General features: G+C 71.1%; 104 protein-coding genes, 7 tRNA genes and 1 pseudogene (1 of these 112 cut by a window edge). 28 read left to right on the top strand and 84 right to left on the bottom strand.

The window, feature by feature from the left end; all coding sequences use genetic code 11:
• Positions 1–156: 156 nt before the first annotated feature.
• The 3 genes from ACZ7LS_RS20590 to ACZ7LS_RS20580 form a co-directional block, all read right to left on the bottom strand.
• Positions 157–1,878, bottom strand: coding sequence for a flavin monoamine oxidase family protein (locus ACZ7LS_RS20590; RefSeq protein ID WP_385134915.1), 1,722 nt, complete (start codon positions 1,876–1,878; stop codon positions 157–159).
• Between the two features lie 167 nt (positions 1,879–2,045).
• Positions 2,046–2,906 carry a carbon-nitrogen hydrolase family protein gene (locus ACZ7LS_RS20585; RefSeq protein ID WP_385134917.1) on the bottom strand — a complete coding sequence of 287 codons (861 nt, stop codon included), beginning with the start codon at positions 2,904–2,906 and terminating at the stop codon, positions 2,046–2,048.
• Between the two features lie 158 nt (positions 2,907–3,064).
• Positions 3,065–3,538 carry an Lrp/AsnC family transcriptional regulator gene (locus ACZ7LS_RS20580; RefSeq protein ID WP_129772767.1) on the bottom strand — a complete coding sequence of 158 codons (474 nt, stop codon included), beginning with the start codon at positions 3,536–3,538 and terminating at the stop codon, positions 3,065–3,067.
• A 159-nt stretch (positions 3,539–3,697) separates the two neighbouring features.
• On the opposite strand from ACZ7LS_RS20580, the gene ACZ7LS_RS20575 reads away from it, so the two are divergent.
• Positions 3,698–4,117, top strand: a complete 420-nt coding sequence (locus tag ACZ7LS_RS20575) for an ATP-binding protein (RefSeq protein WP_385134919.1) — start codon at positions 3,698–3,700, stop codon at positions 4,115–4,117.
• Between the two features lie 179 nt (positions 4,118–4,296).
• Here ACZ7LS_RS20575 and ACZ7LS_RS20570 read toward each other — a convergent pair whose 3' ends face one another.
• The 4 genes from ACZ7LS_RS20570 to rpe form a co-directional block, all read right to left on the bottom strand.
• Positions 4,297–5,163, bottom strand: a complete 867-nt coding sequence (locus ACZ7LS_RS20570; RefSeq protein WP_382527523.1) for an RNA polymerase sigma factor SigF — start codon at positions 5,161–5,163, stop codon at positions 4,297–4,299.
• Between the two features lie 200 nt (positions 5,164–5,363).
• Complete coding sequence (locus tag ACZ7LS_RS20565; RefSeq protein WP_382527592.1) at positions 5,364–6,812, bottom strand: GuaB1 family IMP dehydrogenase-related protein; 1,449 nt, start codon at positions 6,810–6,812, stop codon at positions 5,364–5,366.
• A 185-nt stretch (positions 6,813–6,997) separates the two neighbouring features.
• Positions 6,998–8,047: a sugar-binding transcriptional regulator gene (locus tag ACZ7LS_RS20560; protein ID WP_356513836.1), complete on the bottom strand. Its 1,050-nt coding sequence runs from the start codon at positions 8,045–8,047 to the stop codon at positions 6,998–7,000.
• A gap of 118 nt (positions 8,048–8,165) precedes the next feature.
• Positions 8,166–8,849 (bottom strand): ribulose-phosphate 3-epimerase, encoded by a 684-nt coding sequence (gene rpe, locus ACZ7LS_RS20555; protein ID WP_382527521.1) that lies wholly within the window; start codon positions 8,847–8,849, stop codon positions 8,166–8,168.
• A 169-nt stretch (positions 8,850–9,018) separates the two neighbouring features.
• On the opposite strand from rpe, the gene ACZ7LS_RS20550 reads away from it, so the two are divergent.
• Positions 9,019–10,755, top strand: coding sequence for a TIGR03086 family metal-binding protein (locus ACZ7LS_RS20550; protein ID WP_385134921.1), 1,737 nt, complete (start codon positions 9,019–9,021; stop codon positions 10,753–10,755).
• A gap of 158 nt (positions 10,756–10,913) precedes the next feature.
• Here the strand turns inward: ACZ7LS_RS20550 and ACZ7LS_RS20545 are convergent.
• From ACZ7LS_RS20545 to ACZ7LS_RS20530, 4 genes and pseudogenes are all read right to left on the bottom strand, one after another.
• Positions 10,914–11,506 (bottom strand): annotated as a pseudogene (locus ACZ7LS_RS20545) (response regulator transcription factor).
• Positions 11,448–12,452, bottom strand: a complete 1,005-nt coding sequence (locus tag ACZ7LS_RS20540; RefSeq protein WP_385134923.1) for a sensor histidine kinase — start codon at positions 12,450–12,452, stop codon at positions 11,448–11,450. The pseudogene ACZ7LS_RS20545 and the gene ACZ7LS_RS20540 overlap by 59 nt, the downstream one beginning before the upstream one ends.
• On the bottom strand, positions 12,413–12,613 hold the full coding sequence (locus ACZ7LS_RS20535) for a hypothetical protein (protein ID WP_385134925.1): 201 nt from the start codon (positions 12,611–12,613) through the stop codon (positions 12,413–12,415). The genes ACZ7LS_RS20540 and ACZ7LS_RS20535 overlap by 40 nt, the downstream gene beginning before the upstream one ends.
• A gap of 64 nt (positions 12,614–12,677) precedes the next feature.
• Entirely contained in the window at positions 12,678–12,818 is a 141-nt protein-coding gene (locus ACZ7LS_RS20530) for a hypothetical protein (protein WP_385134955.1), read from the bottom strand.
• On the opposite strand from ACZ7LS_RS20530, the gene ACZ7LS_RS20525 reads away from it, so the two are divergent.
• Positions 12,781–13,218, top strand: coding sequence for an alpha/beta hydrolase (locus ACZ7LS_RS20525; protein WP_385371761.1), 438 nt, complete (start codon positions 12,781–12,783; stop codon positions 13,216–13,218). The genes ACZ7LS_RS20530 and ACZ7LS_RS20525 overlap by 38 nt on opposite strands.
• A gap of 74 nt (positions 13,219–13,292) precedes the next feature.
• Here ACZ7LS_RS20525 and ACZ7LS_RS20520 read toward each other — a convergent pair whose 3' ends face one another.
• Both ACZ7LS_RS20520 and fmt read right to left on the bottom strand, forming a co-directional pair.
• Positions 13,293–14,726 (bottom strand): RsmB/NOP family class I SAM-dependent RNA methyltransferase, encoded by a 1,434-nt coding sequence (locus ACZ7LS_RS20520; protein WP_385134927.1) that lies wholly within the window; start codon positions 14,724–14,726, stop codon positions 13,293–13,295.
• A 114-nt stretch (positions 14,727–14,840) separates the two neighbouring features.
• Positions 14,841–15,779: a methionyl-tRNA formyltransferase gene (gene fmt, locus ACZ7LS_RS20515; protein ID WP_382527506.1), complete on the bottom strand. Its 939-nt coding sequence runs from the start codon at positions 15,777–15,779 to the stop codon at positions 14,841–14,843.
• A gap of 229 nt (positions 15,780–16,008) precedes the next feature.
• Here fmt and ACZ7LS_RS20510 point away from each other — a divergent pair, with 229 nt between their 5' ends.
• Positions 16,009–16,533, top strand: a complete 525-nt coding sequence (locus tag ACZ7LS_RS20510) for a hypothetical protein (protein ID WP_382527505.1) — start codon at positions 16,009–16,011, stop codon at positions 16,531–16,533.
• Between the two features lie 287 nt (positions 16,534–16,820).
• Here the strand turns inward: ACZ7LS_RS20510 and ACZ7LS_RS20505 are convergent, their stop codons facing one another.
• Complete coding sequence (locus tag ACZ7LS_RS20505; RefSeq protein ID WP_382971042.1) at positions 16,821–18,965, bottom strand: primosomal protein N'; 2,145 nt, start codon at positions 18,963–18,965, stop codon at positions 16,821–16,823.
• A gap of 283 nt (positions 18,966–19,248) precedes the next feature.
• Between ACZ7LS_RS20505 and ACZ7LS_RS20500 the strand changes: the two genes are divergently transcribed.
• The 4 genes from ACZ7LS_RS20500 to ACZ7LS_RS20485 all read left to right on the top strand — a co-directional run bounded on the left by ACZ7LS_RS20500 (position 19,249) and on the right by ACZ7LS_RS20485 (position 24,528).
• The gene (locus ACZ7LS_RS20500; protein ID WP_382527499.1) at positions 19,249–20,511 is read left to right on the top strand and encodes a helix-turn-helix domain-containing protein; all 1,263 of its coding nucleotides are present in this window, start codon (positions 19,249–19,251) and stop codon (positions 20,509–20,511) included.
• Between the two features lie 83 nt (positions 20,512–20,594).
• On the top strand, positions 20,595–21,341 hold the full coding sequence (locus tag ACZ7LS_RS20495) for a toll/interleukin-1 receptor domain-containing protein (protein ID WP_382527496.1): 747 nt from the start codon (positions 20,595–20,597) through the stop codon (positions 21,339–21,341).
• Positions 21,338–23,374 (top strand): hypothetical protein, encoded by a 2,037-nt coding sequence (locus ACZ7LS_RS20490; protein WP_385134930.1) that lies wholly within the window; start codon positions 21,338–21,340, stop codon positions 23,372–23,374. Before ACZ7LS_RS20495 ends, ACZ7LS_RS20490 begins: the two co-directional genes overlap by 4 nt.
• A complete protein-coding gene (locus ACZ7LS_RS20485) occupies positions 23,371–24,528 on the top strand; it encodes a hypothetical protein (RefSeq protein ID WP_385134931.1) in 1,158 nt (385 codons plus the stop codon). The genes ACZ7LS_RS20490 and ACZ7LS_RS20485 overlap by 4 nt, the downstream gene beginning before the upstream one ends.
• A gap of 92 nt (positions 24,529–24,620) precedes the next feature.
• Here ACZ7LS_RS20485 and metK read toward each other — a convergent pair whose 3' ends face one another.
• The 13 genes from metK to pyrR all read right to left on the bottom strand — a co-directional run bounded on the left by metK (position 24,621) and on the right by pyrR (position 39,835).
• Positions 24,621–25,829 carry a methionine adenosyltransferase gene (metK, locus tag ACZ7LS_RS20480; protein ID WP_382527489.1) on the bottom strand — a complete coding sequence of 403 codons (1,209 nt, stop codon included), beginning with the start codon at positions 25,827–25,829 and terminating at the stop codon, positions 24,621–24,623.
• Positions 25,830–26,292: 463 nt separating this feature from the next.
• Entirely contained in the window at positions 26,293–27,534 is a 1,242-nt protein-coding gene (gene coaBC / locus ACZ7LS_RS20475) for a bifunctional phosphopantothenoylcysteine decarboxylase/phosphopantothenate--cysteine ligase CoaBC (RefSeq protein WP_382527486.1), read from the bottom strand.
• A gap of 304 nt (positions 27,535–27,838) precedes the next feature.
• Positions 27,839–28,111: a DNA-directed RNA polymerase subunit omega gene (gene rpoZ, locus ACZ7LS_RS20470; RefSeq protein WP_030355514.1), complete on the bottom strand. Its 273-nt coding sequence runs from the start codon at positions 28,109–28,111 to the stop codon at positions 27,839–27,841.
• Positions 28,112–28,188: 77 nt separating this feature from the next.
• Positions 28,189–28,752 (bottom strand): guanylate kinase, encoded by a 564-nt coding sequence (gene gmk, locus ACZ7LS_RS20465; protein WP_382527482.1) that lies wholly within the window; start codon positions 28,750–28,752, stop codon positions 28,189–28,191.
• A 38-nt stretch (positions 28,753–28,790) separates the two neighbouring features.
• On the bottom strand, positions 28,791–29,114 hold the full coding sequence (locus ACZ7LS_RS20460) for an integration host factor (RefSeq protein ID WP_030355512.1): 324 nt from the start codon (positions 29,112–29,114) through the stop codon (positions 28,791–28,793).
• 377 nt (positions 29,115–29,491) lie between these two features.
• Positions 29,492–30,370: an orotidine-5'-phosphate decarboxylase gene (gene pyrF / locus ACZ7LS_RS20455; RefSeq protein WP_385134933.1), complete on the bottom strand. Its 879-nt coding sequence runs from the start codon at positions 30,368–30,370 to the stop codon at positions 29,492–29,494.
• Complete coding sequence (locus ACZ7LS_RS20450; RefSeq protein WP_382527476.1) at positions 30,367–31,476, bottom strand: quinone-dependent dihydroorotate dehydrogenase; 1,110 nt, start codon at positions 31,474–31,476, stop codon at positions 30,367–30,369. The genes pyrF and ACZ7LS_RS20450 overlap by 4 nt, the downstream gene beginning before the upstream one ends.
• 201 nt (positions 31,477–31,677) lie before the next feature.
• Positions 31,678–35,013 (bottom strand): carbamoyl-phosphate synthase large subunit, encoded by a 3,336-nt coding sequence (gene carB, locus ACZ7LS_RS20445; RefSeq protein ID WP_382527473.1) that lies wholly within the window; start codon positions 35,011–35,013, stop codon positions 31,678–31,680.
• Positions 35,006–36,178 (bottom strand): glutamine-hydrolyzing carbamoyl-phosphate synthase small subunit, encoded by a 1,173-nt coding sequence (carA, locus tag ACZ7LS_RS20440; RefSeq protein WP_382527470.1) that lies wholly within the window; start codon positions 36,176–36,178, stop codon positions 35,006–35,008. The genes carB and carA overlap by 8 nt, the downstream gene beginning before the upstream one ends.
• On the bottom strand, positions 36,175–36,750 hold the full coding sequence (locus ACZ7LS_RS20435; RefSeq protein ID WP_382527467.1) for a PH-like domain-containing protein: 576 nt from the start codon (positions 36,748–36,750) through the stop codon (positions 36,175–36,177). Before ACZ7LS_RS20435 ends, carA begins: the two co-directional genes overlap by 4 nt.
• Positions 36,747–38,036 (bottom strand): dihydroorotase, encoded by a 1,290-nt coding sequence (locus ACZ7LS_RS20430; protein WP_382527465.1) that lies wholly within the window; start codon positions 38,034–38,036, stop codon positions 36,747–36,749. Before ACZ7LS_RS20430 ends, ACZ7LS_RS20435 begins: the two co-directional genes overlap by 4 nt.
• A gap of 2 nt (positions 38,037–38,038) precedes the next feature.
• The gene (locus tag ACZ7LS_RS20425; RefSeq protein ID WP_382527462.1) at positions 38,039–39,100 is read right to left on the bottom strand and encodes an aspartate carbamoyltransferase catalytic subunit; all 1,062 of its coding nucleotides are present in this window, start codon (positions 39,098–39,100) and stop codon (positions 38,039–38,041) included.
• Between the two features lie 93 nt (positions 39,101–39,193).
• Positions 39,194–39,835: a bifunctional pyr operon transcriptional regulator/uracil phosphoribosyltransferase PyrR gene (gene pyrR, locus ACZ7LS_RS20420; protein WP_385134936.1), complete on the bottom strand. Its 642-nt coding sequence runs from the start codon at positions 39,833–39,835 to the stop codon at positions 39,194–39,196.
• Between the two features lie 221 nt (positions 39,836–40,056).
• Here pyrR and bldD point away from each other — a divergent pair, with 221 nt between their 5' ends.
• Entirely contained in the window at positions 40,057–40,557 is a 501-nt protein-coding gene (gene bldD / locus ACZ7LS_RS20415; RefSeq protein ID WP_030355502.1) for a transcriptional regulator BldD, read from the top strand.
• Between the two features lie 288 nt (positions 40,558–40,845).
• Here bldD and nusB read toward each other — a convergent pair whose 3' ends face one another.
• The 14 genes from nusB to ACZ7LS_RS20345 form a co-directional block, all read right to left on the bottom strand.
• The gene (nusB, locus tag ACZ7LS_RS20410; protein WP_030355501.1) at positions 40,846–41,274 is read right to left on the bottom strand and encodes a transcription antitermination factor NusB; all 429 of its coding nucleotides are present in this window, start codon (positions 41,272–41,274) and stop codon (positions 40,846–40,848) included.
• Positions 41,275–41,276: 2 nt separating this feature from the next.
• Entirely contained in the window at positions 41,277–41,843 is a 567-nt protein-coding gene (efp, locus tag ACZ7LS_RS20405) for an elongation factor P (protein WP_326612946.1), read from the bottom strand.
• 49 nt (positions 41,844–41,892) lie between these two features.
• Entirely contained in the window at positions 41,893–43,008 is a 1,116-nt protein-coding gene (locus tag ACZ7LS_RS20400; RefSeq protein WP_382527455.1) for an aminopeptidase P family protein, read from the bottom strand.
• A 154-nt stretch (positions 43,009–43,162) separates the two neighbouring features.
• On the bottom strand, positions 43,163–44,089 hold the full coding sequence (locus tag ACZ7LS_RS20395) for an AAA family ATPase (RefSeq protein WP_385134939.1): 927 nt from the start codon (positions 44,087–44,089) through the stop codon (positions 43,163–43,165).
• Between the two features lie 139 nt (positions 44,090–44,228).
• Entirely contained in the window at positions 44,229–44,669 is a 441-nt protein-coding gene (gene aroQ / locus ACZ7LS_RS20390; protein WP_129772743.1) for a type II 3-dehydroquinate dehydratase, read from the bottom strand.
• Positions 44,666–45,760, bottom strand: coding sequence for a 3-dehydroquinate synthase (gene aroB / locus ACZ7LS_RS20385; RefSeq protein WP_382674174.1), 1,095 nt, complete (start codon positions 45,758–45,760; stop codon positions 44,666–44,668). Before aroB ends, aroQ begins: the two co-directional genes overlap by 4 nt.
• Positions 45,757–46,314 (bottom strand): shikimate kinase, encoded by a 558-nt coding sequence (locus ACZ7LS_RS20380; RefSeq protein WP_356513879.1) that lies wholly within the window; start codon positions 46,312–46,314, stop codon positions 45,757–45,759. Before ACZ7LS_RS20380 ends, aroB begins: the two co-directional genes overlap by 4 nt.
• Before the next feature lie 89 nt (positions 46,315–46,403).
• Positions 46,404–47,588 (bottom strand): chorismate synthase, encoded by a 1,185-nt coding sequence (gene aroC, locus ACZ7LS_RS20375; protein WP_382527446.1) that lies wholly within the window; start codon positions 47,586–47,588, stop codon positions 46,404–46,406.
• A gap of 161 nt (positions 47,589–47,749) precedes the next feature.
• Positions 47,750–48,613 (bottom strand): shikimate dehydrogenase, encoded by an 864-nt coding sequence (locus ACZ7LS_RS20370; RefSeq protein WP_382527444.1) that lies wholly within the window; start codon positions 48,611–48,613, stop codon positions 47,750–47,752.
• Positions 48,610–50,460, bottom strand: coding sequence for an endolytic transglycosylase MltG (gene mltG, locus ACZ7LS_RS20365; RefSeq protein WP_382527441.1), 1,851 nt, complete (start codon positions 50,458–50,460; stop codon positions 48,610–48,612). Before mltG ends, ACZ7LS_RS20370 begins: the two co-directional genes overlap by 4 nt.
• 123 nt (positions 50,461–50,583) lie before the next feature.
• Positions 50,584–51,048: a Holliday junction resolvase RuvX gene (gene ruvX / locus ACZ7LS_RS20360; protein ID WP_385134942.1), complete on the bottom strand. Its 465-nt coding sequence runs from the start codon at positions 51,046–51,048 to the stop codon at positions 50,584–50,586.
• Between the two features lie 6 nt (positions 51,049–51,054).
• A complete protein-coding gene (gene alaS / locus ACZ7LS_RS20355; protein ID WP_382674181.1) occupies positions 51,055–53,724 on the bottom strand; it encodes an alanine--tRNA ligase in 2,670 nt (889 codons plus the stop codon).
• A complete protein-coding gene (locus tag ACZ7LS_RS20350; RefSeq protein WP_382527433.1) occupies positions 53,724–54,086 on the bottom strand; it encodes a DUF6167 family protein in 363 nt (120 codons plus the stop codon). Before ACZ7LS_RS20350 ends, alaS begins: the two co-directional genes overlap by 1 nt.
• Positions 54,087–54,093: 7 nt before the next feature.
• Positions 54,094–54,537: a DUF948 domain-containing protein gene (locus ACZ7LS_RS20345; protein WP_382527430.1), complete on the bottom strand. Its 444-nt coding sequence runs from the start codon at positions 54,535–54,537 to the stop codon at positions 54,094–54,096.
• 169 nt (positions 54,538–54,706) lie between these two features.
• On the opposite strand from ACZ7LS_RS20345, the gene ACZ7LS_RS20340 reads away from it, so the two are divergent.
• Positions 54,707–56,917 (top strand): ATP-binding protein, encoded by a 2,211-nt coding sequence (locus ACZ7LS_RS20340; protein ID WP_385341711.1) that lies wholly within the window; start codon positions 54,707–54,709, stop codon positions 56,915–56,917.
• A 15-nt stretch (positions 56,918–56,932) separates the two neighbouring features.
• On the opposite strand, the gene rpsD is transcribed toward ACZ7LS_RS20340, so the two are convergent.
• Positions 56,933–57,547 (bottom strand): 30S ribosomal protein S4, encoded by a 615-nt coding sequence (gene rpsD, locus ACZ7LS_RS20335; RefSeq protein WP_030355486.1) that lies wholly within the window; start codon positions 57,545–57,547, stop codon positions 56,933–56,935.
• 176 nt (positions 57,548–57,723) lie between these two features.
• Between rpsD and ACZ7LS_RS20330 the strand changes: the two genes are divergently transcribed.
• Complete coding sequence (locus ACZ7LS_RS20330) at positions 57,724–58,425, top strand: DUF2470 domain-containing protein (protein WP_382674189.1); 702 nt, start codon at positions 57,724–57,726, stop codon at positions 58,423–58,425.
• Between the two features lie 28 nt (positions 58,426–58,453).
• Here ACZ7LS_RS20330 and ACZ7LS_RS20325 read toward each other — a convergent pair whose 3' ends face one another.
• From ACZ7LS_RS20325 to ACZ7LS_RS20310, 4 genes are all read right to left on the bottom strand, one after another.
• A complete protein-coding gene (locus ACZ7LS_RS20325) occupies positions 58,454–59,809 on the bottom strand; it encodes a replication-associated recombination protein A (RefSeq protein ID WP_382527421.1) in 1,356 nt (451 codons plus the stop codon).
• Positions 59,810–59,878: 69 nt separating this feature from the next.
• Positions 59,879–60,514: a vitamin K epoxide reductase family protein gene (locus ACZ7LS_RS20320; RefSeq protein ID WP_385134947.1), complete on the bottom strand. Its 636-nt coding sequence runs from the start codon at positions 60,512–60,514 to the stop codon at positions 59,879–59,881.
• A gap of 178 nt (positions 60,515–60,692) precedes the next feature.
• Positions 60,693–61,955, bottom strand: a complete 1,263-nt coding sequence (gene hisS / locus ACZ7LS_RS20315) for a histidine--tRNA ligase (RefSeq protein WP_382527415.1) — start codon at positions 61,953–61,955, stop codon at positions 60,693–60,695.
• 13 nt (positions 61,956–61,968) lie between these two features.
• Positions 61,969–62,691, bottom strand: coding sequence for an MBL fold metallo-hydrolase (locus ACZ7LS_RS20310; RefSeq protein ID WP_382527412.1), 723 nt, complete (start codon positions 62,689–62,691; stop codon positions 61,969–61,971).
• A 141-nt stretch (positions 62,692–62,832) separates the two neighbouring features.
• Here ACZ7LS_RS20310 and ACZ7LS_RS20305 point away from each other — a divergent pair, with 141 nt between their 5' ends.
• Both ACZ7LS_RS20305 and ACZ7LS_RS20300 read left to right on the top strand, forming a co-directional pair.
• Positions 62,833–63,630: a peptidylprolyl isomerase gene (locus ACZ7LS_RS20305; protein ID WP_382527410.1), complete on the top strand. Its 798-nt coding sequence runs from the start codon at positions 62,833–62,835 to the stop codon at positions 63,628–63,630.
• 150 nt (positions 63,631–63,780) lie between these two features.
• A complete protein-coding gene (locus ACZ7LS_RS20300) occupies positions 63,781–65,010 on the top strand; it encodes a DUF349 domain-containing protein (protein ID WP_382527407.1) in 1,230 nt (409 codons plus the stop codon).
• A 166-nt stretch (positions 65,011–65,176) separates the two neighbouring features.
• Here the strand turns inward: ACZ7LS_RS20300 and ACZ7LS_RS20295 are convergent, their stop codons facing one another.
• From ACZ7LS_RS20295 to pgsA, 15 genes are all read right to left on the bottom strand, one after another.
• Entirely contained in the window at positions 65,177–67,732 is a 2,556-nt protein-coding gene (locus tag ACZ7LS_RS20295) for a RelA/SpoT family protein (protein WP_385133152.1), read from the bottom strand.
• A 158-nt stretch (positions 67,733–67,890) separates the two neighbouring features.
• Positions 67,891–68,436 carry an adenine phosphoribosyltransferase gene (locus tag ACZ7LS_RS20290; protein WP_382670147.1) on the bottom strand — a complete coding sequence of 182 codons (546 nt, stop codon included), beginning with the start codon at positions 68,434–68,436 and terminating at the stop codon, positions 67,891–67,893.
• Complete coding sequence (secF, locus tag ACZ7LS_RS20285) at positions 68,433–69,560, bottom strand: protein translocase subunit SecF (protein ID WP_382519864.1); 1,128 nt, start codon at positions 69,558–69,560, stop codon at positions 68,433–68,435. The genes ACZ7LS_RS20290 and secF overlap by 4 nt, the downstream gene beginning before the upstream one ends.
• A 1-nt stretch (position 69,561) precedes the next feature.
• Positions 69,562–71,331, bottom strand: coding sequence for a protein translocase subunit SecD (gene secD / locus ACZ7LS_RS20280; RefSeq protein ID WP_382519866.1), 1,770 nt, complete (start codon positions 71,329–71,331; stop codon positions 69,562–69,564).
• Between the two features lie 144 nt (positions 71,332–71,475).
• Positions 71,476–71,928: a preprotein translocase subunit YajC gene (gene yajC, locus ACZ7LS_RS20275; RefSeq protein WP_382670156.1), complete on the bottom strand. Its 453-nt coding sequence runs from the start codon at positions 71,926–71,928 to the stop codon at positions 71,476–71,478.
• A 165-nt stretch (positions 71,929–72,093) separates the two neighbouring features.
• Positions 72,094–73,176 (bottom strand): Holliday junction branch migration DNA helicase RuvB, encoded by a 1,083-nt coding sequence (gene ruvB, locus ACZ7LS_RS20270; RefSeq protein WP_382519870.1) that lies wholly within the window; start codon positions 73,174–73,176, stop codon positions 72,094–72,096.
• Positions 73,177–73,253: 77 nt separating this feature from the next.
• Positions 73,254–73,877, bottom strand: coding sequence for a Holliday junction branch migration protein RuvA (gene ruvA / locus ACZ7LS_RS20265; RefSeq protein ID WP_385133147.1), 624 nt, complete (start codon positions 73,875–73,877; stop codon positions 73,254–73,256).
• The gene (ruvC, locus tag ACZ7LS_RS20260; RefSeq protein WP_382877394.1) at positions 73,874–74,431 is read right to left on the bottom strand and encodes a crossover junction endodeoxyribonuclease RuvC; all 558 of its coding nucleotides are present in this window, start codon (positions 74,429–74,431) and stop codon (positions 73,874–73,876) included. Before ruvC ends, ruvA begins: the two co-directional genes overlap by 4 nt.
• A 128-nt stretch (positions 74,432–74,559) precedes the next feature.
• Positions 74,560–75,312 carry a YebC/PmpR family DNA-binding transcriptional regulator gene (locus tag ACZ7LS_RS20255; RefSeq protein ID WP_249951051.1) on the bottom strand — a complete coding sequence of 251 codons (753 nt, stop codon included), beginning with the start codon at positions 75,310–75,312 and terminating at the stop codon, positions 74,560–74,562.
• A 62-nt stretch (positions 75,313–75,374) separates the two neighbouring features.
• The gene (gene pdxT / locus ACZ7LS_RS20250; protein ID WP_385133143.1) at positions 75,375–75,965 is read right to left on the bottom strand and encodes a pyridoxal 5'-phosphate synthase glutaminase subunit PdxT; all 591 of its coding nucleotides are present in this window, start codon (positions 75,963–75,965) and stop codon (positions 75,375–75,377) included.
• A 6-nt stretch (positions 75,966–75,971) separates the two neighbouring features.
• On the bottom strand, positions 75,972–76,886 hold the full coding sequence (gene pdxS, locus ACZ7LS_RS20245; RefSeq protein ID WP_129772718.1) for a pyridoxal 5'-phosphate synthase lyase subunit PdxS: 915 nt from the start codon (positions 76,884–76,886) through the stop codon (positions 75,972–75,974).
• A gap of 125 nt (positions 76,887–77,011) precedes the next feature.
• Positions 77,012–77,557, bottom strand: coding sequence for a hypothetical protein (locus tag ACZ7LS_RS20240; RefSeq protein ID WP_382519878.1), 546 nt, complete (start codon positions 77,555–77,557; stop codon positions 77,012–77,014).
• A gap of 200 nt (positions 77,558–77,757) precedes the next feature.
• Positions 77,758–78,948, bottom strand: coding sequence for a glycosyltransferase family 4 protein (locus ACZ7LS_RS20235; protein WP_382519879.1), 1,191 nt, complete (start codon positions 78,946–78,948; stop codon positions 77,758–77,760).
• Complete coding sequence (locus ACZ7LS_RS20230; protein ID WP_385133138.1) at positions 78,945–79,850, bottom strand: phosphatidylinositol mannoside acyltransferase; 906 nt, start codon at positions 79,848–79,850, stop codon at positions 78,945–78,947. The genes ACZ7LS_RS20235 and ACZ7LS_RS20230 overlap by 4 nt, the downstream gene beginning before the upstream one ends.
• Positions 79,847–80,515 carry a phosphatidylinositol phosphate synthase gene (pgsA, locus tag ACZ7LS_RS20225; protein ID WP_382519883.1) on the bottom strand — a complete coding sequence of 223 codons (669 nt, stop codon included), beginning with the start codon at positions 80,513–80,515 and terminating at the stop codon, positions 79,847–79,849. The genes ACZ7LS_RS20230 and pgsA overlap by 4 nt, the downstream gene beginning before the upstream one ends.
• Positions 80,516–80,801: 286 nt before the next feature.
• On the opposite strand from pgsA, the gene ACZ7LS_RS20220 reads away from it, so the two are divergent.
• Positions 80,802–83,009, top strand: a complete 2,208-nt coding sequence (locus ACZ7LS_RS20220) for an elongation factor G-like protein EF-G2 (protein ID WP_385133135.1) — start codon at positions 80,802–80,804, stop codon at positions 83,007–83,009.
• 191 nt (positions 83,010–83,200) lie between these two features.
• Positions 83,201–84,856, top strand: a complete 1,656-nt coding sequence (locus ACZ7LS_RS20215; protein ID WP_382519887.1) for a hypothetical protein — start codon at positions 83,201–83,203, stop codon at positions 84,854–84,856.
• A gap of 20 nt (positions 84,857–84,876) precedes the next feature.
• Here ACZ7LS_RS20215 and ACZ7LS_RS20210 read toward each other — a convergent pair whose 3' ends face one another.
• Entirely contained in the window at positions 84,877–85,440 is a 564-nt protein-coding gene (locus tag ACZ7LS_RS20210; RefSeq protein ID WP_382519889.1) for an HIT family protein, read from the bottom strand.
• A gap of 66 nt (positions 85,441–85,506) precedes the next feature.
• On the opposite strand from ACZ7LS_RS20210, the gene ACZ7LS_RS20205 reads away from it, so the two are divergent.
• Complete coding sequence (locus tag ACZ7LS_RS20205; RefSeq protein ID WP_385133131.1) at positions 85,507–86,196, top strand: potassium channel family protein; 690 nt, start codon at positions 85,507–85,509, stop codon at positions 86,194–86,196.
• A gap of 93 nt (positions 86,197–86,289) precedes the next feature.
• On the opposite strand, the gene thrS is transcribed toward ACZ7LS_RS20205, so the two are convergent.
• Positions 86,290–88,266: a threonine--tRNA ligase gene (gene thrS, locus ACZ7LS_RS20200; RefSeq protein WP_385133128.1), complete on the bottom strand. Its 1,977-nt coding sequence runs from the start codon at positions 88,264–88,266 to the stop codon at positions 86,290–86,292.
• Positions 88,267–88,540: 274 nt separating this feature from the next.
• Here thrS and ACZ7LS_RS20195 point away from each other — a divergent pair, with 274 nt between their 5' ends.
• On the top strand, positions 88,541–89,275 hold the full coding sequence (locus tag ACZ7LS_RS20195) for an exonuclease domain-containing protein (RefSeq protein WP_382519895.1): 735 nt from the start codon (positions 88,541–88,543) through the stop codon (positions 89,273–89,275).
• A 72-nt stretch (positions 89,276–89,347) separates the two neighbouring features.
• Here ACZ7LS_RS20195 and ACZ7LS_RS20190 read toward each other — a convergent pair.
• The 3 genes from ACZ7LS_RS20190 to ACZ7LS_RS20180 form a co-directional block, all read right to left on the bottom strand.
• A tRNA-Val gene (locus tag ACZ7LS_RS20190) sits at positions 89,348–89,419 on the bottom strand.
• A 166-nt stretch (positions 89,420–89,585) separates the two neighbouring features.
• Positions 89,586–89,657, bottom strand: a tRNA-Val gene (locus ACZ7LS_RS20185).
• Between the two features lie 54 nt (positions 89,658–89,711).
• Positions 89,712–90,182: a TIGR02611 family protein gene (locus ACZ7LS_RS20180; protein ID WP_382874452.1), complete on the bottom strand. Its 471-nt coding sequence runs from the start codon at positions 90,180–90,182 to the stop codon at positions 89,712–89,714.
• Between the two features lie 190 nt (positions 90,183–90,372).
• On the opposite strand from ACZ7LS_RS20180, the gene ACZ7LS_RS20175 reads away from it, so the two are divergent.
• Together ACZ7LS_RS20175 and ACZ7LS_RS20170 are read left to right on the top strand one after the other, a co-directional pair.
• Positions 90,373–90,786, top strand: a complete 414-nt coding sequence (locus tag ACZ7LS_RS20175; protein ID WP_003959770.1) for an SsgA family sporulation/cell division regulator — start codon at positions 90,373–90,375, stop codon at positions 90,784–90,786.
• A 208-nt stretch (positions 90,787–90,994) separates the two neighbouring features.
• Complete coding sequence (locus ACZ7LS_RS20170; RefSeq protein ID WP_385133125.1) at positions 90,995–91,570, top strand: CGNR zinc finger domain-containing protein; 576 nt, start codon at positions 90,995–90,997, stop codon at positions 91,568–91,570.
• Positions 91,571–91,576: 6 nt separating this feature from the next.
• On the opposite strand, the gene ACZ7LS_RS20165 is transcribed toward ACZ7LS_RS20170, so the two are convergent.
• Positions 91,577–91,729 (bottom strand): hypothetical protein, encoded by a 153-nt coding sequence (locus ACZ7LS_RS20165; protein WP_165372044.1) that lies wholly within the window; start codon positions 91,727–91,729, stop codon positions 91,577–91,579.
• Between the two features lie 198 nt (positions 91,730–91,927).
• Positions 91,928–92,374: a hypothetical protein gene (locus ACZ7LS_RS20160; RefSeq protein WP_382874458.1), complete on the bottom strand. Its 447-nt coding sequence runs from the start codon at positions 92,372–92,374 to the stop codon at positions 91,928–91,930.
• Positions 92,375–92,554: 180 nt separating this feature from the next.
• Between ACZ7LS_RS20160 and ACZ7LS_RS20155 the strand changes: the two genes are divergently transcribed.
• Positions 92,555–93,070: a DsbA family protein gene (locus ACZ7LS_RS20155; RefSeq protein WP_382970868.1), complete on the top strand. Its 516-nt coding sequence runs from the start codon at positions 92,555–92,557 to the stop codon at positions 93,068–93,070.
• A gap of 31 nt (positions 93,071–93,101) precedes the next feature.
• On the opposite strand, the gene ACZ7LS_RS20150 is transcribed toward ACZ7LS_RS20155, so the two are convergent.
• The 3 genes from ACZ7LS_RS20150 to ACZ7LS_RS20140 form a co-directional block, all read right to left on the bottom strand.
• Complete coding sequence (locus tag ACZ7LS_RS20150; protein WP_382519903.1) at positions 93,102–93,941, bottom strand: GNAT family N-acetyltransferase; 840 nt, start codon at positions 93,939–93,941, stop codon at positions 93,102–93,104.
• A gap of 71 nt (positions 93,942–94,012) precedes the next feature.
• Positions 94,013–94,834 (bottom strand): aminotransferase class IV, encoded by an 822-nt coding sequence (locus ACZ7LS_RS20145; RefSeq protein ID WP_382519905.1) that lies wholly within the window; start codon positions 94,832–94,834, stop codon positions 94,013–94,015.
• Positions 94,835–95,890: a chorismate-binding protein gene (locus ACZ7LS_RS20140; protein WP_385133120.1), complete on the bottom strand. Its 1,056-nt coding sequence runs from the start codon at positions 95,888–95,890 to the stop codon at positions 94,835–94,837.
• Between the two features lie 156 nt (positions 95,891–96,046).
• On the opposite strand from ACZ7LS_RS20140, the gene ACZ7LS_RS20135 reads away from it, so the two are divergent.
• From ACZ7LS_RS20135 to ACZ7LS_RS20115, 5 genes are all read left to right on the top strand, one after another.
• Positions 96,047–96,119 (top strand) — tRNA-Gly (locus ACZ7LS_RS20135).
• 37 nt (positions 96,120–96,156) lie between these two features.
• A tRNA-Cys gene (locus tag ACZ7LS_RS20130) sits at positions 96,157–96,230 on the top strand.
• A gap of 1 nt (position 96,231) precedes the next feature.
• Positions 96,232–96,303: transfer RNA gene (locus ACZ7LS_RS20125), tRNA-Val, on the top strand.
• A 19-nt stretch (positions 96,304–96,322) separates the two neighbouring features.
• A tRNA-Val gene (locus ACZ7LS_RS20120) sits at positions 96,323–96,394 on the top strand.
• Positions 96,395–96,423: 29 nt separating this feature from the next.
• Positions 96,424–96,495, top strand: a tRNA-Val gene (locus tag ACZ7LS_RS20115).
• 97 nt (positions 96,496–96,592) lie between these two features.
• Here ACZ7LS_RS20115 and ACZ7LS_RS20110 read toward each other — a convergent pair.
• The 4 genes from ACZ7LS_RS20110 to ACZ7LS_RS20095 form a co-directional block, all read right to left on the bottom strand.
• Positions 96,593–96,901, bottom strand: a complete 309-nt coding sequence (locus ACZ7LS_RS20110) for a TFIIB-type zinc ribbon-containing protein (protein ID WP_030355449.1) — start codon at positions 96,899–96,901, stop codon at positions 96,593–96,595.
• A 79-nt stretch (positions 96,902–96,980) separates the two neighbouring features.
• A complete protein-coding gene (locus ACZ7LS_RS20105) occupies positions 96,981–98,015 on the bottom strand; it encodes a phosphotransferase (protein ID WP_469448321.1) in 1,035 nt (344 codons plus the stop codon).
• 267 nt (positions 98,016–98,282) lie between these two features.
• Entirely contained in the window at positions 98,283–98,489 is a 207-nt protein-coding gene (locus ACZ7LS_RS20100; protein ID WP_382519909.1) for a hypothetical protein, read from the bottom strand.
• Between the two features lie 187 nt (positions 98,490–98,676).
• Positions 98,677–98,946 (bottom strand): hypothetical protein, encoded by a 270-nt coding sequence (locus ACZ7LS_RS20095; protein WP_385133114.1) that lies wholly within the window; start codon positions 98,944–98,946, stop codon positions 98,677–98,679.
• Between the two features lie 205 nt (positions 98,947–99,151).
• Here ACZ7LS_RS20095 and ACZ7LS_RS20090 point away from each other — a divergent pair, with 205 nt between their 5' ends.
• Complete coding sequence (locus tag ACZ7LS_RS20090) at positions 99,152–100,372, top strand: serine/threonine-protein kinase (protein WP_385133169.1); 1,221 nt, start codon at positions 99,152–99,154, stop codon at positions 100,370–100,372.
• An 18-nt stretch (positions 100,373–100,390) separates the two neighbouring features.
• Here ACZ7LS_RS20090 and ACZ7LS_RS20085 read toward each other — a convergent pair whose 3' ends face one another.
• The 8 genes from ACZ7LS_RS20085 to ACZ7LS_RS20050 form a co-directional block, all read right to left on the bottom strand.
• Complete coding sequence (locus ACZ7LS_RS20085; protein ID WP_382519913.1) at positions 100,391–101,209, bottom strand: TrmH family RNA methyltransferase; 819 nt, start codon at positions 101,207–101,209, stop codon at positions 100,391–100,393.
• Between the two features lie 47 nt (positions 101,210–101,256).
• Positions 101,257–102,486 carry a uroporphyrinogen-III C-methyltransferase gene (cobA, locus tag ACZ7LS_RS20080; protein ID WP_382519914.1) on the bottom strand — a complete coding sequence of 410 codons (1,230 nt, stop codon included), beginning with the start codon at positions 102,484–102,486 and terminating at the stop codon, positions 101,257–101,259.
• Positions 102,487–102,868: 382 nt separating this feature from the next.
• Positions 102,869–106,288, bottom strand: coding sequence for a nicotinate-nucleotide--dimethylbenzimidazole phosphoribosyltransferase (cobT, locus tag ACZ7LS_RS20075; RefSeq protein WP_385133110.1), 3,420 nt, complete (start codon positions 106,286–106,288; stop codon positions 102,869–102,871).
• A gap of 343 nt (positions 106,289–106,631) precedes the next feature.
• Positions 106,632–107,852 (bottom strand): precorrin-6y C5,15-methyltransferase (decarboxylating) subunit CbiE, encoded by a 1,221-nt coding sequence (gene cbiE, locus ACZ7LS_RS20070; protein WP_382519917.1) that lies wholly within the window; start codon positions 107,850–107,852, stop codon positions 106,632–106,634.
• A 208-nt stretch (positions 107,853–108,060) separates the two neighbouring features.
• A complete protein-coding gene (locus ACZ7LS_RS20065) occupies positions 108,061–108,699 on the bottom strand; it encodes a GNAT family N-acetyltransferase (RefSeq protein WP_382519919.1) in 639 nt (212 codons plus the stop codon).
• A gap of 147 nt (positions 108,700–108,846) precedes the next feature.
• Positions 108,847–109,707 carry a MetQ/NlpA family ABC transporter substrate-binding protein gene (locus ACZ7LS_RS20060; RefSeq protein ID WP_382670202.1) on the bottom strand — a complete coding sequence of 287 codons (861 nt, stop codon included), beginning with the start codon at positions 109,705–109,707 and terminating at the stop codon, positions 108,847–108,849.
• A gap of 79 nt (positions 109,708–109,786) precedes the next feature.
• Positions 109,787–110,458, bottom strand: coding sequence for a methionine ABC transporter permease (locus ACZ7LS_RS20055; RefSeq protein ID WP_382519922.1), 672 nt, complete (start codon positions 110,456–110,458; stop codon positions 109,787–109,789).
• Positions 110,455–111,585, bottom strand: a complete 1,131-nt coding sequence (locus tag ACZ7LS_RS20050; RefSeq protein WP_385133106.1) for a methionine ABC transporter ATP-binding protein — start codon at positions 111,583–111,585, stop codon at positions 110,455–110,457. Before ACZ7LS_RS20050 ends, ACZ7LS_RS20055 begins: the two co-directional genes overlap by 4 nt.
• Before the next feature lie 680 nt (positions 111,586–112,265).
• On the opposite strand from ACZ7LS_RS20050, the gene ACZ7LS_RS20045 reads away from it, so the two are divergent.
• Entirely contained in the window at positions 112,266–112,625 is a 360-nt protein-coding gene (locus ACZ7LS_RS20045; protein ID WP_382519926.1) for a hypothetical protein, read from the top strand.
• Positions 112,626–112,629: 4 nt separating this feature from the next.
• Positions 112,630–113,043: a hypothetical protein gene (locus ACZ7LS_RS20040; protein WP_382519928.1), complete on the top strand. Its 414-nt coding sequence runs from the start codon at positions 112,630–112,632 to the stop codon at positions 113,041–113,043.
• Positions 113,044–113,174: 131 nt separating this feature from the next.
• On the opposite strand, the gene ACZ7LS_RS20035 is transcribed toward ACZ7LS_RS20040, so the two are convergent.
• On the bottom strand, positions 113,175–113,423 hold the 3' end of the coding sequence (locus ACZ7LS_RS20035; protein ID WP_382519929.1) for a GNAT family N-acetyltransferase. The gene runs 270 nt beyond the window's last position; 249 of the gene's 519 nt are visible here — the last part of the coding sequence; its start codon lies off the right edge, out of view; it ends in the stop codon at positions 113,175–113,177.

Genomic DNA, 113,423 nt, shown 5'->3' with positions numbered 1-113,423 from the left:
GACCCGCCGCGGGCGCCGTACGGAGACCTCGCCGCGGCCCGCCGTACGGAGATCCCGCCGCGGGCGCCGTACGGAGACCGGCCGGCGTCCGGCGGAGACCGCGGCAGCGGCGGTGACGTGGCCCGTTCCCCCTTCCCGGAGCGGGCCACGTCACCGTCAGTCCTCGGGCAGCTCGACCGGCGCCAGCTCGTCGTACAGATCACCGGGCCCCGGGTTCGTGGCGTCCGCGGCACCCCCGAAGTGGTTCATCACCCCCCACACCGCGTTGAGCGCGGTCTGAACGGCACCCTCCGCCCAGCCCGCGGTCCACGAGATGTCGTCGCCCGCCAGGAAGATCCCCCGCTTGTCGGCGGGCAGCCGGTCCTGCATGAAGTGGGTGAACAGCCGTCGCTGGTAGCGGTAGTGCCCCGGCAGATTGGCCTTGAACGCGCCCATGAAGTACGGCTCGTTCTCCCAGGAGACGGTCACGGGGCTGCCGATGAGGTGCTTGCGGATGTCCACCCTGGGATAGATCTCGCGCAGCGAGTTCAGCATGACCTCCATCCGCTCCTCGGCGGAGAGCGGCAGCCACTTGAGACTGTCGTCGCACCAGGTGTACGAGAGACAGATGACGGCGGGCCGGTCGGGCCCGTTGTCCAGCAGATACGTGCCCCGGGTCATCCGGTCGGTGAGCGTCATGGACATCGTGTCGCGCCCGGTCGGCACGCCCCGGTCGTCCACGGCCGGATCCAGCCAGAACGGCCGGTCGACCGGCACGAACAGCTTGGACGACTCCATGTAGTGGGTGCGCTCCATCGCCGTCCAGTGGTCGATCGGGAAGAGCGAGTCGTCGCAGGCGATCTTGGAGAGCAGCAGCCAGGACTGCGCGGTGAAGACGGCGGCGCGGTAGGTACGGATCCGGCCGGAGGCGTCCGTGACGGTGATCCGGTTGCCCGAGGTGCGGTGCAGCCGGGTCACGGCCGGCAGCGGCGCGCCCTCGTGCAGGGACGACAGCGAGGTCCCGGCCGGCCAGTACGTGATCTTCCGTGGCTCGTCCTCCCACAGCCGCAGCGGCAACTGCTGGCTGCCGCCGACGAGGGAGTGGTGGTGGTCGTCGGCCTCGGTGTAGACGACCCGCAGGATCTCCAGGATCGAGTTGGGGAAGTCCGTGTCCCAGCCGCCGGTGCCGAAGCCCACCTGTCCGAAGATCTCCCGGTGACGGAAGGACGCGAAAGCCGGGGAGTCGCAGAGAAACCCGTAGAAGGTCTGGTCGTCGAGCTTCTCGACCAGCCGCGCCCAGATCTCCCGGATCCGCGGCACATCGCGCTCGCGCAGGGCGCGGTTCATGCCGGAGAAGTCCGCGCCCTCCTCCAGACAGGTGGTCCAGGCGTCCATCACCTCGCGGTAGACCGGCGGCAGATCGTCCACGGTCTTCGCGTAGTGGGACTCGCCCTTGAGATCGACCACGGTCGACGGGGTGCCAGGCGCCAGCGGATTGGGGAACGGCCGGGTCTCCAGACCCACCAGGTCGATGTAGTGCCGCAGCGCCGTGGAGGAGGGCGGGAAGCGCATCGCGCCCATCTCGGCGGTCAGTCCGGGGTCGCAGCCCTCGAAGCCGACCGTACGCAGCCGCCCGCCGATCCGGTCGGCCTCGTACACGACGGGCTTGAGGCCCATCTTCATCAGCTCGTACGCGGCGACGATGCCGGAGAGCCCGCCGCCGATGACGGCTACCTCGGCGCCGTGCTCGGTCGCGGGGATCTGGCCGAGCCCGGCGGGGTGCGCCAGGTAGTCGTCGTACGCGTAGGGGAAGTCCGGTCCGAACATGGTGATCGGCGGCTGTACGGCGGCTGGCTGCGCGTCGGTGGGCTGGACGGCGGTGGGCACCGTGGACGTCATGGGGTACGGACTCCTTGCGGGGTACGGCGGGTACGGGGTACGGCCGGTACGAGGACGGGCTTGGGCGGGCGAGGGCAGGCGAGAGCGGCACGGGTCGGCGCGGGGAAGGCCGGCTCGGCTCGGCGCGGATCGGCGCGGGTCGGCTCAGTGGAGGTCGGCGGCGGTCGTCAGCGGGGGCCGGCTCCGACGAGCGAGGTGTACAGCTCGGGATGGCGGTCCCGCAGATACGGATTGGCCGCGCGCGAGGCGGTCAGCAGCTCGCCGTCCGCCTCTCCGAGCACCAGTTCCTCGCTCCGCCCCGCGCGCGCCCGGACAGTCCCGTCGGGGCCGGCGAGACAGCTCAGCCCGACGAACTCGAACTCGCCCTCCTGGCCCGCCCTGTTCACATACGCCACATACATCTGGTTCTCGAAGGCCCGGACCGGCACGACGGAATCGGCGACGAACCGGAACGGATGCATCAGGGCGGTGGGCACCAGCAGCAGATCGGTACCGGCCAGGGCGTGCGACCGTATGTTCTCGGGGAACTCGACGTCGTAACAGATCATGATCCCGATGCGCAGCCCGGCCAGCTCGGCCTGGACGACGGGCCGCTCCCCCGGGGTGAACCACTCGCGCTCGTAACCGCCGAAGAGATGGGTCTTGCGGTAGTTGGCGAGCCGCGTGCCCTCGGCTCCGATCAGCTGCGCGGCGTTGTAGATCCGCTCACGGCCGCGCTGACGGTCGCGCGCGCCGTCCCGCTCGCCATCGCGCTCGCCATCGCGTTCGGGGTAGCCGTACAGCACCGCGAGTCCATGGCGTACGGCGATCTCGGCGACGGCCGCGGCCCCCGGGCCGTCCGCCGGCTCCGCCAGCCGGGGCACCTGGTCGCCGAGGGCGTAGCCGGTCAGGAACATCTCGGGACAGACCAGCAGCCCGGCGCCCGCGGCGGCGGCACGGGCCGCCGCCTCGTCGAGCACCTTGAGGTTCCCGGCGACCGAACCGGGTCGGCCGGAGCTCTGGAGCAGGGCGGTGCGCAGCGGCGGCATGGCTGACCTCGGGCGGTGCGAAGGGACGCGGGGGTGATGGCATTGACGCTACGGTCCGGCCGCCGCCCCGGACAAGACGCGACCGTTGCGCGCCGACCATCGATCCATTGCGTGTGCTACGGGGCTCTCGGCGATTCGTTGCGCCCGACGCGCCGCGCTCAGCGGTGGGCGCCGCTCCCGGTCTGTTCGAGCCCCGAGTAGCGCCTCAGCAGCGGGGACAGCACGAGCACGGACTTCGTGCGCTCCACGTACGGCTCGCCCGCGATGCGTTCGAGCACCTGCTCGAAGTGGCGCATGTCGGCGGCGAAGACCTGGACGATCGCGTCCGCCTCCCCGGTGACGGTGGAGGCGGACACCACCTCCGGAAGCCGTTCCAGGCCCCGTTGGATGGCCTCGGGCGAGGTCTTGCGACGGCAGTAGATCTCGATGAACCCCTCGGTCTCCCAGCCGAGCGCCGCGGGGTCCACCCGCACGGTGAAGCCGGTGATCGCGCCCTCGGCGCGCAGCCGGTCGACGCGCCGCTTCACCGCGGGCGCGGACAGACCGACGAGGGAGCCGATGTCGGCGTAGGAGCGGCGGGCGTCCGCGGCGAGGGCATGGACGATGCGTTCGTCGAGATCGTTGAGTCGCACGGCTGGTGGTTCACTTCTCTGCGGTGTCCGGAGGTGCGGCGGAGGCCGTCACCGAAGTAGAACACGGTCCGCGGGACCCGGTGAGGTGCGGCCGCCGGGGCGGGCTCACAATGAGGCCGATGCCGGTGAAAGACCGACAACGGGGTAGATGAGGCAGTGATGAGCAACGAGCCGCATGTGGTGGTCGTGGACTCGCCGTACCGGGACAGCGCGGCGGCCCGCGGCGCCGCCGCCGAATTCCTCCAGCAGCACTGTCCGTGGGCCGATCTGGACGCGGTGCTGCTCGTCGTCTCGGAACTCGTCACGAACGCCGTCCGGCACACCCCGGGGTGGTGGCGGCTCCATCTCACCGCGGAGGACGAGACGTTGACGGTGGAGATGGACGACTCCAGCCCCGAGCCGCCGGTCGCCCGCGCGCCCGACTTCGCCGGGGGCGGCGGGTTCGGCTGGCATATGGTGCTGAGGCTCGCGGGCCATGTCGAGGTCCGGCCGCTGCCGGAGGGCAAGCGTGTCCAGGCGGTCTGGCGGCGGCCGTCGGTCTCCGCTCCCGCCCCCGCCCCTGCCCCCGCTCCTGTCTGACCGGGCACGACAGCCGACGACAGTGGACGTACGCGGAGCAGACGGGACGTAAGAGACCTACAAGGGCGTACGGGAGCCGGACGTACGAGGGGGCGCTCCCCGCTGCGGAGCGCCCCCTCGTACCTCGCCTACGACTCGTACGTCGCCTGAGAGTCGTACGTCGCCTGCGTGCGACCGGCTCACTCCACCGCCAGCAGACCCGCCCTCAGCCGCCCCGTGATCCGCGACAGCAGCCGGGACACATGCATCTGGGAGACGCCCAGTTCGGCGCCGATCTCGGACTGGGTCATCTCGTCGCCGAAGCGCATGCGCAGGATGCGCCGCTCCCGCTCGTCGAGCTCCTCGATGAGCGGCTTGAGCGCCTGGACGTTCTCCGCCGCCTCCATCCCGGCGTCGGGTGCGCCGATCCGGTCCGAGAGCGGAGCCGGGGAGCCCGACGCGTCGTCGGTCGGCATGTCGATCGAACCGGCGGTGTAGCCGTTGCTCGCGACGACGCCCTCGATGACCTCGTCCTCCTCCAGGCCGAGGTGCTCGGCCAGTTCGGGGGTGGTGGGCGCGCGGTCGAGCCGCTGGGACAGTTCGTCCGTCGCCTTGGCCAGATCGATCCGCAGCTCCTGGAGGCGGCGCGGTACGTGCACGGCCCAGCTGGTGTCACGGAAGAACCGCTTGATCTCACCGACGATGTACGGCACGGCGAAGGTCGCGAACTCCACCTCACGGCTGAGTTCGAAGCGGTCGATCGCCTTGATCAGGCCGATGGTGCCGACCTGGACGATGTCCTCCATCTGGTCCGCGCGATTACGGAACCGGGTGGCCGCGTAGCGGACGAGGGCCAGGTTCAGCTCGATCAGGGTGTTGCGTACGTACTGGTATTCGTGTGTGCCTTCTTCCAGCTCCACCAGCCGGGCGAAGAAGAGTTTCGAGATCTCCCGCGCGTCCTTGGGTGCCACTTCCGCCGGGCACTCCACGTAGGGAAGTTCCAGCTCCGCCGCCTCCGCGCGCTGCTGGACTCCGTATTGCGTGCTTTCGGTCGGGACCGTGCTCACCGTGGACACTTTGTCCTCCCCTGCTCCGTGGTCAGTGCACAGCGCGTGTACCCGCTCTCAGCGCACTCATGCGTGCCGGATTCAGATCAGTACATCTGGGGTCGGGACAGCCTGGTCGGGGAGTACCGCGTCCGGCCGCCGCGCGGGACGACGGCCGGACGGCGAGCCGGCCGGAACCGGACCGGAACCGGACCGGGCTCCTAGCTCCAACTGGCGTGCAGCGGCTTGCCCTCGGCGTAGCCGGCGGCGCTCTGGACGCCGACGATCGCCTTCCGCGCGAACTCCTCCAGCGAGTCGGCGCCCGCGTAGGTGCACGAGGAGCGCACCCCCGCGATGATCGAGTCGATCAGGTCCTCCACCCCGGGGCGGGACGGGTCGAGGAACATCCGCGAGGTGGAGATGCCCTCCTCGAACAGCGCCTTGCGCGCCCGGTCGTACGCCGACTCCTCGCTCGTACGGTTGCGTACGGCGCGGGCGGAGGCCATGCCGAAGGACTCCTTGTAGAGGCGTCCGTCGGCGGCCTGCTGAAGGTCGCCCGGCGACTCGTACGTACCGGCGAACCAGGAACCGATCATCACGTTCGAGGCGCCGGCGGCGAGCGCCATGGCGACATCGCGCGGGTGCCTGACCCCGCCGTCGGCCCAGACGTGCTTGCCGAATTTCTTCGCCTCCGCCGCGCACTCCATGACGGCGGAGAACTGGGGCCGGCCCACACCGGTCATCATGCGGGTGGTGCACATGGCGCCCGGCCCGACACCGACCTTGATGATGTCCGCGCCGGCCTCGATCAGATCCCGTACGCCCTCGGCGGCGACGATATTGCCCGCGACGACCGGCACCTTCGGGTCCAGCGCGCGGACGGCCCTGATCGCGGCGAGCATCGACTCCTGGTGGCCGTGCGCCGTATCGACGACGAGCGTGTCGACACCCGCGTCGAGCAACTGCGCCGCCTTGCCCGCGACGTCGCCGTTGACGCCGACGGCGGCGGCGATCCGCAGCCTGCCCTCGGCGTCGGTCGCGGGCGTGTAGAGGGTCGCGCGCAGGGCGCCCTTGCGGGTGAGGACACCGGCCAGCCTGCCCTCGGCGTCGATGGCGGGGGCGATCTTGCGGTTGGCGTTGTCGAGGGTGTTGAAGGCCTCGCGGGGGTCCATGTCCGCGGAGACCAGCAGCAGGTCCTTCGACATCACCTCCGACAGCTGGGTGAAGCGGTCGACTCCGGTCAGGTCGTGATCGGTGACGACACCGACGGGCCTGCCCTCGGCGTCGACCACGACCCCCGCGCCGTGCGCCCTCTTGGGCAGCAGGGACAGGGCGTCGCCCACGGTCTGGAGGGGGGCGAGCACGATCGGGGTGTCGAGGACGAGATGGCGCGTCTTGACCCATGAGATGACGTCGGTGACGACCTCTATCGGGATGTCCTGCGGGATGACGACGAGACCGCCGCGCCGGGCGACGGTCTCGGCCATCCTGCGGCCCGCGATCGCGGTCATGTTCGCCACGACGAGAGGGATGGTGGTGCCGGTGCCGTCCGGGGCGGAGAGATCCACCGCCTGGCGGGAACCCACGGCCGAACGGCTCGGCACCATGAACACGTCGTCATACGTGAGGTCGTACGGCGGCTGCAGGTCATTGAGAAAACGCACGTGCAGAACATCCCAGTCGATCGGAGTTGGCCCCGGTCGGTGGAGCCGGGGAAAACGCACGTACTTGATTGTCCCATGCCGCACCGGATACCTGGCCGGGGAGGAACGTCCAGCTCAGACGGGGTGCCCTCGTACGATGGCCCAAAGGACCCCGACGCCGGACGGTGTCCCACCGGACACCGTCCGGAAGGTCAGGTCTCGTCCGGGTCGACCCGCTCCAGCGCGGGCCGCGGGCCCGGACTGAACTCCGTCAGCAGGAAGTCCGCCGCGGCCGTGTCCGTGACCAGGCTGGTGACCAGTCCGGAACGGAGGACGGCCCCGATCGCCTCCGCCTTGCGCAGCCCGCCCGCGATCGCCACGACCTCCGGGATGCGGCGCAGCCGGTCGGCCTCGACCGTGATGCAGCGCTCGCCCAGATCACGGCCGACCCGTCTGCCCTCCGCGTCGAAGAGATGCGCGGACATCTCGGCGGCGACGCCGAGCGAGGCGTAGTGGGTCCGCTCCTCCTCGGTGATCATGTCGTGCACCGTGGAGATGCCAGGCTCCCAGGAGCCGATGGAGACGGCGGCGACGGTCACCTTGTCGAAGTACTCGAAGGCGCGCGCGATACCGGTCTGGCTGCGCAGCGCGGCCGCGGTCGCCGGGTCGGGGAGGAGCATCGGCGCGTAGATGGGGTGCGCCTCTCCCCCGGACACCTGGGCGGCCCGCCGTACGGCCTCGACCGAGCCGCGCTCGGCGGTGCCCGCGTCGTACACGCCCGTGAGCTGGACGACCGTGCAGGGCGGCAGCCGGTCGAGCGCGGCGGCCATGTGGATGGTGGACCGGCCCCAGGCCAGGCCCAGCACATCGCCCTCGACCACCAGCTCACCGAGCAGATCGGCGGCGACCTCCCCGAGGTTCTCCGGGTCGGGCGACTCGTCCTCGGCCTCCGTGGGCGACTCGACGACCACCGCGTGCCGCAGTCCGTAGCGGGCGCGCAGCGCGTCGGAGCGCTCGGCGTCCAGTTCGGACGGGACGCGGATCTCGATCCTGACGAGGTCGCGCTCCAGCGCGGTCTCCAGGACCCGGGCCACCTTGAAGCGGCTGACGCCGAACTCCTCGGCGATCTGGATCTTGGACTTGCCCTCCAGGTAGAAACGGCGGGCCATGGCCGCCGCCTGCACCAGTTCCGCGGGTCCCATCCGCAGGGCTGGCCGACCCGCCGACATACCAGACACCGCGATCTCCTCACTGCTGTTCACACTCTGGACTCGCTGTTCATCCTGTCAGATCCAGCGATCCTTGATCAGCCCCGAAGGGCTCCGTTCATGTTCCCGTGGCGCACTGGTCCACCCGAGCCCCGCCCGCTCACGCGGAGGGTCAGTGACCGCACGTCCATGAGGCGGCGGCGGTGGCCTCGGTGGCCTGGTTGCGGAGCATCCGGACCGCCGCGGCCGGATCGTCCGTGCCGTACACCGCGGAGCCCGCGACGAAGACGTCGGCGCCCGCCTCGGCGCAGCGTTCGATGGTGGTGGCCGAGACCCCGCCGTCGACCTGGAGCCAGAGTTCAAGACCGTGCTTGGAGATCAGCTCACGGGTACGGCGGATCTTGGGCAGCATGATGTCCAGGAACGCCTGGCCGCCGAAGCCCGGCTCCACCGTCATGATCAGCAGCATGTCCAGCTCGGGCAGCAGGTCCTCGTACGGCTCGATGGCCGTCGCGGGCTTGAGCGCCATGGACGCTCTGGCGCCCTTGGCACGGATCTCGCGGGCCAGTCGTACGGGGGCGGCGGCCGCCTCCACGTGGAAGGTCACCGATCCGGCGCCGGCCTCGACGTACTGCGGGGCCCAGCGGTCGGGCTCCTCGATCATCAGATGGCAGTCCAGCGGGGTGTCCGTCGCCCGTCCGAGCGCTTCGACCACCGGCACGCCCAGGGTCAGATTGGGCACGAAGTGGTTGTCCATGACATCGACATGAAGCCAGTCGGCGCCTTCCACCGCCTTCGCCTCATCGGCGAGCCGGGAGAAGTCGGCGGACAGGATGCTGGGGTTGATCTGAGCCATGTGCCAAGCCTGCCATGTCCGGGACCACTTCCGGACCGCCCGGGGGACCTCGGTACGGACCAATGCGCCGCGACGCGGTACGGGAACGGCACAGTCCGCGCAATCCACGCTTCTCGCCCGGCCTCGCCCGCCTTGACTCTCCCACGGAGGGAGACCCCACGGTGGCACCATGCACCGCGAACCCGTACCGGCCCCGGCGCCGGATCTCGCACCGGCACCCGCACCGGAACCCGCACTGCTCACCATCGGCGCGGTGGCCGAGCGCACCGGTCTCCCGGTGAAACTCGTCCGCCACTGGTCGGATCTCGGCATCGCGCCGCCCGCCGACCGCACCGAGGCCGGCTACCGCCGGTACGGCCCCGAGGCGGTGGCCCGCCTCGATCTGGCGCGTACGCTCCGGGACCTCGGTCTCGGCCTGTCCACGATCCGGGACGTACTCGACCGTGAACGGGACCTGCCCGAGGTCGCGGCGGTGCATGCCGACGCCCTGGAGGCCCGGATCCGCACGCTGCGGCTGCGGCAGGCCGTGCTCCGGTCGGTCGCCCGGCACGGTGCGGACGCGGCGGAGCTCACCGCCCTCGACGAACTGGTGCGGATGTCCGCCGCCGAACGCGAGGCGATCGTCCGCGCGTTCGTGGCGGAGGCGCTCGGGGACGCCGGGACCTCGGCCTTCGGCCGGGGCCTGCTGGCGGCGATGCCCGAGCTGCCCGCCGACCCCACCGCCGAACAGGTCGACGCCTGGTGCGAGCTGAGCGCTCTCGTACGGGATCCGGCCCTGGCCGCGGCGCTGCGGCGGATGGCCGAGTACGCGGCCCGGCACGCCCCGGCCGACGCTTCCACGGCGCGCCCTTCCACGGCACACGCCGCTTCCGTGGGGCACGCTCCCACGGCCGAGGACGGGGGCGGGGACGGGGACGGGGGTGAGGCCCCGGACGGGGGCCGGGCCGGGGCGGCCGAGCGGCTGACCGACGCCTGGGTACGGCGGGTGTCCGCGGCGATGGACGGCGGCCTGGCCCCGGACTCGCCCGCGGCGGACGCGGTGGTGACGGCTGTCGTGGCGGAGTGGCTCCCCCTCCAGAGCGGCACGCCCGGCGCACCGGACGGCGATGGACCCGCGGCGCGTGCCCGGCTGCTGGATCAGCTGGAGATGGCCGCCGACGCCCGCGTCGAGCGGTACTGGCAGCTGGTCTGCGTGATCAACGGCCGGCCCGTGCGGCCGAGCCTGGCCCCGGCCGGCGCCTGGCTGATGACGGCCCTCAGGACCAATCCGACGCCCGGCGCCCGCGCCACGGCGCTCGAAGCGCTCTACGACGGGGACGCCGCCTCCGACGGACCGCAGGCGCCCGGGACCGGCATCGTGGACGCCTTGGCCTCGGTACTGGCCGAGGTCGGGCGGCTGGTGACCGCCGTGGGGCCCGGCAGCTTCGGCGATCCGACCCCGTGCGCCGACTGGGACGTCCGCGCCCTGCTGGACCATCTGGTCTGGGAGAACCTGATCTGGGCCGGACTGGCCGAGGGCTCCCCGCCCACCGATCACGGGGCCGACCACCTGGGCGCGGACCCTCTCGCCGCGTTCCGCGCCGCGGCGTCGGCGACGATGACCGCCTTCCGTCGCCCCGGCATGCTGGAGCGCCGTTACGGCCCGGCACCCGGCCGGAGGCTGGTCGAGCAGTTGCTGATCGAAATGCTGGCGCACGGCTGGGATCTGGCCATGGCCACAGGACAGCGGCCCGGCTTCGCCGAGGAGACCGTGGAGGCCGTCCTCCCCGCCGTACGGGAGATCTACGGCGCGCTGCCCAGGACTCCGGGTGGTTCGTTCGCGCCCGAAGTGCCGGTGCCGGACGGGTCGAGCGCGACGGACCGGCTGGCGGCCTTCCTCGGCAGACGGGTCGTACGGACGCCGTAGCCGCGCCGCCCCGGCCGGCCCCCAGCCGTCAGGCGAGCGGCGTCGGGCGAGCGGCATCAGGCCTCAGGCGTCAGGCGTCGGGCGTCCGGCGTCGGGCGTCCGGCGTCGGGTGCGGGTCCGCAATTGGAATGCCCTGTTCCGCTGTGACGACCTGCGTGTCACAGCCAGCCGTTGGCTTCCGCGAGCCGGGCCGCCTCGGCGCGCGTGCGGGCCTGCGTCTCGCCGATCGCCGACGACAGGTGGTTGCGCACGGTGCCCTGGGACAGCCGGAGCGCCCTGGCGATGTCGGCCACGGTGCCGCCCTCGGCGGCGGCGCGCAGCACGTCGGCCTCCGCCCGGTCAGCGGGCTCGCACCGGCGGCCAGCGCCTCCGCGGCGAGGGCCGGATCCACGAAGCGCAGGCCGGCGTGGACGCGGCGGATCGCGTCAACCAGTTGTTCGGGCGGGGAGTCCTTCACGACGTATCCGGCCGCGCCCGCGGACATCGCCCGCGCGAGATAGCCGGGCCGGCTGAAGGTCGTGCAGATGACGGTGCGGCGGCCGGGCAGCGCCCGCTGGAGGCCGGCGGCGACGGTCAGACCGTCCCGGCCGGGCATCTGTACGTCGAGCAGCGCGATGTCGGGCGAGGTCCGCCGCGCGGCGGCCAGCACCTCGCTGCCGGTGCCGACCTCGGCGACCACGTCGATGTCGGACTCAAGCCGGAGCACGGCCGCGAGAGCGCCGAGTACGAGTGCCTGGTCGTCGGCCAGCAGGACACGGACATGCCGGGTCGGCTTCCTGTGAGGTCGCGAGGTGGATCGCCGGGGCGGGCCCGCGGGCGAGGACCCGGAACCCACCGCCGGGGGCAGACCCGTGTTCGAGGGTGCCCGACACCGCGGCCAGCCGTTCGGTGAGGCCGGTGAGCCCGTTCCCGGCGCACGCCCCGCCGCTGTAACCGCCGTTGTCGGTGACCTCGACCCAGTCGGGCCCGATGCGGACGGTGCGCAGTTCGGCGTCGGAGTGCCGCAGCACGTTGGTGACCGCCTCCCGTACGACGTAGCCGAACATCTCGCGCAGTCCGGGGCGCACGGCGTCGGTCGCGGCGGGCAGACCGGCCCGTACTCCGGCGGCACGCAGCGCCATGCGGGCGCCGGCGAGCTCGCTGTCCAGCGACAGGGTGCGGTAGTCCGAGATGGTGGCGCGCACGTCGGACAGCGCCGTGCGCGCCATGTTCTCAAGCTCGGTGACCTGGCCGACGGCGAGGGGCACGTCCCCGGTGGACTGCGGAACGCGCCGCGTCAGACCCAGTTTGACGGTCATCGTGGAGAGGGTGTGGCCGAGGATGTCGTGCATGTCCCGGGCGACCCGCTCCCGTTCCTGGTTCACGGCCAGCCTCTTGACCTGCTCGCGCGCGGCCCGCAGATGACCGGTCGTGAAGCTGAGCGCGAAGACGGTGCCGAGTGCCGCGGTCACGCCGACGAGGATGGCCACCTGCGCCCAGGCCACCTCGCCCTGGGCGGGACACGTCCAGAGGATCTGCCCCAGCACCGTGGCGAGGCCGAGCAGCAGCGCGTGGCGCAGCGGCAGCAGCATGAGTCCGATCGCGAGGGCGTAGGTCAGATCGGTCAGGTAGGACGGCGACGCGAGAAGCACGGCCGGTGCCGCCCCCAGCAGGAACATCACGGCCACGATGGCGATGCGCCCCCGTCGCAGCGCCACCGGCCCGTACCAGGGCGCGCCAGCACGCAGCCGATGACGTAGCAGGCGACGAGGCCGATCGCGAGCGAGGTGAGCAGGGGAGGTCCGGTGCCGTGCGCGATGTCCTCGGCCCGTGCGATCGGGGTGAGGGAGGCCAGCGCGGTGGCGGTGGCGACGACCACGCGGCCCCGGCCGTAGGCCCTGGGGCCGTCCGGCCGGTCGCTGGCCGACGGCCCTCGCGACCTATCAGCGCACCGTCGCGGTCGACCGCGTCCGCCACCCGGTGTACGGCGCGTTCACGGCCAGCATCCGGCCGCGCGCCTTCTGGCCCGATCCCGCGGAGCCGAAGGTGAAGATCACCGATCGGGGACCGTCCGACGTGCTCATGGTGCAGAACCTCCGCGATCCGGCGACCCCGCTGTCCGGGGCGCTCCGGACGCGCCGGGCCCTCGGCGAACGGGCCCGGATGGTCACCATCGACCAGGGCGGCCACGTGGCCTACCTGTCCGGCTCGAACGCCTGCGGGAACAACGCCGTGAACGACTGCCTGGTCACCGGGAAGCGACCCGCGCACGGACCCGTACTGCCCCGCGCGGCCGGCCGCCCCGTAAGCCGGTCGCAGGACCTGCCGAGGAGCGCACACGGCCGAGGACCAGCCTCGCGAGAACCGCGTCAACCACGCGTCCGGGAACGATCGGGATCGCCGGAAAGACCGTCCGCGGAACCGGCTACGGGGCCATGCGCCTGGTCGGTCCCGGCGCCTGGGGGGGGAGCCGGCCGACCGTGACGCCTCGCTGCGACAGGCGAGGAGCCTGCCCCACCGCGTTGTCCCACGGTCCCCCGGGCCGGACGAGGACGGCGTCAGGCGGTACGCCGCAGCAGCGCCAGGTACATGGCGTCCGTCCCGTGCAGATGCGGCCACAGCTGGACGTCGGGACCGTCCCCCAGCGCCGGTACGCCCGGCATCAGCGGCCTGGCGTCGATCCACTCGGCCTCGACCGCCGGGCCGCCGCGCCCCTTGAGGACGTCCTCGACGACCGCCCTGGTCTCGGCGGGGTGCGGGGAGCACGTCGCGTAGCCCACGACGCCGCCGACCCGTACCGCGCTGAACGCCTCCCGCAGCAGACCGCGTTGGAGCGGCGCGAAACCCTCCAGGTCCTCCGGACGGCGCCGCCAGCGCGCCTCCGGCCTGCGCCGCAGGGCACCGAGGCCCGTGCACGGCACATCGACCAGGACCCGGTCGAAGGCACCGGGGACCCAGGGCGGCCGGGTGCCGTCGGCGGCGATCACCTGGTAGGGGCCGGGGTTCCCGGCCAGCGCGCGGGCCACGAGCCTGGCCCGGTGCGGCTGCTTCTCGGCGGCCAGCAGGGCGGCGCCGCGCCCGGCGGCCAGCGCGGCCAGCAGCGCCGCCTTGCCGCCGGGACCGGCGCACCCGTCGAGCCAGCGCGCGTCCGCCCCCTCCAGCGGCGCGTTGGCCAGGGCGATCGCGACCAGCTGACTGCCCTCGTCCTGGACGCCGGCCCGGCCCTCCCGTACGGCGTCGAGCGCGCCCGGTTCGCCGCCCTCGCTGAGCCGTACGGCATACGGCGACCACCGGCCGGGCAGTCCGGAGTCCTCGCCGAGCACATCGAGCAGTTCGCCGGCGGTCGAGCGGCCCGGCCGGGCCACCAGCGTCACCTCGGGCCGTTCGTTGTCGGCCTCCAGGAGATCCTCGATACCGGCGCGGCCACCGCCCAGCGCGTCCCAGAGCGCGGAGACCACCCAGCGGGGATGCGAGTGGACGACCGCGAGATGGTCCTCGGCGTCCTCCTCGTAGGGCGGCGCGACCCGCTGCAGCCAGGTGTCCAGATCGTCCCTGGAGATCTTGCGCAGTACGGCGTTGACGAACTTGGCGCGGCCGTCCCCGAGCACCACCCGCGCCAGCTCCACGCTCGCGGAGACGGCGGCATGCGTCGGGATCCGCGTCCCGAGCAGCTGGTGCGCCCCGAGGGCGAGCACATCGAGGACGGGCGGGTCGACCTCGCGCAGCGGCCGGTCGATGCACGCCGAGATGATCGCGTCGTATGTGCCCTGGCGTCGCAGCGTCCCGTACACCAGCTCGGTGGCCAGCGCCGCGTCCCGCGCCTCGAAGGCGCTGTTCTCGCGCGCCTTCTTGAGCAGCGGCGGCAGGACGAGGTTCGCGTAGGCGGCCCGCTCGTCGACCGCCCTGAGCGCCTCGAAGGCGAGGAGCCGCACAGGGTCCTTCTTGGGGCGGCGATACGGCTTGGTGGGGCGGCGAGGGGCCTGCTGGTTCAAAGGTGCTCCGCGGTGAGAAGAATTGATCCCTCCCAGCCTACGGGCTGTCCCGCACTCCCCGGCGGGCGCACGACGCCGCCTCGGACATAGACGCCGCCTCGGACGTACGCGCCTCTAGTGCTCCTGCCCGAGCCGCTCGCCCGGGGCGATCCGCACCCCGCGCGCCCAGTCGGCGGCGCGCATCGGCTTCTTCCCCTGCGGCTGGACCCACAGCAGCTCGGCATCGTGCGATCCGGTGCCCACGTACACGTTGTTCTTGCCGACGGCGAGCACTCCGGGCGCCAGCTCCGTACGCTCGGGCAGCAGCCCCAGGTGGATCAGTTTGAGCCGTTCGCCGCGGAAGACCGTCCAGGCGCCGGGCGCCGGTGTGCACGCGCGAACCACCCGGTCCACGCGCAGCGCGGGCGCGGACCACTCGACCCGCGCGTCCTCGACAGTGATCTTGGGCGCGAGCGTGACGCCCTCGGCGGGCTGCGGTACGGGCTTGAGCGAACCGTCCCCGATCCCGTCCATGGTCGCCGCGAGCAGCCCCGAGCCCGCGAAGGCCAGCCGGGTCAGCAGATCACCACTCGTGTCGGTGGGCCGTACGTGCTCCGTGATCACGCCGTACACCGGTCCTGAGTCCAGCCCTTCCTCGATCAGGAAGGTGGACGCGCCGGTCATCTCGTCACCCGCCATGACGGCGTGCTGCACGGGTGCGGCACCGCGCCAGGCCGGCAACAGCGAGAAGTGCAGATTCACCCAGCCGTGGACCGGCACATCGAGGGCGACCCTCGGCAGCAGCGCACCGTACGCGACGACCGGGCAGCAGTCGGGCGCGATCTCGCGCAGCCGGGCCAGGAAGTCCTCTTCGCGTGGCTTCGCCGGCTTGAGCACCTCGATGCCGGCCTCCTCCGCGCGCTGGGCGACAGGGCTGGCGACCAGCCTGCGACCGCGCCCCGCCGGGGCGTCGGGCCGCGTCACGACGGCGACGACCTCATGCCGTTCGGAGGCGATGAGTGCGTCCAGGGCGGGTACGGCGACCTCGGGGGTGCCGGCGAAGACGAGCTTCATCGGTGGCTGACTGCCTCTCGGGCTGAAAGTGCGGTGATCGAGCGGCGCACCAGTCTATGGGCCAGGACGCCAGGGGGCGTACGACGGCCCACGCGCCCCGCGCATACGCGCATACGCCCCCGCAGCGTGACCACAACGCCAGGTGGCGCGTTGTCAAGAGAGATTGACCAGCACGGGCCGCACCGGTGCGGCCCGGATCCTTTTCAACGCCGGTTCGAGAGGCTTGTTCATGGCCGACCACGCAACCCACGACGCCCAAGCCCGAGCAAGTCTGCACCTGTTGGTGCGCGACATCGAGCGGGTCCGGCGGCAGGTGGACGCATTGCGCACCCTCACCGCCCAGTTGGGCAATGTCTACCGCCCGCGGCGATCGGGTCCTTCGACGGGCTTCGTCGTGTACGGCAGGGCACCCGCGCCGACCGTACGGCTCGCGCAGGAGCTGAGGGACAGCGTAGAGACCCTGGTGACCGCCGCGGTGGACTTCGACCGCTCGCTGGGCTTCTCCTGGGACGCGGTGGGTTCGGCGCTCGGCGTCACCAAGCAGGCGGTGCACCGTCGTTACGGTACGCGCCGCACCGCCCAGCAGCCGACCGCGCCCGAGGCGGACCGCCCGCAGGACCCCGCGACGCCGCGCGCCACGGTACCGGCCGCGGTCCCGGCGGCGCGGTCGATGCCGCCGCAGCCGACGGCCAACACGCAATCCCTCCGGGAAGAACCCCGCCCGAACGTCTTCCCGGGCCCGAGGGGCGGCTGACCGAAGGAGTCTTCGCCCCGCCCCGCCCCCTCATCCCGGGCGGCGGGGTGGGGCGGCCCCGTAGCCCAGCCGCACGCCCGGACCCCAGCGCCGCCGGGAAGCGCGGCGCACCGCATCCGCACCGCATCCGCACCACGACGCCGCCACCGGGAAGCACACCGCCGAGAGACGCACCGCCGAGCCCGCGAGACGCACCGCCGCGAGACGCACCGCCGCGAGACGCACCGCCGGGAGACGCACCGCCGGGAGACGCACCGCCGGGAGACGCAGCGCCGGGAGACGGAGCCTCACCCGATGTCCGGCGGATCGATCCGCACCCGTACCGGATCTCCTCCGCCCCGGGCCAGCCGCGCCGCCTGCGCCGCCTTCAGCGCCCCGGCGAGCGCGGCCCCACTGCCCGGCGGTACCCGCACCAACGCCCGCTCCCACCGCTCCCCCACCGGCGCGTCGCCCGCCCTGCGCGGCCTGCCCGGATCCGTGACCGGCATCGGCACGGGCCCCAGCACCTCCGCGTCGGCGGGCAGCTCGGCGGCCACCAGAAACGCGGCCACCGCCTCCCCCCGCCCGAGCACCGCCGCCATCCGCGACACCGGCGGAAACCCCAGCTCGGCCCGTTCCGCCAGCTCGCGCTGCGCGTGCCCCATCGGATCCCAGCGCACCAGCGCCTGTACGGGCCGTAGCGTCGGCTCGGCGACCACGACCACCGTGCCGCCCTCGCTCTGTCCGCGCACCAGCGAACCCGCCTGTATCCAGCGGCGCAGGGCTTCCTCCCCCGCCCGCAGATCCGGCCGCCCGAGCATGGCCCAGCCGTCGAGGAGCAGCGCGGCCGCGTAACCGCCCTCGGCCACCGGTTCGGCGCCGGGGGTGCTGACCACGAGTGCGGGGCGGCCGGGGACGGAATCGAGCACGTGGTCGCGTCCCGACGTACGGACGGGGACGGCCGGGAACGCCCGTCCCAGCTCCTCCGCCGTACGCCGCGCCCCCACGATCCGGGCGCGCAGCCGCGTGCTCCCGCACTCCGCGCAGTGCCAGGCCGGTTCGTCCCGGCCGCACCAGCCGCAGTGCAACTCCCGTTCCCGTGGCGCCTCCAGCGGCCCCGCGCAGTGCCGGCAACGGGCGGGCGTACGGCATCGTTCGCAGGCTAGCCGGGGCACATAGCCGCGCCGGGGCACCTGCACCAGCACCGGCCCGGTCTTCAGTCCGTCCCTGACGGCCTGCCAGGCGAGGCTGGGCAGCCGCGCGGCGCGCGCCGCTTCGTCCCGCGCCAGCTCGCCGTCACCGACGGTACGCACGAGCGGCGCGGCCGTACGCACCTGCTCACGGCCGGCCGCGAGGGGCAGTGCCCAGCCGGTGCCGACCAGTTGGGCCGCCTCGACGGTGCAGGACGTGCCGCCCAGCAGGAAGGCGCATTTGTCGTGCGCGGCCCGCAGCAGCAGTACCTCGCGGGCGTGCGGCTGGGGTGCGTGCTGCTCGCTGTGGCTGCCGTCGCCGTCGTCCCAGATGACCACCAGCCCCAGGTCACGTACCGGCGCGAACATGGCCGCGCGGGTCCCGACGACCGCCCGGACCGCTCCGCGCCGTACGGCGAGCCACTCCCGGTAACGCTTCTCGGGCCCCGCCTCGGCCGTGAGCAGCGCGTGCCGCCCTTGGCCCAGCAGCGCCGTCAGCGCCGTGTCGACCCGGGCGGCGACCCGCCCGTCCGGTACGACGACGAGCGCGCCCCGCCCCGAGGCCAGCGCCCCCGCCACGGCGCGCGCCAGCTCGTCGGCCCACTGGGGGCCGGGCAGGGCGGTCCACACGGCCCGGGGCGCACCGCCGCCGGCGAGCGCGGCGAGGAAGGCGGGCCCGTTGACATACCGCTCCCAGCTCCCGGCCTCGGGCGCGGCGGGGGGCGGCAGCGGCTCCGGGGAGGGCTTCGACTCGGCACGCGCGTTCCGCGGCGGAATCGCGAGCTGGAGCACATCCGCCAGGCTTCCCGCGTACCGGTCGGCGACGGCACGGGCCAGCCCCAGCAGCTCCGCGCTGAGCACGGGCTCGGGCGATACGACACCGGCGAGCGCGGCGAGCGGCCCGGAGTAGTCCGACTCGGCCCGCCGCTCGACCACGAACCCGTCGATCAGCCGCCCGCCCTCACGCCGCCCGCCCCGCACCTGATGCGCCCCGGCCCCGAACCGCACCCGCACCCGCACCCCCGGCTGCGCGGCCTCATCAAGCTCCTCAGGCACGGCGTAGTCGAAGAACTGATCAAGGTGCAGCACGCCCTTGTTGACCACCACCCGCGCGACCGGCAACTCCCCGGCCAGCGCGGCCCCCCGCCACGTCCGCGGCTTCGCCCGCGGCACCTTGGCCTTCCGCACGCTCTCCCGAATCAGCGCAAGCTGCTCAGGCCCGCCTCCCGCGGGATCCTCGGCCTGCCTGTCGTCGCTGCTCACAGCGTCATACCTACCAGACAGCACAGACACCCCCCGCCCCACCGGGGGGGACCCGTCCACACCACACGCCCACCCGACCGCCGTCGGCCGCCCGCCGGAGTCCTGGCTTGCGAATGGCCGATATCGCTCTCTCGACAGGAACAAGAGATTTCGGTTGCCTCCAAAGCGGAAACGGGAAACTCAGCCGACCACCTTGCTCCAGGGGCACAGCCACGACGAGGCTCGAGCGACGACGTACGGCGCATGGGAGCCGGGCGCTGAACAGCATCAGGGGGAGAAGCACGTGCTGAAACAGCCATCCACATTCGGCAGTGAATTACGACGGGCGCGATTGGCGTCCGAAATGACGCTCACCGAACTGTCCTCACTGATCCACTACAGCAAGAGCCAGCTCAGCAAAGTGGAGACGGGACACAAGCGCCCCACTCCCGAGTTGGCTCGCCTCTGCGACGGCGCGCTCGAATGCGGAGGCGCTCTGATCGCGCTCGTACCGGAGCGACTCCGTTCCGAGGATTCCGCGCCCAGCACGGGGCGCACGTCCTCGGGGTGGGACCCGCCTGGACGACGACAGATACTCGGTGCCGGCGCGGCCGCAGCCCTCGGGACAGCGGTGCCGGAGAGCCGGCCTCCGGTTGATCTTCTGACCGATGGCACACTGCTCGACGCCTCCAGTGCGCTCTTCGATCAATTCCGCCGGCTGGGGCAGACAGCGCCACCGGGAGCGGTTGTCCCCGCGCTGGCGGAGCAGACCCGCACTCTGCGAGCGCTGGCCGTCAGAAGCGGTCCCCGCACAGGCCACGGGCTGCTCACCCTCTGCGCACGGTACGCCGAGTTTGCCGGGTGGATGGCGCAGGAGGCCGGTGAGGAACAGGCCGCCCTGCGGTGGACGGAATACGCGGTGGAACTCGCCGCCGCGTCCGACGACGAGAGTCTCGCCTCATACGCTCTCGTACGCAGAGGACTCGTCGCGTACTACGCCGGAGACGCAGCCGGGACCGTCGCGCTGGCCCAGGGCGCCAGGTCGTCCCGGCTTCCGCACCGAATCCGCGGCCTCGCCGCTCAGCGCGAGGCGCAGGGACATGCGCTCGCCGGGAACGAGACCGCGTGTCTGCGCGAACTGGACCGTGCTCGTGGTCTGCTGGCCCAGGGTTCCCGGGTGGACGAGGGTCCCGTACTGGGCACGACTCATCTCACCGATCCGGTGGCGATGATCACCGGTTGGTGTCTGCTCGATCTGGGCAGGCCACAACAGGCCTCGAAGATCCTGGACGAGGAAATCCGGCGAGTACCGGCCGAGGCGATGCGGACGCAGGCGCGCTACGGCGCGCGACGGGCCCTCGCTCACGCGTTGGCCGGAGAAATCGAACACGCCTGCGCCATCGCCCGCGAACTGCTGAGCGCGGCTCACATAGTCGGCTCCGCGACCATCGCACTCGATCTTCGCAGGCTCTCGCGGACGCTGGGCCGCCATCCGAGGAATCCGGCCGTACGGACCCTGGCGCCTCTTCTGGCCTTCTCGCTCTCCCCCGCCGCAGACGTCTTCTGAGAATCTTCCGGGCCCCGGGCACGGATGCGGTGTTTCCCATGGGCTCGTTCGGGCCCATCCTTCGTATGAGAGGACAGCACGTCATGGCCGACGTCTTCATCAACTACCGGACAGGCGACGGAGAAGAAACCGCCGTCGCCATCGAACGGGAGCTCACCAGGCGCTTCGGCAAGGGGCGGATTTTCCGGTCCGGCACATCCATTCGCCCCGGTGCGTTGTGGGACGACGCGCTGCTGACAGGAGTCAGGACCAGTTCCGTTCTCGTCGCGCTGATCGGCGCGCGCTGGGCCGATTCCCCCCGGCTCCTCGACCGCGACGACTGGGTACGCCGGGAGATCCTTGAGGCGTTTCGATGTGCCATTCCCGTTGTTCCGGTGCTCGTGGGGCGCGAGACCAAACGGCTGCGGCCGGCGGCACTGCCGTCGGCACTGCGCAAACTCGCCCGGTGCCAGTCGGTCCGGTACGACTCCCAGACAGCGGAGACCGACCTGCCTCACCTCGGAGACGTACTCCGCGAACGGGTGCCGGCGCTGGCCGACGCGGAGGCGCGGCTACGGGCTCAGCAACAACCGCAGCCCGACGCGACGCAGTACTCGATGGGTGCGGTGAGCGGTGGCACTGCGGTCCAGGCCAGGGACATCACCGGCGACATCGGTGGCACAGTCATCCGAGAGGCTCACGGCACTCTGCACACGGGATCCGGCGACCAGCACCATCACGCGCCTCATCTGTCGGGCGACAACTCGTCCTACGTGGCCGGGAATCAGAGTGGTGGTGGCAATCGGCAATCCTTCGACGCACCACGCCGACGTCGGGACGACGCTCGATGAGCGAGGCGACCAAGACATGGATCGGAGAGATGTCGGGGATTGCCACGCACACGGGTCCCGGCGACCAGACCATCAACGTGCAACTGATGAACGAGCGGTATCAGGTTCCGGGGTCACTGGCGAGGGACTCCCGCGGCAGGACACCTCGCACCGTAGCGACGCAGGACCTTCTCTGGCTGTACGAGCGTTTCGAACCTCCGGTCGGCTTCGAGGACGCCGTCGAGAAGCTCAAGATGCGCGGCACGGTTCTCCTGGAGGGCAAAAAGGGCGACGGGCGGAACGCGGCAGCCAGAATGCTGCTGCGCCGACTCCCCCACGAACAGGGCCCGGTACAGGAACTTCTGCTCGGCGAGGAGGAGAGAAATTCCTCCCTCCTTCTGGACCATGGACTGGTCGGGGATGAGGACCGGCTGCTCCTCGACCTTTCCGAGAAGGACGAGGAGTGCTGGCGGAGGGTGCGAGAAGAGCTGTCATCGTTCCGGGCGTCGGTCCAACAGCGTCAAGCAGGAATGGTGTTGATCCTGCCGCCCGGAATGGGGCACCTCCTCACCTCCGAACTAGCGGATCTGCGGTACGTCATCTCCCGGCCGCCCGGCATGGAACTGGACATCATCAAGCGGCATATGCGCTCAGGTGGGATCGACCCGACTCTCGCGGATCCTCCTCGTGGTGCGCTCAAGGACTTCCTCGATCCCAGCCCCTCACTGAGCGACGTCGCGACCTTCGCCCAGTATCTGTGCCGGGCAGCGGCCGATGGCGGTTCCTTCGATGTCTGGTGCCACCTGGCCCTCGACGCCTTCCGGGGACAGCCAGTGCACGCGGCTCGGCTGCTGAGGGTTGTTCGCAAAGGGGCGCCACGAGCCCTGCTCGTGGCTACCGCCATGCTGCACGAAGCACGCGGCGACGCCGTTCACCGTTCGGCGTCGCTCCTGCTCGCTGCCGTGGATCCAACGGCACAGACTCGGCCCGCTCTGCAACACCGGCCTCTTTCCGAACGGTTGACCGACATCGAGGCCCGGACCGATGACAACGGACGCGTCACCTTCACAGGTCTTGAGATCGACGCGGCTCTCCGAACCCGGGTGTGGCATGACCTTCCCGATCTGCGAGGCCCCCTGCGGGACTGGGTCGGGGAAGTCGTGAGCCTGCCGGAACTGGACGAGCCCGATCGGGACGCGCTCGTCGAACGGTTCGCCGAACAATCCTTCGCATCCCGCCGCCCCGACGACCTGATCATTCTCTCGCAGCGTTGGTCTCGTACCCCTGGCAACCTTCCCCAACTGCGTGCGGCCGCGCGCGCTCTCAGCCACGGCCTCCACAACCGGGAATACGGTGCCAAGTTCCGCAAGCGCATCCTGCACTGGTCGACGAGCCAGCACCTCTCGATGGCACAGCGGCGGGTACTCGTCGAGGTCTGTCACGAGGACATGGCCGTGCGACATCCCCACGCGGCGTTGGTGCGGCTGCACCATCTGGCGCGCCGAGAGAAACCCAGCGGCCTGGCTGTCGACGCACTCGTCCAGCTCGTGGACGACGACCACCGGCTGCGCCGCCGGATACTGGCCCGCCTCGCGAGAGCTCTCGCATCCGCCGCCGGACCGAATACCAAGGAGTTCCTGACGGAAGACACCGATCTCTTCCTGAGATTCGGTGTTCCGGAGCAGCTCAGCGATTACGGGGCCCGTTCCCGTCCCCTCATCGCGGAATCGGCGGTACGGAACGATCTCGTCGCCGGATGGTCCACCGTGTTCGGCACGCTTCTTGCGGAACGATGGACCGGTCTCGCACATAGGTGGCTGAACGCGGCCTGCACGCCCTCTCCCTTCGCCGAGCACTTCCTCGATGTGCTGGTCAGCGCGTGCCGGCAACGCGGAGACCAGCTCGGGATGCTGTATCGCGTCGGCCGCCGCTGGGCAGCGGCGCAGCCGATCCAGGATGCCAGGACCCAAGCCCTACCCGGCCGTCTCTTCCTGAAGATCAGCGACGCCCTACGTGCCCAGACCCCCTTCGCGCGGGAGACGACAACGACATGAGCTCCGGCCACAAGACCGTGACGGTCTTCCTCACCCTCATCTGCGGCCTGATCCTGACCATCGTCGGCTACTCCACCCGCTGGCCACACTGGGCGTGGCCGACAGCGGCCCTGGTCCTGACCGGAGCGTTCGTGACCGCCCTACGTCTCGACAAACGCGACCGAGATCCCTTCCCGCCCCAGTACCTCCAGGAGCCGGACAGGCCACTACCTCCCGTGGAGCGCCGTGAACTGCGCATTACCGACGTCGCTCTTCCCAGTCAACTCGCCGACTACGACTTCTTCCTGTCCGCCACTGTCCGCTGGTGCCCTCTCTCGGCTCCGTCCGGCTCACCACCTGTCAACCAGAGCGGCCTCGCGGTCGAAGCCGTGCTGGAACGCGCGGCTCGCATCACGGCGGTCCGTCATCCCTCCCGCGGTTCGCTTGTGCAGCACGAGCTCAACGGGGCTCTGGCCACCATGCTGGAGGACTCAGCCTGCCGAGTGCAGGCCATGGCCCAAGAGGTCACTCTCACGCTCTCGGATCAGGATGAAGTGCGGCTCGCCAAACTGTCAGCGGTCCGCAAGGACGAGGCAGTATGGGAGCACGAACGCAAGTACGAGCAGAGCCGCAGAGCCTATCTGGGCACCGACGTGTTGCAGAGCACCGGCAGCGCCGTCGTGTGGTGGCTGCACAAGAACAATGACCGCGTCGACAAGGCCGTCAAGGACCTCGGCCTGCTGGCCCAGCTCACCTCGGCGGCCAACGACGAAGATGTTTCGGAGCGACTCCGCCATCTGCTGCCGTCACGGTTTCCCGGACAGGACCCGGAGGACCCACCGCCCTCGGATCCCCAGTACGGAACGGACCCTCAGTTCCCCGGCTGGGACCCTCTAGGAGGAGCCACGCAATCGCCCGTGCAACCGGAAATCGTCCAGGCGTTCTCAGAGCTCCTTCGAGCGGCCGGGCTATCGGCAGATGACCCCGAGAGCACACTGCTCGCCGAACAGGTGGCGTCGACACTCGCATACCGCGACGGGGAGCAGGCCAATGAGCTCCGGCAGCACTTCAAAGAAGCGGTCTCGCCTACCGAGACGCCCGTTCCCGGCTCTCCCGCGATGAACGGCGCGGGACCGGGCACCGTGCCCCCGCCGGAATCCACTGTGCGCTTCTGACCCAGCGCCGGGCGTTCTCGTACGTGAAGGCCCCGGACCGTCGTGCGGTCCGGGGCCTCAACGGCACATCTCAGAAGGGCGATCCCGAAGGATCAGACCCCCGCGGCCTTGCGCAGGGCGTCCACGCGGTCCGTGCGCTCCCAGGTGAACTCGGGCAGCTCGCGGCCGAAGTGGCCGTACGCCGCCGTCTGGGCGTAGATCGGGCGGAGCAGGTCGAGGTCGCGGATGATCGCTGCCGGGCGGAGGTCGAAGACCTGCGCGATGGCCTGCTCGATCTTCTCCGTGTCGACCGTGGCCGTACCGAAGGTCTCCACGAAGAGACCGACCGGCTCCGCCTTGCCGATCGCGTAGGCGACCTGGACCTCGCAACGCGAGGCCAGACCGGCCGCGACGACGTTCTTCGCGACCCAGCGCATCGCGTACGCCGCCGAGCGGTCGACCTTCGACGGGTCCTTGCCGGAGAAGGCGCCGCCGCCGTGGCGGGCCATGCCGCCGTACGTGTCGATGATGATCTTGCGGCCGGTCAGGCCCGCGTCACCCATCGGACCGCCGATCTCGAACCGGCCCGTCGGGTTGACCAGCAGACGGTAGCCCTCGGTGTCCAGCTTGATGCCGTCGTCGACGAGCTCCTTGAGCACGTGCTCGACGACGAACTCACGCACGTCGGGGGCGAGCAGCGAGTCCAGGTCGATGTCCGAGGCGTGCTGCGAGGAGACCACGACCGTGTCGAGGCGGACGGCCTTGTCGCCGTCGTACTCGATGGTGACCTGCGTCTTGCCGTCCGGGCGCAGGTACGGGATGGTCCCGTTCTTGCGGACCTCGGAGAGGCGGCGCGAGAGCCGGTGCGCGAGGTGGATCGGGAGCGGCATCAGCTCGGGCGTCTCGTCGCAGGCGTAGCCGAACATCAGGCCCTGGTCGCCGGCGCCCTGCTTGTCCAGCTCGTCCTCGTCGCCCTCGACGCGCTTCTCGTACGCCGTGTCGACACCCTGCGCGATATCGGGCGACTGGGCGCCGATGGACACCGAGACGCCGCAGGAGGCGCCGTCGAAGCCCTTCTTCGAGGAGTCGTAACCGATCTCCAGGATCTTGTTCCGTACCAGCTGGGCGATCGGCGCGTAGGCCTTGGTGGTCACCTCGCCGGCCACGTGCACCAGACCGGTGGTGATCAAGGTTTCCACGGCGACCCGGGAGGACGGGTCCTCCTGCAGGAGCGCGTCAAGAATGGTGTCGCTGATCTGGTCAGCGATCTTGTCGGGGTGACCTTCGGTCACGGACTCCGAGGTGAACAGACGGCGGGACACATCGCTCCCTGTGGTTGCAGCGGCTGCTGGCTGATCATTGGCGGACCGGCGGAGGGCTGCAGCCCCGCGACGGTCCACGACCACTTTATCGGTCGAATCGGGCCACGGGGGCAAGTGTCTCGATCTGTGGGAGCCCCGCGCCCGCGGCTCTGCATTATGCGATACGCCCATCGACCCTGGCCAGGGGGCGCTACGCCGGGATTCTGCGGATTTCGGCCCGGCACCGCGGCGATTCGCCCAGGAAACGGGACGGGAGGGGGCAACAAAGAATTCACGCGCAGCACGTTTCGCGTTCAGTCGGCGCGCTCAAGGCGGGCGGCCGGGGCCCCGGCCGCCCGCCCACCGCGCGCCCCCCTCCGCCGTGTCCCCGCCCTCAGCCGCCGGGCGACCGGGTCCCCAGGTCCTCAGGCCCTCAGGCCCAGGTCCTCAGGCCCAGGTCCCTGAGCCCAGGGTCCTCAGGCCCTCAGGCCCCCAGCCTCGGCGCCACCAGGTCCCAGACGACATCCGCCAGCGCCTCCTTCGGGCCGTACGGCACCGCCGTCTCGCCGCCGTCCGCCGCGAGCACGACCGCCTCGTTCTCCTCGGCCCCGAAGGTCTTCCGCTCCCCGACCTCGTTGACCACCAGCAGGTCGCACCCCTTGCGCCGCAGCTTCTTCCTTCCGTTGGCCAGGACGTCGTCCGTCTCCGCCGCGAAGCCCACGATCACCTGTCCCGGACGGGCCCGCTCGGCGGAGATCTCGGCGAGGATGTCCGGGTTGCGGACCAGCTCCACCGGCGCGGGCTCCTCACCGTCCTTCTTCTTGATCTTTCCCGCGGCGTAGACGGCGGGCCGGAAGTCCGCCACGGCCGCCGCCATGACCACGGCGTCGGCCTCCGCCGCAGCCTTCAGTACGGCCTCACGCAGCTGTACGGCGGTCCCGACATGGACCACGTCCGCACCCGCGGGATCCGTGAACCCGGTATTCGCCTCGATCAGGGTGACCCGCGCGCCGCGCGCCACCGCCGTACGGGCCAGGGCGTATCCCTGCTTCCCGGAGGAACGGTTCCCCAGGTAACGCACCGGATCGAGCGGCTCGCGCGTGCCGCCCGCGCTGATCACGACATGCCGGCCCGCCAGGTCGGGCACCGAGGCGGCTTCGGAGCCGGGCACGGAACCGGCCGCGGACACGCCGCGCGCCAGTACGCGCCGGCATACCTCGAAGATCTCTCCCGGTTCCGGCAGCCGCCCCTTACCCGTGTCGACGCCGGTGAGGCGCCCCACGGCGGGCTCGATGACGACGGCGCCACGGCGGCGGAGCGTCGCGACGTTCTCCTGGGTGGCGGGGTGCTCCCACATCTCCGTGTGCATGGCCGGCGCGAAGACGACCGGACAGCGGGCGGTGAGGAGCGTATTGGTCAGCAGATCGTCGGCGAGTCCGTGTGCCGCCTTGGCGAGGAGATCGGCGGTGGCCGGCGCGACGACGACGAGATCGGCGGACTGCCCGATCCGCACATGCGGCACCTCGTGGACATCGGTCCAGACCTCGGTGGAGACCGGGTGGCCCGAGAGGGCCGACCAGGTGGCCGCCCCCACGAAGTGCAGCGCCGAGTCGGTCGGTACGACCCGTACGTCATGGCCCGACTCGGTCAGCCGTCGCAGCAGCTCGCACGCCTTGTACGCGGCGATCCCGCCCGCGACCCCCAGAACGACCCTCGGCTTGTCCACCGTGTCTCCACCTCTCTCGTCCGTCGCCAGTCCGTCGCCAGCTCTCGCCCGCCGTCGCGGGCTCTCGCCCCTCGCAGGGTTTCGCCCCTCGCAGGGTTTCGCCCCTCGCAGGGCCTCGCCCGTCGCAGGGCCCCGTCGGTCCCGGGGGCCCCGTCGGTCCCGGGGGCCCCGTCGGTCCCCGGGGCCTCGTCCGGCCCCGGGCCTCGTCCGTCGTCCACGGCCCTATGCACATGACACACCACAGGCCCGGCGGTCGTACCGCCGGGCCTGTGCTGAAAAAGCCTGTACCGAAAAGTGTGTACGCCTACTGGGCGGGGCCGTCGATGGCCTCGGAGGTCAGCAGTCCCGCGTTGATCTCACGCAGGGCGATCGAGAGCGGCTTCTCGTGGACGTGGGTGTCCACCAGCGGGCCGACGTACTCAAGCAGGCCCTCACCGAGCTGCGAGTAGTACGCGTTGATCTGGCGCGCGCGCTTTGCCGCGTAGATCACGAGGCTGTACTTCGAGTCCGTGGCCTCAAGCAGCTCATCGATCGGCGGGTTGATGATGCCCTCGGGCGTGGTGATGGAAGAGGACACTCTCTAGCCTTCCGAAGAAAATTCAGGGAGAAACCGGTAATCGCGGGATTCACGATGGAAGGAAATCCCACAAAAGATCATGCAACTGCCATCAAGGCTAGCAGCTCACGCGCGACGTCCTCGACCGAGGTGTTGACCAGCGTCGTATCGAACTCCGACTCGGCGGCCAGCTCCACCGTGGCGGCCTCCAGTCGGCGCTCGATCACCTCGGGCGATTCCGTGCCACGGCCGGTGAGCCGGCGTACCAGCTCGTCCCAGCTCGGGGGCGCCAGAAAGACCAGCCGGGAATCGGGCATCGACTCCTTGACCTGTCGCGCGCCCTGGAGGTCGATCTCCAGCAGTACGGGCTCGCCCGAGCCCAGCCGGTCGAGGACCGCCTGGCGCGGCGTGCCGTAGCGGTTGCCCGCGAACTCCGCCCATTCCAGCAACTCACCATTGGCGACCAGCTTGTCGAATTCATCGTCGGTGACGAAGAAATACTGGACGCCGTGGCGCTCGCCGGGGCGCGGCTTTCTGGTGGTGGCCGACACCGAGAGCCATACCTCGGGGTGGACCTTGCGCATATGCGCGACGACCGTGCTCTTGCCGACCCCGGAGGGGCCGGAGAGCACGGTCAGCCGCGGTCGTACCTCTGCTGCCATGCAGCGATTATCCAGGTTCCCGGGAGTGCCCGGGAACGTCAGGCGGCCTTGCCGCCGAACTCGCGCTCCAGGGAGGCGATCTGGTTGGAGCCAAGACCACGCACTCGGCGGCTCTCGGAGATGCCGAGCCGCTCCATGATCTGCTTGGCGCGGACCTTGCCCACGCCGGGCAGGGACTCAAGCAGTGCGGAGACCTTCATCTTCCCGATGACGTCGTTCTCCTGACCCTGCTTGATGACGTCATGGAGGGAGGCGCCGGAGTGCTTGAGTCGATTCTTGACCTCGGCCCGCTCCCGGCGAGCCGCGGCGGCCTTTTCGAGCGCGGCTGCGCGCTGTTCAGGGGTAAGGGGCGGAAGAGCCACGCCTACGTCACCTCGGATGTCGAACTGTCGGATACGGACCGGTGAGGAACCTAATCGCCCCACACCAGGCGAGCAACGGGCAACGCACTGCACGTTGGCTCTCGACGGAGACTAGCGGCCATGGCCGCCGGAGTCAGCGAGAACAGACGAAAAGTCCTGGTCAACGTCGATCGGGCCGTACATTTCAGGCATATTGCCCAGCTTTTCGGCCAAGAATCTCTTCAACGGCGTCCCAGCGGCCTTCCGTCCGCGTCTCGTCCGCGTCTCGTCCGCGTCCCGTCCGCGTCCGAGCGGTGTTCTCCTGGTGTTCAGAGTCACTCCCGAAAGTCTTCCGGCACGCCCCCGGCGTACGCCCCGCACAGGTCCTCCCGCACGCGCTACGCGCCCCCGACCGCCGCCCTCACCTCATCGGCGAAACGCTCCGCCGCCTCCCGCAGCGCGCCGAGGTCCGGACCGTGCCGCAGTACGCCGCGGCTGACGCTCGGGACCACATTGCCGACCGCCGCGCCGAACACGCCCGGCAGATCGGCCGGGGTCGCCCCCTGCGCGCCGATACCGGGCGCGAGCAGCGGCCCGTTGATCGCGAGGTCGACCCCCGCGTCCCCCAGGGTGGCGCCGACGACCGCGCCGACCGAGCCGAGCGGGGTCGCGCCCGCGTTCTCCGCGGCCATGTGGTCCAGCATCAGCTGCGCGACCGGCCGGCCGTCGGCGGCGGTGGCGCGCTGCACCTCCGCGCCCTCGGGGTTGGAGGTCAGGGCGAGTACGAAGACGCCCGAGCCGGAGAGCGCGGCCGCGTCAAGCGCCGGACGCAGCGATCCGAAACCGAGGTACGGGGAGACCGTCACGGCGTCCGAGAAGAGCGGCGAGTCCTTGTCCAGGTAGGTCGCCGCGTACGCGCCCATGGTGGAGCCGATGTCACCGCGCTTGGCGTCCATCAGGACCAGCGCCCCGGCCGCCCGCGCCTCCTCGACGGTCTTCTCCAGGACGGCGGTCCCGCGCGACCCGAAGCGCTCGAAGAACGCCGACTGGGGCTTGAGCACGGCCACCCGGTCCGCCAGCGCCTCCACCGTCGTACGGGCGAAGCGCTCCAGGCCCGCGATGTCATCGGTCAGGCCCCAGTCCGTGAGCAGCGAACCGTGCGGGTCGATGCCGACGCAGAGCGGTCCGCGGGTGTCCATGGCGCGCCGCAGCCGGGCCCCGAAGGGCTCCTCGGGGGCCGCGGCGGGGGTGGCGGTGGGGGTGGCGGTGGGGGTCATGCGGTCACCTTCCGGGTGTCGGCGCCGACGGCCTCGGCGAGCGTGGCGTACGGGCTGACCGCCAGCCTGGCGGCGAGCCCCTTGTGGATCGCGCGGCTCCAGAACGGGCCCTCGTAGATGAACGCGCTGTAGCCCTGGACGAGCGTGGCGCCCGCGAGGATGCGCTGCCAGGCGTCCTCGGCGTTCTCGATGCCGCCGACCCCGACGAGCGTGATCCGGTCGCCCACGCGCGCGTACAGCCGGCGCAGCACCTCCAGTGAGCGCGCCTTCAGTGGCGCGCCGGACAGTCCGCCGGTCTCCGCGGCCAGGGCCGGGTCCGAGAGCAGCCCGAGCCCCTCGCGCGCGATGGTGGTGTTGGTGGCGATGATGCCGTCCAGGCCCAGTTCCACGGCGAGGTCGGCGACCGCGTCGATGTCCTCGTCGGCGAGATCGGGCGCGATCTTGACCAGGAGCGGTACGCGGCGGTGGGTGACGGTGCGGTCGGCGGCCTCGCGTACGGCGGTGAGCAGCGGCCGCAGCTGGTCGACGGCCTGGAGGCTGCGCAGTCCCGGGGTGTTGGGCGAGCTGACGTTGACCACGAGATAGTCGGCGTGCCCGGCCAGCCGCTCCGTGGAGAGCACGTAGTCGCCGACCGCCTCACTCTCGGGGACGACCTTGGTCTTGCCGATGTTGACGCCGACGGTGGTCCTGAAGACGGGCCTGCGCGCCGCCAGCCGGGCCGCCACGGCGGCCGAGCCCTCGTTGTTGAAGCCCATCCGGTTGATCAGCGCGCGGTCGGCGACGAGCCGGAAGAGCCGCGTCCGCGGATTGCCGGGCTGCGGCTCGCCGGTGACCGTACCGATCTCGATGTGATCGAAGCCGAGCATCGTCATGCCGTCGATGGCCACGGCGTTCTTGTCGAAGCCGGCGGCGAGCCCGAAGGGGCCGTGCATCCGCAGCCCGAACGCCTCGGTGCGCAGCTCCCGGTGGCGCGGGGCCAGGGCGGCGGCGACGAACGTACGCAGGACAGGGATACGGGCGGCGAGCCGGATCCAGCGGAACGCCAGGTGGTGGGCCCGCTCCGGGTCCATCCGGCGGAAGACCAGCCTGAAGAAGATCTTGTACATGGAGTGATGTGTCCTCGAACGGAGTGGCGTGGCGTGTCCACGAAGGGGCCTCATGACGAAAGAGACCTCATGGCCTCACGGCGTCACGGCCTCATGCAGCGTGGCCTCATGAAGCGTGACCTCATGAAGCGTGACCTCATGAGCCTCATGACCTCATAAAGAGGGGGACACCGCCTTCGGTGTCCCCCGTCTTCGGGCCGGCTAGCTGTCGCGTGCCGCGGTCAGGCGCCGGGCGTGTTCCTGGAGGGAACGGACGCCGACCTCGCCGTGTTTGAGGGCGTCGATGCCCTGGACCGCGGCGGCCAGCGCCTGGACCGTCGTCAGGCAGGGAACGCCGCGCGCCACGGCCGCCGTGCGGATGTCGTAGCCGTCGAGCCGGCCGCCGGTGCCGTACGGGGTGTTGACGATCAGGTCGACGTCTCCGTCGTGGATCAGCCGGACGATGGTCTTCTCGCCGTCCGGGCCCTCGCCCTCGCTCTGCTTGCGTACGACGGTGGCGTTGATGCCGTTGCGCTTGAGCACCTCCGCGGTGCCCGAGGTGGCCAGCAGCTCGAAGCCATGGGCGACCAGCTCACGGGCCGGGAAGATCATCGAGCGCTTGTCGCGGTTGGCGACGGAGATGAAGGCGCGGCCCTTGGTGGGCAGCGGGCCGTAGGCGCCGGCCTGCGACTTGGCGTACGCCGTGCCGAAGGCGGAGTCGATGCCCATCACCTCACCGGTCGACCGCATCTCCGGGCCGAGGACGGTGTCCACCCCGCGTCCGTGGATGTCGCGGAAGCGCGACCACGGCATCACGGCCTCCTTGACGGAGATCGGCGCGTCGAGCGGCAGCGTGCCGCCGTCGCCCTGGGCCGGCAGCAGTCCCTCGGCGCGCAGTCCCGCGACGGTGGCGCCGAGCGAGATACGGGCCGCCGCCTTGGCGAGCGGTACGGCCGTCGCCTTGGAGGTGAAGGGGACCGTACGGGAGGCGCGCGGGTTGGCCTCCAGCACGTACAGGATGTCGCCGGCCATCGCGAACTGGATGTTGATCAGTCCGCGGACCCCGACGCCCTTGGCGATGGCCTCGGTCGAGGCGCGCAGCCGCTTGATGTCGAAGCCGCCCAGCGTAATGGGGGGCAGCGCGCACGCCGAGTCGCCCGAGTGGATCCCGGCCTCCTCGATGTGCTCCATGACGCCGCCGAGGTACAGCTCGGTGCCGTCGTAGAGCGCGTCCACGTCGATCTCGATCGCGTCGTCGAGGAACCGGTCCACCAGGACGGGCCTGGTGGGACTGATCTCGGTGGACTCGGCGATGTACGAGGCGAGCCGGATCTCGTCGTACACGATCTCCATGCCGCGCCCGCCGAGCACGTACGAGGGACGGACCAGCACGGGGTAGCCGATCTCGTCGGCGATGGCCTTGGCCTCGGCGAAGGTGGTGGCGGTGCCGTGCTTGGGCGCGGGCAGCCCGGCCTCGGCGAGCACCCGGCCGAAGGCGCCGCGGTCCTCGGCGGCGTGGATCGCCTCGGGGGGCGTGCCGACGACCGGTACGCCGTTGTCCTTGAGCGCCTGGGCGAGGCCGAGCGGGGTCTGGCCGCCGAGCTGGACGATGACGCCCGCGATGGGCCCGGCCAGCGTCTCGGCGTGCACGATCTCCAGGACGTCCTCCAGGGTGAGCGGCTCGAAGTAGAGCCGGTCGGAGGTGTCGTAGTCGGTGGAGACGGTCTCCGGGTTGCAGTTGACCATCACGGTCTCGTAGCCCCCCACAGGAGTCGGCGCCGTGCTGAGCGCGAAGGAGGCGTGGACGCAGGAGTAGTCGAACTCGATGCCCTGGCCGATCCGGTTGGGGCCGGAGCCGAGGATGATCACGGCGGGCTTCTCGCGCGGCGCGACCTCGCTCTCCTCGTCGTACGAGGAGTAGAAGTAGGGGGTCTTCGCGGCGAACTCGGCGGCGCAGGTGTCGACCGTCTTGTAGACCGGGCGGATGCCGAGCGCGTGCCTGACCTCGCGGACCACGTCCTCGCGCAGCCCGCGGATACCGGCGATCTGGGCATCGGAGAAGCCGTGCCGCTTCGCCTCGGCGAGCAGCCCGGGGTCGAGCTCGGGCGCCGAGGCCAGCTCGTCCGCGTACTCCTTGATCAGGAACAGCTGGTCGACGAACCAGGGGTCGATCTTCGTCGCGTCGAAGACCTCCTCGGGGGTGGCACCGGCCCGGATGGCGTGCATGACGGTGTTGATCCGGCCGTCCGTGGGGACCTTGGCGGTCTCCAGCAGGGCGGCCTTCTCGGCGGGGCCGCCCGCCTCGCCGGTGAAGTCGAACTGGCTGCCCGCCTTCTCCAGCGAGCGCAGCGCCTTCTGGAGCGCCTCGGTGAAGTTACGGCCGATGGCCATGGCCTCGCCGACCGACTTCATGGTGGTGGTGAGGCTGGCGTCCGCCGCCGGGAACTTCTCGAAGGCGAAGCGCGGCACCTTCACGACGACGTAGTCGAGCGTGGGCTCGAAGGACGCCGGGGTCTTCTCGGTGATGTCGTTGGGGATCTCGTCCAGCGTGTAGCCGACGGCGAGCCGGGCGGCGATCTTCGCGATCGGGAAGCCGGTGGCCTTGGAGGCGAGCGCGGAGGAGCGGGAGACGCGCGGGTTCATCTCGATGACGATGACCCGGCCGTCCTCGGGGTTGATCGCGAACTGGATGTTGCAGCCGCCGGTGTCGACGCCGACCTCGCGGATCACGGCGATGCCGATGTCCCGCAGGATCTGGTACTCGCGGTCGGTGAGCGTCATCGCGGGCGCGACGGTGATCGAGTCGCCGGTGTGCACGCCCATCGGGTCGAAGTTCTCGATGGAGCAGACGACCACGACGTTGTCGTGCTTGTCGCGCATCAGCTCCAGCTCGTACTCCTTCCAGCCGAGGATGGACTCCTCCAGGAGCACCTCGGTGGTCGGGGAGAGCATCAGGCCCTGGCCGGCGATCCGGCGCAGGTCCTCCTCGGTGTGCGCGAAGCCGGAACCGGCGCCGCCCATGGTGAAGGAGGGGCGTACGACGACGGGGTAGCCGCCCAGTTCGTCGACGCCCTTGAGCACGTCGTCCATGGAGTGGCAGATGACCGAGCGCGCGGACTCGCCGTGGCCGATCTTGGCGCGGACGGCCTTGACGACCTCCTTGAAGAGGTCGCGGTCCTCGCCCTTGTTGATGGCCTCGACGTTGGCGCCGATCAGCTCGACGCCGTACTTGTCGAGGGTGCCCGCGTCATGCAGCGAGATCGCGGTGTTGAGCGCGGTCTGCCCGCCGAGGGTGGGCAGCAGCGCGTCGGGGCGCTCCTTGGCGATGATCTTCTCGACGAAGTCGGGGGTGATCGGCTCGACGTAGGTGGCGTCGGCGATCTCCGGGTCCGTCATGATCGTGGCGGGGTTCGAGTTGACCAGGATGACCCGCAGGCCCTCGGACTTGAGGACGCGGCACGCCTGGGTACCGGAGTAGTCGAACTCAGCGGCCTGGCCGATGACGATCGGTCCTGAACCGATGACCAGGACGGACTGGATATCGGTGCGCTTAGGCACGCTGGCCCTCCATGAGCTGTGTGAAGCGGTCGAACAGGTACGCGGCGTCGTGCGGGCCCGCCGCCGCCTCGGGGTGGTACTGGACGCTGAAGACCGGCCGGTCGAGCAGCCTGAGCCCCTCGACCACGTTGTCGTTGAGACAGACGTGGGAGACCTCGGCGCGGCCGTAGGGGGTCTCGGAGACCCGGTCGAGCGGTGCGTCGACGGCGAATCCGTGGTTGTGGGCGGTGACCTCGACCTTGCCGGTCGTACGGTCCTGCACGGGCTGGTTGATCCCCCGGTGGCCGTACTTCAGCTTGTACGTGCCGAACCCGAGCGCGCGGCCGAGCAGCTGGTTGCCGAAGCAGATGCCGAAGAGCGGGGTGCCGCGCTCCAGCACGCCCTTGACGACGGTGAGGTCGGCGGTGGCCGGGTCGCCGGGGCCGTTGGAGAGGAAGACCCCGTCCGGCCCGGTCGCGTACACCTCGTCGAGGGTGGCAGTGGCGGGCAGGACGTGCACCTCGATGCCGCGCTCGGCCATCCGGCGCGGGGTCATGCCCTTGATGCCCAGGTCCAGCGCGGCGACGGTGAGGCGCGCCGTGCCCAGGGGCAGCTCTTCGCCGTCGGGGCCGATCGCGGGGACCACGTACGCCCGCTCGGTGGCGACCTCGGCGGACAGGTCGGCGCCGGTCATCTCGGGGGCCCGCTGGACACGGGCGAGCAGTGTCGCCTCGTCGGCCAGGGAGGCGCCGGAGAAGATGCCGACGCGCATCGCGCCGCGCTCGCGCAGATGGCGGGTGAGCGCGCGGGTGTCGATGCCGCTGATGCCGACGACGCCCTGGGCGACCAGTTCGTCGTCGAGGGAGCGCCGGGAGCGCCAGTTGGAGGGGGTGCGCGCGGGGTCGCGTACGACATAGCCGGAGACCCAGATCCGCCGCGATTCGGCGTCCTCGTCGTTGACGCCGGTGTTGCCGATGTGCGGCGCGGTCATCACGACGACCTGGCGGTGGTACGACGGGTCGGTCAGGGTCTCCTGGTAGCCGGTCATACCGGTGGAGAACACCGCCTCGCCGAAGGTCTCCCCCACGGCGCCGTAGGCGCGGCCGCGGAAGCTGCGGCCGTCCTCCAGGACGAGTACGGCGGGAGTCGCCTTGTCGCGGGCGGTCCCCGGGGTGGAGGTGGTCATCGTGCGGGGCCTTCCGTCGTCGTGAACTGGTTCATGTTGATGGCCTCGACCCAGGCGGTGTGCTCGGCGGAGTGGTCGGAGCGGAAGCCGGAGTCGATCAGCTTGTCACCGTGCTGCCAGGTGACGATCAGCAGCCCGCCCTCGGCCAGCACCTTGCCCGCGATGCCCTTGTCGAGCCGGGCCTCGCGCAGCTGGGCGGCCGGGACGAAGAAGTCGTTCGCGCCGGGGCGTACGACATCGAGCCCCGCGTCCGTGAGCGTCAGCTCGACGCGGCTGCGGGCGCCCAGGCCATGGGCCACGATCCGGTCGAGCCACTGTCCCGCGGTCGTGGAGCCGTGGTAGCGGCCGCTCATGGTCAGTTTGGCCTCACCGGGCGCTTCGGGCGCGCCGGGCAGCTCCGGCAGATCGGACTGGAGGCTGCCGCGCCATTTCCAGCCCTGGCGCATCAGCCAGTACACGAAGGCGATGAAGAGCAGCAGGCCGAGGACCCAGCCGATCCGGGCGGCCCAGTCGGTCACCTCCGCCGATTTCTGTTCGGCGGCCAGTGGAAGCAGAAGGTTCGCAGTACTCACGCCAGATTCCCGTCGACGACCGTGGCACGGCCCCGCAGGAAGGTGTGGGTCACCCGCCCCGGCAGCTCACGCCCCTCGTAGGGGGTGTTACGGCTGCGGGAGGCGAACCCCGCGGGGTCCACGGCACCACGGTATGCCGGATCCACCAGCGTGAGGTTGGCGGGCTCACCCGGCGAGACGGGGCGGCCGTGGCCGTCGAGCCTGCCGATGCGGGCCGGGCGGAACGACATGCGGTCGGCGACCCCGGCCCAGTCGAGCAGTCCGGTCTCGACCATCGTCTCCTGGACCACCGACAGCGCCGTCTCCAGCCCCACCATGCCCATGGCGGCGGCGGCCCACTCGCAGTCCTTGTCCTCGTGCGGATGCGGCGCGTGGTCGGTGGCGACGCAGTCGATCGTGCCGTCCGCGAGCGCCTCGCGCAGGGCCGTCACATCGGCCTCGGTGCGCAGCGGCGGGTTCACCTTGTAGACGGGGTTGTACGACCGTACGAGTTCGTCGGTGAGCAGCAGATGGTGCGGGGTGACCTCGGCGGTGACGTTCCAGCCCTTGGACTTCGCCCAGCGGACCAGCTCCACCGAGCCGGCGGTGGAGAGATGGCAGATGTGCACCCGGGAGCCGACGTGGGCGGCGAGGAGGACATCGCGGGCGATGATCGACTCCTCGGCCACGGCGGGCCAGCCGCCGAGTCCGAGCTCGGCCGAGACGATGCCCTCGTTCATCTGGGCGCCCTCGGTCAGCCGCGGTTCCTGGGCGTGCTGGGCGATCACTCCGTCGAAGGCCTTCACGTACTCCAGCGCGCGGCGCATGATCACGGCGTCGTCCACGCACTTGCCGTCGTCGGAGAAGACCCGGACGGTCGCGGCGGAGTCGTGCATCGCGCCCAGCTCGGCCAGGTGCTTGCCCGCCAGGCCGACCGTGACGGCGCCGACGGGCTGGACGTCGCAGTAGCCCGACTCCCTGCCCAGCCGCCACACCTGCTCGACCACCCCGGCGGTGTCGGCCACGGGGAAGGTGTTCGCCATGGCGTGGACGGCGGTGAATCCGCCCACGGCCGCGGCCTTCGTACCGGTCAGGACGGTCTCGGAGTCCTCGCGGCCGGGCTCGCGCAGATGGGTGTGCAGATCGACCAGGCCCGGCAGCAGGATCCGGCCCGCGGCCTCGACGACGGTCGTCGTGCCGTCCGCCGGCAGCCCGGTGCCGACCTGGGCGATGGTCTCGCCGTCGATCAGTACGTCCTGTGCCTCGCCGCCGAGTACCCGCGCGCCCCGGATCAGAATCTTGCTCATGGTTACTTGTTCTCCTCGGCGTTCGGGGTGTGCGCGGGGCGCTCGGTATCAGGGGTGGCGGCGGGCGACGGGCGGGAGTGGGTGACGGCGGGCTCGTTGCCGCCCAGCAGCAGATAGAGCACGGCCATCCGGATCGAGACACCGTTGGCGACCTGCTCGACGGCGGTGCAGCGGTCGGAGTCGGCGACCTCGGCGGTGATCTCCATGCCGCGGTTCATCGGCCCCGGGTGCATCACGATCGACGTCTCGGGCATGCGGCCCATGCGCTCGCCGTTCAGCCCGTAGCGGCGGGAGTACTCCCGCTCGGTCGGGAAGAAGGCGGCGTTCATCCGCTCGCGCTGCACCCGCAGCATCATCACGGCGTCGGACTGGGGCAGCACCCGGTCCAGGTCGTACGAGACCTCGCACGGCCACCGCTCGACGCCGATCGGTACGAGCGTGGGCGGCGCGACCACGGTGACGTGGGCGCCGAGCGTGTGCAGCAGCAGGACATTGGAGCGCGCGACCCTGCTGTGCAGCACATCGCCGACGATGGTGACGCGCCGCCCGTCGAGATCCCGCCCGATGCCCGCGTCCGCGCCGACGAGCCGGCGGCGCAGGGTGAAGGCGTCGAGCAGCGCCTGTGTGGGGTGTTCGTGCGTGCCGTCGCCGGCGTTGACGACCACGCCGTCGATCCACCCGGAGGTGGCGAGCCGGTACGGGGCGCCGGAGGCGCCGTGCCGGATGACGACGGCGTCGGCGCCCATCGCCTCCAGGGTCAGCGCGGTGTCCTTGAGCGACTCGCCCTTGGAGACGGACGAGCCCTTGGCGGAGAAGTTGATGACGTCGGCCGACAGGCGCTTGGCGGCGGCCTCGAAGGAGATCCGGGTACGGGTCGAGTCCTCGAAGAAGAGGTTCACCACGGTGCGGCCGCGCAGGGTCGGCAGCTTCTTGATGGGCCGGTCGGCGACGCGCGCCATCTCCTCGGCGGTGTCGAGGATCAGGACGGCCTCGTCGCGGCTGAGGTCGGCGGCGGAGATGAGATGGCCGGGTGTGCGGGGGCCGGCCCCCGGGAGGCGCAGCATCTGGAGAGTGCTCCGTTGTGTGGGTGTGCGGGCGTGCGGGCGTGCGGGCGCGCGAAGGCATCCGTACGGGATGGGTGGCGTACGGAGGCGTTGCTAGCGGTCGCCGGACGCGGCGGGCTGCTTGAGGCCGAGCAGCACGGTGTCCCGGCCGTCTTCCTCCGCGAGCTGGACCTTGACCGTCTCGCGCAGCGAGGTGGGCAGGTTCTTGCCTACGTAGTCGGCGCGGATCGGCAGCTCGCGGTGGCCCCGGTCGACGAGTACGGCGAGCTGGACGGCGCGCGGGCGCCCGATGTCGCCGAGCGCGTCGAGGGCGGCGCGGATCGTACGGCCGGAGAAGAGCACGTCGTCGACGAGGACGACCAGCCGTCCGTCGACGCCGTCGCCGGGGATGTCGGTACGGGCCAGCGCGCGGGCGGGCCGCAGGCGCAGGTCGTCGCGGTACATGGTGATGTCGAGGGAGCCGACGGGGATCGAGCGGCCGGTGATCTCCGCGAGCTTTCCGGCCAGCCGGCGGGCCAGGAAGACTCCGCGGGTCGGAATGCCGAGCAGCACCACGTCGTCGGCGCCCTTGGCGCGTTCGACGATCTCGTGGGCGATACGGGTCAGGGCCCGTGCGATGTCGGGGGCTTCCAGGACGGGGCGTGCGGCCTCGCCCGCGCCTTCCGCCCGGCCGGCCCCGCCGCTGTGATCCGTCAGGCCGGTGTCACTGATGTCGCTGGTGTCGCTGGTGTCCATATGAAACGGACCTCCTTCTCCGCCTCACGGGACGGATCTTAAAGGACGTCGAAATTACGCCACCCAGGCTAGCAGGAGGCCATGGGAGTACTTGGTCGCACCCCTGTCCTGGCACGGCGGGAAGCCCACCGCGGACCTTGAGGGGACTCCTTCGGCTTGACGCATCCAAGTAACGCTGCGTAACCTCACAGTGAGTTACCAGACTTCGTCCGGGGAGCTATATGTCCAGCGAATACGCAAAGCAGCTCGGGGCCAAACTCCGCGCCATCCGCACCCAGCAGGGCCTCTCGCTCCATGGCGTGGAGGAGAAGTCCCAGGGCCGCTGGAAGGCAGTGGTGGTCGGTTCGTACGAGCGTGGCGACCGTGCCGTCACGGTGCAGCGCCTCGCCGAGCTGGCGGATTTCTACGGGGTCCCCGTGCAGGAGCTTCTTCCCGGCACGACCCCCGGCGGAGCCGCCGAGCCGCCGCCGAAGCTCGTCCTCGACCTGGAGCGGCTGGCCCATGTGCCGCAGGAGAAGGCGGGCCCCCTCCAGCGTTACGCGGCGACGATCCAGAGCCAGCGTGGCGACTACAACGGCAAGGTGCTGTCGATCCGCCAGGACGACCTGCGCACGCTCGCCGTGATCTACGACCAGTCGCCCTCGGTCCTCACCGAGCAGCTGATCAGCTGGGGCGTTCTGGACGCCGACGCGCGCCGTGCGGTCGCCCACGAGGAGGGCTGACCCAGCCCGCCGCCGACCAGCAGAAACGTCACCTCCGGAGGGTGGGTCCCGTATGCCGTACGGGCCCGCCCTCCAGTGCGTTCAGCGCCCCGCGAGCCGTGGCCGCGAACCCCGGGAAAGGTGCAAAGCGCCGGACGGGGCTGGGACAGCCCGCCCGGCGCTTTCGCGGTACGCCGCCGCTCGGTACGCGCCTGCTCTCGGTGCGCCGACTCGCGGTACGTCGGCCGGTGCCGTGATCCGGAGTGATCCGGTGGTTCCGGAGTGATCCGGTGGTTCCGGAAGCCGCGCTCAGACGCGGCGCAAGCTCGGCTTGAGGTCCTTGAACCGGCCGAGCAGGCCGTTCACGAAGGACGGGGAGTCGTCGGTGGAGAACTCCTTGGCGAGCTGCACCGCCTCGTCGATCACCACCGCGTCCGGAGTCTCGTCCACCCACACCAGCTCGTACGCGCCGAGCCGCACGATGTTCCGGTCGACGACCGGCATGCGGTCGAGCGTCCAGCCCACCGAGTAGGTGGAGATGAGCTCGTCGATGCGGTCCGCGTACTCCGCGTACCCCTCGACCAGTTCCATCGTGTACTCGCCCACCGGCGGCTGGCGGTCGTCGGTCCGGGCATGCCGTATCCAGTCCGCGAGGACCGTCTGCACGGACGCCCCGCGCTGGTCGGCCTCGAAGAGAATCTGGAAGGCGCGCTTACGGGCCTTGTTCCGGGCAGCCACGGTTAGCTGTTCACCCGGCCGAGGTACTCACCGGAGCGCGTGTCGACCTTGATCTTCTCACCGGTGGTGATGAAGAGCGGGACACCGATCTCGTAGCCGGTCTCCAGCGTGGCGGGCTTGGTGCCGCCGGTGGAGCGGTCGCCCTGGACGCCGGGGTCGGTGTGCTGGATCGTCAGCTCGACGGCGGCGGGCAGCTCGACGTACAGCACCTCGCCCTCGTGGGCGGCGACGGTTGCCGTGAAGCCCTCGATCAGATAGTTGGCGGCGTCGCCGACCGCCTTGCGGTCGACCATCAGCTGGTCATAGGTCTGCATGTCCATGAAGACGAAGTACTCGCCGTCCATGTACGAGAACTGCATGTCGCGGCGGTCAACGGTGGCCGTCTCGACCTTCACGCCGGCGTTGAAGGTCTTGTCGACGACCTTGCCGGAGAGCACGTTCTTCAGCTTGGTACGCACGAAGGCCGGGCCCTTGCCGGGCTTGACGTGCTGGAACTCGACGACGGACCAGAGCTGGCCCCCGTCGAGCTTGAGCACCAGGCCGTTCTTGAGGTCGTTCGTGGAAGCCACGGTTGCGGAATCTCCTGGACTGAAGCTGGTGGACGACCGAGGGTGCGCGCTAGAGCGCGAGCAGTTCCTTGGTCGTGATGGTGAGTAGCTCGGGTCCGCCGTCCGCCTCGGGGCGGACGACGAGCGTGTCATCGATCCGGACACCGCCCCGGCCCGGGAGGTGGACCCCCGGTCCGACGGTGACCGGCACACAAGCGTCCAGTTTACCCATGGCCGCGGGGGCGAGCTGCGGGTCCTCGTCGATTTCGAGTCCGACACCATGTCCCGTACGGGGTGCGAGCCCCTCGCCGTGCCCCGCCACCTCCAGCGGATGCCGGGTGGCGTGGTCCACCTCGCGGTAGCCGGCGCTCGGCACAAGGGCCTCCCGACCTGCCCGTTGTGCCGCGAAGACCAGCTCGTACAGCTCGATCTGCCAGTCGGCGGGGGAGGTCCCGATGACGAACGTGCGGCCGATCAGACAGCGGTAGCCGCGGTAGTCGGCACCGAGACTGACGGAGAGGAAATCGCCCTCCTCGACCCGGCGGTCCGACGGATGGTGCCCGCAGCGGCCGGAGTGGGGGCCGGTGGCGACGGCGGTCGGGAAGGCGGGGCCGTCGGCGCCGTGGTCGACGAGGCGCCTCTCCAGCTCCAGCGCGAGATGGCGTTCGGTACGGCCCACCAGGATCGACTCCAGCAGCTCGCCCAGCGCCTGGTCGGCGATCTCGGCCGCGATCCGCAGGCAGGCGATCTCCTCCTCGTCCTTGACGATCCGCTGCTGCTCGACGGCGCCGCCCAGATCGGTCAGCCGCAGCCGTGGCGCCACGGAACCGATCGCGCGGTGGCGGGCGACGGTCAGATGGTGCTCCTCCACGGCGAGGGTCCCGGCGACCGACGAGCCGAGGGTTCCGGCGGCGGCGATGGCGGGGTCGCCGGTGGCGTGGTGCAGGACGGTGAGCCGGAGGTGTTCGTCGATCCGCCGTCCCCCGGCGTCGTCGTCGGCGGGGGGACGCGGGCAGAACAGCATGTCTCCGCCGGGACCGGCACCGAGCAGCAGGACGGCGCCGGGGGGCGCCCCGCCCGCGAGATAGCGGACATTGGCGGGGCGGGAGACCAGGGCCGCCGCGTCGCCCGCCGCCGAGCACCGGTCACGCAGCCGCGCGCGGCGGGCCGCATACACGTCTGACATGACCCGAGCGTATGAGCGAGGGCGTCACCCGGCCGGTTCAGCGCGTCCGACCGGGGGGCGCGGCTCGCGCCGCGGGGCACGGCTCGCGTACCCGCCCACGCACCACTGTCAGCCGCCGGCCTCGGCCGTCAGCCGGCCATGGGCCCGTCGGCCGTCACCAGCTGGGCGGACTCGTGAGGGAGCGGGCGAGGACGTCGTCGAGAACCCGGGCCGTGGTCTCCACGTCGTACTTGGAGTTGTCGATGATCGGCAGCCCGGAGCCGTACCAGCCGGCCATGCGGCCGTGGATGCTGGCCACCTCCTCGTCGGAGAGCCTGCGGTTGCCGCTGCGTTCGGCGTTGCGCTCCAGCACGATCTCCAGCCCCGGCAGCAGCACCACCGGCAGCAGCCCGGGGCCGACATGGCGCTTCCAGCCCCCGAGGCCGACGACCGGCCGGTCGGGGAAGACCGCGTCGTCCAGGATGCAGGAGATGCTGTTGGCGAGGAAGTTGCGCGCGGCGAAGCCGCAGGTGCGGCGGGCCAGCCGGTACTGCGCCTCGGAGTGGTCGTTCCATCCGGACTGCGGATCCGCGAACCCGGAGCAGACCCATTCACGGACGTCGTCCAGGCTGATGTGCGCGGTGGGCACCCGGCGGCTCATGGCCCAGTGCCTGGCCACGGTCGTCTTGCCGGCGCCTGCCGGGCCGATCAGCAGGACGGCGAGGGTCGCCGCGCCGGTGCCGCCCTCGGGGGCCGGTGGCGATGCGGGGAGGGGCACCGGGCCGCCGGGCGGCAGCTTGATGTGCCCGGTGGAATCCCCGGAGGACGGCGCGGCGGGCGGCCCCTGCGGCGGTACGGGCGCGCCACGCGGGACGTGTGGAGCATGCGCCGGAGCAGGTCCAGGTCCGGGCGGCTGGTGGGGGCCGGGCGGGTGATGCGGCGCGGGCATGTGGTGCGGCCCCGGAGGCTGCTGGGGTGCGGGGGGCTGAGATGGCACAGGAGGTCGCTGTGACCCCGGTTGCGCCCCTTGGTGCGCCCACCCGCCGGATCCGTACCCCGGTCCCTGGGAAGGCGGCAACGGAGCCCCCGCTGACTGCTGCATCCGGTGCCACTCCGTCTCGTGCGACTGACGCTGGTCGGCGGCTCCCTGCCCTGTCGGCCGCGCGCTACCGAACGGTACCGCCCCCGGCCGCCACACTGGCAACGGCCGGGGTGCGTCAACAGTGCCCCGTCAGCCCCCGTCAGCCGGTCACTTCCTCCGCGAGCGCGCGCAGGGCGAGCCGGTACGAGCCGATGCCGAAGCCCGCGACCGTACCGCTGGCGACGGCCGCGACCACCGAGGTGTGGCGGAATTCCTCCCGTGCGTACGGATTCGAGATATGCACCTCGATGAGTGGCGCGGTGCGCTGAGCTGCCGCGTCCCGCATCCCGTACGAGTAGTGGGTGAACGCACCGGGGTTGAGAACGACCGGAATTGAGCCATCCGCGGCCTCGTGCAGCCAGCGGATCATCTCGCCCTCGTCGTTCGTCTCACGGACGTCGACCTCGAAGCCGAGCTCCTTGCCCAGCTCACGGCAGGCGTCCACCAGACCCGCGTACGAGGTCGCTCCGTAGACATCGGGCTCGCGCGAGCCGAGCCGGCCGAGGTTGGGGCCGTTGAGGACGAGGACCCGTCGGGTCACGCCGACACCTCCCCGTACGCGGCGAGCAGCACCGCCGGGTCGGGCCCCTCCAGGACGGTGGGTTTGGCGAGCCCGTCCAGCACGATGAACCGCAGCAGATCGCCGCGGGACTTCTTGTCGACCTTCATCGTCTCCAGCAGCTTGGGCCACTGGTCACCACGGTAGGTCAGCGGCAGCCCGACGGACTCCAGCACGGAGCGGTGCCGGTCCGCGGTCGCGTCGTCCAGCCGGCCGGCGAGCCGGCCCAGTTCTGCGGCGAAGACCATGCCGACGGAGACGGCCGCGCCGTGCCGCCACTTGTAGCGTTCGTTCTTCTCGATCGCGTGGGCCAGGGTGTGGCCGTAGTTCAGGATCTCGCGCAGCCCGGATTCCTTGAGGTCGTTGGAGACGACCTCGGCCTTGACCCGGATCGAGCGCTCGATCAGTTCGGCGGTGTGCGGGCCGGAGGGCGTGCGCGCGCCTTCGGGGTCGGACTCGACGAGATCGAGGATGGCCGGGTCCGCGATGAAGCCGGCCTTGATGATCTCGGCCATGCCGCTGACGTAGTCGTGGACGCCCAGCGAGTCCAGCGCGGCGAGGTCGCAGAGCACCCCGGCGGGCGGGTGGAAGGCACCGACGAGGTTCTTGCCCTCCGCGGTGTTGATACCGGTCTTGCCGCCGACCGCGGCGTCGACCATGGCGAGCACCGTGGTCGGTACGGCGATCCAGCGCACCCCGCGCAGCCAGGTCGCGGCGACGAACCCGGCCAGGTCGGTGGTGGCGCCACCGCCGACACCGATGATCACATCGGTCCGGGTGAAGCCGGTCTGTCCGAGCGCCTTCCAGCAGTACGCGGCGACCTCGGCGGTCTTGGCCTCCTCGGCGTTGGGCACCTGGATCGCGACGGCCTCGTACCCCTGGTCCGCCAGATCCTGGCGCAGCGCCTCGCCCGTACCCTCCAGCGCCTCGGGGTGCAGGACCGCGACCCGCTTGGCCTTCGGGCCGACGAGCGCGGGCAGCTCCCCCAGCAGTTGCCGGCCGACCAGCACCTCGTACGGGTCGTGCCCGGCCGTGCCGCCGACCTGGATACGAGTGACTGTCTGGTCCGTCATGCGGGGTTCTCCTTGCCGGGGGTCCGGAGTTCTTCTGCCGGGAGGTGCTTGAGCTCCAGCGCGTCGAGGACCGCCTCGGCGACCTCTTCGGGGGTGCGGTCGTCGGTCGGGACCACCACCCGGGCCACATCCGTGTAGTGATGGCGGCGGGCCTCCATCAGCGTCTTCCACTGCTGGCGGGGGTTGACGGCCAGCAGCGGGCGGGCGATGTTCAGTCCGACCCGCTTCACCGCCTCACCGACCTCCATCGAGAGATAGACGACGGGCAGCCCGGCGAGCAGCTCACGCGTGGCGGCGTCGAGGACCGCGCCGCCGCCGAGGGCCAGTACGCCCCGGTGCTCGGCGACCGCCAGCCGTACCGCCTCGCGCTCCAGCTCGCGGAAGCGCGGCTCGCCCTCGTCGACGAAGATGTCCGCGATCGACCGTCCCTGGGTGGCGACGATGTCGGCGTCGCTGTCGCGGAAGCCGGTGCCGAGGCGCTCGGCGAGCAGTTCACCCACGGTGGACTTGCCGACGCCCATCGGCCCGACCAGCACGATGACCGGTGCGCTCACCCGATCCGCCCCCTTCGCCTTCACCGGATCTGCCTTCTTCGCCTTCACCGGATCTGCCTTCTTCGCCTTCTCCGCCGGATCCGGCCCACTCATCGGATCCGCAGGTTGTCGAGGTACGAGCGCACGTTGCGCCGCGTCTCGGGCACGCTGTCGCCGCCGAACTTCTCGGCGACCGCGTCCGCGAGGGTCAGCGCGACCATGGCCTCGGCGACGATGCCCGCGGCCGGCACGGCGCACACGTCGGAGCGCTGGTGGTGCGCCTTCGTGGCCTCGCCGGTGACCACGTCGACGGTGGCCAGTGCGCGCGGCACGGTCGCGATGGGCTTCATCGCGGCCCGTACGCGCAGCAGCTCACCGGTCGTCAGCCCGCCCTCGGTGCCGCCGGAGCGGCCTGACGTGCGCCTGATGCCGTCGTCGGTCGCCACGATCTCGTCGTGCGCCTGCGAACCGGGCACCCGCGCCAGTCCGAAGCCGTCGCCGACCTCGACGCCCTTGATCGCCTGAATGCCCATCAGGGCGGCGGCGAGGCGCGCGTCGAGCCTGCGGTCCCAGTGCACGTGCGAGCCGAGCCCGACGGGCACTCCGTACGCGAGCACCTCGACCACGCCGCCGAGGGTGTCGCCGTCCTTGTGGGCCTGGTCGATCTCCGCGACCATCGCCTCGCTCGCGTCCGCGTCCAGGCAGCGCACCGGATCCGCGTCCAGCTTCGCCACATCGGACGGGACCGGGTACACCCCGTACGGAGCCTTGGCGGCGGCCAGCTCGACGACATGGGACACGATCTCGATCCCGGCCGTCTCCTTCAGATACGAGCGGGCCACCGCGCCGAGCGCGACCCGCGCGGCGGTCTCCCGCGCGCTGGCCCGTTCCAGGACCGGCCGTGCCTCGTCGAAGCCGTACTTCTGCATGCCGGCGAGGTCGGCGTGGCCGGGCCGCGGCCGGGTCAGCGGCTCGTTACGGGCGAGTCCCGCCAGCACGTCGGGGTCGACCGGATCGGCCGCCATGACCTGTTCCCACTTGGGCCACTCGGTGTTGCCCACCATGATCGCGACGGGCGATCCCATGGTCAGACCGTGCCGTACGCCGCCGAGGAAGGTGACCTCGTCGCGCTCGAACTTCATCCGGGCACCGCGTCCATAGCCGAGGCGCCGCCGGGCCAGGTGGTCCGCCACCATCTCCGTGGTGATGGGCACACCGGCGGGAAGTCCCTCCAGTGTCGCCACGAGTGCGGGGCCGTGGGACTCCCCCGCGGTCAGCCAGCGCAACCTGCTCAACGGTGCTCCTCATACTCGCGCCCAGAACTGCAGCGGCACGACCGGGTGCGCGGCCCTGGCCCGCCTTGTCCGATCCTCCCACGGCCGGGCCGCCGACCGGCGACACGGTCCGATACGCGGACAAAGACGTGCGGAGAGTGACGGACGGCGGGCGCCCGCCGTCAGGACGGGAACGAGGACGAGGAGGGGGACGAGGACGAGCCGAGCGCGGCGGTTCCCGCCGCCCGCATGACGGCGAGCGGCGCGGGCGAGCGGCCCGTCATCAGTTCCACCTGGAGCACCGCTTGGTGCACCAGCAGGTCGAGCCCGCCGATGACCGCCCCGTCGCGCGCGGACCAGGCCGCCGCGAGCGGTGTCGGCCAGGGCTCGTACAGCACGTCGAAGAGCGTCCCCGCCCCGGCCGGGACGGCCGCGGTCAGCTCGTCGGTGGCACCGGCCGGGGTGGTGGCGATCACGAGGGGGGCGTGCAGCGCCTGGTCGGCCTCCGCCCAGTCGGCGACCCGGACATCGACGCCGAGCCGCTCGGCCCAGCCCCGCATCTCGGCCGCGCGGGTCTCACTGCGTACGTACGCGGTGACCGGGCCCGTGCAGATCAGGGCGAGCGCCGCGACGGCGGACGAGGCGGTCGCGCCCGCCCCGAGGATCGCCGCGGACTCCACCTTCTCGACACCGCGCTCACGCAGCGCGGCGATCATGCCGGGGATATCGGTGTTGTCGCCCCTGTGCCGGCCGTCGTCGCCGAAGACGACGGTGTTGACCGCCTCCACGGACGCGGCGGTGTCGGTGATCTCGTCCAGCAGCGGGATGACGGCCCGCTTGAGCGGCATGGTCAGCGAGAGACCGGCCCAGGACGGATCGTCCCGCAGCGTCTCGAAGAAGCCGGGCAGCCCGACCTCTCCGACCTCGAACCGGTCGTACGACCAGCCGTCGAGGCCCAGCGCGTCGTACGCGGCGCGGTGCAGTACCGGGGACAGGGAGTGGGCGATGGGCGATCCGAGGACCGCCGCCCGCCGATGTCGGGTCACGGTTTCTTGCTTTCCTTCTCGTACTGCTGGCGGTTCTCCTCGTGCTCCTCATTGGTGACGGCGAAGAGCGTCTTGTCCGAGGTCACCGAGACGAAGTAGTACCAGGGACCGTCCGCGGGATCGATCGCCGAATTCAGGGCGTCGGCACCCGGGTTTCCGATCGGGCCCGGTGGCAGACCCTTGATGTCGTACGTGTTGTACGGGTCCTTGATCTTCCTGAGATTGTCGACCGCACCGATGTCCAGGCGGCTCTGGCTCTTGATGTAGTTGACCGTGGAGTCGAACTCAAGACGTCCGACGGTCTCCGTGTTGTTCGGCTGGAGGCGGTTGTAGACGACGCGCGCGACCTTCTCGAAGTCGTGCTTGTACTTGCCTTCCGCCTGGACGAGGCTCGCGACCGCGATCAGCTGGAGCGGTGAATCCAGTCCGAGCTTCTCGGCCTCGCCCTTGAGGTCCTGCTTGCCGTATTCGGCGTTGGCGCGGGTGACCATCTTCTTGAGGACGGCCTCGGGCTTCATTCCCTTGGCGACGGGATAGCTCGCGGGGAAGAGGAAACCCTCCAGCGGATCCTTGATGTCCTTGTTGTCATTCGCCCACTTCGGCAGACCGAGGTTCTTGGCCTCCGCCTTGGCGACAGCGGCGGTCTCGCCCGCCTTGAGTCCGAGCCGTTTGTCGATCTGCTCGTAGACCCAGACATTGCGCCTGCCCTCGGGAATGACCAGGGCGTTGCGGCTGCTCGGGCTGAGCATGGTCTTCACCGCGTTCGCCGCGGACATTTTCTTGCTGAGGCGGTATACGCCCGCCTGAATGGTATTTCCCTTGGGATTCGCCTGCTGCGCGGAGACAAAGGCGCGCTGGCTCTTCACCACGCCCTTCTTCACCAGGAGTGCGGCGATCTCATAACCGCCGGCCCCCTGCGGAATCTCCACCTCCACGGAGCCCGATCCGGTGCCGGCGAAGTCCGGCGGCGGGCCGAATTTCGTCTGCCAGTACTGGTAGCCGACATAACCGACGCCACCGACACCGCCGACCAGCACCGCGGCCACCACCACGCAGGCGACGCCGTTGCGGCCCTTCTTCTTCGTCTTGCCGCGCCGGTCCCGGCCGCCGCCCCGGCGGCCCTCGCCCGGTTCGGCGTCCTCGCCGTCGCCGTCGCCGTCACCGGTGAAGAAAGGATGGGTCTCCTTCTGCTGCCCGTCCTCCCAGCCCTCGTCCTGCTCGGGCGCCGGCTCCGGCTCGGCACGTCGCTGAGCGGGCGGCTGCGGCGGCGGATACGCGTCGGCGGTGGCGTAGTAATCCTGGTTGTCGCCGTAGCCGGCGGGCTGCTGTGCGTCGTAGGACGTACCGGGCTGTCCGCCGTACGGCATGGTGGCCTGCTGGCCGTTGTCCCAACTGCCGTTGTACTGCGGGTCGTTGTACTGCGGCTGCGGATGCTGCTGATGTGACTGGCGCGCCTGATGGGCGTGCTGCTGCGGCTGCTGGGAATGCTGCTGGTGGGGCTGCTGCTGACCGCCGTACTGCTGGGCGTGGTGGGGCTGCTGGGCCTGCTGCGCGTCGCCGTACTGGGGGGTGTGGTACTGCTGCCCGTCGTACTGCGGCTGCTGCTGCGCCTCGTAGTGCGGCTGCCCACCGTGCTGCGGGTGGTACTGCTGCTGGTACGGGTCCTGACCGGCCCCGTACTGCGCCTGCCCCTGCGGGTGCGGCTGCTGCGCGTACTGCTGCTGAGGCTGCCCGGCATAGGGAGCGCTGCCGTCGGTGGCCTGCTGTGCCGCCCACCCCTGGTCCCCGTACAAGGGGTCCTCGGGGTGCCACGGTTCGGAGCCGGGGCCCCGGCCATAGTCAGTCATCGATCCCCTAGAGCCGCGAGGCGCTGATCGCGGAGCGCCGTGGCACCACGTCCTTTTCGCCTCTTTGCTGTGCGGCAGCTGTTCGAACACTGCCGCATCGCGCGGAACGTTACCGTATCGCGATCAGATGACCACTTCGACGCCCTCACCGGGAGGATTACCTGATACCCGTTCGGCCTCAAGCGCGCTCTGGAGAATGACGACCGCCGCCACTTGGTCGATCACGGACCGGCCCTTCTTCGATTTCACGCCCGAGGCCCGCAATCCCTGACTGGCCGTCACTGTGCTCATCCGCTCATCGACCAGTCGTACGGGCAGCGGCGCGACGGACCGCGCCATCTCCTCGGCGAACGTCCGTACCTTCGCCGCGGCCGGTCCCTCGCCCCCGTTGAGGGAGCGCGGGAGTCCGATCAGCACCTCGATCGGTTCGTACTCCTCGACGATCTGGCGCAGCCGCCGGTGGGCGGCCGGGACATCGCGTCCCGGCACGGTCTCCACCGGCGTGGCGAGGATCCCGTCGGGGTCGCACGAGGCGACCCCGATCCGGGCGTCCCCGACATCGATCGCGAGCCGGCGTCCGCGTCGCATACGGCGTCAGGCCGTCTCGGCGACGAGGCGTTCCACGGCGGCGACGGCGTCCCCGATGGCGTCCGGGTTCTGACCGCCGCCCTGGGCGACGTCCGGCTTGCCGCCACCGCCGCCACCGAGGGTCTTGGCGGCGGTACGGACCAGGTCACCGGCCTTGAGACCGCGTCCGCGCGCGGCCTCGTTGGTGGCGATGACCGTCAGCGGGCGTCCGTTGGCCGTGGTGAACAGCGCCACGACAGCCGGCCGGTCGCCCTGGATACGGCCGCGGACGTCGAGGACCAGCTTGCGCAGATCGTCGGCCGAGGTGCCGTCGGGGACCTGTCCGGTGACCAGCGCGGTGCCCCGTACGTCCTTGGCGCTCTCGGCGAGTCCGGCGGCGGCGGCGAGCACCTTCTCCGCGCGGAACTTCTCGATCTCCTTCTCGGCGTCCTTCAGCTTGGCCAGCATGCCGGAGATCTTCTCGGGCAGTTCCTCGGAACGGCCCTTGACCAGCTCCTGGAGCTGGGCGACGACGGTGTGCTCCTTGGCGAGGAAGTTGTAGGCGTCCACGCCGACCAGAGCCTCGATGCGCCGCACCCCGGAGCCGATCGACGATTCGCCGAGCAGCTTCACCAGACCCAGCTGGGCGGTGTTGTGGACATGCGTACCGCCGCACAGCTCCTTGGAGAAGTCGCCGATGGTGACGACGCGCACCCGCTCGCCGTACTTCTCGCCGAACTCGGCGATGGCGCCCTGCTTCTTGGCCTCGTCGATCGACATGACCTCGGCCTGCACGTCCAGCTCGCGGGCGAGGACCTCATTGATCTTCTGCTCGACATCGAGGAGGACCGTGCCGGGTACGGCGGCGGGCGAGCCGAAGTCGAAGCGGAAGCGGCCCGGCGAGTTCTCCGAGCCGGCCTGGGCGGCCGTCGGGCCGAGGGCGTCGCGCAGCGCCTGGTGTGTGAGGTGCGTGGCGCTGTGGGCGCGGGCGATGGCGCGGCGGCGGTTGATGTCGATGGCGGCGTAGGCGGAGGAGCCCACCGTCACCTCGCCGACCTGCACGGATCCCTTGTGCACGGAGACACCGGGGACCGGCTGCTGGACGTCGCGGACCTGGATGACGGCGCCGGTGTCGAGCTTGATCCGGCCCTGGTCGGCGAGCTGGCCGCCGCCCTCGGCGTAGAAGGGCGTGCGGTCGAGGACGATCTCGACCTCGTCGCCCTCGGTGGCGGCGGGCGACGGCACACCGTCGACGAGGAGGCCGACGATGGTCGACTCGCCCGCGGTGGAGGTGTAGCCGGTGAACTCGGTGGAACCGCTGTTGTCGGCGACGGCGCGGTAGGCGGAGAGGTCGGCGTGGCCGGACTTCTTGGCCTTGGCGTCGGCCTTGGCCCGCTCCCGCTGCTCCTTCATCAGCCGCCGGAAGCCGTCCTCGTCCACGGAGAGGCCCTGTTCGGCGGCCATCTCCAGGGTGAGGTCGATCGGGAAACCCCAGGTGTCGTGGAGCAGGAACGCCTTGTCGCCGGAGAGGACCTGACCGCCGGCGGACTTGGTCTCGGTGACGGCGGTGTCGAGGATGTTCGTACCGCCCTTGAGGGCCTTGAGGAAGGCGGCCTCCTCGGCGACGGCCACGGTCTCGATGCGCTTGCGGTCGGTCTCCAGCTCCGGGTACTGCTCGCCCATGGTCTTGATGACCACGTCGATCAGATCGGCGACGACCGGTTCGGTGGCGCCGAGGAGCCGCATATTGCGGATGGCGCGGCGCATGATGCGGCGCAGTACGTAGCCGCGGCCCTCGTTGCCGGGGGTGACACCGTCGCCGATGAGCATCGTGGACGTACGGATGTGGTCGGCGACCACGCGCAGCGAGACGTCGGAGCCGCGCTCGGCGCCGTACCGTACGCCCGTCAGCTCGGTGGCCTTGTCCATGACGACGCGCAGGGTGTCGGTCTCGTACATGTTCTGTACGCCCTGGAGGATCATGGCGAGACGTTCGAGGCCGAGGCCGGTGTCGATGTTCTTGGACGGCAGGTCGCCGAGGATCTCGAAGTCCTCCTTGCCGGTGCCCTCACCGCGCTCGAACTCCATGAAGACCAGGTTCCAGATCTCCACATAGCGCTCGTCGTTGACGGCGGGGCCGCCCTCGACGCCGAACTCGGGGCCGCGGTCGTAGTTGATCTCCGAGCAGGGGCCGCAAGGACCCGGCACGCCCATCGACCAGTAGTTGTCCTTCTTGCCCAGCCGCTGGATGCGCTCGGCCGGCACGCCGATCTTCTCGCGCCAGATCCGCTCGGCCTCGTCGTCGTCGAGGTAGACGGTGATCCACAGGCGCTCCGGGTCGAGCCCGTAACCGCCGTCCGCCACGGAGCTGGTGAGCAGCTCCCAGGCGTAGGCGATCGCGCCTTCCTTGAAGTAGTCGCCGAAGGAGAAGTTGCCGCACATCTGGAAGAACGTGCCGTGCCGGGTGGTCTTGCCGACCTCTTCGATGTCCGGTGTGCGCACGCACTTCTGCACGCTGGTGGCGCGCTGGTACGGCGGCTTGACCTCACCGAGGAAGTACGGCTTGAAGGGCACCATGCCCGCCGGGACCAGCAGCAGAGTCGGGTCGTCCGCGATGAGCGACGCCGAAGGGACGACGGTGTGACCGCGCTCCTCGAAGAAGCTCAGCCAGCGGCGACGAATTTCAGCCGACTCCATCAGTGGTCCTCATTCCGGTTGTGCGGGTCGTAGTGACGCGGGTGGTTCTGCGGGTGGGCGGAGTACACGGTCCGGGACTGTTCCGGATACCCGATGGCGGCGCGGTGCCGGGGAGCGGGAAGCGCGTGGTCTGCGGACGCGTCGAGACCGAGCGCCTCGCCGAGCTCCGCCTCGCGCCGCGCCATCCCCGCTCTGACGTCAACGGCGAATTCCCTGACTTTGTGCCCGGCGTCGATCGCCTTGTTCGCGGCCTGGGCCGCGAGGCTCTCCGGGGTCAGCTGCTTGATCTTGCGGTGGACCTTGGTGGTGGCCCAGACACCGGCGGCCGCGCCCGCGGTGAACCAGAACGTACGGCGGAACATCGCTGCGTCAGCCCTTCTTCTTCCTGCGCCGGGCGGACGGCAGCGTACGGCCGGGGATGACCGTGCGCCGGACGGCCGGCTCGGGCGCCGTGCCGGCGTCCGCTGCCCCTCTGCGTCCGAGCGCCTGGCGTACGCCGTAGCCGAACGCGGCGACCTTGACCAGCGGGCCGCCGAAGGTCGAGGCGACCGTCGTGGAGAGCGCCGAGGCGTTGGAGGTGACTTCCTGGACGTCCGTCGCGATGGCGTCGACCCGGTCGAGCTGCGTCTGCGCGGAACGGACCGTCGCGGACGCGTCCGCCAGCAGCGGTACGGCCTGCTCGGTCACCTCCGCCACCAGTCTGGTGGTCGCCTTGAGGGTCTGCGCCAGCCTCACCAGCACCACGGCCAGGAAGGAGACCAGAATGGCCCAGAACACGGCCACCAGGATCCCGGCAACCTCTCCACCGGTCACGCCGCACCGCTCCCTGATCGTCGAAGGTCATCTGGAAAGCGACTGGAAAGTCGTCCTCCGACCCTATCGCGCCAGGGGTCGCGTCCCGTACCGGATTAGCGTGGGCCCGGGTGGCGTTCAGCGGGAAAGATTGTACGGAGTGCGGCGGGTTGAGTACTCTGCGTGTCCCATGCGACGCCCCTTTCGCTCCGGCCCTCCGTCGGCCGTGCCCGCCCCGGCTCCGGGCAATCTCCCCGCCGAGCTGAACCGCTTCGTGGGGCGCGACGACGAGCTGGCCGCCCTGACGCGGCACCTCGGGGAATCCCGGCTGGTCACGGTGGTGGGGGTGGGCGGAGTCGGCAAGACCCGGCTGGCCCTGAAGGCAGCGGATGCCCTGAAGAAACGCTACTGCGATGGCATCTGGCTCGCCGAACTCTCCGCGCTCCGCGACCCCGAGCTGCTCGAACACGCGTTGGTGGAGGCACTCGGACTGACGGACCACAGCAGCAGGCCCACGCGCCGGGTGCTCGCCGGCCATCTCGCCTCGCGTCAACTGCTGCTGGTCATCGACGGGTTCGAGCAGCTCGTCGACGCCTGCGCCACGCTCGTACGGGAACTGCTGCGCCGGTCACCCGAGTTGCGGGTGCTCGCCGTCGGCAGGCGTCCGCTCAGGGTGGACGGTGAGCTGACCTTCGCGCTCGCCCCGATGACGGAGACGGACGCGGTGCGGCTCTTCACCGAACGGGCCGCCGCCGTACCGCCCGGTACCGGTACCGGTCCGGATCCGGGGCGGGCCGGCGCCCGTTCCGCGGCCGTCCACGAACTGTGCCGGCGCCTCGACGGGATCCCGCTCGCGCTGGAGCTGGCGGCCGGGCGGCTCCATGTCCTCTCCGTCGAACAGATCCTCGACCGCGTCGGGGACCGCTTCCGGGTGCTCACCGAAGGCAGACGGGGCGCGCCGCCGCGCCATCAGACGCTCAGGACCGCGATCGGCTGGAGCCATGAGCTGTGCACTCCGCCCGAACGGCTGCTGTGGGCGCGGCTGTCGGTCTTCGCCGGACCGTTCGACCTGGAGGCCGCCGAGTATGTGTGCGGCGGACCCGAACTGCCGGAGGAAGAGGTCCTGGACGTCCTCGCCGAGCTGATCTCCCAGTCACTCGTCGTCCGCGAGGAGACCCCGGCGGGTACGCGCTACCGGCTGCTGGACACCGTCAGGGCGTACGGCGCCGAGTGGCTGGACGCCCTGGAGGACACCTACCGGATGCGCCGCCGGCACCGCGACTGGTACATGGGGCTCGCGACCTGGTACGAGCTGGACTGGTTCAGCCCGCGCCAGGCGGATGTCGCGGCCGGTACCGAGAGCGCGCTGCCCAATCTGCGCGCCGCGCTCGAACTGTGTCTGGAGAGTCCCGACGAGGCGCATCTGGGCCAGCATCTGGCGGGCACGCTCTGGTTCTACTGGGCGGGATGCGGCCGGCTGACCGAGGGGCGGCACTGGCTGGGCCGGGCCCTCGCGCTGGACACCCCGTACGACGAGTCGCGGCTGAAAGCCCTGTGGGTGCTCGGCTATGTCGCGGTTCTCCAGGGGGACAACACCGCCGCGTCCGGCGCCCTGCACGAGTGCCGGGAGGAGGCCGAGCGCACCGGCAACGCGCTGGCGCGCGCCTACGCCGTGCACCGGCTGGGCTGTCAGGCGCTGCTCACCGACGACATGCCGCGCGCCGAACGGCTGCTGCGCTCGGCCCTCGCTTCGTACCGGGAGCTCGGCGAGCTGAACAGCAATGTGCTGATGGGCCAGGTCGAGCTGGCCATGGCGCTGGTCTTCCAGGGCGATCTGGAGGCGGCGGCCGCGCTGTGCGAGGAGGTCCGCGAGATCTGCGAGGACAGCGGCGAGCGCTGGACCAGGGCGTACGCGCTGTACGTACTGGCCTACGCGGCCTGGACGCGCGAGGGCCACACCGAGGCGCGCGCGCTGATCGGTGAGTCGATCGCGATCCACCATGGATTCAACGATCTGGTGGGGCTGGTGCTGGCCGTCGAGCTGATGGCGCTGGTGACGGCGAGCGAGGGCGATCCGGCGGAGGCCGCGGTGCTCCAGGGGGCCGCGAGCCGGCTGTGGGAGTCGGTCGGCCCGCAGCTGTTCGGCTCCGGCTTCTTCGGTGCGCCGCGCGCGCTGTGCGAGCGGCGCGCGAGCGAGGCGCTGGGTACGGAGCGGTACGCGGCGTACGAGGGCGAAGGGCTCGGGCTGTCGCCGGGCGCGGCCGTGGAGCGGGCGCTCGCCGAGCGCCGCCGGCCGGCCGCCGCGCCGCCGCACCAGCAGCCGGACGCGCGCCGGCCGGCCCGGAAAACGCGGAAGCCCGCCGGCTCCCCCACCACGCGGGGCGGGGAAGCGGCGGGCTGAGACCTCGTGTCCGCGTCAGCGGGCGTAGTACTCGACGACCAGCTGCTCGTCACAGATGACCGGGATCTCCTTGCGCTGCGGGTCACGGTCCAGGCGGAACGCCAGGGCCTTCAGGTTGACCTGCAGGTAGCGCGGGGTCTCGCCGTCGGTGTCGTAGCCACCCTCGCGCGCGACCTGGAAGGGGACCTTCTCGCGGCTGCGCTCACGGACCATCACGACGTCGTCGGGGCGCACGCGGAACGACGGCTTGTCGACCTTGCCGCCGTTGACCTCGATGTGGCCGTGGACGACCATCTGGCGGGCCTGGTAGATGGTGCGGGCGATGCCCGACCGCAGAACCAGCGCGTCGAGGCGGCGCTCCAGCTCGACGACCAGGGCCTCGCCCGTCTTGCCCTCGGCCTTGCGGGCGCGGTCGTAGGCGCGGGCCATCTGGCGCTCGCTGATGTCGTACTGGGCACGCAGGCGCTGCTTCTCCAGCAGACGGACCTTGTAGTCACTGTTCTGCTTGCGTCCACGGCCGTGCTCGCCCGGCGGGTAGGGACGGGCCTCGAAGTACTTGACAGCCTTCGGCGTCAGCGCGATACCGAGCGCGCGTGACTTCTTGACCTTGGGACGCGACTGGTTAGGCACGTTCTCCAGACCTCCGTTGTAGGTTAGGTTAGGCTCACCTTACTTAAGGAGATCGCATGTCTCGCCCTGGGAACACCACGCGCATCACAGACAGCCTCGGCGCACAGAGCGACGATTCGACGGAGGTCCGATCAGCTCATGGTCAGCCGCGTCCCAGCGGGCTTGAAATCGATCGGATGCCGTCAGCAGCCGAGCGCACACGAACTCTCGTACAGAGTACATGCTCGGCAGTACTGATCATTCCGGGCCTGGACGGGGCCAAGCCGTACCAGCTGATGCCCGACGCGCGGAGCGTCGGACCGGACGGCGAGGTGTTCCTCGCGTTCTCCGCCGACTCCCCCGCCGTACGCGCCGCGACGCACGCGCAGGACGACGAGCTGAACGCGGTGCTGGAGGTCACGGACGTCGCGCCCGTGTCCGTACCCCACCGTATCCGGGGCCGGGCCTGGCTCTCCGGCTGGCTGACCCGGGCACCGGGCGGGGCCGAACCCGGTCGTACGACGCTGCGGCTGGAGGTCGGCGAGGCGTGTGTGGACGACCTCTGGGGCGCGGAGTCGGTGGAGCCCGAGGACTTCGCCACGGCCGCGGCCGATCCGCTGGTGGAACACGAGGCGGAACTGCTCCAGCATCTGCACTCCGCCCACAGCGCGGAGGTCCAGTCGCTGCGCGGGCTGCTCGGCGAGCGGGCCGCGGGGTCCTCGGAGTCCGGGGCCGCCGGGACCGTCGCCGTACCCGTCGCGCTCGACCGTTTCGGACTGCGGGTGCGCTTCGCCGGCGTGCGGTGCTTCGACGCCCGTTTCGACTTCCCCGAGCCGGTGCGGAACCTCAACGAGCTGCGGTACGCGATGCACACGCTCTTCGACGCGGCCGCGGGATAACCGGACAGCGCCTGCCGGCCCCTGTCCCCTAGCTCCTGTCCCCGCGCAGCCGCTCGCGCACCTTGTCGACCACATCCGCGTACCGCGCCTCCGCGCCGTACCGCGTGGGCTCGTAGTAGCGCCTGCCCCGCACCTCCTCCGGTGCGTACTGCTGGGCGGCGATCCCGCCCGGCACATCGTGCGGATAGATATAGCCCTGGGCATGGCCGAGCTTGGCCGCGCCCTTGTAGTGGCCGTCGCGCAGATGCGGGGGGACCGGCCCCGCCAGCCCCTTCTTGACGTCCTCCAGGGCGGCGGAGATGGCGGTCGTGGCCGCGTTCGACTTGGGGGCCAGCGCCAGCGCGATGGTGGCATGGCTCAGGGTGAGAGCGGCCTCCGGGAAACCGATCATGGCCACGGCCTGGGCGGCGGCGACCGCGGTCGGCAGGGCGGTGGGATCGGCGAGACCGATGTCCTCGCTCGCCGAGATCATCAGCCGTCTGGCGATGAACCGGGGGTCCTCCCCCGCCTCGATCATCCGCGCCAGATAGTGCAGCGCCGCGTCCACGTCGGAGCCGCGGATGGACTTGATCAGCGCGCTCGCCACGTCGTAGTGCTGATCGCCCTCACGGTCGTAGGCCACCGCCGCCCGGTCGACGGTCTCCTCCACGGTCCTGAGGCTGATCTCCTTCTCGCTCTTGTCGATCGCGGCGCCGGCCGCCGCCTCCAGCGCCGTCAGCGCGCGCCGCGCGTCGCCGCCCGCGATCCGCAGCAGATGCGCCTCGGCGTCGTCGGGGAGCGTGACCGCGCCGCCGAGACCGCGCTCCTCGGTGAGGGCCCGCCGCAGCAGACCGCGCAGATCGTCGTCGCTGAGCGGCTCCAGCGTGAGCAGCAGGGAGCGGGAGAGCAGCGGGGAGATCACCGAGAAGTACGGATTCTCGGTGGTGGCGGCGATGAGCGTGACCCAGCGGTTCTCGACCGCGGGCAGCAGGGAGTCCTGCTGGGCCTTGCTGAAGCGGTGGATCTCATCGAGGAAGAGGACGGTCTCCTTGCCGAAGCCCCCGGACGCGCGGCGGGCCCCGTCGATGACGGCCCTGACCTCCTTGACGCCCGCGGTGATCGCGGAGAGCTCCACGAAGCGCTTGTTGGTCGCCTTGGAGACGACATACGCGAGGGTCGTCTTGCCCGTGCCGGGCGGGCCCCAGAGAATCACGGACGAAGGACCGGCCGGGCCGCCGTTCCCCTCGCCCACCAACCTCCGCAGCGGGGATCCGGGCTTCAGCAGATGGCTCTGGCCGACGACTTCGTCAAGGACGCGCGGGCGCATCCGGACGGCCAGAGGGCTGCTGGACGGGTCCTTCTCCTGGCGGTCTTCCGCCGCTGCGGTAAAGAGGTCGGGCTCCACGCGTGAAGCCTATGCCAGACCACTGACAACGCCGTCGCCCTCGGCGGCCCCGGGCCGCCGGCGGTGTCCTCAGCCGGTCCAGAAGTCCCACCAGCGGGTCAGGACGAGCATCCCGATGATCCCGATGTGCAGCACCGGCAGCACCCACGTGAACTCGCCGAGGAAGCCTCGCAGCCAGGACGGCGCGGGCAGCACTCCCTGGCGGATGTTGTGGGACGTGATGTACCAGAACATCAGGATCGTGGCGACCCAGGCCAGGCAGCACCACAGGCAGAGCGAGCTGATCGTGTACAGCGACTGGTACTGGAGCCAGGTGCAGAATCCGACGCCGAAGAGGGTGCCCGCGTTCAGCCCGAGCCAGAACCAGCTCCGGTAGCGCGCCCCGGCGAGCAGTCCGATTCCGATGAAGATCACGACGGCGTAGGTGACGAGTCCGAGCATCGGGTTCGGGAAGCCGAAGGCCGACGCCTGGTCGCTCTTCATGATGTTGCCGCAGGAGACCACCGGGTTCAGGCTGCATCCCGGCGTGAAGCCCGGGTCCTCCAGCAGCTTGAACTTGTCGAGGGTGATCACCCAGGCCGCCAGCAGTCCCGCCGCGCCCGTGATGACCAGCAGGAGCGCGAACGCCCGGCTGCCGCCGACGGTGCCCGTGGCCGTCCCTTCCTCGCGGTCGGAGGTGACGTCGTCCACCACTGCTCGCGTCATATCACCGTTCCATCACTCGGGGAGTGCGTGCGCTCGGGGAGTTCACGCGGTCGCGCACTCGGAGACCTCCGGGGCAGGCTCATTGTGCCGCACGGGCCCCCGGGTCCACCGTTCGCCCGGCATAAGGAAAGCGGGGCCCGGACGGTCTCCGTCCAGGCCCCGCACCGTTTCCGCGCGGTCAGCCGAGCCGCTGTGTCAGCTCCGTCACAAGGCCGTCGAGCGCCACCGCCGACTGCTCGCCGCTCTCCATGTCCTTGAGCTGGGCGACACCCTCCGCGAGATCGCGCTCGCCCGCGACGATCGTGTACCGGGCTCCGGACCTGTTGGCGTTCTTCATGGCGCCCTTGAGGCCCTTCGCGCCGTACGAGAAGTCCGCCGGGATCCCGGCCCTGCGCAGCTCGGTGACGACGGCGAACAGCCGCCGCCGCGCCTCCTCGCCGAGCGGCACCGCGAAGACGCTGGTGGCGTTCGGAAGATCGAGGCTGATCCCCTCGGCCTCCAGCGCCAGCACCGTACGGTCCACGCCGAGCGCCCAGCCGACCGACGGGAGCGCCGGGCCGCCGATCATCTCGGAGAGCCCGTCGTACCGGCCGCCGCCGCCCACCGCGGACTGCGCGCCGAGCCCGTCGTGCACGAACTCGAAGGTGGTCCTGGTGTAGTAGTCGAGACCGCGTACGAGCTTCTCGTCGTCCTCGTACGCCACCCCTGCGGCCGTCAGCAGCTCGCGCACCTCCTCGTGGTACGCCTTGCACGCGTCGCACAGATAGTCGCGCAGCATCGGTGCCCCGACGAGCTGCTTCTGTACGTCGGCGCGCTTGTCGTCGAGCACCCGCAGCGGGTTGATCTCGATGCGCCGGCGGGTGTCCTCGTCCAGATCGAGCCCGCGCAGGAAGCCCTGGAGCACCTCGCGGTAGACGGGGCGGCACTCCTTGTCGCCCAGCGAGTTGAGCAGGATGCGGAAATCGCGCAGCCCCAGGGAGCGGTACGCCTGGTCGGCCAGGATGATCAGTTCGGCGTCGAGCGCGGGGTCCTCCGCGCCGATCGCCTCGGCGCCGACCTGCGAGAAGTGGCGGTAACGGCCCTTCTGGGGGCGCTCGTAGCGGTAGTACGAGCCGGAGTACCAGAGCTTGACCGGCAGATTCCCGGCCTTGTGCAGATTGGCCTCCAGCGCGGCGCGCAGCACGGAGGCGGTGCCTTCGGGGCGCAGCGCCAGCCTGTCGCCGCCCTTGGTCTCGAAGGCGTACATCTCCTTGGAGACGATGTCGGTGGACTCGCCGACGCCGCGGGCGAACAGCTCGACGTTCTCGAAACCGGGTGTCTCGATATAGCCGTAGCCGGAGTTCCTCAGCGGCGCGGAGATGGCGTCGCGCACCGCGAGATAGACCGCCGAGGCGGGCGGGATCAGGTCGTAGGTGCCCTTGGGGGCCCGAAAGGTGCTCATGGAGATCGGTGCTTCACATTCCTCGTCGCGGAGCGGCGGTCGGGCCGCTTCCGTGGCCGGCGGCCAGCTCCCTCAGATAAGGGTTGGCGGCGCGCTCGCGGCCGATGGTCGTCTGGGGGCCGTGTCCGGACAGCACCACGGTCGAGTCGTCGAGCGGCAGGCACACCCGTGCCAGGGACTCGATGATCTCGGCGTGGTCGCCACCGGGCAGATCGGTGCGTCCGATGGAGCCGGCGAAGAGCAGATCGCCCGAGAAGAGGACCGGCGGGATATCGGCACCGCCGGCCGCCTCGGGCGTTCCGAACGTCACCGACCCCTTGGTATGGCCCGGGGCGTGCGCGACGGTGAACTCCAGTCCCGCCAGCGCCAGTCCGGCGCCGTCGGTCAGCTCCTGGACCTCGGCCGGCTCCCCCACCGTCAGCTCGCCCATCAACGGCATCCCGATCGAGCGGCCGAGCGCCTTCTCGGGGTCGCTCATCATGTAGCGGTCCGCGGGGTGGATCCATGCCGGTACGTCATGTGCCCCGCAGACGGGGACGACCGAGGCGACGTGGTCGATGTGCCCATGGGTCAGGATGACGGCGACGGGCTTGAGCCGGTGCTTGCGTACCGCGTCCTCGACGCCCTGAGCGGCCTGGTGGCCCGGGTCGATGATCACGCACTCCTCGCCCGCGGCGGGGGCGACCAGATAGCAATTGGTCCCCCAGGCCCCGGCGGGGAACCCGGCAATGAGCACGATCGTCCTTATATGTCGTCCGTCGGGAGAATGCAGCAGTTCAGAGACTACCGGCGGTCCTCAATCCACAGCGAACCCATATACGGTAACGGGCTAGATCAGGCCGGACAGGATCACATACACATACGAGGAGTGGACCCGGTGGTCAACAACGATCAGCGGCGGCGGCAGCTCGCCCGGGAGAAGTTCGAGCGGCAGCAGCAGCGCCGGGCCGAGGCCCGGAACAAGGCGAAGCGCCGCAATGTCATCATCGCGTCCGTGCTGGCCGTGGTGGTGCTCGCGGGAGCCGCGGCGTACGCCTCGGTCGGCCTGACGGACGGCGACAGCAGCGACAAGGCCGCCACTCCGGAGTCGAGCCCCTCCACCTCGCCCTCGCCCTCGCCGAGCGAGAGCAGCAAGCCCGAGCCGAAGATGACGATCGACAAGAACGCCACGTACACGATGGCGCTCAAGACGAGCCAGGGCGACATCTCCATCGCGATGGACGCCAAGAAGACACCGCACACGGTGAACTCGTTCAAGGCGCTCGCGGACAAGAAGTACTTCGACAACACGAAGTGTCACCGGCTGACCACCGAGGGCATCTTCGTGCTCCAGTGCGGCGACCCGAAGGGCGACGGCACCGGCGGTCCGGGCTACACGATCGAGGACGAGAATCTGACGGCTCTCGGCAAGGCGGGCGCCGACGGCTCGGTCACGTACCCGGCGGGGACGGTCGCGATGGCCAATACCGGCCAGCCGCACACCGGCGGCAGCCAGTTCTTCCTGGTCTACAAGGACACCAAACTCCCGCCCAGCTACACGCCGTTCGGGACCATGGACGACGCCGGCCTGAAGGTCGTGGAAGCCGTGGCGAAGGCCGGAGTGGACGGCGGCACGGGCGACGGCGCGCCCAAGAAGACCGTCACCGTGGAGAAGGGCACGGTCGACACGGCGTGACCCTGTGAATTTCGGCCGCGCTGAGTGCGGACAGCCGGGCGGCCGGTCGCCTAGATTGGCGTTGTGCAGGGCGGGCGCAGCCCGTCCCAGGAAACTGTGGATGATGCCCGGGGGCCACACCCCTCACGGGCATCAGGTGGAGGAGGCGCTGTGAGCAGCGACCCGTGGGGCCGCGTCGACGAGACGGGCACCGTGTACGTGCGTACGGCCGAGGGCGAACAGGTCGTCGGATCGTGGCAGGCAGGCTCTCCGGAGGAGGCTCTGGCCTATTTCGAGCGCAAGTACGAGGGCCTGGTTGTCGAGATCGGCCTCCTCGAACGGCGGGTGAAGACCACCGATCTGTCCGCGAAGGATGCGACGACCGCCATCGAGCATCTGCGCGGCCAGGTCGACGAGCACCACGCCGTGGGCGATCTCGAAGCGCTGCGCAAGCGGCTCGACGCGCTGGTGGCGACGGTCGACTCGCGCCGTGAGGAGCGCAAGGCGCAGCGGGCGAAGCAGACCGACGAGGCGCGCCACGCCAAGGAGGCGCTGGTCACCGAGGCGGAGGAGCTCGCGCAGAGCGACCAGTGGCGGTCGGCCGGTGAGCGGCTGCGGGCACTGGTGGACACCTGGAAGGGCCTGCCGAGGCTGGACCGGAAGTCCGACGACGAGCTGTGGCACCGCTTCTCGCACGCGCGCTCGGCGTTCTCCAAGCGCCGCAAGGCCCACTTCGCGGCGCTCGACGCGCAGCGCGAGGAGGCCCGCAAGGCCAAGGAGAAGCTGGTCGCGGAGGCCGAATCGCTGTCCGGCTCCACCGACTGGGGCGGTACGGCGGCCCGTTACCGCGAGCTGATGACGGAGTGGAAGGCGGCGGGCCGCGCCCAGCGCGAGGCCGAGGACGATCTGTGGAACCGCTTCCGCGGCGCCCAGGACGTCTTCTTCGCGGCGCGTGGCGAGGTCTTCGCCGAGCGGGACGCCGAGCAGGGCGAGAACCTCAAGCTCAAGGAGGAACTCGCGGTCGAGGCGGAGCGGCTGCTGCCGGTCACGGACCTCAAGGCGGCCAGGGCGGCGTTCCGGGCGCTCAACGAGCGCTGGGAGGCCATCGGTCACGTACCGCGTGACGCACGTCCCAAGGTCGAGGGCCGGATGCACGCGGTGGAGCGGGCGCTTCAGGAGTCCGAGGAGAACGAGTGGCGCCGGACGAACCCGGAGGCGCGTGCGCGCGCCGCGGGTCTGACGGGCCAGCTCCAGGGCGCGGTGGACAAGCTGCGTACGCAGATCGACGCGGCGCGCGCGGCGGGCAACAACGCCAAGGCGGACAAGCTCGCCAAGGAACTGGAGGGCCGGCAGGCCCTGCTGGACCAGGCGCTGAAGGGTCTCCAGGAGTTCGGCGGCTGAGAGGCCGGGCCTGGCACCCTCCGGCCCGGCGTCGGCCGGCAACGGCGAAGGGGCTCCCCGCAGCGGATGCGGGGAGCCCCTTCGCCGTTGCCCCTCGCCGTTGCCCCTCGCCGTTGCCCTGCGTCGCTGCCCTGCGTCGCTGCCCTGCGTCGTGCCTCGTCGCCCGTTACGGCCTGCGCGCCGAGGTGACGCGGTAGACGTCGTAGACGCCCTCCACGCCCCGTACGGCCTTCAGGACGTGTCCCAGATGCTTCGGGTCGCCCATCTCGAAGGTGAACCGGGACGTGGCGACCCGGTCGCGGGAGGTCTGGACGGCCGCGGACAGGATGTTCACATGCTGGTCGGACAGGACGCGGGTGACGTCCGACAGCAGCCGGGAGCGGTCCAGCGCCTCGACCTGGATGGCGACCAGGAAGACCGACGACTGGGTCGGGGCCCACTCGACCTCAAGGATCCGTTCGGGCTGCTGCGAGAGCGAGTCCACATTGACGCAGTCGGCGCGGTGCACCGAGACACCGCTGCCGCGGGTGACGAAGCCGATGATCGGGTCGCCCGGGACCGGCGTACAGCAGCGGGCGAGCTTGACCCAGACGTCCTCGACGCCCTTGACGACCACGCCGGGGTCGGCGTTGGCGCGGCGCTTGCCGCGGCCGTGCGAAGGCGGGGCGCTCTCGGCGATGTCCTCGTTGGCGGCCTCCTCGCCGCCGAGGGCCTGCACCAGCTTCTGTACGACGCCCTGCGCGGCCACATGGCCCTCGCCGATCGCCGCGTACAGGGACGAGATGTCGGGGTAGCGCATCTCGTGCGCGAGCGTGACCAGCGAGTCGCCGGTGAGGATGCGCTGGATCGGCAGGTTCTGCTTGCGCATGGCCCGCGCGATGGCGTCCTTGCCCTGCTCGATCGCCTCGTCGCGGCGCTCCTTGGAGAACCACGCGCGGATCTTGTTCCTGGCCCGCGGCGACTTGACGAAGCCCAGCCAGTCGCGCGAGGGGCCCGCCCCGGACGCCTTGGAGGTGAAGACCTCCACCAGATCGCCGTTGTCCAGCGTCGATTCGAGCGGTACGAGCCGTCCGTTGACCCGGGCTCCTATGGTCCGGTGGCCGACCTCCGTGTGCACCGCGTACGCGAAGTCGACGGGGGTGGCACCGGCGGGCAGCGCTATCACATCGCCCTTGGGCGTGAAGACGAAGACCTCGTTGCGGGACAGGTCGAAGCGGAGCGACTCCAGGAACTCGCTGGGGTCCTCGGTCTCCTTCTGCCAGTCCAGCAGCTGGCGCAGCCACGCCATGTCGTTGACGGTGTCCTGGCCGGCGCCCTTGCCCGCGTTCCTGGGCACGTCCGTCCGCACCTTGGAGGCGCCCGCGACGGCCTCCTGCTTGTACTTCCAGTGCGCGGCGATGCCGTACTCGGCGCGGCGGTGCATGTCGAACGTACGGATCTGGAGCTCGACGGGCTTGCCGTTGGGCCCGATGACCGTCGTGTGCAGCGACTGGTACATGTTGAACTTGGGCATCGCGATGTAGTCCTTGAACCGGCCGGGGACCGGATTCCACCGCGCGTGGACGGTGCCGAGCGCCGCGTAACAGTCGCGGACGGTGTCGACGAGGACGCGGATGCCCACCAGGTCGTAGATCTCCGCGAAGTCCCGGCCGCGGACGATCATCTTCTGGTAGACGCTGTAGTAGTGCTTCGGGCGGCCGGTGACGGTGGCCTTGATCCGGGCGGCGCGCAGATCCGACTGGACCTCGTCGGTCACTATGGCCAGATACTCGTCCCGCTTGGGGGCGCGCTCCGCGACGAGCCGGACGATCTCGTCGTACATCTTCGGGTAGAGGATCGCGAAGGCGAGGTCCTCCAGCTCCCACTTGATGGTGTTCATGCCCAGCCGGTGGGCCAGGGGCGCGTAGATCTCCAGCGTCTCGCGGGCCTTCTTCTCCTGCTTCTCCCGCTTGAGATAGCGCATGGTGCGCATGTTGTGCAGCCGGTCGGCGAGCTTGATGACCAGGACCCGCGGGTCCTTGGCCATGGCGACGACCATCTTGCGTACGGTCTCGGCCTGCGCCGCCTCGCCGAACTTGACCTTGTCCAGCTTGGTGACGCCGTCGACGAGCAGCGCGACCTGGTCGCCGAAGTCGCGGCGCAGGGTGTCGAGGCCGTACTCGGTGTCCTCGACAGTGTCGTGGAGCAGACCCGCCATCAGAGTGGCCGGGTCCATGCCCAGCTCCGCGAGGATCGTCGTCACCGCGAGGGGATGCGTGATGTACGGGTCGCCGCTCTTGCGCTTCTGACCGCGGTGCCAGCGCTCGGCGACCTGGTAGGCGCTCTCGATCTGGCGGAGCGTGGCGGTCTCGATCTTCGGGTCGTTGCCCCGCACGGTCCGCAGGAGCGGTTCGAGCACCGGGTTGTACGGCGACGAGCGCTGCACCCCGAGCCGGGCGAGCCGGGCTCGTACGCGGTTGGAGGAGCCGCCGGAACGTGACGTGGCCGCGGGGCCGGGCTTGGGGGCGCTGACGGGCGTGGAGGGGCGCTCAGGGGGCACGGGGGGCACGGGCGCCGGGGACGCCTCCACGGGGCGCCCCTCCGAGGTCTCCGCGGACGCGCGGGCGGCCTTCTCCTCCGCCGCGACCGCGGCCTTGTGCCGCGACACGGACGATGCCGCCGCGACCTGCTCGGCAGAGTGATCGGGCGTTGCGGCGGCCAGTGGCTGGACCTCTTCTGGCAAGGGCGCTCCTCGTGCGGATCCAGGTCCCCCGGTCAGGCCCGGAGGTTCCATGGTATCGACCCCGGGCGTCCCTCTCGCCCCAGGACCTGAGAGCCCTGCAACGACGGACGGGCACCCGGTTGTTCCCGGGTGCCCGTCCGTATGCCTCGAAGGGCCGCTCAGAGCGTGATCAGGGCCTCCAGCGGGGCCCCGCCCAGAGCGGGCTCCAGACGGGCCCTGCCGCCCAGGAAACCCAGCTCCATCAGGACCGCGACGCCCACCACCTCGGCGCCGGCCCGCCGGACCAGCTCCAGCGAGGCCTCGGCCGTACCGCCGGTGGCCAGGACGTCGTCGATGACGAGGACCCGGTCGTCCTGGTCCAGGTCCTCCGCGTGGACCTCTATCTCCGCGGAGCCGTACTCCAGCTCGTACGTCTGGGACAGCGTCGCGCCGGGGAGCTTGCCCGCCTTGCGTACGGGGATGAAGCCCACGCCCGCCCTGACCGCCACGGGAGCCGCCAGGATGAAGCCGCGGGCCTCCAGGCCCACGATCTTCGTCGCGCCGTACCGCGCGCACAGCTCGGCGAGCGCGTCGGTCAGCGCCGTGAAGGCCTTCGGGTCGGCCAGCAGCGGAGTGATGTCCTTGAAGACGACGCCCGGCTTGGGGTAGTCCGCGACATCACGGATGCGGCTGAGCAGCAGCTCCCGCGTGCTGGTGTCCGTCACCGACGCCTCCCGGAACCCGACGGGCGGCCACGCCCGCCCCTGGCGCGCTGGCCGGCCACGGCGGCCGCCGGCGCTCCTGGGACCTCGTCCTCGGGACCGTCCTCCTCGATGATGTCGTCGCCGCCCGAGAGGCCGTCGGCGGGCTCCCCCTTGGCAGCGGCGGCGGCCCGCTTGGCGAGCACCCGCTTCTTCAGCGCCTTGATCCGCGGGTCGCGTTCCTTCAGGTCGGCGACGAGCGGCGTGGCGATGAAGATCGAGGAGTACGCACCGGCGGCGAGGCCGACGAAGAGCGAGAGCGAGATGTCGTTCAGCATGCCGGCGCCGAGGAAACCGCCGCCGATGAAGAGCAGACCGGCGACCGGCAGCAGCGCGACCACGGTGGTGTTGATGGAACGCACCAGCGTGCTGTTGATCGAGCGGTTGGCGACCTCGCTGTAGGTCCAGCGGGTCTGTTTGGTGATGTCCTTCGACCCCTCCTTGAGACTGTCGAAGACGACGACGGTGTCGTAGAGGGAGTAACCGAGGATGGTGAGCAGACCGATCACCGTACCCGGGGTGACCTCGAAACCGACCAGCGCGTACACACCGACGGTGATGGTGAGGTCATGGATCAGGGCGATCAGGGCCGCGACCGCCATACGCCATTCGAAGGCGATCGCCAGATAGATCACCACCAGGACCATGAAGATCCCCAGGCCCATCCAGGCCTTGTTGGCGATCGTCGCGCCCCAGCTCGGACCGACGAGTTCGGCGTTGATCTTCGCCTCGTCGACCTTCAGGTCCTTGGCCAGCTCCGTCCGCACGCCGTCGGCCTGCTTGGTGTCCAGTTCGGTGACCTGGATCCGCATGCCGCCGTTGCCGAGCTGCTGGACGATCGCGTCGTGCCCCGAGGCCTCTTCCGTGATCGTCCGGGCCTGCGTCACGGAGACGCTCGTGCTCGGGATGGTGAAGACGGCACCGCCCTTGAACTCGATGCCCATGTTGAGACCGCGTACCGCCACGCCCGCGATGGCCGTGATGGTGATCAGGATCGAGAGCGCGTACCAGAACTTGCGCTTCCCGATGAAGTCGTAGCCGACTTCACCGCGGTAGAGCCGGGCGCCGAGTGCGCCGAGTCGCGACATCTCACGCCTCCTTCGGGTCGGTGGGAGCGCTGACACGGCGGGAGCGGCGCAGCGGGGGCTTGGCGCCGAGCCGCTTCGGGTCCAGTCCGGACCAGGGGTGACCGCTGGCGAAGAACTTGGTGCGGGCGAGGAGCGTCATCACCGGCTTGGTGAAGAAGAACACCACGACCACGTCGAGGAGGGTGGTCAGACCGAGGGTGAACGCGAAGCCCTGGACCTTGCCGACCGTGACGAGGAACAGCACGGCGGCGGCGAGGAACGACACGAAGTCGGAGACCAGGATCGTGCGCCGGGCGCGCGGCCAGGCGCGTTCGACGGCGGGCCTGAGCGTGCGGCCCTCGCGGATCTCGTCGCGGATGCGCTCGAAGTACACGATGAACGAGTCCGCGGTGATACCGATGGCGACGATCGCGCCGCACACGGCGGGCAGGTTCAGCGCGAAGCCGATACCCGGGCCGAGCAGCGCCATGATCGTGTACGTCATGATGCCCGACGCGCCGAGGCTGAGGATCGCGATACCGGCGAGGCCGCGGTAGTAGGCCACCAGGTAGATGACCACCAGGGCGAGGCCGATCGCACCGGCGATCAGGCCCGCTTCGAGCTGCTCACCGCCGAGCGCGGCGGTGACGGTCGTGACGCTCTGCTCCTGGAAGGAGAGCGGCAGCGCGCCGTACGACAGGATGTTGGCCAGGTCCTGGGCGGACTGCTGGGTGAAGCTGCCGGAGATCTCGGCGCTGCCGCCGAGCGTCTGGCTCACCGAGGGCGCCGAGACGACGTTGCCGTCGAGGACGATGGCGAACTGGTTCATCGGCGGCTGCTGCTGGGAGAGCTTGCCGGTGATGGACTGGAACTTCTTCGTGCCACCGCTGCTGAAGTCCATCGTGACGATCCAGATGCCACGCTGCGGGTCGAGAACGCCCTTGGCGTCGTCGACGTCCGTGCCCTCCAGCTCGGCGGGGCCGAGGATGTACTTCTCCCACTGGTCGCCGGAGTTCTTGCCGCAGGCCACGATCGTGTCCTTGGGCGCGGCGCCCTGGTTGGCCTTGGTGCGCGCGGCCTGGTTGGTGCAGTCCAGGTCCGTGAACTTCTTCTCCAGCGCGGCCGTGGCCGGGTCGGTGGAGGGCGTGGCGGAGGGGGACGGCTTGTCCGAGGAGCCGGGCTTGTCCGAGGAGGACGCGCCCGGGGAAGGCGTCACGTCCTTCTTCAGGCCCTCGGTGACGGCACGGCCCTGGGTGCTGGAGCTCGACGAGGGGGACGGGTCGGAGTTGCCGGCCGACTCGTCGCTCGACGGGTTGCCCGCGGAGGAGGAAGGGGAGCCGCTCGGAGTACCGCTGCCGGAGGGCTGCGGGGCGGCCGGGCCGCCCGCGGCGACCGTCAGTACCGGCCGGAAGTACAGCTGGGCCGTGGTGCCGACCTGATCACGGGCCTGCTTCTCGTTCGTCCCCTTGGGGATGTTGACGATGATGTTGCTGCTGCCCTGCGTCTGGACCTCGGCCTCCGAGACGCCAAGACCGTTGACACGCCGCTCGATGATGCTGACGGCGGTGTCCATGTTGGTCTTGTTGATCGCGTTCGGCTTGCCCGGCGTGTTCTTCGCCTGGAGCGTGATGCTCGTGCCGCCCGCGAGGTCGATTCCCAGGCGTGGCGTGACATGACCGGACCAGAACATCCCGCCCGTGAGGGCGACCATGGCAATCAGGAACAGTGCCAGGGTGCGCCCTGGCCTGCCTGGGGACCCCGCTTGCCTGCGGCCCTTATTAGGTGCTGCCACCTTCTCGTTTCTCCCTGTCCAACCGCCCCACGCCGGGTGTGCGCCGGAGCGGCCACGAAGTGTTGTGGGGACCTGCCCCCGCAGAATTCCAGCGCGACCGTACGCCGCGACGGGCCGTGGAACGGCCCGTCTGCACGGTCGGGACTACTTCGCGCCGGCCTCGCCGTCGGTCTTGCCGTCCTTGGCCTCGGCGCCGTCGGCCTCGGGCTTCTTGCCCAGGTCGATCTTGGCGTCGTCCGGGGTGCTGTCCGTCCCGGTCAGCGAGGAGGCGTCGTCCGGGACGACCGGAGCGTCGAGGTCGCTCTTGAGGTCGTCCTCGCCGTGCACGATGCGGTTGTACTCGTCGTCGTCCAGGACGGCGCCGATGGCGTTCTTGGCGTACACGGCGTGGACGCCGGGAGCGACCTCCAGGAGGACCATGTCGTCGTGCACCTCCTTGACGGTGGCGTACATGCCGCCGATGGTGCGGACACCGGTGCCGGGCTGCATTTCGTCGCGCATCTGCGCGGCGGCCTGCTGCTTCTTCTTGGCAGACCGGGTCATCAGGAACATGGCCCCGATGAGCACGATGAAGGGGAGGAGGGTCACGATACTCACGGGAGGGAACTTCCTTCGCACGACCGCGCTGTCGAGCGGCCTGGTATACGGGGGTGGGCACGCCGACCCGGAAGGGCGGCATCGGCGGAGTCTAAGCGAGTCCGCTTCGTTGGAACAACGCCCAGCATCGCACCCGGGTTCCTGACCCGGCGAGTGTCGTCGCCCTCACGCCCCGAACAAACCCGGCTGGCCACCCGCGCCGGGCGCCTGCTGAGGAGGCGCGAGCCCCAGGTGGGCCCAGGCGGCGGGGGTCGCGACCCGGCCGCGCGGAGTGCGGGCGAGCAGTCCCTCCCGTACGAGAAAGGGCTCCGCGACCTCCTCCACCGTCTCACGCTCCTCCCCCACGGCCACCGCCAGGGTCGACAGCCCGACGGGGCCGCCGCCGAAGAGCTTGAGCAGGGCTTTCAGCACGGCGCGGTCGAGCCGGTCCAGGCCGCGGGCGTCGACCTCGTAGACCCCGAGGGCCACGGCGGCCACCTCGCGGTTGATGACGCCGTCCGCCTTGACCTGCGCGTAGTCGCGTACGCGCCGCAGCAGCCGGTTGGCGATACGGGGCGTGCCGCGGGAGCGTCCCGCGATCTCCGCCGCGCCCTCGGTGTCGATCTCCAGGTCGAGGAGGTGGGCGGAGCGGTGGATCACCCGCTCCAGCTCGGCGCTCTCGTAGAACTCCATATGGCCCGTGAAACCGAAGCGGTCGCGCAGCGGGGGCGGCAGCAGACCTGCCCGGGTGGTGGCACCCACCAGGGTGAACGGCGGCAGCTCCAGCGGGATGGCGGTGGCGCCGGGCCCCTTGCCGACGATGACGTCGACCCGGAAGTCCTCCATCGCCATGTAGAGCATCTCCTCGGCGGGCCGGGACATCCGGTGGATCTCGTCCAGGAAGAGGACCTCGCCCTCCTGGAGGGAGGAGAGGATCGCGGCGAGATCGCCGGCGTGCTGGATGGCGGGGCCCGAGGTGATCCGGATCGGAGCCTTCATCTCGGCCGCGATGATCATGGAGAGGGTGGTCTTGCCCAGCCCCGGAGCGCCCGAGAGCAGTACGTGATCGGCGGTCGCGCCACGCGCCAGGGCCGCCTTCAGCACCAGGTCGAGCTGCTCACGGACCCGCTCCTGTCCGACGAACTCACCCAGCGACTTGGGCCGCAGCGCCGCCTCGACGGCCTGGTCCTCGCCGTCGGCGGACGAGCCGACGAGCCGCTCGGCCGTGTCGTCCGGCGGCGTACCGCCACTGGTGTCGTCCCAGTTCACTCTGTTTCACCTCGGGGAAGGGGCGCGTCGCTCGACGGCGCCTCGAAGTACGGCACGGAAGGGCGGCCGGCGCCTGCTCAACGCGTTCTGTTCAGGCTCTGGAGCGCGGCCCGCAGCAGCTTCGGCACGGGGGGCTGTGTCCCCTCGGCGAGCGCCGCCTCGGCCTGCGGGGTGACCAGCGCCACCGCGTCGTCCGCCTCGCGGGTGGCATAGCCGAGACCGATCAGGGCTGCGTGCAGCTGGTCGCTCCAGGACGCGGAGACGGCGGAGCCGACCCCCGCCCGCCCGGCCGCGCCGACCGGTTCGCCGAGCCGGTCCTTCAGTTCGAGCAGGAGCTTCTGGGCGCCCTTCTTGCCGATGCCGGGGACCGCGGTCAGCGCCTTCTCGTCGCCCGTGGAGACGGCGCGACGCAGCGCGTCCGGGCTGTGCACGGCGAGCATGGCCTGCGCCAGCCTCGGGCCCACCCCGCTCGCGGTCTGCAGCAGTTCGAAGACCTGGCGTTCGTCGTCGTCCGCGAAGCCGTACAGGGTCAGGGAGTCCTCCCGCACGACCAGGGACGTGGCGAGCCTCGCCTCCTGGCCGACGCGCAGTCCGGCGAGCGTCCCGGGCGTGCACTGGACGGCCATGCCGACACCGCCGACCTCGATCACCGCCGTGGTCGGGGCGAGGGCGGCGACCTGGCCGCTGACGAAGGCGATCATCGCGTGACCTTCCGTACGGATGCGGTGGTGGGGACGCGGGAAGGCCGGGCCGCGGCCTGCGCCTGCCGCAGCCGGTTCAGCACAGGGGCACGCCAGATATGGCAGATGGCGAGCGCGAGGGCGTCGGCGGCGTCGGCCGGCTTCGGCGGGGCGTCGAGCCGCAGCAGCCGGGTCACCATCGCGCCGACCTGGGCCTTGTCCGCCCGGCCGCTGCCCGTGATGGCCGCCTTGACCTCGCTGGGGGTGTGCAGGGCCACGGGGATGCCACGGCGCGCGGCGCAGAGCATGGCGACCGCGCTGGCCTGCGCGGTACCCATGACCGTACGCACGTTGTGCTGGGCGAACACCCGCTCCACCGCGACGAGTTCGGGCCGGTGCTCGTCCAGCCAGCCGTCGATGCCCTGCTCGATGGCGACCAGCCGCAGGCTGGTCTCCGCGTCCGCGGACGTACGGACCACACCGACGCCGAGCATGGTCAGCGGACGGCCCGCGACGCCCTCGACGACGCCCACACCGCACCGGGTCAGCCCGGGATCAACTCCCAGCACCCGCATGGCGCCCCCTCCCTCGGTCAAATGTTCCCGCTGATCAGCACAGTATCGGTCGTCACCGACAACGCGACGGGCCGACGGGAAGGCGTGTCCCGTCGGCCCGTCAGATGAAGCCGTGTCAGCCGTGACCGTCAGGCGTCGACCTTCTCCATCACATCGTCCGAGACGTCGAAGTTGGCGAAGACGTTCTGCACGTCGTCGCTGTCCTCAAGGGCGTCGATCAGCTTGAAGATCTTGCGCGCGCCCTCCTCGTCCAGCTCGACCTGCATGGTCGGGACGAAGTTGGCGTCGGCGGAGTCGTAGTCGATCCCCGCCTCCTGGAGCGCGGTGCGGACCGCGACCAGGTCGGTCGCCTCGCTGAGCACCTCGAAGGACTCACCGAGGTCGTTGACCTCCTCGGCGCCCGCGTCGAGGACCGCGCCCAGGACGTCGTCCTCGCCCAGCTCGCCCTTGGGGACGATCACGACGCCCTTGCGGTTGAAGAGGTACGAGACGGAGCCCGGGTCGGCCATCGAGCCACCGTTACGGGTCATGGCGACGCGGACGTCCGAGGCGGCGCGGTTGCGGTTGTCGGTCAGGCACTCGATGAGCACCGCGACACCGTTCGGGCCGTACCCCTCGTACATGATCGTCTCGTAGTCGGCGCCACCGGCCTCCAGGCCCGCGCCGCGCTTGACGGCCGAGTCGATGTTCTTGTTCGGCACCGAACTCTTCTTCGCCTTCTGGATGGCGTCGAAGAGGGTCGGGTTGCCGTCGACATCGGCACCGCCGGTCCGGGCCGCGACCTCGATGTTCTTGATCAGCTTCGCGAAGAGCTTGCCGCGCTTGGCGTCGATCACGGCCTTCTTGTGCTTCGTCGTAGCCCATTTAGAGTGGCCGGACATCTGCCTGTCTCCTTCGCGTAACCAATCCTGCTCCGTTCGGCAGCGATCCTACCGGGATACGGTCACCGTGCGGAGCGCACCATGTCGGTGAAGAACCGGTGCAGCCTGTGGTCGCCCGTCAGCTCCGGATGGAACGAGGTGGCGAGGGCGTTGCCCTGCCGTACGGCGACCACATGGCCCCCGTACTCCGCGAGCACCCGCACCTCGGCGCCGACCGACTCGACCCAGGGTGCCCTGATGAAGACGCCCTCCACGGGGCCGCCGTCGACACCGCTGACCTCGACCGCCGCCTCGAAGGACTCGTTCTGCCGGCCGAAGGCGTTCCTGCGGACGATCATGTCGATCCCGCCGACCGTCTCCTGGCCGGAGCGCGGATCGAGGATCTTCTCGGCGAGCATGATCATCCCGGCGCAGGTGCCGTAGACCGGCATCCCTGTCGCTACCCGCTCCCGCAGCGGCTCCAGCATGCCGAAGAGCGCGGCCAGCTTGGACATCGTGGTGGACTCGCCGCCCGGGATCACCAGCCCCTCGACCCCGGCCAGCTCCGCCGGGCGCCTGACGGTCCTGGCCTCGGCTCCCGCCGCCGCCAGGGCCGCCAGATGTTCCCGGACGTCGCCCTGGAGCGCCAGGACGCCGATCACAGGAGTGCTCATCGCCGGTTACCAGCCACGGTTCGCGTAGCGCTCGGCCTCGGGCAGGGTGTCGCAGTTGATGCCGACCATGGCCTCGCCCAGATCGCGGGACGCCTCCGCGATGACCTTCGGGTCGTCGTAGAAGGTGGTGGCCTTCACGATCGCCGCGGCGCGCTTGGCCGGGTCACCGGACTTGAAGATGCCGGACCCGACGAAGACGCCCTCGGCACCGAGCTGGCGCATCAGCGCCGCGTCGGCGGGGGTGGCGACACCGCCCGCGGAGAACAGCACCACCGGCAGCTTGCCGAGCGCCGCGACCTCCTTGACGATCTCGTACGGCGCGCGAAGCTCCTTGGCGGCGGCGTACAGCTCGTTGCTGTCGAACCCGCGCAGCCTGGCGATCTCGTTCTTGATCTGCCGCAGATGCCGGACGGCCTCCACGACATTGCCGGTGCCCGCCTCGCCCTTGGAACGGATCATCGCGGCGCCCTCGCCGATCCGGCGCAGCGCCTCCCCCAGATTGGTGGCACCGCAGACGAAGGGTGTGGTGAACGCCCACTTGTCGGAGTGGTTGACCTCGTCGGCCGGGGTCAGCACCTCGGACTCGTCGATGTAGTCCACGCCGAGCGACTGCAGGACCTGGGCCTCCACGAAGTGACCGATCCGGGACTTGGCCATCACCGGGATCGAGACCGCGTCGATGATGCCCTCGATCATGTCCGGGTCGGACATCCGGGCGACGCCGCCGTCCTTACGGATATCGGCGGGCACCCGCTCCAGCGCCATCACGGCGACCGCGCCGGCGTCCTCGGCGATCTTCGCCTGCTCCGGCGTGACGACATCCATGATCACACCCCCCTTGAGCTGCTCGGCCATGCCGCGCTTCACGCGCGCGGTGCCGGTCTCGGGGGACTGGGGAACGGTGGGAAGCGTGGTGGACACGGAGCGACCTCACTGGCTGAAAACGATGGGGAACGGCATCCCCAGAGAACGCCCCGGAACCAGTCCACAGCAAGAGCCAATAAGGAGGCGGTGGCTCGTTTCGCGTGCTCAGGTACCCGGCGTGCTCAGGTACCGGGCCGGTCGGCCAGCGCGACCGGCGGTTCGTCGTCCATCTCGAACGCGAGCGGGAACGGCGCGTGGCCGGCGAGCCGGAACCAGCGGACCTTGCGGTGCCGGCGCAGCGCGCGGGCCGCGCGTACGGAGTCGTTGTGGAACCGCCGCGCCATGGGTACGCGCCGCACCGCGGCGGCGAGCTCCCCGGCGGCTTCCTCGCCGCCGGGCGCGGCCCGTACCGCCTCCACCTGCGCGGTCTCCCCGAAGACGGCCCGCAGCGCCTGGCTCAACTCGCTCTCCGCGACCTCCCGCTGCTCCTCCTCGGCCTGCCGGGCGGCGTGCGCGGCCTGGTACAGGACGATCGACGCGGCGGGATCGAGCACACCGGAAGAGGCCAGCTCCTGAGTGACCGAGGCGCGCCGCAGCAACTGGGCGTCGAGGGCGGCGCGGGCGGCGTCGATGCGGGCGTGCAGTCGGTCGAGGCGGCCGGCGGTCCAGCTGAGGTAGAGGCCGATCGCGACGACGGCGACGACGATCCAGATAAGGGTCTCGATCACAACGGGCAACGCTATCGCCTTCCGGCGGGGGGTCGTGATGGGGTGTGGTGCGCCTCCGGCGGGGTGCGGGTGCCCGGGTCAGGGCGCCGGGGCCCGGCCGCCCCCGCGCACGGCCGGGTCGCCTGGTACGGGCGGTCGCCCGGAGCGCATCCCCTGCGGCACCCGCGCACGACCACCGGGCCCCGCGGGGACGAACTTCCCTACCCGCCCGAGAAGAGCGCCTCGCCGTCGCCCTCGCCCCGCCGCCACAGGCGGCCGCGCAGTCCCGTCCGTTCGTCCGTCGCCACCGACGCCGCCCCGTCCGTCACCGTCTCGTACACCGCGAGGATGTCCGCCCCCACGGTCGACCAGTCGAAGCGCCGCACATGCGCGCTCCCCCGCTCCCGCAGTTCCGCGCGCCTCTCCGCGTCGCCCAGCAGCCGTACGGCCGCCCCCGCCAGCGCGTCCGCGTCCTCGTTCGTGAACAGCTCGCCCGCCGCACCCTGGTCCAGGACCTGCGCGAACGCGTCCAGGTCGCTCGCCAGCACGGCCGCGCCCGCCGACAGCGCCTCGACGAGGATGATGCCGAAGCTCTCGCCGCCCGTGTTGGGCGCGACGTACAGGTCGACGCTGCGCAGCAGCCGCGCCTTGTCCTCGTCGCTGACCATGCCGAGGAACTCGACGCGCTCCCGCATCTCCCTGGGAAGCGACTCCACCGCTTCCTTCTCGTCCCCGCGCCCCGCCACCAGCAGCCGGGTCTCCGGGTAGACGGCGAGGATCTTCGGAAGGGCGTTCATCAGCACCGGCAGGCCCTTGCGCGGCTCGTCGATCCGGCCGATGAAGCCGATGGTGCGCCCCTGCCAGTCGGGGTTGACGTCGGCCTTGGCGAAGAAGTCGACGTCGACGCCGTTCGGGATGACCACGGCGTCGCCGCCGAGGTGCTCCACCAGCGTCCGCCGCGCGTACTCGCTCACCGCGATCCGCGCGCTGATCTTCTCCAGCGCGGGCTGGAGGATCGGGTACGCGGCGATCATGGCCCGCGACCGCGGGTTGGAGGTGTGGAACGTGGCGACGATGGGGCCCTGCGCGGCCCAGCAGGTGAGCAGACCCAGTGACGGCGCGGTCGGCTCGTGGATGTGGATCACGTCGAAGGCGCCGTCGTGCAGCCAGCGCCGTACCCGCGCGGCCGACAGGAAGCCGAAGTTCAGCCGGGCGACCGAGCCGTTGTACGGGACGGGCACGGCGCGGCCGGCCGAGACGACGTACGGCGGGAGCGGGGTCTCGTCGTCCGCGGGGGCCAGTACGGACACTTCGTGGCCGAGCCGGATCAGATGGTCCGCCAGATCCCTGATGTGGAACTGGACTCCGCCCGGTACGTCCCAGGAGTACGGGCAGACGATGCCGATCCTCACTCGGGCCCCCGCTCCAGGTCCTTGAGCCACAGCCGTTGCAGCATGTGCCAGTCCTCCGGGTGCTCGGCGATTCCGTCGGCGAAGGCATCGGCCATCGCCTGTGTCATCACAGACGTCTTCTCGGCGCGGGTACCTGACTCGGGCACCTCGATCGCCGGGTACACACGTCCCCGCATGACCGTCGAGTCGTCGAACCAGAGCGCCGCCGGCATCAGCAGCGCCCCGGTCTGCTGGGCGAGCAGCGCGGGTCCCGCCGGCATCCGGGCCGCGTCCCCGAAGAAGTCGACCTCGACGCCGGACGACGACAGGTCGCGGTCGGCCACCAGGCAGACCAGACCGCCGCCGCGCAGCCGCCGCGCGAGCCGGCCGAACGCGGAGCCGCCGGTGTGCGGCAGGACCTCCATGCCCAGGCTCTCGCGGTAGGCGACGAACCGGTCGTACAGCGTCTCGGGCTTGAGCCGCTCGGCGACCGTCGTGAACGGCACCCCCTGTCCCCGGGTCAGCCAGGCGCCGGCGAGGTCCCAGTTGGCCATGTGCGGCAGGGCCAGCACGACGCCGCGTCCGGACGCGAGTCCGTCCATCAGCAGGTCGATGTCCTTGATCTCGGCGCCCGCGCGCACACGCTCCGTGCTCCAGGCCGGCAGCCGGAAGGACTCCATCCAGTAGCGCATGTACGAGCGCATCCCGGCTTTGGAGAGCGCGGCGAGCCGCTCGGGCCCGGCGTCGGGCACCACACGCGCGAGATTGGATTCGAGGCGCAGCACGGTCGGCCCGCGCCGCTTCCACACGGTGTCCGCGATGGTCCGGCCGAGGGCCGTGGCCACGGGCTCCGGGAGCTTCTTGACCGCGCCCCAGCCGAGCCCGTACAGCGCGTCGGTCACGCGGTCGCGCGCCCCGCTCATGAGGTGGCCCCGCTGCCCCGGGAGCCGGCCGCGGCGGCGTCGGCCTCGGCGGACTCACGGCGTACCGTGACGACGCGCTGGCCGAGTGTGACCACGCTGCCCGCGGCGACGATCCACAGGGCGATCGGCAGCAGGATGTCGATGCCCGGGACGCCGAAGCCGTGCAGCCCGGCGAGACCGGCCGCGACCAGTGAGATGACCAGCCGCTCGGCGCGCTCGACCAGCCCGTTGACGGCCACGGGCAGCCCGATGGACTCCCCCCTGGCCTTGGTGTACGAGACGACCTGGCCGCTGGCCAGGCAGAAGATCGCGACGGCGCAGAGCGCGTTGCTGTCGCCCGTGCCCGCGTACCAGAGCGCGAATCCGGCGAAGATCGCGCCGTCCGCGACCCGGTCGAGGGTCGAGTCCAGGAAGGCGCCCCAGCGGCTGGAGATCCCCGCCTGCCTGGCCATATTGCCGTCGATGAGATCGGAGAAGACGAAGACGGTGATGACGATGGTGCCCCAGAAGAACTCCCCGCGAGGGAAGAAGACCAGCGCACCCGCCATCACTCCGGCCGTACCGATGAGCGTGACCGCATCCGGGCTGACTCCGCGGCGGAGCAGAAATGCGGCGAACGGTGTGAGGACACGCGTGAAGAATGCACGCGCGTACTTGTTCAGCATGGCCTTCCCGAGGTTCGGTGGGCCGCGTGGCCCCGACGGCCACCGGCTGGGCCCTGTCCGGTGGGTCTCCGTGGGCCTTCGGACAGGACCCGGCCCATCGTAGCCAGGACCCCGGCGCCGTACTCCGGGGCACCCGCACCATGCGCCCGCGTACGACGTATGGACGCACCGTGGCCGGGGTGCGAAGCTCGAAGGACCACCGCGGGCCTCGCCGGAGCTGCCGCGCGGCTCACCCGGCCCGCTCCTCTCTCCATCCCCTCAGGTGGACGATCGGGAGGCAGGAATCATGGGCGACAAGGCGCGTACACACCCCGGGGCCGCCGGAAGGGCGCCGACGGCCGACCGGCCCGCGTCCGTACGGAACGTGGTGCTGGTGGGCCACAGCGGTTCGGGAAAGACCACCCTGGTCGAGGCTCTCGCGCTCACCGCGGGAGCGGTGAACCGGGCGGGGCGGGTCGAGGACGGCGCGACGGTCTCGGACTACGACGAGATCGAGCACCGTCAGCAGCGTTCCGTACAGCTTTCCCTCGTGCCCCTGGAATGGGGCGGGTGCAAGATCAATCTGCTGGACACCCCCGGCTACGCGGATTTCGTCGGGGAGCTGAGGGCCGGTCTGCGGGCCGCGGACGCGGCCCTCTTCGTTGTGTCGGCCGCCCAGGAGGCGGAGGCCGTGGCGGGTGCGACCCGTACGGTCTGGGATGAGTGCGCGGCGGTCGGGATGCCGCGCGCGATCGTCGTCACGCATCTGGACACGGCGCGCACCGGCTTCGACGAGATGACCCGGATCTGCGCGCGGATCTTCGGCGGGGACGATCCGGACGCCGTGCTGCCGCTCTGTCTCCCGGTGCGGGGAGCGGAGGGCCCCGACGGACACGCTCCGGCCACCGGGCTCGTGGGGCTGCTGTCGCGGAAGATCTTCGACTACGCCTCCGGGGAGCGCCGGGAGAATCCGCCGGGTCCCGACGAGCTGCCGCGGATCGAGGAGGCCCGCGACCGGCTGATCGAGGGGATCATCGCGGAGAGCGAGGACGAGACCCTCATGGACCGCTACCTCGGCGGCGCGGAGATCGATCTCAGGACGCTGACCGGGGATCTGGAGAAGGCCGTGGCGCGCGGTGTCTTCCATCCGGTGCTCGCGGCGGCTCCCGCGCCGCCCGGCGCCCGGCAGGGCCTGGGTACGGTCGAGACGCTGGACCTGATCGTCGGCGGCTTCCCGACCCCGCTGGAGCGGCCGGCGCCCGCCGTGACGACCCCGCGGGGCGCCCCGCGCCCGGAGATCCACTGCGACCCGCGGGGACCGCTGGTGGCGGAGGTGGTCAAGACCGCCTCGGATCCATACGTCGGCAGGATCTCGCTCGTACGGGTCTTCTCCGGCACCCTGCGGCCGGACGAGACGGTCCATGTCTCGGGCCATGGGCTGACCGACCGGGGGCACGAGGATCACGACGTCGACGAGCGGATAGGCGCCCTGTCCTCCCCCTTCGGCAAGCAGCAGCGCCTGCTGGCCCACTGTGTCGCCGGTGACCTGGCCTGTGTCGGGAAGCTGTCCAGCGCCGAGACGGGCGACACGCTGTCCGCCAAGGACGATCCGCTTCTGGTGGAGCCCTGGGTCATGCCCGATCCGCTGCTGCCGCTGGCCGTCGAGGCGCACAGCAAGGCCGATGAGGACAAGCTGTCCCAGGGGCTCGCGCGGTTGGTCGCGGAGGACCCGACGATGCGGCTCGAACAGAACCAGGACACCCATCAGGTGGTCCTCTGGTGCCTGGGCGAGGCGCATCAGGAGGTCGCGCTCGACCGGCTGCGCGGCCGGTACGGGGTGCAGGTGGACGCCGTACCGTACCGGGTCGCGCTGCGGGAGACCTTCGGCGAGAGCTCCGCGGGGCGCGGCCGGCATGTGAAGCAGTCCGGCGGCCACGGCCAGTTCGCGATCTGTGAGATCGAGGTGGATCCGCTGCCTCCCGGGTCCGGGATCGAGTTCGTCGACAAGGTCGTGGGCGGCGCGGTGCCGCGGCAGTTCATCCCGTCCGTCGAGAAGGGCATACGCCTCCAGGCGGCGCGGGGTGTCGCGGCGGGTCATCCGCTCGTCGACATCCGGGTCACGCTGCTGGACGGCAAGGCCCACTCGGTGGACTCCTCCGACGCCGCGTTCCAGACGGCGGGCGCCCTGGCGCTGCGCGAGGCGGCGGGCGACGCGTCCATCCATCTGCTGGAGCCGGTCGCGGAGTTGGCGGTCCTGGTGCCCGACGAGTACGTGGGTCAGGTGATGAGCGATCTGTCCGGCCGGCGCGGCCGGGTGGTCGGCACCGAACAGGCCGGGCCGGGCCGGACGTTGGTGAAGGCCGAGGTCCCGGAGCTGGAGATCGGGCGGTACGCGGTGGACCTTCGGTCGGTCTCGCACGGCACCGGCCGCTTCAGCCGGTCGTACGCGCGCCATGAGCCCATGCCGCCCGCGGTCGCGGACCGGCTGCGCGAGCGGGAGGGGGCTCCGGTCTAAGTCCGTTCCCGGGCCGGACAGTTGCCCCGTTCCAGGCTTTCGGGTGCCGCGTGTGGCGAAAGAGCGCCAGGTCTCCTGACGCGGAGGGCACGGCACGGTTACGCTGTGGTGCCCAGCTCCAGCAGGTGTGCGGGGCACGCGCGCCGGGCAGTCTGGCCGCGGCAGCGGATCCTTGTGGCGAAGGGGCGTCAGTGGCGGACGACGTATTCGACTTCGGCCCGGGGGCACAGGTCCCGATCATGGGTTCGGACGGACAGACCGCGGCGACGCATGCCCTCGCCTCGGCCGCGTACCGGGACAGTCCGGTCGAGGAGATCCTCAAGGCCGACAACGAATGGCACAAGTCCTCGGTCTCGAAGGGCAAGTTCTCGCTCTTCGAGCCGAATCTGGGCGAGGCGTTCGCCCGTGCCGTACAGCTCCGGATGCTCGGCGGCGGCCGTGGCGCTCTCATCCAGTCCTTCGGCATGGAGCCGCAGACGGTGGTGGAACACGCCCTGGCGGCGTCCCGTATCCGCAAGGAGCGCGACTCCAAACTCACCGCCGTGACCGTGGTGTTCGGGGTGCTGTTCCTGCCCGGACTGCTGCTCTGGCTGGGCGTGTTCCAGCTGCGCCGCACGCTGGCGGGGGCCAAGGACAAGCGGGCCGGCATGGTGGGCGGCGCCCTGCTGTTCGCGGTGGCGGTGCTGGCTGTGATCGTGCTGGTCGCGCTGCCGTTCAACGGCGTGCTCGGCTGGTATCTGCGCGGCATGATCGTCGCGCCCGCCATCGGCTGGCTGGTCGCCAGGCGCATCTGCGAGTCCACCGCGAAGGACCTGCGCACCCGCTGGGACAATCTCCTCTCGGGCGGCGGTGTGGGGGCCAAGATCCCCGAGGCCGTGCCGGGGAATCCGGGCGACGCCACCCGTGAGGCGCTCCGCCAGGGCCTGGAGAAGCTCACCGCCGAGCAGCGGTCCAACATGGTCTTCTACGCGGGCCCCAAGGGCATATTGGGCATGGGCACCCGCTGGGGCAGCTGGCAGCTGGCCGAGGAGCTCGTCCCCAAGGACGCGGGCAAGGAGATCCACCAGTTCCGCGCCTATGACGTGATACGGGCGATCCATGACCAGATGAAGCTGCTGGAGCGCGGGCCCCTCAACTCCGGTGGTTTTCCGACGCCTTCCGTGAAGCACTGGATCGTGTCGCCGGTCGGCGAGGGCGCGGGCTCGGTGTCCCGGCGTGAGGGCCAGGACGTGGAGGCGTTCCAGGTCAAGCCCCACGAGATACAGCGGATCTGCAACCACCAGCAGTTCGGCAGCGGCGACCGGCACTATCTGGGCGTGCAGTTCGTCCTCTGGGACGGCCAGCTGGTGATCACCATGATGATCACGGTCACGGTGCTCCACGAGACCCTGCGCATCGAGGTCACCGGCCATGCCCTGGGTCCGGTGCACTCCCTGTTCACCACGAAGTCCTCGCCCAAGACGGTCACGGTCGCCAAGACGGTCCGGTTCTGGGAGACCACCTCCCGGACGCTGCCCCTGATCGATCCGCCCGAGGTGGTGCGGCTCGCGGTCCGCGCGCCCTTCACCTGGTACCCGCCGATCCTGGACTTCCTCGGCGGCAAGCTGTCGCTGCCCGAGCCCTTCGGCCTGCGGCACGCCTGGGCCGATCAGCCCTGGCGCCACCGCTTCATGGCCGACGACGCGATGCGCGCCGCCACCCCCGTACTGCGCGTGGCGCACAACGCCGCCCTGCGGGTGCTGGAGGACCACGGCGTGGACACCGAGCGTTTCAAGGGCCGCGCCTCCTCGCTGAGCGGCGCGGTGCAGGATCTGTCGCCGAAGAAGGCCGACGCCTACGACGCGTAGCGGCGGCGGCCGGACAGGAGCTACGGGCGGTGCGGCCAGGCGTCGGCCAGCATCGCCCGGGTGTCGGCGAGCAGCTGCGGAAGCACCTTCGTATGTCCGACGACCGGCATGAAGTTGGTGTCGCCGCCCCAGCGCGGCACCACATGCTGGTGCAGATGGGCGGCGATCCCGGCCCCTGCCACCGCGCCCTGGTTCATCCCGATGTTGAAGCCGTGCGCCCCGGACGCCGTACGGAGCGCGGTCATCGCCAGCTTGGTGAACAGGCCCAGCTCGGCGGTCTCCGCCTCGTCCAGCTCCGTGTAGTCGGCGACATGACGGAACGGCACCACCATCAGATGCCCGCCGTTGTACGGGTAGAGGTTCAGCACCGCGTACACCCGCTCGCCGCGCGCGATCACCAGTCCGTCCTCGTCGGACTTGGACGGGATGGAGCAGAAGGGACAGCCGTCCTCGGCGCCCGGTCCGGTGGGCTTGTTCTCGCCCTGGATGTAGGCCATCCGATGGGGCGTCCACAGGCGCTGGAACGCGTCCTGGGTCCCCACGCCGATCTGCTGCTCCGGCTCACTCGTCATGCTGTGCAGCATATGACTTCGGCCCCGCGGAGCGTGTCGCCGGGCCCGCGCCCGACGGGCCCCCGCGATGCTGGGGCGATGCATGTCCGAAATGGGCCCGACCGGCAGCTCGGCTGGGAGCGGCGTACGGAGCTGCCGTTGCTCGTGGCCTCGATGCTGTTCCTCGCCTGCTACGCGGTACGGGTCCTGAACCATGGCCCCGACCCGTTCTGGCGCGACCTCGCGACGAGCCTGGCCCTGCTGGTCTGGCTGCTCTTCGCGGTGGACTACGGGGTGCGGCTGGTGCTCAGCGGCCAGGGCCTCCGGTTCGTCCGTACGCACTGGCTGGACACCGTCGTCCTGGTGCTGCCGCTGCTGCGTCCGCTGCGGATCGTGAACACCTATGTGACGCTCCAGCGGCGCCGGGCCCGTCCCCGGCTCAGTCTGTACGGGCGGGTGATGGCGTACGCCGGGATCACGTCCGTCCTGCTGAGCCTCGCCGCCGCTCTCGCCGTCTACCAGCAGGAGCACGACGCGCCGGGGGCCACGATCACCACGTTCGGCGACGCGGTCTGGTGGGCCTGCTCGGCGATCACCACCGTCGGCTACGGCGATGTGACGCCCGTGACGCCGCTGGGCCGGGTGATCGCGGTGTTCCTGATGGGGTGCGGGCTGGCGCTGCTCGGCGCGGTGACCGGTTCGTTCTCGTCCTGGCTGATCCAGGTCTTCGACAAGGAGGGCAAGGAGAAGCCCCCGGGGAGCGAGGGCTCCCCAGGGGCCTTGTCCTGACCGGCCGACGGGCCGGGTCCCGGAGCTGGCCTGCGGCCTCGGTCCAGAACCCTGACCGCTGCCTCGGACCCCTCGTCCTCGGACCCCTCGTCCTCAGACCTGGGCGCGCTCGTCGACGATCTTGGCGATCTTCGCGATGGCCTCGTCGACGGGGATCCCGTTCTCCTGCGAACCGTCGCGGTACCGGAAGGAGACGGCACCGTTCGCCATGTCCTCGTCACCCGCGATGATCATGAACGGAACCTTCTGCTTCTGCGCGTTCCTGATCTTCTTCTGCATACGGTCCGACGACGAGTCCACCTCGACCCGCAGCCCCCGCGCCCGTGCCGCCTTGGCGAACTCCTGGAGGTACGGGATATGCGCGTCGCCGATCGGGATACCCGTCGCCTGCACCGGCGCCAGCCACGCCGGGAACGCGCCCGCGTAGTGTTCGAGGAGCACCGCGAAGAAGCGCTCGATGGACCCGAACAGCGCGCGGTGGATCATGACGGGGCGCTGCTTGGACCCGTCCGGCGAGGTGTACTCCAGGTTGAAGCGCTCCGGCAGATTGAAGTCCAGCTGCACGGTCGACATCTGCCACGTACGGCCGATGGCGTCCCGTGCCTGCACCGAGATCTTCGGACCGTAGAACGCGGCGCCGCCCGGGTCGGGGGTCAGCGGCAGTCCCTGCTTCTCGGCCACCGCGCGCAGGACCTCGGTGGCCTCTTCCCACGCCTCGTCCGTGCCGACGAACTTCTCCGGGTCCTTGGTGGACAGCTCCAGATAGAAGTCGGTCAGACCGTAGTCGCGCAGCAGGTTCAGCACGAAGGTGAGCGTCGAGTCCAGCTCGTCCGCCATCTGCTCCTTGGTGCAGTAGATGTGCGCGTCGTCCTGGGTGAAGCCGCGGGCCCGGGTCAGCCCGTGCACGACACCCGACTTCTCGTACCGGTAGACCGTCCCGAACTCGAACAGCCGCAGCGGCAGCTCACGGTAGGAACGGCCCCGCGCGTCGAAGACCAGATTGTGCATCGGGCAGTTCATGGGCTTCAGGTAGTAGTCCACGCCCTCGTCGAGCTGCATGGGCGGGTACATGCCGTCGGCGTACCAGTCCAGGTGCCCGGACTTCTCGAAGAGCTTCCCCTTGGTGGCGTGCGGCGTGTAGACGAACTCGTAGCCCTCCTCCTCATGCCGGCGGCGCGAGTAGTCCTCCATCGCCCGGCGGATGACGCCGCCCTTGGGGTGGAAGACCGCGAGGCCCGAACCGATCTCGTCGGGGAAGGAGAAGAGATCCAGCTCGCTGCCGAGCTTGCGGTGATCGCGCTTCTCGGCCTCGGCGAGGAACTCCAGATGCGCCTTCAGCTCTTCCTTCGACGGCCACGCGGTGCCGTAGATGCGCTGGAGCATCGGGTTCTTCTCGCTGCCACGCCAGTACGCGGCGGCGTTCCGCATCAGCTTGAACGCCGGGATGTTGCGGGTGGTGGGCAGATGGGGACCGCGGCAGAGGTCCTTCCAGCACAGCTCACCCGTCTTGGCGTCCAGGTTGTCGTAGATGGTCAGCTCGCCGCCGCCCACCTCGACATCCGCGCCGTCGTCGGTGGAGGCCGCGCCCTTGATGCCGATGAGCTCCAGCTTGTACGGCTCGGCCGCCAGCTCCTCGCGGGCCGCCTCGTCGGTGACGACGCGGCGCGAGAAGCGCTGGCCGCGCTTCTGGATCTCCTGCATCTTCTTCTCGATGGCCTTGAGGTCATCGGGGGTGAAGGGGGTCGCGACGTCGAAGTCGTAGTAGAAGCCGTCCTTGACCGGCGGGCCGATGCCCAGCTTGGCCTCGGGGTGCAGCTCCTGTACGGCCTGTGCCATGACGTGCGCGGTGGAGTGGCGCAGGATGGCGAGGCCGTCCTCGGAGGAGATCTCGACGGGCTCGACGACCTCGCCCTCGTTGATCTCGTACGCGAGGTCCTTCAGCTCGCCGCCCACGCGCGCGGCGATCACGGTGCGCTCACCGGGGAAGAGCTCGGCCGCCGTAGTGCCCGTCGTCACCACGCGCTCTTCCCGCTCGGAATCGCGTTGGATGATCACACGGACGTCTGACACCGGTCTCTCCTGCTGTACTCGCGAGGCGCGACAGCGGTCGCTGCGCGTTCTGAATCGTACCGAGCCCGGGGGGCCGTGCGCGAAACGGTTTGGCCGGGACGCGGGCGGAGCGGCGCGGGGCCGGCCCCCGGTCGTCCCGTCGCCATCCGGTCGCCGTCCCGTCCGGTCACCGTAAGGCGCCCACCGGACACGGCGCGTACCGAACGACCTGTCCGGGTATCCCCTTTTCGGGCAGAGCCGGAACATCTGCCGCTCATGCGCGAGGAGTTCGGGAATGACGTGTTGGTACGAAGGGCCACTGGCCGCATTCGACACCGAGACGACGGGGGTGGACGTCGAGGAGGACCGGATCGTATCGGCCGCCCTGGTCGTCCAGGACATGGCGGGCACCCAGCCGCGGGTGACGCGCTGGCTGATCGATCCCGGGGTGCCCGTGCCCCCGGCCGCCACCGAGGTGCACGGGCTCACGGACGACTTCCTGCACCGCAACGGCCGCTGGCCGGCACCGGCGATGGAGGAGATGGCGCGGGCGCTGGCCGGGCAGTGCGCGGCGGGCCGGCCGCTCGTGGTGATGGACGCGCCGTTCGATCTGACGGTCCTCGACCGCGAGCTGCGCCGCCACCGCGCCTCGTCCCTCGCGGAGTGCTTGCAGAACGTGCCGCTGTGCGTGCTGGATCCGTTGGTCCTCGACAACCATCTGGACCGGTACCGCAAGGGCGGCCGTGCGCTCGCCGATCTCTGCGCCCATTACGAGATCGAGCTGGACGGCGTGCGGGACGCCACCGGCGGCGAACTGGCCGCGCAGGCGGCGCTCGACGTCGTGCGCGCGGTCGGACGGCGCTTCTCCGCGCGGATGGAGCGGCTGAGCGCCACGGAGTTGCATACGCTCCAGGCCGTCTGGCACGCGGCGCAGACCCGGGGGCAGCAGACCTGGTTCTCGCGGGGCGGCGAGGTTTCGACGGATCCGGCCTGGCCTCTGCGGCCCGAACTGCCCGCGGAGGCAGCCTGATCCGGAGGGCCGTGCTTTCGGGGGCGGAACGCGCGAAGGCCGGTCCGTCTTCGACGGACCGGCCTTTCCCGGTGGGCGATACTGGGTTCGAACCAGTGACCTCTTCGGTGTGAACGAAGCGCTCTCCCACTGAGCTAATCGCCCGGGAACGGACTGAACCATACAGGCCCTCGCGGGCTTCCTTCAAACCTCAAACCGAATCCGGCATATCCACCCGCGCATTCGAGTCACGCGCGCCGATCACGGACCGGGGAGACGGAACGACCGAGGCTCCGAAGACCTTGCCGGTCTTCGGAGCCTCGGTTCCGGGTGGGCGATACTGGTTTCGAACCAGTGACCTCTTCGGTGTGAACGAAGCGCTCTCCCACTGAGCTAATCGCCCGGACGCACCGCAAACATTACCCCATGTCAGCGGCGTCCCCGGACACGTTCCGGATCACTGGTCGATCTTCCAGGGCATGACGATCCCGAACTTCCAGAGGTAGATCCCGAGCAGTACGGCGATGATCACCAGGCCGATGGTGGTGAGGATGATGTTGCGCCGCCTGACCTTCGGGTCCAGGGCCTTCTGGGCCGCCTCGGTGACCTTGCGCCGGGTCCAGCGCAGCACCAGCTGCGCCCAGACGAACTCGGTCGCCCAGATCGCCATACCGCCGAAGATCACCAGCCAGCCGGGCCCCGGCAGCACGAGCATGAAGACGCCCGCGACCACCACCGCGAGGCCGACGACGAATACACCGACCTGCCAGCTCAGATGGAGCGTCCGCGACGCCTTGATGAATCGGGGCGCGCGGGACCCGAGCTCACGCTCCGGATCCGCCGTCACACCCTCCGCCACGTCCCCCGGGACAGGCCGTTCGGCCGTCGGCACCACGACCTGCCCTCGCTCGTCACTCTCCGCACGCATGAGTCCCAACGTACCGGAATCACCCGCGTCACCGGAATGGCCGTATAACCCGAAGTCACACACCGCCGTACGAGCTACCCGAAGAATCACAAAACAGACAGAGGGGTTTACAACGGCACCGTAGGTGGCATGTCGACTTCGCCGACGTGCGAATCCCCGAGCGCACACTGAGCGAAAGGCCCTGGCGCTTATGAACACCACGGTCAGCTGCGAGCTGCACCTGCGCCTCGTTGTATCGAGCGAGTCCTCACTGCCTGTACCCGCGGGCCTCCGGTATGACACGGCCGATCCCTATGCCGTGCACGCCACCTTCCACACCGGAGCCGAAGAGACGGTCGAGTGGGTCTTCGCCCGCGACCTTCTCGCCGAGGGGCTGCACCGGCCCACCGGCACCGGCGACGTCCGAGTCTGGCCGTCCCGCAGTCACGGTCAGGGCGTCGTCTGCATCGCTCTGAGCTCCCCTGAGGGCGAAGCCTTGCTGGAGGCCCCGGCGCGGGCCCTGGAGTCGTTCCTCAAGCGGACCGACGCCGCGGTGCCACCCGGCACCGAGCATCGTCACTTCGATCTCGACACGGAACTCTCACACATCCTGGCCGAGAGCTGAGCCAGGCAGAGGGCTGCACGGCGCCGTCCGACTCGGGGAGACGGCGCCGCGCGGACAACCGCATACGGAGGACACCGGCGCCGTCGCCGCGGAATCCACCGCGACGACGGCGCCGGTGCGTTTCCGGCCCGGCCCCGTCCGGCGCGGCCAGCGACTAAAGTCGGCGGGATCAGGCGGGCACCGGCCCGCGGCAGGCAGGGAGCGGATCGTGCTGATTCCACACGACACCCGGATCGCGCTCGACACGGTCGTCGATCTGGTGAACACCGCACCGGAGGAGGATTCGGACGGCGTCGGCAGTACGGACGGGCTCGGGGACGTCGAGGCGCTGTACGGCTTCGTACGGAGCCATGACATCAGCGGAGTGGGTGAGCTGGGCAACCGCGATCTGCGGGCCGTGCTGAACGTGCGGGCCCGGTTCGGAGAGGTCTTCGCGGCGCGGGACCCGCGCTCCGTGGCCGATCTGATCAATCAGCTCGTCGCGGCCGCGGGGACGACGCCGCAGCTGACCGATCACGACGGCTACGACTGGCATGTGCACTACTTCGCGCCGGGCGCCTCCGTCGCCGATCATCTCGCCGCCGACTGCGGCATGGCGCTGGCGTTCATGGTCGTGGCCGGAGAACAGGAAAGGCTGCGCCGCTGCGAGGCCCCGGACTGCGGGCACGCGTTCGTCGACCTGTCGCGCAACCGCTCGCGCCGTTACTGCGACAGCCGCACCTGCGGCAACCGGCTGCATGTGGCCGCGTACCGGGCACGCCGCAAGGAAGCGGCGGCCGGCTGAGGGCACTCACAGCAGGAAGAGATCGTGCACGGCCGCCATCAGGAGCAGCGAGCCGATCACCGTCAGGAAGATCATCAACGGCGGCTGGGAGAGCGCGAAAAGACAACCGCGCTGCTCATCGGTGGGTGCGGGGGGTTCACCCCGTGAGGTATCGAGCATCTCGGGGCGATCATGACGCACCCCGAACGGGCCTGTTGACCAACACGCGTCCTCGGGGCGGGAGTTCATCATATTCCGTGGAAAACATCCACGAAATCCCGCCGAATCCCGTCTCACCTGCGATGCTGCCCCGCACTCCGGGAAACGGGGAGTGCGCTCCGGTCGGTCGCGATGGGCCGTGGCCGGTCGTGGGAGGGCTCAGATGCCATGCTTCTTGAGAATGGCCTCGATGTCGCTGAAGTCGTCACCCGGCTTCGCCGCGGACTCCTTGGCCTTCGACTGAGCGGCCGGCCGGGTGCCGGGGCCCAGCGACGGCGCGGACGCGGCCGGCTCGACCGCTCCCTGGCGCGCGGCCTTCGCCGCGGCTCTGCGCTCCTTGCGCGTGCCGCCCCGCCGGCGCTCCACCGCCCGGGTGGTCATGAACAGCAGCCATGCCACCGCCAGGACTCCGAAGCCCGCCCACGCCATCGGGCTGAACGCCGTGCTCGCGGCCCACTTCACGATGCCCGTCATCGCCAGCGCCACCGGCACCAGCGCATAGGCGGCGATGCGGGTCGCGGCGAGGAAGCGCTTCCGGTACGCCGTGATCGCGGCGATGCCCAGGCCCGCTGCTGACACCGCGGAGCAAATGGTCTCGGCAATCATCAGGTCCTCCAGGCAGCGCGCCTCATCGGCCGGATACGTCTCGCACTCCATCCTGCACCTCGCGGCCGGGTCGGGGCCACGGTGCGGGGCGAGGCCGGACGGATCTGGGGGAGATCTCGGGGGCGGTGTCCTCCCCAGGTCCCGGTCGGCCGGGGTCCCGCGGGCTGGAAGACTGGCCCCATGAACGACTCCACCGCCATCCGTCCCGTCGTCCTCGACATCTGGTGCGACCTGGAATGCCCCGACTGCCACCGGGCCCTGGACGATGTGCGCGCGCTGCGCGCCCGCTACGGGGACCGGCTGGAGCCGCGGCTGCGGCACTTCCCCCTGGAGAAGCACAAGCACGCCTACGCCGCCGCGCAGGCCGCCGAGGAGGCCGCGGAGCAGGGGCGCGGCTGGCCGTACGTCGAAGCCGTACTGGCCAGGACGGCGGAGCTGGCGGCCAGGGGGGAGGCCGTCCTGCTGGAAGTGGCGGGTGAGCTGGGGCTGGACGCCGAGGAGTTCGACACCGCGCTGATCGACGGCCGGCACCTGCTGACCGTCGACGCCGATCAGGCCGAGGGCAAGGCGATCGGCGTCACCGGCACCCCCACGTATGTCATCGGGGACGAGCGGCTGGACGGCGGCAAGAGCCAGGAAGGGCTGCGCGGGCGCGTCGAGGAGATCGCGGACCGGCTGCTGGCGGACGGAGCCTGAGCCCCGCGTCACGGGGTCCCGGGGGCGGTGTTCAGAGCAGCTGCTTGAAGAAGTTGCGGCGTGTGGTGACGTACTGGAGCGATTCGTACAGCCGGACCGCCGGGGTGTTGTTCGCGAACACGTGCAGCCCCAGCAGACTGTCGCCGGTCTCCAGCGCGGCCCGTTCCGCGAGCAGCATCAGCGCGCGGCCGTAGCCCTTGCCGCGCTGGTCCTCGGCCACCGCCACGTCGTACACCCACGAGCCCCACTCGCCGGGACGCACCTCGCGCGGCGCCACCCAGACATGGCCGACGGTGGTTCCGGCGTGGACGAGGACGCTGAGCGAGACGCCCGGGGTGGCCAGGCCCTCGGGGAGGTTCTCGCGATGGCTGGCCTCCGCTTTGCCGCGGGCCTGCTCGGGCGGCACGCCACGGGCCGTCCAGTTGCGGGCGTACTCGTCGAGGGCCCGCGCCTCCCAGGCCTCGTACTCCGCGTCGTTCATCGGACGGCCCTCGACCTCCGCCGGGAGCCGCGGGGGCCGGGCCGGTACCGCCTTGTCCATGTTGCGGCTGCGCTCGGTGTAGCCGAGGGACTCCAGCAGGCGGAGCGCGGGCACCGCGTCGGGCGGTACGGAGGCCAGCACCTGGCCGCAGCCCCAGCCGCGCAGCACCTCCTCGGCGGCGAGGACGGCGACGGTGCCCCGGCCGCGCCTGCGGTCCGGTTCATCGACACGGAGGGCCTGGATGATCCCGGCCCTGTGCCCGAAGCCGGGGTCCGTGGCGAGTTCGATCGCGCCGACGGGGCGGCTGTTCACGCAGACCTCGTAGGAGCGTGATTTCCCGCCGTCGTCGGCCTGCTGAAGCGGCCCGGTCGGCCGCAGAGTGGTGGTCATCAGGGGAGTTGTACCCAACGCGTGGCGCGGAGTCATCCGCTTTACGGACCGGCCGCGCCGCTCGCCGGGTCTCAGGGATCCAGGTCGGCGCCGGCCCGCTCCTCGAAGACGCGCATCGCCTTCGTGGTCACCGGCCCCGGGGCGGCGGGCAGTTGACGGTCGTCGAGACGGTGGACGGCCTGTACGTCGCGCAGCGTGGAGGTCAGGAAGATCTCGTCCGCGCGCTCCAGGACGTCCAGCGGCAGATCCGTCTCGTGGGCACCGCACCACTCGGCCGTCAGGGCCCGGGTGATGCCGGCGAGACAGCCGGACGCGAGCGGCGGGGTGTGCAACTCGCCGTCGAGGACGACGAAGACGTTGGAACCCGTGCCCTCGCAGAGCGCGCCGACCGTATTGGCGAAGAGCGCCTCGCTCGCGCCCCGCTCGCGCGCCCGCGCGAGGGCGACGACGTTCTCCGCGTACGAGGTGGTCTTGAGGCCGGTCACCGCGCCGCGCTCGTTGCGTGTCCACGGGACGGTGATGGCGGCGGTGGTGTCGGGGCGGCGCTTCGTCCCGCCGACGGCGACCACCAGGGTCGGGCCCGCCTCGCCCCGGTCGGAGCCGAGCGGGGAGAGCCCGCCGGTGTAGGTGATCCGCAGCCGCCCCAACTCCACCGGGTTGGCGTCGAGAACGGCCGCGCAGGCGCGGCGTACCTCGTCGAGATCCGGCTCCGGCAGCCCGAGCCCTCGGGCGGAGCGGCTCAGCCGGCCCAGATGGCGGGTGAGGGCGAAGGGCCGGCCCTGGACGGTCTTGACCGTCTCGAAGATGCCGTCCCCCACGGTCAGTCCATGATCCAGCACGGACACGAGGGCACCCTCGGCCGTGTGGAGTGCGCCGTTGACCCAGATCTTCATCTACCCGGTCCTTCCACTCGCTTCGTACGCGCCCGACGCTATCGCGAGCAGCCGGGCGGCCTTCAGCTCGGTCTCCGCCCACTCCCCCTCGGGGTCGGATCCCCAGGTGATGCCCGCGCCGGCGCCGAAGCGCAGGACGGGTCCCGGGGCCGCGTCGCGGTCGATCCAGAAGGTACGGATCCCGACGGCCAGCGCGGCGGTGCCACGGTCGGCGTCGACCCAGCCGATACCGCCGCAGTAGGGGCCGCGCGGGGCGGTCTCCAGCTCGTCGATGATCCGCAGGGCGCTGGACTTGGGGGCGCCGGTGACCGAGCCGGGCGGGAACGTGGCGGGCAGCAGCTCCGGCCAGCCCGCGCTCTCGGCGAGCCGGCCCCGTACGGTCGAGACGAGATGGACCAGTCCGGGATGCGGCTCGACCGCGCAGAGCGCGGGGACCGTCACGGATCCCGTGGCGCAGACGCGGCCCAGGTCGTTGCGGACGAGGTCCACGATCATCACGTTCTCGGCGTGGTCCTTCTCCAGCATCTCTTCCGCGGTACGGGCGGTGCCCTTGATAGGACCGGACTCGACGACGCGGCCTGCCGTACTCAGATACAGCTCGGGCGAGGCGGTCGCGATCTCCACGCCGTACGCGGGCAGCCGGATCGTTCCGGCGTACGGGGCGGGGTTGTCGCGTGCGAGCAGGGCCGTCAGCGCGTCGACATCGGCCGTCTCCGGAGCGGGCAGCGGCGCGGAGAGCACCCGGCACAGATTGACCTGGTACACATCGCCCGCCGCGATGTACTCACGGATCCGGCGGACGCCCTTGGTGTACGCGTCGCGGTCGAGCGACGACGTCCAGTCACCGGTGGCGGGCCCGCGCCACTGTCCCGGCACCGGCGCGGGCACGGCGTCGGGCCGTACGTCGTCGAAGCGTGCGCAGGTGAGACGGCCTTCGAAGTCCGCGGCGACGGCCCAGAACCCGGCCGAGTCGAGCGCTTCCGGATCATGGGTGACATCCCGCAGACCGGAGGCGACGAGGCCGCCGAAGCGGGCCAAAGGAGCGAGGTCGTGCACGCTTGCGAGTCTAGAACAGCCTCCGTTGGGCCGCTCCGGGCTGAACGTACGGCGAACGCACCCCAGCACGCTGCGGAAACGCGTTTTTGTGCTGGCCCCGGAATCCGCTAGAGTTCAACACGTCGCCGGGCCGTACGGTTGGACCGGAAACGATACGCGGACGTAGCTCAGTTGGTAGAGCGCAACCTTGCCAAGGTTGAGGTCGCCAGTTCGAACCTGGTCGTCCGCTCGAATATGGGGGATCCTTCCCGAACCCCCGTACTCCTGGTGGAGTGGCCGAGAGGCGAGGCAACGGCCTGCAAAGCCGTCTACACGGGTTCAAATCCCGTCTCCACCTCCAAGGACGATTAGCTCAGCGGGAGAGCGCTTCCCTGACACGGAAGAGGTCACTGGTTCAATCCCAGTATCGTCCACTGGATCCATTGGATCCGCGCGCGATTAGCTCAGCGGGAGAGCGCTTCCCTGACACGGAAGAGGTCACTGGTTCAATCCCAGTATCGCGCACGCAGCACGCAGTACACGAGGTCCCACCCGCGCGATTAGCTCAGCGGGAGAGCGCTTCCCTGACACGGAAGAGGTCACTGGTTCAATCCCAGTATCGCGCACAGTCCGAAGCCCCCGGCCGTCTCCATGGCCGGGGGCTTCGTCGTATGCCTGGTGACGGCTGGTCCCAGAAGGCTCCCAGTGGATCCCCGGCGGGGCTCAGGAGGAGAAGAGCATCCGCCCGAAGCTCTTCTGGCGGTGGTGCCCGCCGTGGTGACCTCCGTAGTGGCCACCGCCGTGCTGCGGCGCGCCCCAGGCGGGGGCGGGGGCGGCGGGGTACGCCTGCGGCGGCGGGGGCGGCGCCTGCTGTACGGGCGGCGCCTGCTGCGACCACTGCGACTCCAGGCGGGTCAGGGACTCCAGCTCGCCGTAGTCGAGGAAGATCCCCCGGCAGCCGCTGCACTGCTCTATCTGGACACCGTTGCGGTTGTACGTGTGCATCGCCGCGTGGCACTTGGGACACTGCATGGTCGGCTCGCTCCTCGCCATTCGTCCGGCACCGCCGTAACACGCTCCCGGCGGCCGTGGGTTCATCCGTGGCCCCACCCTACGACGACGCCTCCGGCGACAACTCGGTTGCGACGTCCGCGATCCGGGCGCAGGCGTCGATCATCAGCAGCTCGACGTCGTCCGGATCCCGGCCCTCGGCGGCCGACTTGGCGATGGCCAGTGCGGCGGTCTGCACGGTGAGGGCGCGGGCCGCGACATCCAGCCGGGGCCAGGGATCCGCGTCGGGGGCGGCGGGCACGGCGGGGCCGTGCGCGGACCGGTAGGCGCCGAGGAAGCGCAGCCAGGCCTCGGGAGGCAGCAGTCCGGCGGCGTACCAGGCGGCGGGACGGGCCAAGTCCCAGGCCGGGTCGCCGAGTCCGAGGTCGTCGATGTCGATGAGCAGCCAGGGGCCGTCGGGGGCCGGGTGGCGTACGAGCTGGCCCAGGTGCAGATCGCCGTGGCACAGGGCGTAAGGCCCCGGCGCGCGCGCCTCGCCGCGGGCCCAGACCGGCAGGTGCCGCCAGGCGCGCTGTACCGGAACGGCGGCGGGGTGAGGTCCGGCGGCACGCATCCGCGCGACGGCGCGGGCCGCCTTGGCGGGTCCCCGCATGTCCGGCAGCCCGGGGCGGCCGTCCGCTCCGGCTCCGGCTCGCGCGAGGGCTCCGGGTCCCGCTGCGGCTCCGGCTCCGGTTCCGGCCACGGCATCGGTCTCGGTCTCGGCATCGGTCTCGGCCACGGCTTCGGACAGCTCCGCGAGCGGCAGGGTGTGCAGCCGGGCGAGGAGTGTGCCGGCCTGCTCCCAGGGGGCGGCGTCGGGGTCGGTCGGGTCGACCGGGATGCCGTACGGCCAGGCGGTCACGGGCCGGCCGGCCACCTCCGCCGTGGCGGCCGGCAGCGGCGGCAGCAGTACCCCGGCGAGCAGGGGATGCGCGGCGACGGCGAGCCTGACGCGGTGCCCGGCCCGGTCCGTACCGTCGGCATGGGCCTTGGCGACGACCTCTCCGTGCCGTACGACGATCCCGTCCGGCCGGTCGGCGAGGACGGTGCTCCCCCGGCCGCAGGCCCGGCAGCCCGCCGGGTCCGCCGCGCGCACCGCCGGATGGGCGGTGTCACGGGCGACGCGGCCCAGGGCGCGTACGACGGAAGCGGTCACGGAAGCCCCTCTGGTACGTGGTGTTCCGTGGCGAGCGTACGGCGACGGGGCCCTGGGCGTGCCGGGTGGATGGGTCCGGACAGCGCGATGGCCGGTCAGCTCCCCAGCTGACCGGCCAAACGCTGCCGTCCGCCGCACCCCCGTCCCCACGGGGTTGTTGGCCGGATGTCCCCGATCCGGGCCGCTCTCCCGGATCCGGAGCGCCACTCAGCGCCCCAGCATCACGCCCACGGACGACGCTTGTGTCACCACTGCATCCCAGCCGCCGAAGACGACCACCAGCAGGGCAGCCAGAGGAAGGACCATGGCGGTCGCCACCAGGGGGTGGCGGGTGCCGGACCGGCGCCCGCCGAACGCGGCGAACGCCTTGCGTCCCTGCGTACGGATCATCGCCCGCGATGCCGTGTCCGCCATGGTCCCTCTCCTGTCCTGTTCCAAGAGCGGCGAGTCTCCGACCTCGGGAGACGAGTACCGCACCCGCCGCTTGACCTCAACATTAGGGAGCGGGCGGGCCCCGGTCGTCATGCCCGCGTACCCCTTGCCGGGCCTCCCGGAGGATGAGCCGGACGCCGGTACGTACTCCCCTGGGTGGAGAGGGGCCCTAGTACCCCGGGGCATCCCTGACGGGGCGCTCCTCGGAGCACTCCGAGGACTCCACCCGGGGCACCGGCTGCTCGACCAACGCGAGGACCCGCGTGGCCATGAAGCGCGCCGTTCTGATCACCCCTCCGCTGCGGGTGACTTCGCTCACTTCCACCACTCCCCGGCGCACCGCGGTCTCCACCCTGCGGCCCGCCCGGCTCGCCACCACTTCGTAGGTCCGTGTCGTGTCCCCCGCGTCCACGACTATCTCCACCCGGTCACCCTTCACGATCCAATCCCCCTTCTGCGTCAGACCTTTGAGATCACGCACGGGCCGGAGGACCTGGGCTCCGCCACTCCCCTGACCACCACTCAAGTTTCCCACCCGGCACTGACAATCGGTCCGTGCGCGAGGGCGCGGCCTATGAGCGCGCCGGGGCGCGGGTACGTAAGCTGTGCCACGTCACACGGACGACCGGGCAGCGGGGATGGACATGGCGATGATGCGGCTCCGGCGCGAGGACCCGCGTGTCGTCGGTTCGTTCAGGATTCACCGGCGGCTGGGCGCCGGCGGTATGGGGGTCGTATACCTGGGCTCCGACCGGCGCGGTCAGCGGGTCGCGCTGAAGGTGATCCGGCCGGATCTGGCCGAGGATCAGGAATTCCGGTCGCGGTTCGCCCGCGAGGTCTCCGCCGCGCGGCGGATCCGGGGCGGCTGTACGGCACGGCTGGTGGCCGCGGATCTCGACGCGGACCGCCCATGGTTCGCCACCCAGTACGTGCCGGGCCCCTCGCTGCACGACAAGGTCAACGAGGAGGGCGCGCTCTCCGCGGCCGAGGTCGCCTCGGTGGGCGCGGCGCTCTCCGAGGGGCTGGTGGCCGTGCACGAGGCGGGCGTCGTCCACCGCGATCTCAAACCGTCGAACATCCTGCTCTCCCCCAAGGGTCCGCGGATCATCGACTTCGGCATCGCCTGGGCGACGGGCGCGAGCACGCTGACCCATGTCGGCACGGCCGTCGGGTCGCCGGGCTTCCTCGCCCCTGAGCAGGTGCGCGGGGCGGCGGTCACCCCGGCCACGGACGTGTTCTCGCTGGGCGCCACGCTGGCGTACGCGGCGACCGCCGACTCCCCGTTCGGGCACGGCAGTTCCGAGGTCATGCTCTACCGGGTGGTCCATGAGGAGGCGCATCTCGACGGGATGCCGGACGCGCTCGCTCCGCTGGTGCGGGCCTGTCTCGCCAAGGATCCGGAGGAACGTCCCAGCACGCTCCAGCTCTCGATGCGGCTCAAGGAGATCGCGGCGCGGGAGGCCCAGGGGCTCTCGGCCGGCCGGCCCCCCGTACAGCGGACGCGGAACGGGCAGGAACTGCCGACCGGCCGGCTGACCGAGCGTTATACGGAGCGGAGCGCCGAACTCGGCGCGCCGGGCCGTGCGCCGGGACCCTCCGGTGGCCAGGCGTCGCGTCCCGGGCCTTCCCGGGGTACGGGCCCCTCCCCCCGTACGGGCGGTTCCTCCCCCCGCAACGGCTCGCAGCGCCCGCCGCGGTCCCGGGGCGCCGTGCGTACGGGCAGCGGCCGTCCGAAGCCCGGCCCCCGGACGGGTTCGGGCAAGCTGCGGCCCGCCAACCCGCGCCTGCTGCGGCAGCGGCTGATCGTCTTCGTCGTCGTGACCCTGATCGTCGCGCTGGGCATCGCCGCGGCCCAGCAGCTCTGAGCCGTACGGCCGCCGCCGTCAGCTTTCCGGGCGGCCCGTCGTGACCGCGTAGAAGGCGACCGCCGCCGCCGCGCCGACGTTCAGCGAGTCCACGCCGTGCGCCATGGGGATACGGACCCAGGTGTCGGCGGCGCCGAGCGCACGCCCGGACAGCCCGGCGCCCTCCGCGCCCAGCATCAGCGCGACACGCTCCAGCCGGTGCGGAGCGACCTCGTCCATCGGGACCGCCCGCTCGTCGGGGGTGAGCGCGAGCAGCCGGAAGCCGGCCTCCCGTACGGTGTCCAGCGCCCGTGGCCGGCCGTCGAGCCGGGCGTACGGGACGGAGAACACCGCGCCCATCGAGACCTTCACCGAGCGGCGGTAGAGCGGATCGGCGCAGTCCGGGGAGAGCAGTACGGCGTCCATCCCGAGCGCTGCGGCGCTGCGGAAGATCGCGCCGATGTTGGTGTGGTCGTTGACCGCTTCCATGACGGCGACGCGGCGGGCCGTGCGGAGCACCTCGTCCACCGTGGGCAGTGGCTTACGGGCCATGGAGGCGAGGGCGCCGCGGTGCACGTGGTAGCCGGTCACGCGTTCGGCCAGCTCGGGGCTGACCGCGTACACCGGGGCCGTGGCCTCGTCGATGATGTCCCGCATGGTGTCGACCCACTTGGCCGACAGCAGCATCGACCGCATCGGGTAGCCGGCCTGCCCCGCCCGGCGGATGACCTTCTCGCCCTCCGCGATGAACAGCCCTTCGGCGGGCTCGCGCCTGCGGCGCAGCTCGACATCGGTCAGACCGGTGTAGTCGCGCAGACGGGGGTCGTCGGGGTCGTCGACGGTGATGAGTTCAGCCACGGGGTGCTACTGCCTTGTCGGTGAGTGGGGTGCGGGGCGGACGGGCCTCAGGTGCCGTCCCCCAGGGCGACGACCTCGCCGATGACGATGACGGCCGGGGGCCGGATCTCCTCGGTCCGCACGACCTCCGCGACCGTCGCGAGTGTGGCGTCCACCCTGCGCTGGGCGGCCGTGGTGCCTTCCTGCACCAGCGCGACCGGGGTCCCGGGAGCCCTGCCGTGCTCGACGAGCGCCTGGGCGATCGCGCCGATCTTGTCCACGGCCATCAGCAGGACGAGCGTGCCGCGGAGCCGGGCGAGCGCCGCCCAGTCGACGAGCGAACGGTCGTCGTCGGGGGCGACATGGCCGCTGACGACGGTGAACTCGTGGGCGACGCCCCGGTGTGTGACGGGGATTCCGACCGCGCCCGGCACGCTGATGGAGCTGGAGATACCCGGCACGACGGTGCAGGGGATACCGGCGGCGGCCAGCGCGTGCGCCTCTTCCATGCCCCGTCCGAAGACGAACGGATCGCCCCCCTTGAGCCGGACCACGGCCTTGCCCGCCTTGGCGTGCTCGATCAGCGCGTCGTTGATCGCCTCCTGGGCCATGGCACGGCCGTACGGGATCTTCGCGGCGTCGATCACCTCGACGTGCGGCGGCAGTTCGTCCAGCAGGTCGCGCGGGCCGAGCCGGTCGGCGATCACGACGTCCGCCTCGGCGAGAAGCCTGCGGCCGCGCACGGTGATCAGGTCCGGGTCGCCGGGGCCGCCGCCGACCAGGGCGACGCCGGGGGTACGGCTGCGGCGGTGCGGGGCGGCGAGTGTGCCGTCGCGCAGCCCCTCGACGATGGCGTCCCGCACGGCGGCGGAACGACGCGGGTCGCGCCCGGTCAGCACGGCCACGGTGAGGCCCTCGCTGCGGCCGGTCGCGGGCGTCCAGGCGGTGGCGGCGTCCGCGTCGTCGCTGCGTACGCACCAGACGCGACGGCGCTCGGCCTCGGCGGACGCGGCGCGGTTGGCGTCCTCGTCGCTGGACGCGACGAGGACGTACCAGGCGTCGGCGAGGTCACCCTCTTCGTAGCGGCGGCGCTCCCAGCGGATCTCGCCGGCCGCGGCCATGGCCTCGACGGAGGCCTTCGCGGACGGCGACACCAGCACGATGTCCGCACCGGCCGCGATGAGCGCGGGCAGCCGGCGCTGCGCGACCTGCCCGCCACCGACGACGACAACGCGCCGCCCGGCCAGGCGGAGTCCGACGGGGTAGGCGGGATGCGCGTGCGCGGCGTGCTCGGGCATGTGGGTGGTGACTCCTCGGGCGGACGGGGTGTGAAGTGGCTGGTGGGGCGCGTCTAGCTTACGGCGGGGGGTCGTGGTGCGGGTGCGCCGTTGTGGTGCCGGGCTCCGAGCCCCTCCCGCCCGTGGCACGCTCGCCCCGCGCACGGCCGGGTCAGTCCGTGACGGGCGGTGAAGGGAGCGGGCAGGGGGCGTGTCCGGGACACCGAAGCGCGAGGTGCGGCGCGCGACGCCCGAGCCCTCGACTGGGCGGAGTCGCGCCGTACCTCGTGCCGTCCCGGGCGCGAGGCCCGGCGCGCAGCCCGGCAACAACCCGGCGACGACCCGCACCGGACCACCGGCCCCGGCCAGAACGCACCGGGACCCACGACCCCCTGCCGGGAGGCTACTTCTCGGTGACGCCCGCCGAGTCGAACGTCGCCACCTCATGCATCGCCCGTGCCGCGCTCTGTACCACCGGAAGCGCCAGCAGCGCGCCCGTGCCCTCGCCCAGGCGGAGGTCCAGGTCCACCAGCGGGCGCAGGCCCAGTTTGTTGAGGGCCGCGACATGGCCCGGCTCCGCGCTGCGGTGGCCCGCGATGCAGGCCGCCAGTGCCTCCGGGGCGATCGCCCGTGCGACCAGCGCGGCCGCGCCGGCGCTCACGCCGTCCAGGATGACCGGCGTACGCAGCGACGCGCCGCCCAGCAGGAATCCGACCAGCGCCGCGTGTTCCAGGCCGCCGATCGCCGCGAGGACGCCGACCGGGTCGGACGGGTCGGGCTGGTGGAGGTCGAGACCCCGGCGGACGACGTCGACCTTGCGGGCGTGCATCTCGTCGTTGATGCCGGTCCCCCGGCCGGTGACCTCCGCGGGGTCCTGGCCGGTGTAGACACAGATCAGCGCGGCCGACACGGTCGTGTTGGCGATGCCCATCTCGCCGGTGAGCAGGGCCTTGTTGCCCGCGGCCACCAGATCGCGCGCCGTCTCGATGCCGACCTCGATCGCGGCGAGGACTTCCTCGCGGCTCAGCGCGGGACCCGTCGTGAAGTCGGCGGTACCGGCGCGGACCTTGCGGGGCAGCAGGCCGGGTGTGGCCGTGAGTTCGCCCGCGACGCCCACGTCGATGACGCAGACCTCCGCGCCCACCTGGTTCGCGAACGCGTTGCACACCGCGCCGCCGCCGAGGAAGTTGGCGACCATCTGGCCGGTCACCTCCTGCGGCCACGGGGTCACGCCCTGCGCGTGCACACCGTGGTCGCCCGCGAAGATCGCGACGGCCGCCGGTTCCGGGATGGGCGGCGGGCAGAGCCGGGACAATCCGCTGAGCTGGGCGGAGATGATCTCCAGCATGCCGAGCGCGCCGGCGGGCTTGGTCATCCGCTTCTGCCGCTCCCACGCCTCGCCCAGCGCCTTGGCGTCCAGCGGGCGGATACCGGCGATGGTCTCCTGGAGCAGGTCGTGCGGCTCCTCGCCCGGCAGGGCGCGACGGCCGTAGGTCTCCTCGTGGACGACCCAGGAGAGCGGCCGGCGCTTGGACCAGCCGGCCTGCATCAGCTCGGGCTCGACCGGGAACTCGTCCACGTATCCGACGCAGAGATACGCCACGACGTCGAGGTGCTCCGGCAGCCCCAGCGCGCGTACCATCTCGCTCTCGTCGAAGAAGCTGACCCAGCCGACGCCGAGGCCCTCGGCGCGGGCGGCGAGCCACAGGTTCTCCACGGCGAGCGCCGAGGAGTACGGGGCCATCTGCGGCTGGGTGTGCCGGCCGAGGGTGTGCCGGCCGCCGCGCGTGGGGTCGGCGGTGACGACGATGTTCACCGGTGTTTCGAGGATGGCCTCGATCTTCAGTTCCTTGAACTGCTTGGCCCGGCCCTTGGGCAGCGCCTTGGCGTACGCGTCACGCTGACGCTGCGCCAGCTCGTGCATGGACCGCCGGGTCTCGGCGGAGCGGATGACGACGAAGTCCCAGGGCTGGGAGTGGCCGACGCTGGGCGCGGTGTGCGCGGCTTCCAGGACGCGCAGCAGGACCTCGTGCGGGACGGGGTCGGAGCGGAAGCCGTTGCGGATGTCACGGCGCTCGCGCATCACGCGGAGCACGGCGTCGCGTTCGGCGTCGTTGTAGCCGGACGGGGCCGCGGTGCCTTCCTGCACGACGGGCGCGGGCTCGGGCTCGGGCGCCGTCTCGGCTTCGGCTTCGGCTTCGGCTTCGGCTTCGGGCTGAGGCTCGGGCTCCGGTACGGCGGCGGGCTCAGGCGCCGGCTCGGGGGCGGACTCCGCGAGGGCCTGCGGTTCCGGCTCCGGTTCCGCCTCGGGGGCGGACTCGGGCTCGGGGGCGGGCTCAGGCGCCGGTTCGGGCGCGGACTCCTGGACCGGCGCGGGCTCGGGCTCCGGCGCGGGCTCCTCCTGAACCGGCGCGGGCGCGGGCTCCGGCGTGGCCTCCGGGGCGGAGTCCTGGACCGGCTCGGGCTCCGGCGCGGCTTCCGCTTCCGGCGCCGGTACACGTACGGGCTCTTCCACCGGCTGCCCGGTCCGCTCGACGGCGGGAGCCGGTTCCTCCCGCGCTTCGGCCGGCTCAGCCGCACCGGCGGCCGGGGCCTCGGGCGCGGGCTCGGGTTGCGGCTCCTGAGCGGGCTCGTGCTGTTGCTCCGCCGCGGGCGGTTCCGGGGCGACCGCGACCGGCTCGGGCAGCGGTTCCGGCTCGACGGCCGCCGCCACCTCTGGCGCCGGCTCGTCCGGGACGGCAACGGGCTCGGGGGCGGGGTCGGGGGTGGTCTCGGCCACGGGCTCGGCTTGAGCCGCCGGCTCCGGGACGACCGTTTCTGCTGCCGCCTCCGGCGCCACGGCCACGGCCACAGCCGCGGGCTCGGCGGCCGGCGGCTCGGCCGACCACGGGGCCCCGGCCTGCGGCGGGATCTCGCTCAGCTGCGGCCCCGCGAGAACGGCGGACTCCTCACGCGGGACGTCCAGATACTCCGGGCCCGGGGTGGCCGGTCCCTGTGCCTGGGCGCGTACCCGGACGGCCTGCGTCGGCGTGCCCGCGGGCCCCCGGTCGGCGAGCGAACGGACCACACCGCCCGTCGGGTCGGGCACCGGCGGGCCCATGTGCAGCGGACGGCGCATCGGCGCCTGGGCGGGAGCGGGGGCGGGCGCGGATGCCGGTACGGGCGGTGGCATACGTACGCCGGTGAGATCCACCGAACCGGAGTCCCGGCCCCCGGCCTCATGGGCTCCCGGCTGGTGCGGTGCCGGCCCGGGCTGCGCGGTGTCCGCCACCCCTTCGGTCACGACCGGCGCCGCGGGCTCCACGGGGGCGGCGGGGGCGGCGGGGGCGGCGGGCGGTGCGAACGCGGTCTCCGCGGCCGGTACCTGCTCCGGCCGCGCGGGCTCGGCGGCGAACTCCTGCTGCGGCTGGTACCCGTCCGGCGCCTCGGCCCGGACCTGTGCCACCGGCTCCTGGATCGGCGCCGGCTGTTCTATGGGCGGCATCTGCTGCTGGATCAGGGCCTGCTCGGGAACGGCGTACCCCTCGGGCGCCGCCGGGGCGTAGCTCTCCGGCGCGGCGGCGTACCCGTCGGGCGTCACGTACCCCTCGGGCGTCACGTACCCCTCGGGCGCGGCGTAGGCGACGGGCACCTCGCCCGGCACCACCTGGGGGTCGTTCCAGCCGCCCTGGGCGCTCGGCATGAGGAGGAGGTCTTCGTCCTCGGCGACGGGTGCGGAGGGGTCGAGGTAGGTGTACGCGCCGGGAGCGGGGATGCCCGGCTGCTCCACCATGCCTGCGTTCTCCGGCAGTCCCTCGACCGGGACCTGGCCGGTGTCAGTCATGTGCGTACCCCTCGCCCATTGGTTCTGCTCCTTCAGCCCTTCCACCGGGGCGCCCGATCCGCGGCGCTTCCGGCGCCCGTCATGCACAACGAGCGTGGGCGCCGGGCGGCACGAAAGCCCGCTTCGGCCCCGGTGTCGGGCTCCCGCGGTCTTTCAGGGCCCTGGTGGTGGTATCCGCCACGGCCCGCTGTGGACTGCGCCACGTGGCGCGTCCCCCGGTTGTCGCCGTACCACATCAGGGCTCAAAACGGGCCCCTTTTCCGGACATTGACGAACGAAGTGACGAACGCCCGGCTGCTGTACAACGATCGGCCAGCCTACCTCGCGCGGCGCGGAAGCAGGGTCAGGGGCCGCTTTCCGGACGCCTGCCGGAGACGAGGAAGACGACGGAGCGCTCGCGTTCGGACCAGTCGCCGGTGTCGAGGCCGACTGACTGGAGCAGTGCGCACTCCACCTCATATCCCCCTGCCGCCAAGGCCGTTCCGACCGCCTCGGCCTCGTCCCGGGTGGCCGCGTGGGTGACGATGCGCTCGGGCCTGCGGTCGGCGCAGGCGATGACCACATCGACGCCGCCGCCGCCGATCCGTACGACATCGGGCTCGGGCAGCCGCTCCAGTGCGTGCGGCGCCCGTCCCTGGACGACCTGGAGCTGTACGCCGGCGCGGCGGGCGGCCGCGGCCGTGCTGGCGCAGGCTCCCGGCTCGTCGTCGACGGCGATGACGGCCGCGCCGAAGCGGGCCGCCTCGGCGGCGAGGGCTCCGCTGCCGCAGCCGATGTCCCAGACGAGATCGCCTGTACGGGCGCCCAGCCTGGCCAGCTGGGCGGCGCGCAGCCAGGTCGACTCGCCCTCGTCCAGCTCGATGCCGTACTCCTCGGTGGGCAGCGCCCAGCCGCGCGCGGCCGGCGGGTATCCGGGGTCGCGGCCGGCGATCCAGCCGCTGCCCGGGGAGACCGCGGTGCCGACTCCGCCGATGACGATCACCACGTTCGGGTCGCGCCAGACGTGGTCGGCGGCCTTGTCCGAGGTGAGGACGGTGACCTGTTCCCGTTCGGTGCCGAGCTCCTCGCAGATGACGAAGGTGCGGTGGACCCCGTCGAGGAGCAGCGCGAGTTCGGCGGGGCCGGCGCCCGGGGAGGTGAGGACGGCGACCTTGGTGTGCGCCCGGCAGACGTTGACGGCGCGGCGGAGCGTACGGCGTTGGGCGACGACGACTTGGGCGTCGTCCCAGGCCATCCCGGCCCGTGCGAAGGCGCCGGCCACGGCGGAGACCGCGGGGACGACTTCGACCTCCAGGCCGTGCTCCGGGGCGCGCAGGGTGCGTACGACCCCGAAGAAGCCGGGGTCGCCGTCGGCGAGGACCACGGCGCTGCCGCGGTGCCCGGCGATCCTGCGGGCGGCGAGGTCTATCGACCCGAGGCGGATGCGCTCGGCGCCTGGCGGCACCTCGGGGAGTGCCAGATGGTGGGCGGCTCCGGCCACCAGAGTGGCGGCGGAGAGCGCGGACTTGGCCGCGGCGGTGAGGGGCGAGCCGTCCCAGCCGATCACCGTGACGCGGTCGGCCATCGTCGTCAGTCTCCGTAAAGTCGTCTCAAGCGGGCGGAAGCGGGGCAGAGGTGGGGGATCGCTGCCGGTGGTCGCGGATCGCGGGCGCCGCACGGAGCACTGTCCGTATGGCCGCGAGCGCACGGTGAGAGTACCTGGCCGGGTCGGGAGGCGGCCGGGCGGTGCGGGTGGCGGCCGGGTGAGGGCCGGGCGGTGCGGGTGGCGGCCGTCAGTTCCAGTCGGTGAAGGACGCGTAGCCCGTCGCGTCCGCCATCTGTTCGGCGACGCCTTCGAGGTCCTCCGGCAGCAGGCTCCAGACGATCAGGTCGGTGCGGATGTCGGTCCAGCCGCCGTCCTCGGTCTGGGTGCGCGCTATCCAGGCGTTGCGCAGGACGCCCTCGCTGATGCAGCCGATCTTCTGCGCGACCTGCTGGGAGGCGGTGTTGCCGGCGGGGGTGCGCACCTCGATGCGTTCGAACTTCTGGTCGCGGAAAAGCCACTGGGCGACCGCGAGCGCCGATTCGGTGGCGTATCCCTCACCGCGTGCCCAGGGCGCGGTCACATAGGCGGCCTCGGTGGCGAGTGCGTGCCAGTTGGTGTTCCGCAGCCGTACGACCCCGACGAGCCGCTGGGTGAGGAACTCGGTGACGGCGAACGCGATCCCGCGCCCTTCCAGGCGTTCGGCGGGGGCGATTCCGCCGATCCACTCCTCGGCGTCTCTTCTCGTATACGGATGGGGGACGGAGGTCCAGGCGGTGACCAGCTCGTCATTCATCATCTCGATGTGCGCCGGGATGTCCGCCGGCTCGAAGGGGCGCAGCACCAACCGCTCCGTGCTGATGGAAACGTCCGGAAAGGTGGTAGTCATGCACAGCTCCATGCCTCAGTCCGTCGTAAATGCACAGCATGCAGCATCGGGTGGGGGATGCGCATGGCCGGGTCCGTACGGATGCGGAAGCCCCGTACACGACGGGCGTGTACGGGGCTCTCACCGACAAGAACGTTACTGCGGTGTCTACTTGACCGCACCGAAAGCGGGCACGATCGAGCCCTCGTAGGTGTCCTCGATGTACTTCTTCACCTCGGGCGAGTTCAGGAGCTTCGCGAGCTTCTCCACCCGCGGGTCCTTCTCGTTGCCGCGCTTGACGGCGAGGAAGTTGGCGTACGGGTTGCCGTCGGGCTTCTCCAGGGCCAGGGCGTCCTCGGCGGGCTTGAGGTCGGCCTCGATGGCGTAGTTGCCGTTGATGACGGCGGCGTCGACGTCGTTCAGGGCGCGGGGCAGCGTGGCGGCCTCCAGCTCCTTGAACTTCAGGCCCTTGGCGTCCTTGATGTCGGCGAGGTTGGCGTCGGTGCCCGCGCCGTCCTTCAGCGTGATCAGGCCGTTGTCCGCGAGCAGCTTGAGCGCGCGGCCCTCGTTGGTGGTGTCGTTGGGGAGGGCGACGCTCTGGCCGGACTTCAGCTCCTTGAGGTCCTTGACCTTCTTGGAGTAGAGGCCGAGGGGCTCCAGCTCGACGTTGACGACGGGCACGATGTCGGTGCCCTTCTTCTTGTTGAAGTCGTCCAGGTAGGGCTTGTGCTGGAAGAAGTTGGCGTCGACCTCGCCGCTCTGGGTGGCGGTGTTCGGCAGGACGTAGTCCGTGAACTCCTTGACCTCCAGCTTGAGGCCCTCCTTGTCCGCCAGGTTCTTCTTGACGAAGTTCAGGATGTCGGCGTGCGGCGTCGGGGACGCGGCGACGACGAGCGGCTCGGAGGTGTCGGCCGAGGCTCCGGCGGCGGACGAGGCGCCCGGGTCGGAGGAGGTGCCGCAGGCGCTGAGGCCGAGGGCGAGAGCGGCGGTGGCGGCGGCTGCCGCGCTGAACTTGATGGTGGTGCGCACGAAGAGTGCCTCTTTCCGGTGATACGGGTGACGTGGCCCGGACAAGGAGTGCGGGCCGGAGGGTGGAATCGGGAGCGGGTCAGGTGGCGGTACGGCCGCGGCGGGCCAGCAGCCGTACGACCCCGTCCCCGAGGAGCTGGACGACGGTGACGATCGCGATCAGGAGGACGACCGTGGCGATCATGAAGCCGTTCTCGAAGCGCTGGAATCCATAGGTGACGGCCTTGGATCCGAGCCCCTCACCGCCGACCGCCCCGGCCATGGCGGAGTAGCCGATGAGCACGATGACGGTGGTGGTGACGGCGGACACGAGCGACGGCAGGGCCTGCGGCAGCAGCACCTTGCGGACGATGGTGGGGATCGAGCCGCCCATCGCCTGCACGGCCTCGACCAGTCCGTGGTCGACCTCGCGGATCGCCGTCTCGACGAGTCGCGCGAAGAACGGGATGGCACCGATCGCCAGCGGCACGATCATCGCGGTGGGGCCGATGAAGGTGCCGACGATCAGGGTGGTGAACGGGATCAGCGCGATCAGCAGGATCATGAACGGCAGCGAGCGGCCGATGTTCACGATCACTCCGACGGCCTTGTTGACCACGGCGTTCTGGAGCAGTCCGCCCTTGTCGGTGAGGACCAGCAGGATGCCGAGGGGCAGCCCGCCGGCGAGAGTGACGAGCGCGGACCAGAGCACCATGTAGAGGGTGTCGATGGTCCCCTGGGACAGCAGCGGCTGCATTTCCGACCAGGTCACTTGGCATCTTCCTTCACCGGTGCGGGGCTCTGCGCGGGGACGGTGGCCGCGGCGGCCTCTTCGTCGGAGCGGGCGTCGGCGGCGGCGCTTGTGTCCGCCTCCGTCGCCGCGTCCGCGTCGTCCACGATCTCGGCCTGGAGTCCCTGCTCGCGCAGGAAGCCGATCGGTACGACGTTGTCCTCGTAGGCGCCGGGCAGTTCGATGCGCATCCGGCCGATCTGCCGGCCCCCGACGGTGTCCATCGCGGCGCCCAGGATCGATATGTCGATGTTGTAGGTCCTGGCGAGCTGGGAGATCACCGGCTGGGTGGCGGCGGCGCCGTGGAAGGTGACGTCGAGGACCGTACGGCCCGGGCCCGTGGCCGTGCCGCCCACCGGGAACAGCTCCTGCGCCAGCTGCGATCCAGGGGTGGCGAGCAGTTCGCCGACCGTGCCCGACTCGACGATCCGGCCCTTGCGCATCAGCGCCGCCGAGTCACAGATCGTCTTCACGACCTCCATCTCGTGCGTGATGAGCAGGACCGTCAGTCCGAGCTGCCGGTTGAGGTCGCGCAGCAGCTGGAGGATCGAGCGGGTGGTCTCCGGGTCCAGGGCGCTCGTCGCCTCGTCCGAGAGCAGCACCTTGGGGTTGCCCGCGAGCGCGCGGGCGATACCGACCCGCTGCTTCTGACCGCCGGAGAGCTGGGCCGGATACGCCGTGGCCTTGTCGGCGAGACCGACCAGTTCCAGCAGTTCCAGGGCGCGGCGCGTACGTTCCCGGCCCGCCACGCCGAGGATCTCCAGCGGCAGTTCGACGTTGTCCCTGACCGTGCGGGAGGACAGCAGATTGAAGTGCTGGAAGACCATGCCGATCGAACCGCGCGCTTGGCGCAGTTCCCTGCCCGCCCGCCGTCCGCGGCCGGCGAGTGCGGTGAGGTCCTGGCCGTCGACGGTGACCGTGCCGGCGGTGGGGCGTTCGAGGAGATTGACGCAGCGGATGAGCGAGGACTTCCCGGCGCCGCTCTGTCCCACGACCCCGAAGACCTCGCCCTCGCGGACATGCAGGTCGACGCCGTCGAGTGCGGTGACGTCGCGGCCGTGCGACTGGGCGGACCGGTAGATCTTCGTCAGGCCCGTAGTAGTGATCACAGGGGTTTCCATCACTGTCGAGTGCGCGGCGAGGAGTCCGCCGGGCACGGGGCATTCGTCATTCCGGCATGGCGCGCTGACGCGGTGGGTGACCGGGAGGCGGCGCACGCGGGGGCGGGCACGATGCGCCGGGCGCGTTCGGGCCATGGCTCTCATGGCCTTCACGGGTCCGGACGCGGCTCGGCCGTCGGGGTCTCGCTTCGGGGCGCGAGGCTCAGGCGGGGGCCCTCAGTTGGCGCACATTCGACACAGACAACGAGCACCGGGCGTGTGGTTCGCCTCGGTCGCGGGGACGCGGTAGCTCGTTGTGGTCATGCCGTAAGTAAAACAGACGTACGTTCCGACCCCCGGGGGCTGTCCGTATAGCGGACGCCGCGGTCGCGGCATACGGACACCGCGCCGAGGTCCGCGAGGCCGCGCGGCGGCGGTCACCGGGCGGCGCGTATGCCCGTGCCACCCGCTGTGACCTGCACGGATATCGCGAGGTGGGGAACGGAGGCTCCGGCCGGGGCCCGGCCGGAGCAGTCGCCCTCTGTGGCCAAGGCCACGGTTCCCGGGGCGTGGCCACCGCCCGTACGGGCACGAAGGCGCCGCCCGTACGGGCGCGGGCGCGGGGAAGGGCCCGGCGGCCGCACGGGGGCGGAGGCGGCGGGTCTTTCGCCCCGTAATACGCTCGCCCCATGCTTGTCGCCCTGACGGTCGCGGTCTGCGTGGCCGCGCTCGCCCTCGCCGCCTGGTGCGGCTTCGCCGCCTACCGCGACCAGCCCACCAAGGACTGGCACTTCATCGGCATGGCCGTGGTGTCGGTGCTCGCGCTGGCGCAGCTGGTCGTCGGGATCGTTCAGCTGGCGCGCGGCGAACAGGCCGACGAGGGCTCGGTGATCTTCGTCTCGTATCTGCTGGGCGCGCTGTTCGCGGTCCCCGCGGCCGGGTTCCTGTCGCTGAGCGAGCGGACCCGCTGGGGCTCGGTGACGGTCGCCGCCGGAGCGGTCGTCCTGGCCGTGCTGGAAGTACGGCTGTACGACATCTGGGAAGGCTGACGACATGACCACCGAAGGCGCCGACGGGGCTCAGGTCAGGCTGGTCCGAGGACCCGGACTGCTGCTGGTCTGGCTGTACGGCGTGATGTCGGTCGGCGCGGTCTCCCGGTCCGCCTACCAGATCGCCACGGAATTCGACCGCGCGCCGCTGGCCTACGCGCTCTCCGGTGTCGCCGCCGTGGTCTACGCGTTCATCACCTACACGCTGGTACGCGGCGGGGAGACGGCCCGGAAGGCCGCTCTGGTCTGCTGCGCCGCGGAGCTGGTGGGCGTCCTGACCGTGGGGACGTGGACACTGGCCGATCCGTCGGCCTTCCCGGACGCCACCGTCTGGTCCGACTACGGGATGGGCTATCTCTTCATTCCGGTGCTGCTGCCCGTCACCGGCGTTCTGTGGCTGCGCAGGTCCCGCCGGTAGGCGGCCGCAGCGCCCCCGCGCCGGGTGACCGGGAAGCGGACCGCGTTCCCGGGTGATCGAGAAGCGGAATCCCCTTCGTACCCCTGAGGCCGTGCCACTGGAGTCGTGCCGCCGGGGATTCCGCCCTCACGTCAGGCGCTGGCGACGTACGCGCCCACGGCTGTGGCGTCTTTCGCGGCGTCCTTCTCCAGGGTGACGAGTCTCAGTCGCGGACCCGCCTGTTCCGTCGACACCGGGGCGTAGCCACGGCTGCGGTAGAGCCGGAGGTTGCCCTCGCTGCGGTGGCCGGTGAAGAGCTGGAAGCGCTCGGCGGCCGGCTGCGCCGCGAAGTGCGTCTCGATGGCGTCGAGCAGCCGTCCGCCGAGGCCGTGGCGCCGCAT

It is taken from the genome of Streptomyces sp. NPDC039430 (assembly GCF_055639435.1).
The sequence above is the reverse complement of the archived record's forward strand: the minus strand, read 5'-3'. Positions and strand labels throughout refer to the sequence as shown.

Bases quoted from the DNA above. Each gene is read 5' to 3' on its own strand.
- ACZ7LS_RS20590 (WP_385134915.1), bottom strand. From the start codon at position 1,878: ATGACGTCCACGGTGCCCACCGCCGTCCAGCCCACCGACGCGCAGCCA.
- ACZ7LS_RS20585 (WP_385134917.1), bottom strand. From the start codon at position 2,906: ATGCCGCCGCTGCGCACCGCCCTGCTCCAGAGCTCCGGCCGACCCGGT.
- ACZ7LS_RS20575 (WP_385134919.1), top strand. From the start codon at position 3,698: ATGAGCAACGAGCCGCATGTGGTGGTCGTGGACTCGCCGTACCGGGAC.
- rpe (WP_382527521.1), bottom strand. From the start codon at position 8,849: ATGGCTCAGATCAACCCCAGCATCCTGTCCGCCGACTTCTCCCGGCTC.
- ACZ7LS_RS20550 (WP_385134921.1), top strand. From the start codon at position 9,019: ATGCACCGCGAACCCGTACCGGCCCCGGCGCCGGATCTCGCACCGGCA.
- ACZ7LS_RS20530 (WP_385134955.1), bottom strand. From the start codon at position 12,818: ATGAGCACGTCGGACGGTCCCCGATCGGTGATCTTCACCTTCGGCTCC.
- fmt (WP_382527506.1), bottom strand. From the start codon at position 15,779: ATGAAGCTCGTCTTCGCCGGCACCCCCGAGGTCGCCGTACCCGCCCTG.
- ACZ7LS_RS20510 (WP_382527505.1), top strand. From the start codon at position 16,009: ATGGCCGACCACGCAACCCACGACGCCCAAGCCCGAGCAAGTCTGCAC.
- ACZ7LS_RS20495 (WP_382527496.1), top strand. From the start codon at position 20,595: ATGGCCGACGTCTTCATCAACTACCGGACAGGCGACGGAGAAGAAACC.
- ACZ7LS_RS20490 (WP_385134930.1), top strand. From the start codon at position 21,338: ATGAGCGAGGCGACCAAGACATGGATCGGAGAGATGTCGGGGATTGCC.
- ACZ7LS_RS20485 (WP_385134931.1), top strand. From the start codon at position 23,371: ATGAGCTCCGGCCACAAGACCGTGACGGTCTTCCTCACCCTCATCTGC.
- gmk (WP_382527482.1), bottom strand. From the start codon at position 28,752: ATGGCAGCAGAGGTACGACCGCGGCTGACCGTGCTCTCCGGCCCCTCC.
- pyrF (WP_385134933.1), bottom strand. From the start codon at position 30,370: ATGACCCCCACCGCCACCCCCACCGCCACCCCCGCCGCGGCCCCCGAG.
- ACZ7LS_RS20450 (WP_382527476.1), bottom strand. From the start codon at position 31,476: ATGTACAAGATCTTCTTCAGGCTGGTCTTCCGCCGGATGGACCCGGAG.
- carA (WP_382527470.1), bottom strand. From the start codon at position 36,178: ATGACCACCTCCACCCCGGGGACCGCCCGCGACAAGGCGACTCCCGCC.
- ACZ7LS_RS20430 (WP_382527465.1), bottom strand. From the start codon at position 38,036: ATGAGCAAGATTCTGATCCGGGGCGCGCGGGTACTCGGCGGCGAGGCA.
- ACZ7LS_RS20425 (WP_382527462.1), bottom strand. From the start codon at position 39,100: ATGCTGCGCCTCCCGGGGGCCGGCCCCCGCACACCCGGCCATCTCATC.
- pyrR (WP_385134936.1), bottom strand. From the start codon at position 39,835: ATGGACACCAGCGACACCAGCGACATCAGTGACACCGGCCTGACGGAT.
- bldD (WP_030355502.1), top strand. From the start codon at position 40,057: ATGTCCAGCGAATACGCAAAGCAGCTCGGGGCCAAACTCCGCGCCATC.
- ACZ7LS_RS20400 (WP_382527455.1), bottom strand. From the start codon at position 43,008: ATGTCAGACGTGTATGCGGCCCGCCGCGCGCGGCTGCGTGACCGGTGC.
- ACZ7LS_RS20395 (WP_385134939.1), bottom strand. From the start codon at position 44,089: ATGCAGCAGTCAGCGGGGGCTCCGTTGCCGCCTTCCCAGGGACCGGGG.
- aroB (WP_382674174.1), bottom strand. From the start codon at position 45,760: ATGACGGACCAGACAGTCACTCGTATCCAGGTCGGCGGCACGGCCGGG.
- mltG (WP_382527441.1), bottom strand. From the start codon at position 50,460: ATGACTGACTATGGCCGGGGCCCCGGCTCCGAACCGTGGCACCCCGAG.
- ruvX (WP_385134942.1), bottom strand. From the start codon at position 51,048: ATGCGACGCGGACGCCGGCTCGCGATCGATGTCGGGGACGCCCGGATC.
- alaS (WP_382674181.1), bottom strand. From the start codon at position 53,724: ATGGAGTCGGCTGAAATTCGTCGCCGCTGGCTGAGCTTCTTCGAGGAG.
- ACZ7LS_RS20350 (WP_382527433.1), bottom strand. From the start codon at position 54,086: ATGTTCCGCCGTACGTTCTGGTTCACCGCGGGCGCGGCCGCCGGTGTC.
- ACZ7LS_RS20340 (WP_385341711.1), top strand. From the start codon at position 54,707: ATGCGACGCCCCTTTCGCTCCGGCCCTCCGTCGGCCGTGCCCGCCCCG.
- ACZ7LS_RS20330 (WP_382674189.1), top strand. From the start codon at position 57,724: ATGCCGTCAGCAGCCGAGCGCACACGAACTCTCGTACAGAGTACATGC.
- ACZ7LS_RS20320 (WP_385134947.1), bottom strand. From the start codon at position 60,514: ATGACGCGAGCAGTGGTGGACGACGTCACCTCCGACCGCGAGGAAGGG.
- hisS (WP_382527415.1), bottom strand. From the start codon at position 61,955: ATGAGCACCTTTCGGGCCCCCAAGGGCACCTACGACCTGATCCCGCCC.
- secF (WP_382519864.1), bottom strand. From the start codon at position 69,560: ATGTCGCGACTCGGCGCACTCGGCGCCCGGCTCTACCGCGGTGAAGTC.
- ruvA (WP_385133147.1), bottom strand. From the start codon at position 73,877: ATGATCGCCTTCGTCAGCGGCCAGGTCGCCGCCCTCGCCCCGACCACG.
- ruvC (WP_382877394.1), bottom strand. From the start codon at position 74,431: ATGCGGGTGCTGGGAGTTGATCCCGGGCTGACCCGGTGCGGTGTGGGC.
- ACZ7LS_RS20255 (WP_249951051.1), bottom strand. From the start codon at position 75,312: ATGTCCGGCCACTCTAAATGGGCTACGACGAAGCACAAGAAGGCCGTG.
- pdxT (WP_385133143.1), bottom strand. From the start codon at position 75,965: ATGAGCACTCCTGTGATCGGCGTCCTGGCGCTCCAGGGCGACGTCCGG.
- ACZ7LS_RS20230 (WP_385133138.1), bottom strand. From the start codon at position 79,850: ATGAGCGGGGCGCGCGACCGCGTGACCGACGCGCTGTACGGGCTCGGC.
- pgsA (WP_382519883.1), bottom strand. From the start codon at position 80,515: ATGCTGAACAAGTACGCGCGTGCATTCTTCACGCGTGTCCTCACACCG.
- ACZ7LS_RS20220 (WP_385133135.1), top strand. From the start codon at position 80,802: ATGGGCGACAAGGCGCGTACACACCCCGGGGCCGCCGGAAGGGCGCCG.
- ACZ7LS_RS20210 (WP_382519889.1), bottom strand. From the start codon at position 85,440: ATGCTGCACAGCATGACGAGTGAGCCGGAGCAGCAGATCGGCGTGGGG.
- ACZ7LS_RS20205 (WP_385133131.1), top strand. From the start codon at position 85,507: ATGCATGTCCGAAATGGGCCCGACCGGCAGCTCGGCTGGGAGCGGCGT.
- ACZ7LS_RS20195 (WP_382519895.1), top strand. From the start codon at position 88,541: ATGACGTGTTGGTACGAAGGGCCACTGGCCGCATTCGACACCGAGACG.
- ACZ7LS_RS20180 (WP_382874452.1), bottom strand. From the start codon at position 90,182: ATGCGTGCGGAGAGTGACGAGCGAGGGCAGGTCGTGGTGCCGACGGCC.
- ACZ7LS_RS20175 (WP_003959770.1), top strand. From the start codon at position 90,373: ATGAACACCACGGTCAGCTGCGAGCTGCACCTGCGCCTCGTTGTATCG.
- ACZ7LS_RS20165 (WP_165372044.1), bottom strand. From the start codon at position 91,729: ATGCTCGATACCTCACGGGGTGAACCCCCCGCACCCACCGATGAGCAG.
- ACZ7LS_RS20160 (WP_382874458.1), bottom strand. From the start codon at position 92,374: ATGATTGCCGAGACCATTTGCTCCGCGGTGTCAGCAGCGGGCCTGGGC.
- ACZ7LS_RS20155 (WP_382970868.1), top strand. From the start codon at position 92,555: ATGAACGACTCCACCGCCATCCGTCCCGTCGTCCTCGACATCTGGTGC.
- ACZ7LS_RS20150 (WP_382519903.1), bottom strand. From the start codon at position 93,941: ATGACCACCACTCTGCGGCCGACCGGGCCGCTTCAGCAGGCCGACGAC.
- ACZ7LS_RS20145 (WP_382519905.1), bottom strand. From the start codon at position 94,834: ATGAAGATCTGGGTCAACGGCGCACTCCACACGGCCGAGGGTGCCCTC.
- ACZ7LS_RS20110 (WP_030355449.1), bottom strand. From the start codon at position 96,901: ATGCAGTGTCCCAAGTGCCACGCGGCGATGCACACGTACAACCGCAAC.
- ACZ7LS_RS20100 (WP_382519909.1), bottom strand. From the start codon at position 98,489: ATGGCGGACACGGCATCGCGGGCGATGATCCGTACGCAGGGACGCAAG.
- ACZ7LS_RS20090 (WP_385133169.1), top strand. From the start codon at position 99,152: ATGGCGATGATGCGGCTCCGGCGCGAGGACCCGCGTGTCGTCGGTTCG.
- cobA (WP_382519914.1), bottom strand. From the start codon at position 102,486: ATGCCCGAGCACGCCGCGCACGCGCATCCCGCCTACCCCGTCGGACTC.
- cobT (WP_385133110.1), bottom strand. From the start codon at position 106,288: ATGACTGACACCGGCCAGGTCCCGGTCGAGGGACTGCCGGAGAACGCA.
- cbiE (WP_382519917.1), bottom strand. From the start codon at position 107,852: ATGGCCGACCGCGTCACGGTGATCGGCTGGGACGGCTCGCCCCTCACC.
- ACZ7LS_RS20065 (WP_382519919.1), bottom strand. From the start codon at position 108,699: ATGACTACCACCTTTCCGGACGTTTCCATCAGCACGGAGCGGTTGGTG.
- ACZ7LS_RS20045 (WP_382519926.1), top strand. From the start codon at position 112,266: ATGCTTGTCGCCCTGACGGTCGCGGTCTGCGTGGCCGCGCTCGCCCTC.
- ACZ7LS_RS20040 (WP_382519928.1), top strand. From the start codon at position 112,630: ATGACCACCGAAGGCGCCGACGGGGCTCAGGTCAGGCTGGTCCGAGGA.